The sequence below is a fragment of the [Clostridium] symbiosum genome (genome assembly GCA_036419695.1).
In the GTDB taxonomy this organism is placed as follows: Bacteria; Bacillota; Clostridia; order Lachnospirales; family Lachnospiraceae; genus Otoolea; species Otoolea symbiosa_A.
This window is the reverse complement of record CP143946.1, coordinates 4786584-4901926: the sequence shown is the minus strand read 5'-3', so window position 1 is coordinate 4901926 and position 115343 is coordinate 4786584. Positions and strand designations below refer to the sequence as shown.

Annotated in this window: 117 protein-coding genes (2 of these 117 cut by a window edge); 95 read left to right on the top strand and 22 right to left on the bottom strand. The window is 48.0% G+C overall.

Annotated features, from left to right (window positions below; genetic code table 11):
• The 4 genes in view from V3C10_21955 to V3C10_21940 are tightly spaced (at most 49 nt apart) and all read left to right on the top strand, a layout consistent with a single transcriptional unit that may run on beyond the window.
• Positions 1-1285, top strand: the 3' portion of a protein-coding gene (locus V3C10_21955) for an AAA family ATPase (GenBank protein WVP61941.1). It extends 356 nt beyond the left edge of the window; the window shows 1285 of its 1641 coding nt (coding positions 357-1641); the start codon falls outside the window, past its left edge; the stop codon is at positions 1283-1285.
• A 6-nt stretch (positions 1286-1291) separates the two neighbouring features.
• Entirely contained in the window at positions 1292-2902 is a 1611-nt protein-coding gene (locus V3C10_21950; GenBank protein WVP61940.1) for a metallophosphoesterase, read from the top strand.
• Positions 2903-2951: 49 nt separating this feature from the next.
• On the top strand, positions 2952-3827 hold the full coding sequence (locus V3C10_21945; protein ID WVP61939.1) for a radical SAM protein: 876 nt from the start codon (positions 2952-2954) through the stop codon (positions 3825-3827).
• Complete coding sequence (locus V3C10_21940; protein WVP61938.1) at positions 3828-4718, top strand: EamA family transporter; 891 nt, start codon at positions 3828-3830, stop codon at positions 4716-4718.
• Between the two features lie 16 nt (positions 4719-4734).
• Here the strand turns inward: V3C10_21940 and V3C10_21935 are convergent, their stop codons facing one another.
• Positions 4735-5616, bottom strand: a complete 882-nt coding sequence (locus tag V3C10_21935) for a DNA glycosylase (protein ID WVP61937.1) — start codon at positions 5614-5616, stop codon at positions 4735-4737.
• A gap of 477 nt (positions 5617-6093) precedes the next feature.
• Between V3C10_21935 and V3C10_21930 the strand changes: the two genes are divergently transcribed.
• Positions 6094-6543 (top strand): zinc ribbon domain-containing protein, encoded by a 450-nt coding sequence (locus tag V3C10_21930; GenBank protein WVP61936.1) that lies wholly within the window; start codon positions 6094-6096, stop codon positions 6541-6543.
• A gap of 37 nt (positions 6544-6580) precedes the next feature.
• Positions 6581-6967, top strand: a complete 387-nt coding sequence (locus V3C10_21925) for a thioesterase family protein (GenBank protein ID WVP61935.1) — start codon at positions 6581-6583, stop codon at positions 6965-6967.
• 474 nt (positions 6968-7441) lie between these two features.
• Here the strand turns inward: V3C10_21925 and V3C10_21920 are convergent, their stop codons facing one another.
• Together V3C10_21920 and V3C10_21915 are read right to left on the bottom strand one after the other, a co-directional pair.
• A complete protein-coding gene (locus V3C10_21920; protein WVP61934.1) occupies positions 7442-7831 on the bottom strand; it encodes a hypothetical protein in 390 nt (129 codons plus the stop codon).
• A gap of 110 nt (positions 7832-7941) precedes the next feature.
• A complete protein-coding gene (locus V3C10_21915) occupies positions 7942-8466 on the bottom strand; it encodes a hypothetical protein (protein ID WVP61933.1) in 525 nt (174 codons plus the stop codon).
• An 815-nt stretch (positions 8467-9281) separates the two neighbouring features.
• Between V3C10_21915 and V3C10_21910 the strand changes: the two genes are divergently transcribed.
• The 6 genes from V3C10_21910 (at position 9282) to V3C10_21885 (ending at position 14724) form a co-directional block, all read left to right on the top strand.
• Positions 9282-10031 carry an MBL fold metallo-hydrolase gene (locus tag V3C10_21910; protein ID WVP61932.1) on the top strand — a complete coding sequence of 250 codons (750 nt, stop codon included), beginning with the start codon at positions 9282-9284 and terminating at the stop codon, positions 10029-10031.
• Positions 10028-10399, top strand: coding sequence for a VOC family protein (locus V3C10_21905; protein WVP61931.1), 372 nt, complete (start codon positions 10028-10030; stop codon positions 10397-10399). The genes V3C10_21910 and V3C10_21905 overlap by 4 nt, the downstream gene beginning before the upstream one ends.
• A gap of 111 nt (positions 10400-10510) precedes the next feature.
• Positions 10511-11800, top strand: a complete 1290-nt coding sequence (locus V3C10_21900) for a dihydroorotase (protein WVP61930.1) — start codon at positions 10511-10513, stop codon at positions 11798-11800.
• Positions 11797-12483, top strand: coding sequence for a YjjG family noncanonical pyrimidine nucleotidase (locus tag V3C10_21895; GenBank protein WVP61929.1), 687 nt, complete (start codon positions 11797-11799; stop codon positions 12481-12483). Before V3C10_21900 ends, V3C10_21895 begins: the two co-directional genes overlap by 4 nt.
• An 18-nt stretch (positions 12484-12501) precedes the next feature.
• Positions 12502-14016 carry a 4-alpha-glucanotransferase gene (gene malQ / locus V3C10_21890; GenBank protein ID WVP61928.1) on the top strand — a complete coding sequence of 505 codons (1515 nt, stop codon included), beginning with the start codon at positions 12502-12504 and terminating at the stop codon, positions 14014-14016.
• A 48-nt stretch (positions 14017-14064) separates the two neighbouring features.
• Complete coding sequence (locus V3C10_21885; GenBank protein ID WVP61927.1) at positions 14065-14724, top strand: hypothetical protein; 660 nt, start codon at positions 14065-14067, stop codon at positions 14722-14724.
• A 184-nt stretch (positions 14725-14908) separates the two neighbouring features.
• Here the strand turns inward: V3C10_21885 and ggt are convergent, their stop codons facing one another.
• Positions 14909-16630, bottom strand: a complete 1722-nt coding sequence (ggt, locus tag V3C10_21880) for a gamma-glutamyltransferase (GenBank protein WVP61926.1) — start codon at positions 16628-16630, stop codon at positions 14909-14911.
• 1 nt (position 16631) lies between these two features.
• Positions 16632-18005 (bottom strand): sodium:solute symporter family protein, encoded by a 1374-nt coding sequence (locus V3C10_21875; protein ID WVP61925.1) that lies wholly within the window; start codon positions 18003-18005, stop codon positions 16632-16634.
• 471 nt (positions 18006-18476) lie between these two features.
• Between V3C10_21875 and V3C10_21870 the strand changes: the two genes are divergently transcribed.
• Positions 18477-19157, top strand: a complete 681-nt coding sequence (locus tag V3C10_21870; protein WVP61924.1) for a GntR family transcriptional regulator — start codon at positions 18477-18479, stop codon at positions 19155-19157.
• 76 nt (positions 19158-19233) lie between these two features.
• Here V3C10_21870 and V3C10_21865 read toward each other — a convergent pair whose 3' ends face one another.
• Positions 19234-19845, bottom strand: a complete 612-nt coding sequence (locus V3C10_21865) for a metallophosphoesterase (GenBank protein WVP61923.1) — start codon at positions 19843-19845, stop codon at positions 19234-19236.
• Positions 19846-19999: 154 nt separating this feature from the next.
• Positions 20000-21931 carry a BMP family ABC transporter substrate-binding protein gene (locus tag V3C10_21860; GenBank protein ID WVP61922.1) on the bottom strand — a complete coding sequence of 644 codons (1932 nt, stop codon included), beginning with the start codon at positions 21929-21931 and terminating at the stop codon, positions 20000-20002.
• 692 nt (positions 21932-22623) lie between these two features.
• Here V3C10_21860 and V3C10_21855 point away from each other — a divergent pair.
• A complete protein-coding gene (locus tag V3C10_21855; GenBank protein ID WVP61921.1) occupies positions 22624-24261 on the top strand; it encodes an ATP-binding cassette domain-containing protein in 1638 nt (545 codons plus the stop codon).
• A gap of 103 nt (positions 24262-24364) precedes the next feature.
• Here the strand turns inward: V3C10_21855 and V3C10_21850 are convergent, their stop codons facing one another.
• A complete protein-coding gene (locus V3C10_21850) occupies positions 24365-24757 on the bottom strand; it encodes a helix-turn-helix transcriptional regulator (GenBank protein ID WVP61920.1) in 393 nt (130 codons plus the stop codon).
• A gap of 138 nt (positions 24758-24895) precedes the next feature.
• A complete protein-coding gene (locus tag V3C10_21845) occupies positions 24896-25729 on the bottom strand; it encodes an AraC family transcriptional regulator (protein ID WVP61919.1) in 834 nt (277 codons plus the stop codon).
• A 208-nt stretch (positions 25730-25937) separates the two neighbouring features.
• Between V3C10_21845 and gnpA the strand changes: the two genes are divergently transcribed.
• On the top strand, positions 25938-28103 hold the full coding sequence (gene gnpA, locus V3C10_21840) for a 1,3-beta-galactosyl-N-acetylhexosamine phosphorylase (GenBank protein ID WVP64681.1): 2166 nt from the start codon (positions 25938-25940) through the stop codon (positions 28101-28103).
• Here gnpA and V3C10_21835 read toward each other — a convergent pair.
• On the bottom strand, positions 28100-28669 hold the full coding sequence (locus tag V3C10_21835) for a GNAT family N-acetyltransferase (GenBank protein ID WVP61918.1): 570 nt from the start codon (positions 28667-28669) through the stop codon (positions 28100-28102). The two genes, gnpA and V3C10_21835, sit on opposite strands and share 4 nt — an antisense overlap.
• 274 nt (positions 28670-28943) lie before the next feature.
• Here V3C10_21835 and V3C10_21830 point away from each other — a divergent pair, with 274 nt between their 5' ends.
• Positions 28944-29345, top strand: coding sequence for a cyclophilin-like fold protein (locus tag V3C10_21830; GenBank protein ID WVP61917.1), 402 nt, complete (start codon positions 28944-28946; stop codon positions 29343-29345).
• A gap of 13 nt (positions 29346-29358) precedes the next feature.
• Positions 29359-29844 (top strand): hypothetical protein, encoded by a 486-nt coding sequence (locus tag V3C10_21825; protein ID WVP61916.1) that lies wholly within the window; start codon positions 29359-29361, stop codon positions 29842-29844.
• 93 nt (positions 29845-29937) lie between these two features.
• Here the strand turns inward: V3C10_21825 and V3C10_21820 are convergent, their stop codons facing one another.
• The gene (locus V3C10_21820) at positions 29938-30828 is read right to left on the bottom strand and encodes a LysR family transcriptional regulator (GenBank protein ID WVP61915.1); all 891 of its coding nucleotides are present in this window, start codon (positions 30826-30828) and stop codon (positions 29938-29940) included.
• Between the two features lie 369 nt (positions 30829-31197).
• Between V3C10_21820 and dhaK the strand changes: the two genes are divergently transcribed.
• The 6 genes from dhaK (at position 31198) to V3C10_21790 (ending at position 37597) form a co-directional block, all read left to right on the top strand.
• A complete protein-coding gene (gene dhaK / locus V3C10_21815; GenBank protein ID WVP61914.1) occupies positions 31198-32979 on the top strand; it encodes a dihydroxyacetone kinase subunit DhaK in 1782 nt (593 codons plus the stop codon).
• A gap of 26 nt (positions 32980-33005) precedes the next feature.
• Positions 33006-34088, top strand: a complete 1083-nt coding sequence (locus V3C10_21810; protein WVP61913.1) for an ABC transporter ATP-binding protein — start codon at positions 33006-33008, stop codon at positions 34086-34088.
• A 20-nt stretch (positions 34089-34108) separates the two neighbouring features.
• Positions 34109-35236: an ABC transporter substrate-binding protein gene (locus V3C10_21805; protein ID WVP61912.1), complete on the top strand. Its 1128-nt coding sequence runs from the start codon at positions 34109-34111 to the stop codon at positions 35234-35236.
• 108 nt (positions 35237-35344) lie between these two features.
• On the top strand, positions 35345-36193 hold the full coding sequence (locus tag V3C10_21800) for an ABC transporter permease (GenBank protein ID WVP61911.1): 849 nt from the start codon (positions 35345-35347) through the stop codon (positions 36191-36193).
• 2 nt (positions 36194-36195) lie between these two features.
• The gene (locus tag V3C10_21795) at positions 36196-36981 is read left to right on the top strand and encodes an ABC transporter permease (GenBank protein WVP61910.1); all 786 of its coding nucleotides are present in this window, start codon (positions 36196-36198) and stop codon (positions 36979-36981) included.
• Between the two features lie 244 nt (positions 36982-37225).
• The gene (locus V3C10_21790) at positions 37226-37597 is read left to right on the top strand and encodes a helix-turn-helix transcriptional regulator (GenBank protein WVP61909.1); all 372 of its coding nucleotides are present in this window, start codon (positions 37226-37228) and stop codon (positions 37595-37597) included.
• 113 nt (positions 37598-37710) lie between these two features.
• Here V3C10_21790 and V3C10_21785 read toward each other — a convergent pair whose 3' ends face one another.
• Positions 37711-38646: a helix-turn-helix domain-containing protein gene (locus V3C10_21785; protein ID WVP61908.1), complete on the bottom strand. Its 936-nt coding sequence runs from the start codon at positions 38644-38646 to the stop codon at positions 37711-37713.
• A gap of 243 nt (positions 38647-38889) precedes the next feature.
• Between V3C10_21785 and V3C10_21780 the strand changes: the two genes are divergently transcribed.
• From V3C10_21780 to V3C10_21715, 14 genes are all read left to right on the top strand, one after another.
• Positions 38890-40206, top strand: coding sequence for an ABC transporter substrate-binding protein (locus V3C10_21780; protein ID WVP61907.1), 1317 nt, complete (start codon positions 38890-38892; stop codon positions 40204-40206).
• Positions 40207-40341: 135 nt separating this feature from the next.
• The gene (locus V3C10_21775; protein WVP61906.1) at positions 40342-41247 is read left to right on the top strand and encodes a sugar ABC transporter permease; all 906 of its coding nucleotides are present in this window, start codon (positions 40342-40344) and stop codon (positions 41245-41247) included.
• A 14-nt stretch (positions 41248-41261) separates the two neighbouring features.
• On the top strand, positions 41262-42137 hold the full coding sequence (locus V3C10_21770) for a carbohydrate ABC transporter permease (protein WVP61905.1): 876 nt from the start codon (positions 41262-41264) through the stop codon (positions 42135-42137).
• Positions 42138-42175: 38 nt separating this feature from the next.
• Complete coding sequence (locus V3C10_21765; GenBank protein WVP61904.1) at positions 42176-43105, top strand: sugar phosphate nucleotidyltransferase; 930 nt, start codon at positions 42176-42178, stop codon at positions 43103-43105.
• A 38-nt stretch (positions 43106-43143) separates the two neighbouring features.
• Positions 43144-44226 carry an aminoglycoside phosphotransferase family protein gene (locus V3C10_21760; protein ID WVP64680.1) on the top strand — a complete coding sequence of 361 codons (1083 nt, stop codon included), beginning with the start codon at positions 43144-43146 and terminating at the stop codon, positions 44224-44226.
• 251 nt (positions 44227-44477) lie between these two features.
• Complete coding sequence (locus V3C10_21755; protein ID WVP61903.1) at positions 44478-45734, top strand: BTAD domain-containing putative transcriptional regulator; 1257 nt, start codon at positions 44478-44480, stop codon at positions 45732-45734.
• Between the two features lie 177 nt (positions 45735-45911).
• Positions 45912-46406, top strand: a complete 495-nt coding sequence (locus V3C10_21750) for a hypothetical protein (protein ID WVP61902.1) — start codon at positions 45912-45914, stop codon at positions 46404-46406.
• A 44-nt stretch (positions 46407-46450) separates the two neighbouring features.
• Positions 46451-52807 carry an isopeptide-forming domain-containing fimbrial protein gene (locus tag V3C10_21745; GenBank protein WVP61901.1) on the top strand — a complete coding sequence of 2119 codons (6357 nt, stop codon included), beginning with the start codon at positions 46451-46453 and terminating at the stop codon, positions 52805-52807.
• 1 nt (position 52808) lies between these two features.
• A complete protein-coding gene (locus tag V3C10_21740) occupies positions 52809-54455 on the top strand; it encodes a SpaH/EbpB family LPXTG-anchored major pilin (GenBank protein ID WVP61900.1) in 1647 nt (548 codons plus the stop codon).
• A gap of 149 nt (positions 54456-54604) precedes the next feature.
• Positions 54605-55480, top strand: a complete 876-nt coding sequence (locus V3C10_21735) for a class C sortase (protein WVP61899.1) — start codon at positions 54605-54607, stop codon at positions 55478-55480.
• 1 nt (position 55481) lies between these two features.
• The gene (locus V3C10_21730; protein ID WVP61898.1) at positions 55482-56306 is read left to right on the top strand and encodes a pilin N-terminal domain-containing protein; all 825 of its coding nucleotides are present in this window, start codon (positions 55482-55484) and stop codon (positions 56304-56306) included.
• A gap of 119 nt (positions 56307-56425) precedes the next feature.
• Positions 56426-57112: a class B sortase gene (locus V3C10_21725; protein ID WVP61897.1), complete on the top strand. Its 687-nt coding sequence runs from the start codon at positions 56426-56428 to the stop codon at positions 57110-57112.
• A 226-nt stretch (positions 57113-57338) separates the two neighbouring features.
• The gene (locus V3C10_21720; GenBank protein WVP61896.1) at positions 57339-59099 is read left to right on the top strand and encodes a diguanylate cyclase; all 1761 of its coding nucleotides are present in this window, start codon (positions 57339-57341) and stop codon (positions 59097-59099) included.
• A 235-nt stretch (positions 59100-59334) separates the two neighbouring features.
• A complete protein-coding gene (locus V3C10_21715; GenBank protein WVP61895.1) occupies positions 59335-59535 on the top strand; it encodes a cold-shock protein in 201 nt (66 codons plus the stop codon).
• A 230-nt stretch (positions 59536-59765) separates the two neighbouring features.
• Here V3C10_21715 and V3C10_21710 read toward each other — a convergent pair whose 3' ends face one another.
• From V3C10_21710 to V3C10_21680, 7 genes are all read right to left on the bottom strand, one after another.
• The gene (locus tag V3C10_21710; protein ID WVP61894.1) at positions 59766-60818 is read right to left on the bottom strand and encodes a PilT/PilU family type 4a pilus ATPase; all 1053 of its coding nucleotides are present in this window, start codon (positions 60816-60818) and stop codon (positions 59766-59768) included.
• 59 nt (positions 60819-60877) lie between these two features.
• Positions 60878-61318: a hypothetical protein gene (locus V3C10_21705; GenBank protein WVP61893.1), complete on the bottom strand. Its 441-nt coding sequence runs from the start codon at positions 61316-61318 to the stop codon at positions 60878-60880.
• Positions 61315-61731 (bottom strand): hypothetical protein, encoded by a 417-nt coding sequence (locus V3C10_21700; GenBank protein ID WVP61892.1) that lies wholly within the window; start codon positions 61729-61731, stop codon positions 61315-61317. The genes V3C10_21705 and V3C10_21700 overlap by 4 nt, the downstream gene beginning before the upstream one ends.
• Positions 61728-62246 carry a DUF4860 domain-containing protein gene (locus V3C10_21695; protein ID WVP61891.1) on the bottom strand — a complete coding sequence of 173 codons (519 nt, stop codon included), beginning with the start codon at positions 62244-62246 and terminating at the stop codon, positions 61728-61730. Before V3C10_21695 ends, V3C10_21700 begins: the two co-directional genes overlap by 4 nt.
• Entirely contained in the window at positions 62243-62596 is a 354-nt protein-coding gene (locus V3C10_21690) for a hypothetical protein (protein ID WVP61890.1), read from the bottom strand. The genes V3C10_21695 and V3C10_21690 overlap by 4 nt, the downstream gene beginning before the upstream one ends.
• Before the next feature lie 11 nt (positions 62597-62607).
• Positions 62608-63657, bottom strand: a complete 1050-nt coding sequence (locus tag V3C10_21685; GenBank protein WVP61889.1) for a type II secretion system F family protein — start codon at positions 63655-63657, stop codon at positions 62608-62610.
• Between the two features lie 122 nt (positions 63658-63779).
• Entirely contained in the window at positions 63780-64667 is an 888-nt protein-coding gene (locus V3C10_21680) for a transglutaminase-like domain-containing protein (protein WVP61888.1), read from the bottom strand.
• Between the two features lie 1375 nt (positions 64668-66042).
• On the opposite strand from V3C10_21680, the gene V3C10_21675 reads away from it, so the two are divergent.
• From V3C10_21675 to V3C10_21650, 6 genes are all read left to right on the top strand, one after another.
• Positions 66043-67236, top strand: coding sequence for a dicarboxylate/amino acid:cation symporter (locus V3C10_21675; protein WVP61887.1), 1194 nt, complete (start codon positions 66043-66045; stop codon positions 67234-67236).
• A gap of 314 nt (positions 67237-67550) precedes the next feature.
• Positions 67551-68306, top strand: a complete 756-nt coding sequence (locus tag V3C10_21670; protein WVP61886.1) for an exodeoxyribonuclease III — start codon at positions 67551-67553, stop codon at positions 68304-68306.
• Between the two features lie 78 nt (positions 68307-68384).
• A complete protein-coding gene (locus tag V3C10_21665) occupies positions 68385-70226 on the top strand; it encodes an ABC-F family ATP-binding cassette domain-containing protein (GenBank protein ID WVP61885.1) in 1842 nt (613 codons plus the stop codon).
• A 77-nt stretch (positions 70227-70303) separates the two neighbouring features.
• Positions 70304-72160: an alpha-amylase gene (locus V3C10_21660; protein WVP61884.1), complete on the top strand. Its 1857-nt coding sequence runs from the start codon at positions 70304-70306 to the stop codon at positions 72158-72160.
• Positions 72161-72190: 30 nt separating this feature from the next.
• On the top strand, positions 72191-73549 hold the full coding sequence (locus V3C10_21655) for a S8 family peptidase (GenBank protein ID WVP61883.1): 1359 nt from the start codon (positions 72191-72193) through the stop codon (positions 73547-73549).
• A 26-nt stretch (positions 73550-73575) separates the two neighbouring features.
• Entirely contained in the window at positions 73576-74637 is a 1062-nt protein-coding gene (locus V3C10_21650; GenBank protein ID WVP61882.1) for an acyltransferase, read from the top strand.
• 5 nt (positions 74638-74642) lie between these two features.
• Here the strand turns inward: V3C10_21650 and V3C10_21645 are convergent, their stop codons facing one another.
• On the bottom strand, positions 74643-75515 hold the full coding sequence (locus V3C10_21645) for a class I SAM-dependent methyltransferase (protein ID WVP61881.1): 873 nt from the start codon (positions 75513-75515) through the stop codon (positions 74643-74645).
• A 255-nt stretch (positions 75516-75770) separates the two neighbouring features.
• Here V3C10_21645 and V3C10_21640 point away from each other — a divergent pair, with 255 nt between their 5' ends.
• The 6 genes from V3C10_21640 (at position 75771) to V3C10_21615 (ending at position 82414) form a co-directional block, all read left to right on the top strand.
• Complete coding sequence (locus V3C10_21640; protein ID WVP61880.1) at positions 75771-76985, top strand: pyridoxal phosphate-dependent aminotransferase; 1215 nt, start codon at positions 75771-75773, stop codon at positions 76983-76985.
• Between the two features lie 15 nt (positions 76986-77000).
• On the top strand, positions 77001-77753 hold the full coding sequence (locus tag V3C10_21635) for an aspartate dehydrogenase domain-containing protein (GenBank protein WVP61879.1): 753 nt from the start codon (positions 77001-77003) through the stop codon (positions 77751-77753).
• A 52-nt stretch (positions 77754-77805) separates the two neighbouring features.
• Positions 77806-78630: a putative hydro-lyase gene (locus V3C10_21630; GenBank protein WVP61878.1), complete on the top strand. Its 825-nt coding sequence runs from the start codon at positions 77806-77808 to the stop codon at positions 78628-78630.
• 30 nt (positions 78631-78660) lie between these two features.
• Positions 78661-79623: an aminopeptidase gene (locus tag V3C10_21625; protein WVP61877.1), complete on the top strand. Its 963-nt coding sequence runs from the start codon at positions 78661-78663 to the stop codon at positions 79621-79623.
• A 22-nt stretch (positions 79624-79645) separates the two neighbouring features.
• Positions 79646-80893 (top strand): Nramp family divalent metal transporter, encoded by a 1248-nt coding sequence (locus V3C10_21620; GenBank protein ID WVP61876.1) that lies wholly within the window; start codon positions 79646-79648, stop codon positions 80891-80893.
• A gap of 135 nt (positions 80894-81028) precedes the next feature.
• Entirely contained in the window at positions 81029-82414 is a 1386-nt protein-coding gene (locus tag V3C10_21615) for a cell wall-binding protein (GenBank protein WVP61875.1), read from the top strand.
• A gap of 134 nt (positions 82415-82548) precedes the next feature.
• Here the strand turns inward: V3C10_21615 and V3C10_21610 are convergent, their stop codons facing one another.
• The gene (locus V3C10_21610; protein WVP61874.1) at positions 82549-83436 is read right to left on the bottom strand and encodes an AraC family transcriptional regulator; all 888 of its coding nucleotides are present in this window, start codon (positions 83434-83436) and stop codon (positions 82549-82551) included.
• A gap of 129 nt (positions 83437-83565) precedes the next feature.
• Here V3C10_21610 and V3C10_21605 point away from each other — a divergent pair, with 129 nt between their 5' ends.
• From V3C10_21605 to V3C10_21405, 41 genes are all read left to right on the top strand, one after another.
• Positions 83566-84234, top strand: a complete 669-nt coding sequence (locus V3C10_21605) for a sugar O-acetyltransferase (protein ID WVP61873.1) — start codon at positions 83566-83568, stop codon at positions 84232-84234.
• Positions 84235-84765: 531 nt separating this feature from the next.
• The gene (gene rpsJ / locus V3C10_21600; protein WVP61872.1) at positions 84766-85083 is read left to right on the top strand and encodes a 30S ribosomal protein S10; all 318 of its coding nucleotides are present in this window, start codon (positions 84766-84768) and stop codon (positions 85081-85083) included.
• A 124-nt stretch (positions 85084-85207) separates the two neighbouring features.
• Positions 85208-85843 (top strand): 50S ribosomal protein L3, encoded by a 636-nt coding sequence (gene rplC, locus V3C10_21595; GenBank protein WVP61871.1) that lies wholly within the window; start codon positions 85208-85210, stop codon positions 85841-85843.
• A 27-nt stretch (positions 85844-85870) separates the two neighbouring features.
• On the top strand, positions 85871-86491 hold the full coding sequence (rplD, locus tag V3C10_21590; protein WVP61870.1) for a 50S ribosomal protein L4: 621 nt from the start codon (positions 85871-85873) through the stop codon (positions 86489-86491).
• Entirely contained in the window at positions 86491-86790 is a 300-nt protein-coding gene (gene rplW, locus V3C10_21585) for a 50S ribosomal protein L23 (protein WVP61869.1), read from the top strand. Before rplD ends, rplW begins: the two co-directional genes overlap by 1 nt.
• Before the next feature lie 228 nt (positions 86791-87018).
• On the top strand, positions 87019-87861 hold the full coding sequence (gene rplB, locus V3C10_21580; GenBank protein WVP61868.1) for a 50S ribosomal protein L2: 843 nt from the start codon (positions 87019-87021) through the stop codon (positions 87859-87861).
• A gap of 20 nt (positions 87862-87881) precedes the next feature.
• Complete coding sequence (rpsS, locus tag V3C10_21575) at positions 87882-88163, top strand: 30S ribosomal protein S19 (GenBank protein WVP61867.1); 282 nt, start codon at positions 87882-87884, stop codon at positions 88161-88163.
• Positions 88164-88191: 28 nt separating this feature from the next.
• On the top strand, positions 88192-88578 hold the full coding sequence (rplV, locus tag V3C10_21570) for a 50S ribosomal protein L22 (protein WVP61866.1): 387 nt from the start codon (positions 88192-88194) through the stop codon (positions 88576-88578).
• A 12-nt stretch (positions 88579-88590) separates the two neighbouring features.
• Entirely contained in the window at positions 88591-89247 is a 657-nt protein-coding gene (rpsC, locus tag V3C10_21565; GenBank protein WVP61865.1) for a 30S ribosomal protein S3, read from the top strand.
• The gene (gene rplP / locus V3C10_21560; protein ID WVP61864.1) at positions 89247-89684 is read left to right on the top strand and encodes a 50S ribosomal protein L16; all 438 of its coding nucleotides are present in this window, start codon (positions 89247-89249) and stop codon (positions 89682-89684) included. Before rpsC ends, rplP begins: the two co-directional genes overlap by 1 nt.
• Positions 89674-89877 carry a 50S ribosomal protein L29 gene (gene rpmC, locus V3C10_21555; GenBank protein WVP61863.1) on the top strand — a complete coding sequence of 68 codons (204 nt, stop codon included), beginning with the start codon at positions 89674-89676 and terminating at the stop codon, positions 89875-89877. The genes rplP and rpmC overlap by 11 nt, the downstream gene beginning before the upstream one ends.
• Before the next feature lie 161 nt (positions 89878-90038).
• The gene (gene rpsQ, locus V3C10_21550; GenBank protein WVP61862.1) at positions 90039-90293 is read left to right on the top strand and encodes a 30S ribosomal protein S17; all 255 of its coding nucleotides are present in this window, start codon (positions 90039-90041) and stop codon (positions 90291-90293) included.
• 27 nt (positions 90294-90320) lie between these two features.
• Complete coding sequence (gene rplN / locus V3C10_21545; protein ID WVP61861.1) at positions 90321-90689, top strand: 50S ribosomal protein L14; 369 nt, start codon at positions 90321-90323, stop codon at positions 90687-90689.
• Between the two features lie 12 nt (positions 90690-90701).
• Positions 90702-91007, top strand: coding sequence for a 50S ribosomal protein L24 (gene rplX, locus V3C10_21540; GenBank protein ID WVP61860.1), 306 nt, complete (start codon positions 90702-90704; stop codon positions 91005-91007).
• Between the two features lie 23 nt (positions 91008-91030).
• Positions 91031-91570: a 50S ribosomal protein L5 gene (gene rplE, locus V3C10_21535; GenBank protein WVP61859.1), complete on the top strand. Its 540-nt coding sequence runs from the start codon at positions 91031-91033 to the stop codon at positions 91568-91570.
• 15 nt (positions 91571-91585) lie between these two features.
• A complete protein-coding gene (locus tag V3C10_21530; GenBank protein ID WVP61858.1) occupies positions 91586-91771 on the top strand; it encodes a type Z 30S ribosomal protein S14 in 186 nt (61 codons plus the stop codon).
• Positions 91772-91954: 183 nt separating this feature from the next.
• Positions 91955-92356 (top strand): 30S ribosomal protein S8, encoded by a 402-nt coding sequence (gene rpsH / locus V3C10_21525; GenBank protein WVP61857.1) that lies wholly within the window; start codon positions 91955-91957, stop codon positions 92354-92356.
• Between the two features lie 74 nt (positions 92357-92430).
• The gene (rplF, locus tag V3C10_21520; GenBank protein WVP61856.1) at positions 92431-92973 is read left to right on the top strand and encodes a 50S ribosomal protein L6; all 543 of its coding nucleotides are present in this window, start codon (positions 92431-92433) and stop codon (positions 92971-92973) included.
• 17 nt (positions 92974-92990) lie between these two features.
• Positions 92991-93359: a 50S ribosomal protein L18 gene (gene rplR, locus V3C10_21515; protein WVP61855.1), complete on the top strand. Its 369-nt coding sequence runs from the start codon at positions 92991-92993 to the stop codon at positions 93357-93359.
• Positions 93360-93378: 19 nt separating this feature from the next.
• Positions 93379-93888 (top strand): 30S ribosomal protein S5, encoded by a 510-nt coding sequence (gene rpsE / locus V3C10_21510; protein ID WVP61854.1) that lies wholly within the window; start codon positions 93379-93381, stop codon positions 93886-93888.
• Positions 93889-93903: 15 nt separating this feature from the next.
• A complete protein-coding gene (rpmD, locus tag V3C10_21505; GenBank protein ID WVP61853.1) occupies positions 93904-94086 on the top strand; it encodes a 50S ribosomal protein L30 in 183 nt (60 codons plus the stop codon).
• A 22-nt stretch (positions 94087-94108) separates the two neighbouring features.
• Positions 94109-94549 (top strand): 50S ribosomal protein L15, encoded by a 441-nt coding sequence (gene rplO, locus V3C10_21500; protein ID WVP61852.1) that lies wholly within the window; start codon positions 94109-94111, stop codon positions 94547-94549.
• A 1-nt stretch (position 94550) separates the two neighbouring features.
• On the top strand, positions 94551-95867 hold the full coding sequence (gene secY / locus V3C10_21495; protein ID WVP61851.1) for a preprotein translocase subunit SecY: 1317 nt from the start codon (positions 94551-94553) through the stop codon (positions 95865-95867).
• A gap of 164 nt (positions 95868-96031) precedes the next feature.
• Positions 96032-96676, top strand: a complete 645-nt coding sequence (locus tag V3C10_21490) for an adenylate kinase (protein WVP61850.1) — start codon at positions 96032-96034, stop codon at positions 96674-96676.
• Positions 96677-96679: 3 nt separating this feature from the next.
• Entirely contained in the window at positions 96680-97432 is a 753-nt protein-coding gene (gene map, locus V3C10_21485) for a type I methionyl aminopeptidase (GenBank protein WVP61849.1), read from the top strand.
• A 41-nt stretch (positions 97433-97473) separates the two neighbouring features.
• Positions 97474-97743 (top strand): KOW domain-containing RNA-binding protein, encoded by a 270-nt coding sequence (locus V3C10_21480; GenBank protein WVP61848.1) that lies wholly within the window; start codon positions 97474-97476, stop codon positions 97741-97743.
• Between the two features lie 54 nt (positions 97744-97797).
• Positions 97798-98016 carry a translation initiation factor IF-1 gene (gene infA, locus V3C10_21475; GenBank protein ID WVP61847.1) on the top strand — a complete coding sequence of 73 codons (219 nt, stop codon included), beginning with the start codon at positions 97798-97800 and terminating at the stop codon, positions 98014-98016.
• 349 nt (positions 98017-98365) lie between these two features.
• Positions 98366-98479 (top strand): 50S ribosomal protein L36, encoded by a 114-nt coding sequence (rpmJ, locus tag V3C10_21470; GenBank protein ID WVP61846.1) that lies wholly within the window; start codon positions 98366-98368, stop codon positions 98477-98479.
• A 155-nt stretch (positions 98480-98634) separates the two neighbouring features.
• Positions 98635-99003, top strand: a complete 369-nt coding sequence (rpsM, locus tag V3C10_21465; GenBank protein WVP61845.1) for a 30S ribosomal protein S13 — start codon at positions 98635-98637, stop codon at positions 99001-99003.
• A 79-nt stretch (positions 99004-99082) separates the two neighbouring features.
• Positions 99083-99484, top strand: coding sequence for a 30S ribosomal protein S11 (gene rpsK, locus V3C10_21460; protein WVP61844.1), 402 nt, complete (start codon positions 99083-99085; stop codon positions 99482-99484).
• 18 nt (positions 99485-99502) lie between these two features.
• Complete coding sequence (gene rpsD, locus V3C10_21455; GenBank protein WVP61843.1) at positions 99503-100096, top strand: 30S ribosomal protein S4; 594 nt, start codon at positions 99503-99505, stop codon at positions 100094-100096.
• A 164-nt stretch (positions 100097-100260) separates the two neighbouring features.
• Positions 100261-101223: a DNA-directed RNA polymerase subunit alpha gene (locus tag V3C10_21450; GenBank protein WVP61842.1), complete on the top strand. Its 963-nt coding sequence runs from the start codon at positions 100261-100263 to the stop codon at positions 101221-101223.
• A gap of 143 nt (positions 101224-101366) precedes the next feature.
• A complete protein-coding gene (locus tag V3C10_21445; protein ID WVP61841.1) occupies positions 101367-101903 on the top strand; it encodes a bL17 family ribosomal protein in 537 nt (178 codons plus the stop codon).
• A 180-nt stretch (positions 101904-102083) separates the two neighbouring features.
• A complete protein-coding gene (locus V3C10_21440; GenBank protein ID WVP61840.1) occupies positions 102084-103331 on the top strand; it encodes an N-acetylmuramoyl-L-alanine amidase family protein in 1248 nt (415 codons plus the stop codon).
• A 98-nt stretch (positions 103332-103429) separates the two neighbouring features.
• A complete protein-coding gene (locus V3C10_21435; GenBank protein WVP61839.1) occupies positions 103430-104485 on the top strand; it encodes an N-acetylmuramoyl-L-alanine amidase family protein in 1056 nt (351 codons plus the stop codon).
• Between the two features lie 54 nt (positions 104486-104539).
• Complete coding sequence (locus tag V3C10_21430) at positions 104540-106297, top strand: sigma 54-interacting transcriptional regulator (protein WVP61838.1); 1758 nt, start codon at positions 104540-104542, stop codon at positions 106295-106297.
• 339 nt (positions 106298-106636) lie between these two features.
• Positions 106637-107977: an L-serine ammonia-lyase, iron-sulfur-dependent, subunit alpha gene (locus V3C10_21425; GenBank protein ID WVP61837.1), complete on the top strand. Its 1341-nt coding sequence runs from the start codon at positions 106637-106639 to the stop codon at positions 107975-107977.
• A gap of 43 nt (positions 107978-108020) precedes the next feature.
• Positions 108021-108536: an L-2-amino-thiazoline-4-carboxylic acid hydrolase gene (locus V3C10_21420; GenBank protein ID WVP61836.1), complete on the top strand. Its 516-nt coding sequence runs from the start codon at positions 108021-108023 to the stop codon at positions 108534-108536.
• Between the two features lie 152 nt (positions 108537-108688).
• Entirely contained in the window at positions 108689-110029 is a 1341-nt protein-coding gene (locus V3C10_21415; GenBank protein ID WVP61835.1) for an APC family permease, read from the top strand.
• A gap of 428 nt (positions 110030-110457) precedes the next feature.
• On the top strand, positions 110458-110676 hold the full coding sequence (locus tag V3C10_21410) for a hypothetical protein (protein ID WVP61834.1): 219 nt from the start codon (positions 110458-110460) through the stop codon (positions 110674-110676).
• A gap of 17 nt (positions 110677-110693) precedes the next feature.
• Positions 110694-110918: a hypothetical protein gene (locus V3C10_21405; GenBank protein ID WVP61833.1), complete on the top strand. Its 225-nt coding sequence runs from the start codon at positions 110694-110696 to the stop codon at positions 110916-110918.
• A gap of 139 nt (positions 110919-111057) precedes the next feature.
• On the opposite strand, the gene V3C10_21400 is transcribed toward V3C10_21405, so the two are convergent.
• The gene (locus tag V3C10_21400) at positions 111058-111936 is read right to left on the bottom strand and encodes a LysR family transcriptional regulator (protein ID WVP61832.1); all 879 of its coding nucleotides are present in this window, start codon (positions 111934-111936) and stop codon (positions 111058-111060) included.
• A 203-nt stretch (positions 111937-112139) separates the two neighbouring features.
• Between V3C10_21400 and V3C10_21395 the strand changes: the two genes are divergently transcribed.
• The 5 genes from V3C10_21395 to truA form a co-directional block, all read left to right on the top strand.
• Positions 112140-112382, top strand: a complete 243-nt coding sequence (locus tag V3C10_21395; protein WVP61831.1) for a hypothetical protein — start codon at positions 112140-112142, stop codon at positions 112380-112382.
• A gap of 288 nt (positions 112383-112670) precedes the next feature.
• Complete coding sequence (locus V3C10_21390) at positions 112671-113531, top strand: energy-coupling factor transporter ATPase (protein ID WVP61830.1); 861 nt, start codon at positions 112671-112673, stop codon at positions 113529-113531.
• A gap of 4 nt (positions 113532-113535) precedes the next feature.
• Positions 113536-114402 (top strand): energy-coupling factor transporter ATPase, encoded by an 867-nt coding sequence (locus V3C10_21385; protein ID WVP61829.1) that lies wholly within the window; start codon positions 113536-113538, stop codon positions 114400-114402.
• A complete protein-coding gene (locus tag V3C10_21380; protein ID WVP61828.1) occupies positions 114399-115199 on the top strand; it encodes an energy-coupling factor transporter transmembrane component T in 801 nt (266 codons plus the stop codon). The genes V3C10_21385 and V3C10_21380 overlap by 4 nt, the downstream gene beginning before the upstream one ends.
• A 59-nt stretch (positions 115200-115258) precedes the next feature.
• Positions 115259-115343: the start of a tRNA pseudouridine(38-40) synthase TruA gene (truA, locus tag V3C10_21375; protein ID WVP61827.1), read on the top strand. It continues 968 nt past the right edge of the window; only the first 85 of its 1053 coding nucleotides appear in the window; its start codon is at positions 115259-115261; the stop codon falls past the right edge of the window.

The window sequence follows — 115343 nt, the reverse complement described above, 5'->3', positions numbered from 1 at the left end:
TATCGATGAGATCAACTGTGTTTCCGAGACGCTGGCGCCGATGATGCTCCAGTTTCTGCAGTGCAAAACATTTGGAAACCACAGAATTCCCGAAGGCTGGATTATTGTGACGGCCGGAAACCCGCCGGAGTATAATAAATCCGTCAGAGAGTTTGATATTGCGACCCTGGACCGGATTAAGAAAATCGATGTGGAGGCGGATTACAAAGTCTGGAAGGAATATGCGGTCATGACTGATATCCATCCGGCGGTAACCGCTTATCTGGAAGCCAGGCCCGAACATTTTTACAGGATAGAAACAACCGTGGACGGCAAACGCTTTGCGACGCCAAGGGGCTGGGAAGATCTCGCCCGTTTTCTGGAAATATATGAAAAACTCGGAAAAACGGTTGACAGAGACGTCATATATCAGTATATTGAACATCCGGGAATAGCGAAGGATTTCGCCAATTACCTGGAGCTTTACAGCAAGTATAAAACAGATTACCAGATTGAACGGATCCTTTCCGGAGAACCGGATACGGAGATGGCGCGCCGTGTGGCGGCCGCGCCTTTTGATGAGAGATTCAGTGTTGTGAGCCTCGTCCTGTCCCATTTAAACGGGAAGTTCAGGGATATTTACCTGAAGGGACGGTATCTGGAGCTTCTGAGGGAAAAACTGGGTATGTTCAGGCAGATGGCCGATGAAATGCCGGTAACAGAGGCGGGGACAAAGACGGTGGAAGCAAAAACAGTAGAAGCAAAAACAGTAGAAGCAAAAACAGTAGAAGCAAAAACAGTAGAAGCAAAAACAGTAGAAGCAAAGACGGTAGAAACAAAGACGACGGAGAGCGCCGCGGGGCTGCTTGAAAACCTAGCTGCGGAGATGGTTATTGACCTGGAAAAGAGGCATAAGGCAGGGCTCATCAGCAGAAGAGAAGAGCATCTTAACCGGGATGCGGCGGATAAACTGCAGGACTACGCACTGACACTGGAAAAAGAGCATATCGTTTCCCCTGAAGCCGGTTTTGCAAAAGTCCGGGAGCTGTTCAGGGAAGAGGCACGCGAATACGACACGATGTCGGAGACAGCCCTTACAATGCTGGAACACGGCTTTGATTTTATGGAGGCCGCCTTCGCCGCGGGCCAGGAGATGGTCATTTTTGTGACGGAGCTGAATACAAATTATTACAGTGTGAATTTTTTAAGGGAAAACAGATGTGAGCGTTATTATGAATACAATAAAAATCTCCTGTTTGAGGACAGAGAGAGTGACATCAGAAAAAGACTGGCACAGAGGACTTAATACAGAATGAGAAAATGGAGAAAGATGTCTCTGCTCGTCTATGCGGCAGAATTGCTACTGCTCCTTGCAGTTCTCGTACTGGTGGTAAAGTTTGTACCCGATTTCAGTAAAAAAGGGGAAGAACAGACCATATACGGAAGCAGCGGAGAGCAGATAGAAGAAAGTACGGAAAATACGGCAGGCGAAAAGGAGGGCGCGGAAACCGGAGAACCGCCGGAGAGTATGGAGGCCGGGGCAGATTCGGAACACCGTGGGACCGGCGCCGGAAGAAAAAAGGGGCGTCCTTCCGGAGGAGATACGGCCGGCCGGGAGACGGAAGCAGAGGAAGAGCCGTACCGTCCGCCTACGATGATTGTTGCGTCGGATTTACACTACCAGTCTCCTAAAATGACGGATTTCAGGGAATCTCTGGACACCTACACGGAATGGAACGACGGAACGGTGGTGCCGTATCTGGACGTGATTGCCGATGCTTTTTTGGAGGAGGTCCTGAAGCAGAAACCGTCCGTCCTGATCCTGAGCGGGGATATTTCCCAGAATGGTGAGAAGGTGAACCACCAGGAGCTGGCGAAAAAGCTTAGGAGGGTGCAGGATGCGGGAATTCCGGTGCTTGTCATACCGGGAAACCACGATATCAACCATCCGTGGGCAGCCACCTATTTTGACGATAAGAAAGAAACGGCCGAGGGCGTTGATGCCAAAGGCTTTTACGATATTTACCATGAGTTTGGCTATGACCAGGCGTCGTCCAGGGATAAGGATTCTCTGAGTTATCTTTACAGGCTGGATGAACATTACTGGATGATGATGCTGGATTCATGCATCTACGAACCCGTCCATGAGACGGGAGGCAGAATCAAGGATACGACCCTTGTCTGGATGCGGGAGCAGCTGGAGGCGGCGAAGGAGGCCGGAGCCATGGTAATCCCCGTGGCCCATCACAACCTGCTGAAGGAGAGTACTCTCTATCCGGAGGAGTGTACACTGGAAAACTACAGGGATGTCGTACGGCTTCTGGAAGAATATAAGCTTCCTGTCTACATAAGCGGCCATCTTCATCTGCAGAGGGTGAAAAAGAATGTGGAGAGTCCGCTGGATGAGGGGAAATACGGAATTTATGAGATTGTTTCCTCCTCCCTTGCCATCCCTCCCTGCCAGTATGGAATTATTAACTGGACAGAAGACGGCAGTTTCCGTTATCATACAAAAGAGGTGGATATCTCCGGCTGGGCGGAACGCTATCAGGAGGAAGACCCGAACCTGCTCAATTTTAAAGAATACAGCAGCCGGTTTTTGATAGAGACAATCAGCAACCAGACCTTTAAGGGACTGGAAACCATACCCGAGGAGCGGAAACTGGAGATGGCGGAGCTATACGGCACTTTGAACAGCGCCTACTGCTCGGGAACTCCGATCAGCGCGTCCAAAGTGAAGAACAGCAGAACTTATTTTTACTGGGAACGCTATCTGGGATCCAGTAAATGGTTTGACCGCCTCAGCGCGATCCTAAGAGACACGAAAAAAGATCACAATTCCCTGAGCCTCACCGCAGGAAAAGACTTTCCGGAATGGCTTCCGGAGGAGGAAGATGTAGCAATCGAATATGAACGAAAATGACGGGTACGGAATCGTTACCGGACAGTAATGGATAAGGAGTGATTGGATTATGATATATGAAGGCGTTGTATACAGACCACCGAGTGAGGCCAGGAGCCTGATTGTCCAGGTGACGATCGGCTGTGCGCACAATACCTGTACATTCTGCAATATGTACAAGGAAAAACAGTTCCGTGTCCGCAAGATGGATGAAATCATGGCGGATCTTCAGGAGGCTCATGATGCCTATGCGGCGTATGTAAAGAAAGTTTTCCTTGCCGACGGGGACGCCCTGATTATGAAGACGGAAGATCTGCTTACGATTCTGGACGCCGTCAGACGTCTGTTCCCCAATGTGACAAGAGTTGCTTCCTACGGAACGGCGCAGGATATACTGCGAAAATCCGAGGACGAACTGAGACAGCTTAAGGAAGCCGGACTGGGCATTGTCTATGTCGGCGCGGAGACGGGAGACGATGAGATCCTCGAATACATCCACAAGGGTGTGACGGCCCGGGAGGTAATCGATGCTGGACAGAAATTAAAGCGGTGTGGAATCGCTACTTCGGTAACTCTGATTTCGGGTCTTGGAGGCCGGAAAAAGGTGAAAGAGCATGCACTTTCCTGCGCAAAGCTCATTTCCGAGATGAATCCGGAATATGCTTCTTTCCTGACGCTTCGTCTCTATGAAGGTACACCGATGTACGACGATGTCGTGGAGGGGCGTTTTGAGCGCATCACGGCGGATGAAATTATGGATGAGATGAAGATATTCCTGGAAAATGTGGATTCTCCGGGAACCGTGTTCCGTACCAACCATGCGTCCAACTATGTCGTTCTGGCCGGGGATTTAAATGAAGACATTCCCGAAATGCTTGAAACCCTTGAAAGGGCGAAAGAAAGCCAACATTACAGAAGATTCAGAGAGACAGGGGATTTATTATAAATGATTTATCTGATACTGGCGGTGCTCTGCAGCGCATCCATGGCTGTGGCGCTGCGTCTGAGCGAAGAGTACAGCAGCAACAAATATGCAATCCTGATGGGAAACTATGTGACCTGTACCGTGGTTGCTTTCCTGATGCTCCCGGAAAAGCAGATTATTCCGACTGCGAAGTTTCTGATGACGGCATCTGCCGGGGATCCGGGGCTGAAAGCGGCGATGATGACGGCCATGGCCGCCGGGGTTTTGAACGGAATCTTTTTCCTGGGGACGCTTCTGCTTTTACAGTACAGCATCGGGAAGAACGGAGCCGTTCTGTCTTCCGCATTTGCAAAACTGGGAATCATGCTGCCCGTGGCGGCCAGTATTTTCTTTTTGAACGAGAGGCCGACGGTTCTACAGACGGCCGGAATGGCGCTTGTCGTGGCGGCAATTCTTGTGATTAATCTGGAAAAAGGAAAAGAAGGGGCATCTGCAAAGATGGCCCTCCTTGTGCTGTTTCTCTTCAGCGGAGCGGGAGACGGGATGTCTAAGGTGTTTGAACATATCGGGGAACGCAGGTTTGATGCTCTGTTTTTATTCTACACGTTCCTGACCGCCCTGATCCTGTGTCTGATCCCAATGCTCCGAGAGGTGTTTCAGGAGAAGAAGAGACTGAAAGCGGTGGATTTTATCAGCGGCATTTTTGTCGGAATCCCCAACTATTTTTCAACCTCCCTGCTTCTGGCGGCGGTCACCAGACTGCCCGCGTACCTTGCTTACCCGTGCCTCAGCGTGGGTACAATCCTGATTGTCTGCTTTGTGAGCGTTCTGGTTTTAAAGGATAGGATGACAAAGCGGCAGATATACGGGTGCGGGATGATACTTCTGGCGCTGGTTCTGCTGAATTTGTAGCGGGAAGGAGCCGGATTTAGGAACTGCGCCCGTTTAACACGGTGCGTTCATAGTAAAATATATATTGCTGCATCACTCCGGCGCACCCCTTGTATTTCCCAAAGTTATCCTGCACCATCATCTCGTACAGGCGGCTTTTGGGAGCCGAGTCATATTTTTTCCTGTAATAATGGTTCATCAGAATCTGCTGAATCCAGGTGTCCACGGGAAAAGCCTCCACGTGGTGCAGTCCGAAAAGGCAGATGCAGTTGGCCACCTTAGTCCCGATGCCATAGAAACCGATCAGGTATTCCATGGCTTTTTTATAATCCATTGCCGGGAGAAGTGAAAGATCCAGTTTTTTCTCATCCGCGTCGCGGCAGATGCGATGGATATATTTCGCCCGGTAGCCCAGCTTCAATGACTGAAGGTCTTCTAAGGAGGCCTTTTTTAATTGGGATGGAGTGGGAAACGTGTGGTAAAGGACGGTTTCACCGAAGGCTGAAAGAGCCTGTCTCTCCTTCCCGTACAGACGGCTTAAGTTTTCCACCGCCTCCCTAATCTTGGGGATGGTGCGCTGCTGGGAGATAATGAAGGTGATAATCATTTCCCAGGCATCCTGATTCAATATGCGGATACCGCTGCCCGCGCAGGCGGCCTCCTGAAGGTAAACATCGCGTTTCCTGACGGAGGAAATAATGGCGCCGTAGTCGGTTTCAAGATCAAAGTAACGGCTCCAGAACGGAAAATCCTCATCGGAGCAGTGAAAATAGAAAGTCTGCCCCTCCTGGACGACTTCTACATAGCGGCCGCCGCTCACCGCCTTGTATCTGCCGGGTTCCAGGCAGTTCATGCGGAAACATTGGCCGGATTCGGCGATTTGCTGCAGGTCGAAGTTATTTATCTTTTTTGTAATCATGGTATAAGTTCCTTTATGTATATGGCGGGGGTGTTGAAATAAGCTTTTGAGTGATATTCACTTTGTGAACATTATACCATATTCACTAGTGAATACGGTGTCTCCGACGGAACTTAGCGCCCGAATTTCTGCGGTGGACGCAGAACTCGGCATGCGCAGGTATAATGTCCACTTTGTGAACATTATACCATAATACCAGTTTTATTTTTTAGAAAATAGTTCCACATAAAAAATGGCTTCTAAAATAATAATTAAGCTGAAAAAACATGGCGGGATATGTTGTCTGTCCGTGTGGCCGCGTTTGGAATCTTTGCCGTATGCCAGATATTTCTAAAAAATAGATAAAATTTTAACATATTTATTGCACAAGTAAAATACGTTTAGTATACTAATAAATATCCCGGTAATGCAGTAATACGCAATAAACCGGACAGAGTAAGGTAACGTAACAGAGTAATCAGAAATCAGGTGGCGGTTATGATATTTATCGGTGGAATCAGTTCCGGAATGAAACAGATAGAATATTTAAAAACGGTAATCTGCAACAGATGCGGAGCCTATGGAAGATATCAGGTTTATATGACCTATATGTATTTCAGTTTTTTCTTTATCCCTCTGTTTAAGTGGAACAGACGCTATTATGTGAAGATGTCGTGCTGCAATGCCGTGTACGAGCTGAATCCGGAGATCGGCCGGATGCTGCTTCGGGGAGCGGATGTCGAAATCCGTGACGAAGACCTGACACTGTGCCGCGAGGGAAATGGAAACCCGTGGGAGCAGGAGGAACGTGCGGGACATACATATGGGGAACAGAATGGTTCCAACTGCCTGCCGGAGCATTCGGGGAAGAAGTGCCCGAACTGTGGATACGAAGCGGCGGAAGATTTCTCCTACTGCCCGAAATGCGGCAGCAGGCTGGAAGATTAGATTTACGTTTGAATCAAAGAAAAGAGAGGTAGAGAAGATGTTAAAAGCAGGAATTCAGGGAAGACAGGAAGTAATGGTGACAGAGGACAATTCTGCAAACGCTCTTGGAAGCGGTCTTCTGGAAGTATTTGCAACACCGGCCATGGTGGCTCTTATGGAAAAAACAGCGTGGATGAGCGTTGCCCCTTATATGAACGACGGTGAAGGAACCGTTGGGACAAAGCTGAACATCAGCCATATGTCCGCCACACCGACGGGAATGATCGTATGGTGTGAGAGCGAATTAACGGAAGTTGACGGAAGAAGACTGGTATTCCATGTGGAGGTCTTTGATGAGAGCGGTAAAATTGGCGAAGGCGAGCATGAGAGATTTATTATAAAAAATGAGAAATTTATGAGTAAGGCGGCGGCTAAAAGGAAATAGTGGGTGAAAAATTAGGACGCCGCCGGATGGCCGGGGCCGGTGTGGTGGTGTGGAGGTTATGAGTCTTTGGTTCCGGGCGGATGGTGTCGTGAGGTGGGGGGATACGGAAGAAAGAAAACTCCTACGGGGACCGCTTCCGCTTATGGAATGCGCAGCGCTTCTAAGCTCGATAATACCTCGCTAAGAAGCGGCGGATTCCAACGTCCCCTGCGGAGTTTTTTTCTTCCTCCTCCCCCACGGGGAGTCTATGGACCGGAACCAAAGACGCCGGGGGTATCGCCCACCCCGTCCTTCCGGCCTGCGGCGTCTGAACTGTCCTATTTTTTCAAAGGGGAGGGAGGAGGGAGTGTCTAGGCCACTGCCCGTATCAGAAAGTGGTAAGGGAATTATGGTTGGAACTATAGATTAAATGCGTAACGAAGTGTTTCCATTTCTTTTACTAAATCCTTATGCGAACTGGATTTTAGTGGTGGGTTATTTCGGTACTTCCCATACACCTGTTTGCTCATTTTTCTCTAACACCAATGTATATCCACCATCACCCTGATAGAAGTAAATTTCTGTATCATCCGGTGCTATATCTAGTTCAAACGTATTTTTAGAATCAAATGAACTATTTAATCCACCGAAAGCAGAGTAAAATTTCAAGTAGTGAGGTTTTACACCACCACCGTCATCTTTATAGTCTCGGATATAGCCCATAGAGGATGCAACTGCAACATGGAGTGTTATTTCAGTGCCATCTTCTGATTCAGAATAATCCGTTAATACCACGCTCGTCTGCTTTATAAAACCTGTCCCAACAAGGTAGAACACGCTCACTGAAATTGCAACAGTTAATGCGGCTGCTATGATCTTTTTCAAGTTTTGTACCTCCTCATCTAATTCTGTATTTCGAATTTCTGCGATATATTAAGCATTTATATGCGAAATTTTCTTCTCTAGTTTGCCAAATATCCGCTGATTTTTATGTATTACGCGGTTGTCCATGATTCAAAAAGAATAAATTCATCTTCCGTTTCAATCAGATAATCGAAAGAGTTCCAAGCATTAATATCACCATACCGAGTTATAAAAAGAACAGGAGATGGGATTGCAGTATCAAGTATTTCATTCTTAATATCGAATCCGTCTATGGCATCCGCCTGCATATATTTGATACTTGAAGCGCCCTCACACGAGAAGTATTTTGCTATCCAATAATCCTTTAAATGACTTTTCCACTCATCGGTTTTAAAATTATTCTTCCATGGTTTCTCTGTTTTCTGCCATTCCTCATGATCATATAATGAATAGATAAAAAGGATAGGAAGCGCCATTTCTAAGGAATTACAGCATGGTTTAGAAACTGCGCAAAAATAGGCCCCTTCTTCCCTACAGTCACGTGAATATACGCTATTGCTGCGTATGCTGTCTTTATAATTTTCTATAGCTATTTTCGAGGCACATTCAGCAAAATAATCTATATCACCAAACAACTTACTTACTGTATTTTTCATAAAAACAACCTCCTGTTTCTATATCCGTACTCAGTGTCTAATATAAATTGCCGTTCCTTCGCTTTCCTCGCCTAATGCGCATTATTTCCAGCTATTTGTTTCATTCTACGTATTCTATACAATTCTGTCAAATGTAAATAGATCACCTTAAGGCCTCCCGCAAGCGGTAATTTTATTTGTGCACCAAATAGGGAACCATTTTATACTTCCATACAGGCTCATTTAATCAAAAAACAGTAACCAAGCCATTTCAGCTTATAGAGAAACCACAACTAACTGATAAAATTCCTATTTTTTATCGTCAAATTCCTTCTGATTCATTTTTGTAAAGATTCTCCAATCCCAACCCCATAAGCAGTCAAAGAATAAGCAATCAAAAAGGTGGTGGTATCATCCCCCCGCCCTCCAAATCAGGACAGACAGTAGTGGCCGTTCCGGGACGGGGTGGACAATAAACCCGGCGTCTTCGGTCCCGGGTCATAGACTGCCTGTGGGGGAGGAGGAAGAAAAAATCTCCGAAGGGGACGTTGGAATCCGCCGCTTCTTAGCGAGGTATTATCGAGCTTAGAAGCGCTGCGCATTCCATAAGCGGAAGCGGTCCCCGCAGGAGATTTCTTTCTTCCGTAGCCCCCACCTTACGATACTCCTCCTCCCGGGACTGAAGACTCACAACCTCCCACTCTCCACCCCGTCCATACCCATCCCACTGCCGTCCTCATTTTTCATATTGAAGCCCCCCGGCTTTTAGAATATAATAAAGAGAACACAAAACTCAGCACCCAATACACGATGGCAGGCAAGGAGGCCGAAAATCCATGAAAATAACCTATATACATCACAGCTCTTTCTCCGTAAAGCTGGACCATGTAACCATGCTGTTTGACTACTATGAGGGGCCTCTGCCCGATTTTGACAGGAGCAGGCCTCTGGTGGTTTTTGCCAGCCATTTTCACGGTGACCACTTTGCACCGGTGATATTTGATCTGGCGGAAGGGAGAGAGGATATTCAATATGTTCTCTCTAAAGATATTAACAAAAAGAAAGTGCCGGGGCATCTGCTTGATAAAGTGATGTTTGTAAAAGCCGGTGAGAAATACACGCTGCATCCCGGGAAAAACGAAAAGACAGAAGAAGGCGGAAATACGGAGCCGGACGGCGTCACCATGGAGATAGAGACGTTTAAATCCACCGATGAGGGCGTGGCTTTCTGGATTTCCTGTGAGGGAAAAGAGATTTACCATGCCGGAGATTTGAATAACTGGTGGTGGGAGGGCGAGGATAAAGCCTGGAACCACAATATGGCGGCCAATTATGCAAAAGAGATGGATAAGATGGCGGGACGCACGGCGGATGCGGCCTTTATTCCCCTGGATCCGCGCCTGGAACAGTGGTTTTATCTGGGGATGAAAGAATTTATGGAAAAAGCCGATGCAAAAGCCGTAATTCCGATGCATTTCTGGAAAGACTACAGTATAATTGAAAAGATGAGACAGCATCCGTCCAGCGAGGGATGGAGAGAGCGTCTGATAGAGATTCACAGAGAAGGAGAGGAGCTTGACATATGAAATTCACATTTGCACATAATAACTTTAATGTAGTAAACCTGGAGAAATCTTTAAAATTCTACGAGGAGGCGCTGAACCTCAAAGAAGTGCGCAGAAAAGAAGCAGCGGACGGCAGCTTTATTCTGGTGTATCTCGGCGATGGTGAGACGGGCTACCAGCTTGAGCTGACCTGGCTCAGAGACTGGGAGAAGGATTCTTATAACCTGGGAGACAATGAGTTTCATCTGGCATTTGTAACGGATGATATGGAAGCATCCCTGAAAAAGCATAAGGAGATGGACTGCGTCTGCTTCGAAAACCCGGCAATGGGAATCTACTTTATTTCGGATCCGGACGGATACTGGCTGGAAATTGTGCCGGCAAAATAAGAATGCCGCAGCCATAAGGCTCACTAGTAATTAGGACAGTAAGCAAAACTGTACCAAAGCAGTACCCCAAACAACAACAGAAACAGCAACCAAAACAGTGAGGAGAAAATCATGCTTATAAAAAACGGACGGGTCATAGACCCGGATAGCGGCTTTGACGGCCCCGCCGATTTACTGGTTGAGGACGGGAAGATAAAAAAGATAATCAGCCGCGGAAACAATGAAAACGGCCCCGCCGAAGAGGCGGTAAACAGCGTCGGGGAAGTGATCGACGCGTCGGGTCTTATCGTTGCCCCGGGACTGGTGGACGTGCATGTGCATTTTCGCGATCCCGGACTGACATACAAGGAAGACATCGTGACGGGAGCGGCCGCGGCAAAGGCGGGCGGTTTCACGACGGTGGTCTGCATGGCGAACACGAAACCGGCAGCGGACAATCCGGAGACGGTTGGATATATAATTGAAAAAGGGAAAACAACCGGGATTCATGTGCTGGCGGCCGCGGCCGTGTCAAAGGGCCTGAAAGGACAGGAGCTGACCGACATGGAAGCGCTGAAGGCATGCGGAGCCGCCGGATTTACGGACGACGGCATTCCCCTGATGGATGAAAAACTGGTGAAAGCAGCCATGGAGAAGGCAAAAGAGCTTGATCTGCCCCTCAGTTTCCACGAGGAGGATCCTGCATTTATCTTCAATAACGGAATCAACCGGGGAGAAGTTTCTGAGAAACTGGGCATCGGAGGTTCTCCCGCGCTTGCAGAGGATTCTCTGGTGGCCCGGGACTGTATGATCGCCCTCCACACCGGGGCGGCGGTCAATATCCAGCATATCAGTTCCGGAAATTCTGTGAAGATGGTGGCTCTGGCCAAGGAGCTGGGCGCCGATGTGTGGGCGGAGGTGACGCCGCATCACTTTACACTGGATGAGACGGCTGTGCTTGAGCATGGGACTCTGGCAAAGATGAATCCGCCCCTGCGCACGGCAAAGGACAGGGAGGCGCTGATTGAAGGGCTGAAGAGCGGTGCGATCGATATTATTGCCACGGATCACGCCCCGCACAGCAAAGAGGAGAAAGAAAAACCGCTCACGGAAGCACCAAGCGGAATCATTGGCCTGGAGACCGCCCTTCCTCTGGCAGTCACGAAGCTTGTAAAGGCCGGACATCTCACCTATCTGGAACTGATGGAGAAGATGTGCCTGAACCCGGCCAGGCTCTACCGCCTGGAATCGGGGCGGATCAGGGAAGGCGGGGATGCCGACCTCGTGATTTTCGACGACAGCGAGAAGTTCACGGTCAGGGAGTTCCGCTCCAAATCCTCCAATTCCCCATTTGTGGGAGAGGAGCTTTACGGCAAAGTGAAACTCACAATCTGTGGTGGAAAGGTGGTATATCGGGCGTGAGCAGACAATATAAAGCGCTTTTAATGGATGTGGACGGCACGCTCCTGGATTTTGACAGGGCGGAGGCCGCTGCATTTGTAAAGGTGCTGGCCAAATACGGCTTAGAGCCGGAAGAATGTTATGTGAAAGAGTATCACAAAATTAACCAGGAGTGCTGGGAGGCATTTGAAGTCGGACAGATGGAGCGGGATGATGTTCTGACAGTCCGTTTTGAACGCTTCTTCGGCGCCCATAATCTGACGGTGAGCGGCAGGGAGGCGGAGGATGCATACCGCGTCTGGCTCGGCGAGGGCGCCTACCTGATGGAGGGCGCGCTGGAAATTCTCGATTATCTGAAAGAACGGTATGAGCTCTATGTGGTGACCAACGGCGTCGGCGCCACACAGAGAAAACGGCTTAAGGCCTCGGGACTTTCCGGGTATTTCCGGGAGCTTTTTATCTCCGAGGAAGCGGGAAGCCAGAAACCGCAGAAGGAATTCTTCGACTATTGTTTTGCCCGCATTCCGGATATCAGGCCGGAGGAGATGATGGTGATCGGGGATTCCCTGACATCCGATATCCAGGGCGGGGTGAATGCGGGAGTCGACACATGCTGGTTTAACCCGCAGGGGAACGAGAACAGGAAAGCGCTCCCGGTAACAAGAGAAATACGCAGGCTTTCTGAGCTTAAAACATTCCTGTAATACTGACAAGGAGAAACAATGATGAAAACAATGTTAAAGCGCGGAGCCGGTATTCTGATGCCGATTTTCAGCCTGCCGTCCCCATACGGAATCGGTACGTTTGGAAAAAGCGCATATGAATTTGTGGACGCCCTGAAACGGGCAAGACAGAATTACTGGCAGGTACTCCCGATGGGGCCGACCAGCTACGGCGACAGCCCGTACCAGTCCTTTTCCGCATTTGCCGGAAATCCTTATTTTATTGACCTCGATACGCTGAAGGAAGAAGAGCTTCTGACCCAGGAGGAGATAGACGCCTGCTTCTGGATGGAAAAGCCGGAAGAGGTCAAATACGATGCAGTGCATTATTACCGTTTTCCTCTTCTGAGGAAAGCATTTGAAAGAAGTTTACATAAAGAGACGGAAGAGTATGCGAAGTTCTGTGAGAAAAACAGCTGCTGGCTTCCCGACTACAGCCTCTATATGGCCCTTAAAAAACATTTTGAGGACAGAGAATGGCTGACCTGGGACGAGGACATCAGGCTCCGAGATCCCGAGGCGATTAAAAAGTATGAAAAAGAGCTGGAAGAAGAGATAGACTACTGGAAATTCCTGCAGTATAAATTCTTTGAACAGTGGGAGAAGCTTAAGGCCTACGCGGCGGAGAATGCGGTAAAGATTGTCGGGGATATCCCGATCTACGTGGCGCTTGACGGGGCGGATGTGTGGAGCCATCCGGAGCTTTTCCAGCTGGATGAGAAAGAACTGACGCCGATCAGGGTGGCCGGAGTGCCGCCGGATGCATTTTCCGACGAGGGACAGCTCTGGGGGAATCCCCTCTATGACTGGGAAACCATGGAGAAGACGGACTTTGCCTGGTGGAGGGAGAGGATGAAAGCTTCGGCCGAACTCTACGACGTGATCCGCATCGACCATTTTATCGGAGTGGTCCAGTACTACTCCATTCCGTACGGGGCCAAAGATGCGAAGGACGGAAAATGGGTGAAGGGGCCCGGGAGGAAGCTGACGGATGCAATTAACGAGGCGGTCGGGACGACGAAAATCATCGCCGAGGATCTGGGAATCTTCAGCCAGGATGTAAAGGATCTGCTGGCGGAAACAGGCTATCCGGGAATGAAAATCATTGAATTTGCTTTCAGCGGAGACCGTTTTAATGAACATCTTCCGCACTGCTATGATCCGAATTCGGTAGTGTACGGCGGAACCCATGACAATGAGACACTGGCCGGATACTTTAAAGCGGAGAAAAGACAGTGGTGGGAGCTTCAGTATATCGCGGATTACCTGGGTGCCGCCCATCAGAGCGAGGTCGTAGACAAGGTTTTCCGTGCGGCTTACGGTTCCGTGGCAAGCGTGGCGATTTTCCAGATGCAGGATGTGTTGAAACTCGACAACTGGGCAAGGATGAACACGCCGAGCACGGTGGGGGAGAACTGGAGATGGAGGATGAAACCGGGGCAGTTCGGCGACGAACAGACCGGATATCTGTCCTGGCTGGTTGATACATTCGGCCGTTTCCAGGATGGCCGTTAAACCAGCTTCAAACCGACAACCGAAGGAATTATGACAGGAGGACATGATATGCAGAAAAGGAAGACCGGAAAATATGCAGCAGCGCTGCTTTTAACAATATCCATCGCTGCCCTGGCAGCCGGCTGTGCGAAGAAAACGGATCCCGCGGGAACGTCACAGACGCAGGGAGAGACGGGAACTTCCCAGGCCGTAGTTACAACGGAGGAGAGTACCGAAGATCCGAGGACAATGCCGGAACTTAAATCCGAAGATGAGATTAACATGATGTGTGGAACCGTGAAAGACGCGGGAATGAATACGCTGGTGGTAGCGAATGAGGAGTACCCGGGCGGTGTCGTGTTCGCCAAAGAAGATGCGGCGGTGAGCCTGTCCGAGGGACTTGTCATCGATCATGAGGTCACCGTATTTTACCGCGGGGAAATAAACCTGGCAGACTCCAGGTCCGTGAACGCCGAGCTGGTCCGGGACCCCAGAGAGGGAGATAAAGACTGCCGGGCGGGCGTTGTTTCAGGCGAAGTGCTCGGTGTCGGCATGAGTGTCATCACAATTCGTACGGAGGAGGGAACTGAAGTCTCCTTTGAGCAGGATCCCAAGCCGGTTAATCTCTCGGCGGGACCCGTGGAGGGCGATGAGGTCACGATTTTCTATTCCCACAAAAAGGACGGGACGATCTACGTGCCGGAGCTGATCCAGGATAAAGAAAAGTAATCGGGAGTTGGCGGCGGAACCAGGAAAGCCCGATGGTACAGTAAGAAGAATTCAGGATTTAAACGCAAAACGGACAGGACTGAAGAGGCCGATTTACCTTCAGTCCTGTCCGTTTTTCCGTAACACGGTAAAACTTTTCTTACACCTGTATTTTCAGCATAGTCGGCATAGCTTTCCAGTATCATTACGGTTCCTGGCTGACTCCCTCCAGAACAATATTCCCGCTGGACAGGAGCGCGCCTCCGCAGCCGTCTACGCGCTTTGTCCCGGCCGCATAGAATTCGCCGTCTTTTTGCATTACGCTGTTAACCATAGTGCTCATGGCCTGGTCCGCGGCAATGCGCACGGGGCGGTGGCCTTTTTCTTCCAGCAGCCTTATTGTATCTTCGGATATCCCAAACTCAATTTCCAGTCCCTGCGCCCTGGTCAGGCAGTTCACGTACGGAGCGTTTACGAGCTGTTCCGGGTTCATTCCGAAGTCAACCGCATTGATGATTCCCTGGAGCGTGCCGGTGATAATTCTGGGGCCTCCGGCGGCTCCAATGGCGAGAAACGGTTTCCCGTCCTTAAACACCATGCTTGGACTCATGCTCGACAGCGGAGTTTTGCCGCCTTCAATGCTGTTGGCGCTTCCATAGGCCAGACCCTGGCTTGTCATCGCTCCTGCGGCGGCCGAGAAATCGGACATGGCGTTATTCAGGATAAATCCCAATCCGTCCACCACGATCCCGCTGCCGAACCAATCCCTGACGGTCTGGGTCTGGGAAACGGCATTGCCGAACCGATCCATGATGGAGAAATGGGAGGTATTTCCCGGATACTCCTTCGCCTCGATTCCCTGGGCCGGCGCGTATTCCCCCGCATGCCCGTCTATCAGCCGGAACCGTTCCCCGGCATGTGTTTTACTGGTCAGGCGTTCGGTGTCCACCGCCACAAAGTCGGGGTCGCCCAGAGCAATGCTGCGGTCGGAAAATCCCAGCTTCATCGCCTCTGCGATCGCGTGGATGCTGGCTGCCGTATTATGCCCCATACTCTGTAAGTCACTGTTTTCCAGGATATTGAGCATCTCGATCAGTGCGCATCCTCCGCTTGGGGGAGCAAAGGAAACCACATGATATCCGCGGTAGTCCGTCTGAACCGGGCGGCGGAATTTAGGCTGGTACTGTTCCAGATCCGACCGCTTAAAACAGCCCCCGCGCGCGTTGATTACAGCCACAATCCGTTCTGCAATCTCACCGCTGTAAAAAACGTCGACGCCCCTGTCTGCGACGGTTTCCAGCAAAGCGCCCAGCTCGGGATTCTTCTGGGTTTCACCAAAGCGGTAAAATTCTTTTTCGCCTTTTAAGTACAGTTTCCGGAAATCCTCGGAAAGGTTCATTTTGCGTTTCACGGAGTCGTCATACATGGTCAGCGCTCCGGTGTAGCTGGTTCCGAATCCTTCCTTTGCATACCGGATGGCGGGGGCGGCGGCTTCTTTAAAGGATATGGTCCCGAACCGTTTCAGCATATTGTCCATCGTCCTGAGAAGGCCGGGAAGGGCTACGGACTGACCGCCCAGATCCTTCCACTCATCCTGGACTTTGCCGTCCTTTAAGAACAGGTCCGGCCCTGCCTGCGCGGGTGCGGTTCCCCTTCCGTCAAGAGCGTAAACCTCACCGTCTTTTTCACTGTAGAGGAGGCTGAAGCAGCCTCCGCCGATTCCGGAATGATGGGGTTCCACCACGGATAATGCCAGAGAGACGGCCGCCGCCGCATCGAACGCATTTCCCCCGTTTTTTAATATCTGGAGGCCTGCCCTGGCTGCATAAATATTGTTGCAGCTCACCGCGCCGTAATCACCGCGGGCGACCGGTTTATCCCAGTGGGACGGCCACATGTAAATCTGTTTTTTCTGTTCCTGGCACATATTAAGCGATCTCCTTTTTATTCGTCATAAGCGAGACAATAATTCCGACTGAATATGTAACAACCACAACCGGATATACTGCTTCCATCTTGTCGGTCAGCCCGAGAAGCATCCATGTAACGCCTACTATCATACCGGTCAGCATGCTCCAGAAAGCGCCCTGCTTTGTGCAGCGTTTCCACATTAAACCGGCCAGGATGGAGAAGCTTACCGGTGCTGCCGCTACATGCTGAAGCGTTAAGAACAGGTTGGTCAGAGACTGGCTGGGAATCAGGAAGGCCGGAATCAGGGTCAGGTAGGCAAAAATAAACGTAACGGATTTGGAAATTTTTAAGACCTTCTGATCATCGGCTCCCGGTGCGATTTCCGTCTTGTAAATATTTGTGATGATGGTTCCCGTTGCGAGCATCATGGTTGCCATCGTAGCGGCGATGATCATGGTTGCAAACGCAAAGATGACACCGGCGAAAACAGGGCTGCTGAAGGTTTTAATGGCATAGGCAAAAGCAGTTGAACCGTCGCCCAGGTCGGCGCCGGATGCTTTCGACAGCATACCACAGATTGCCGTGAAAAAACAGATCGGAGCGGCGATCAGATAGCCGAGAATCGAACCTGTTCTTGCCGCCTGAGGGCTCTTTGCGGCAAGAAGAGGCTGAAGCACGGCCTGCATTACCGCGGTACTGATGCATCCGCCCAGAATCCATGCAACGATTCGCTGTGTCGGCATATTTCCCATGGAATCATATTTTTCAGGAAGCTGGTCAAATAAGCCGCCGAGGCCTCCGAAATTGGAAAGCGTTGTGAAGGTAAAGACAATAAGCAGGATGTAGATACCGATGCAGACAACGCGTCCTACGGCCGATGCCCCCTTCATACCGGAAAAGCTGGTGTAGAGTACGGCTACGGTAACGCCAATCAGCATTGCTGCCATCAGGTTCATACCCGGCAGTACAATCTGGATGATGCTGGCTACTGTTTTTAACTGAATCGGAATATAGAGAAATCCGTAAACGATCCAGGCATAGGAATATAAGCGCGTGGTCTTTTTGTCAAACCGGTTCTGCAGATAGGCGGGAACCGATTCGCCGGGCATTCTTTCCCGGATAATTTTGGCGAAGACAGCCAGGGCGATAAAATAGAAAGACCCCGCAATGGAATACCATGCGCCGGAAATTCCGAGATTGTAACCGTTCTGTGCTGCGCCAACGACGGCCATGCCGCCGATTTGCCATGCTGCAAATATACAGCCGAGTGAAACGGCGCCCATTGTCTTGTCTCCGCCGGACCACTGATTTGCCGATTTAACTTTCGTACCGGCATAAACTCCGACCCCAATGATTAACAGAAACGTAATAATCCATACAGCAATTAACATACTTCTCCTCCTTTGATTGTTTGACAACGAAAAGCCTCCGTAACGTGCTTTCCGCTGTTTACACTAACACTTTGTTTCGTTTAGCAGATTGCCGTTAAAATGAACGTCCCTCCCCTCCTCATCTTCAAGTAATATATTACATATTACATGTTACATATCGATAGTATAGCACGATTGAATCGAATGTCAATTATTTTTTCGCAGAAAATGTCAGTTTTTGCAGTTGGAACCCGCTTTTTTCTTTTACCTGAAGGTAGTAACCTGAATACGGAGTGTGCGGATTGTCGTTGCATTTTTTTCCGTTTGTCGTTATACTTGTTTTATGGATATGTAATATATTTGATTTGAGGGAAATTCGAAAGAAGATTGTTTTATCGATGTAACAGTTTGGACGGCCATACTTTATGGATCTGAAAATCAGAAAGCTGCCGGACCGTTACGCAGATTAATAAATGGAAGGATTTAATACTTATGAATGATGAATCTCTGCTGGGTGGAGGGTATATCCACACGAATACATTTAAGGAACAGGCATATGAACTGATTAAGGATGCCGTGCTTTACAACCGTTTCCGGATCGGAGCGGTCTATTCACAGGAAGCAATCTGCAATGAGCTGGGAATCAGCCGCACGCCGGTGCGCGAGGCCCTGCTGGAGCTGCAGAAAGAAGGCTATGTCTGTTTTTGCCGGGGCAAGGGCGTGAAAGTAGTTCCCGTGACGGAGGATGACGCCAGGGATATCCTGGAGATGCGTATGTTAATGGAACGCAATAATGCCAGGCTGGCCGCCGTGAGGAGCACGGACGAGGAGATAGAGGGGCTGCTTCAGTGTCTCGATGAACTGAAAAGGAATCTGGATTCCAGGGACAGCCGTTTCCTCTACCGGATCGATCACAAATTCCACCGTGGAATTGCCAATGCGACCCACAATGGCTGGATGAGCCGCGAGACGGGGCTGCTTTTAGACAATTATCTGCGCTTTGAGGTTAAATCAGTGTATAATAACTCGATTGATGCCCGGATTGTATGGGAAGAACATCAGGCTATCGGCGCTGCCATCCGTGATCGCAACCCGGAAAAGGCCGAGCAGGCCGTGAGCCGCCACCTGAATAATTCCTATAAGCGGACGCTCAGCCCATTATGGGAAGAGTAGGGAAACACCCAAAGCCCCGCTCTTCGGAGAACCAGAAACTGGTTCCGAAGGGCGGGGTTTTTATCAAACCTTCCTTTTATTCCGTTTTTTCTTTATCTTCATAGTCCACCAGATATCTCTCATAGGCATTTATTACCGTGGTATCACCATAAACGGAATTCCGCTTGAAATTCCCACCATAATTTGCGTGGACATGGCCATGGATAAAGTAGGCCGGTTTGTATTTGTCCATCAGCCTGTTAAATGCCTGGAAGCCGGTGTGCGGGAGATCCTCCCCGTCATTGAAACCGTAGGCCGGGGCGTGGGATACGAGAATATCAAATCCGCGGCTGTAGGCCAGTTTGGGCCAGAGCCTGGAGACACGCCGGTTCATGGCACCCTGGGTGTATTGGTGGATGCCGTCGCGGTAACGCATGGAGCCGCCCAGACCCAGGATCCGGATTCCTTTGTAATTGTAAATTTTATCTTCAATGCAGATGCAGCCTTCGGGCGGTGTCTGTTCATAGCAGTCGTCGTGGTTGCCATGGACATAGAGCACCGGAGCGTGCGTAAACGTGGCCAGAAAGGAGAGGTACTGCGGGGCCAGGTCACCACAGGAAATGATTAAATCGACCCCGTCCAGCTTTGATTTCTCAAAATAATCCCAGAGGGACTTGGACTCCTCGTCAGCCAGTGTCAGTATTTTCATTTATAAAATCCTCATATGTTATTCTGAATCCGTATCCGGCGGGCGGTACAGGAGCCATGGGTTACTGTATCTGGTATCGTTTTTATGCAGTATTACCTTTAGAGCCCGATATGACGCCGTGGTATCACCACGGAGTGTGATATCATATACCGCCTCAGATGTCCTTGGGCCTGCGGAGTCCCTGCAGCCGGACAACCGGCCGGGCCTCATCGGCCAGCATCCCGAAATCGGGAATCGTGCCTATAATATTGTCAGCCAGCCAGTCCATCGTGATAATTTCCTCGGGTGTGAGGATGTGATCGTCATCCTTTTGAACTATACCGTCCTGGGAATACAGCGTTCCTGCAAATGGATGGAAAGAACCTGACTCCACGGCGCGGCGCATGAATTCCACCAGCTTTTTGGTGCCTGGGGCAAGATTCTGGGTGTAAATGATATCCACAACCCCGGCCGACAGGCCCCACCAGTAGTTCAGTGCCCTGCTGTCGGAGGAATCATTCTCATCCCAGGATCCGCTGATGATACTTCCAATAATTTTCTCATAGAATTTTCCCCAGTTCCACAGCGGAGTGGCCGCGTTAAAGGGCGTGCTGCCGTCCGCGGCATTTTCGAAGCGGTACAGGCCGAACTGGCGTGAGGCAAACCGCGGGATAATCATATCCTGGCTGGATATATAGGAAATATGGTGTTTCCTGAAATACTCCACGATATCATCCTCTTTCACCGTGGACCATTTCAGGTAAATCTCAGCTCTTGGATTCACCATACGCGCGCCCAGGGCGAACGCGTTGATATTGGCCGTCATACCGTATATCGGATAATCGGCAATGTAGCCGATGTGGTTGTTGTCCGCCAGGGAGCCCGCGATCATCCCGCAGAGAAACTTTGCTTCATACATCCTTCCGTAATAGGTTCTGATATAGCGGTGGGAGGTATTCAGCGAACAGTTCAGTATCTTGACGTCAGGGTATTCCACCGCCGCTTTCAGGCTGGCGGGAATAAATTCGGGGGTGGTGGTGAAAATAATGCCGCACCCGGCGTCGATGGCTTTTTTAATGGCCGCCTGGGCATCTTCCCCTGCGGTCACGTTGTCGATGCAGAGCGTCTGGGCCTGCCCCTTGAAAATCTCTTCCACATGGCGTCTGCCCAATTCATGGGCGTAGGTCCAGCTTGATGTGGCGGCGTTCTTGGAGTGGATAAACGCAATTCTGACCTGTTTTGGGGAAGGTGGAAGCAGGATGTCGATAAACTTTTTCCTGGGCGAGGCATCCACGGGATCCATGACCAGTTCCACGGTCTGTTTTTCTTTGAGAAGCGTAAATTCATCCCAGATTTTTGCCATGTTTTCTTTCACTTTGGACGACGGATCGTTAAGAAGTGACGCATAGCCGTATATTTCAATATAGGACAGAAGGGCGTCGCCGGTTTTAACGGGGAGCCGGGAACCGCCGCTGGCCATGTAGGTGCTGCGGAATTTTACATAGGCTGCGGCAAAATCCATCCGCATCTCCTCGGACCAGACCGTCTTGCTGTCACCGGCCACGGCGGCGGCAAGACGGGTAAAACCGCCCTCACGTCCGAACAGGACATAGTTGACGTTGGTCAGCCGGTGGAAATTCATATACTCATAGTAAATGATATTGTCGGTTTCTTTCGTCCGTCTGGGAATCAGCCGGGTGACAACGGCGGGGATAAAGGGAGAGTCAAAATACTTCAGGACACTGACCCGTTTATTACCCTCCATGATGTAAAAATGGCCCATAAATTCGCAGGCGGTTACCGGCTCACGGATCCCCTCCTTCAAATGGGAATCACAGAGATTAATCCATTTGGAGGCAAATTCCGAATGAGGGTCCAGAAGCGGCATATAATTCGGGGCAAAAGCCGTCCGTCTGCCGATGCTCCTCGTCCCGGCAATCAGCTCCGCCGGAATCTGCTGCAGTCCGAGCCGCACCTCGGAAACAATATCGATATGGGAAATACTTTCATCAAGGGCCTGCAGGTAGGGATAGCTGCCCTCCGAAAGATGGCGCTGGTATTCCTTTTTTCCTGCCTTGTGGGCTTTTGAATAATCATCATAAGACATAAGGGACCTCCTGTCTGGAATTCGTTTAGCCGGAGATTTTTTGTTGGTTTGAGTATAGCACAGGTGGGCGGAGGGTGCAATGAGGGAGAAGTGGTTGAGATGCGAGGACGCTTCTGTAAGATGGCGGACGGGGGAGTGGGGGGTGTATATGAGTCTTCAGTCCCGGTTTGTAGGGTGTAGTGAAGGGGAATCCGGAGAAAAAAATTCCTGCGGGGACTCGCTCCCGGCCATAACCTTTCCAGTGGGGAATCCGGGAGAAAAAGATTCCGGAGGGAACCTGGGAGTTCATCGGCACTTACCGAGGTCTTTTACGAGGTTAGTGTCCGTTATGTACTCCAAAGAGCGCAAGCGTTTCCCGCAGGAACTTTTTCTGCCCGGATTCCCCACCCGAGACAAAACTCAATCCGGGACTGAAGACTCACAACCTCCCTCTCCCCATTCCGCCCCCGACCGTCTCGGCGGCGTTCTCTTTCCTCGATAACGGTAGCGGTTTTTCGGCAAATTGCCGTAAACCCCTTGTTTTTCAGGGATTTTGTGAAATCGGTCTTGCAAAATTATTATTTTCCTGTAAAATAGAAGAGACGCAGTGGGAGGGGCATGAAAAAGCCTCTTTTTCTATCCCTGCAGTTTGTCAGTGAACGAGAATAAACAGTCAGTCATTATAAAGCAGTTAATTATGAAAGGGAATCAATATGATTAGTACAAGTAATGTAACGTTACGTGTAGGCAAGAAGGCATTGTTTGAAGATGTCAGTATTAAATTTGTCGAGGGAAACTGTTATGGTATGATCGGAGCCAACGGAGCCGGTAAATCTACCTTTTTAAGAATCCTGTCCGGACAGCTGGAACCGACCAGCGGAGAGGTTAATATCACCGCAGGACAGAGACTTTCCTTCCTGCAGCAGGATCATTTTAAATATGATGCTTATACGGTTCTGGACACCGTTATTATGGGAAATGCCAGACTGTATGAGATAATGAAAGAAAAAGAAGCAATTTACATGAAGGAAGATTTCACCGATGAAGATGGAATCAAGGCCGCCGATCTGGAGGGAGAGTTTGCCACGATGAACGGATGGGAGGCGGAATCAGATGCCGCCAATTTGCTGAACGGACTTGGTATCGAGACGGACTTACACTATAAAATGATGGGCGACTTAAACGGCGCTCAGAAGGTAAAAGTCCTTCTGGCCCAGGCGTTATTTGGAAATCCGGATATCCTGCTGCTCGACGAGCCGACCAACCACCTGGATCTGGACGCTATCGCCTGGCTGGAGGAATTCCTGATTAATTTTGAGAACACGGTTATTGTGGTATCCCATGACAGGTACTTCTTAAATAAGGTCTGCACCCAGATTGCCGATATCGATTATGGTAAGATTCAGCTTTACGCAGGAAACTATGATTTCTGGTACGAGTCCAGCCAGCTGATGATTAAGCAGATGAAGGAAGCCAACAAGAAGAAGGAAGAGAAGATTAAGGAACTGCAGGAATTTATCCAGCGTTTCTCGGCCAATGCCTCCAAGTCCAAACAGGCTACTTCCAGAAAGAAAGCGCTTGAAAAAATCGAACTGGATGAAATCAGACCATCCAGCCGTAAATATCCATATATTGATTTCAGGCCGGAGCGGGAAATCGGCAACGAAGTGCTGACCGTGGAGAACCTTTCCAAGACAATCGACGGAGTAAAGGTCTTAGACGGAATTTCATTTATCCTGAACAGGGAAGATAAGGTTGCCCTGGTCGGACCGAATGAGCAGGCCAAGACGGTGCTGTTTAAGATTCTGGCGGGTGAGATGGAGCCGGACGAGGGAAGCTACAAATGGGGGCTTACCACATCCCAGGCATATTTCCCGAAGGATAACAGCGCCGAATTCGACAACGACGACACGATTGTGGATTGGCTAACCCAGTACTCTCCGGTTAAGGATGTAACGTATGTCCGCGGTTTCCTGGGCAGAATGCTGTTTGCCGGTGAGGATGGAGTGAAGAAGGTAAAAGTTCTTTCCGGTGGAGAGAAGGTTCGCTGCATGCTTTCCAAGATGATGATCTCGGGAGCCAACGTGCTGATCCTTGATGAGCCGACCGACCATCTGGATATGGAGTCCATCACGGCGCTCAATAACGGTATGACGAAATTCCAGGGTGTAATCATTTTCTCATCACGTGATCATCAGATCGTGGAGACAACGGCAAACCGTATTATGGAGATTGTAAACGGCAAGCTGATTGATAAGATTACGACATACGACGAATATCTGGCAAGCGATGAGATGGCCAGAAAACGTCAGGTATTTACAGTAACAGACAGTCAGGAAGAGGACGACTGATTTGGATTATAAACAGTAAATAAAAAAAGCAGATATTCCGGGTATGGAACATCTGCTTTTTTTATCGTGCTGCCGACGGCCTGTCCTGCTAAAAATCATCTCTTCATTGTGGAAGATGCTTTGGCTTTTCATCTTTCTTAAGCTTTTCGGTGTTTTCCAGATAGGTGAGATAGTTAACGTAATCCACCAGGTGCCTCTTTGATCTGCCTCCGAAAGAATCGATTCGGCAGACAAAATCGCCAATTGTGACATTCTGAATCAGGTAATTGGAAAATTCAGGAGGGATCTTGGGATAATCTATGCGGCCTAGAAGGAAATCCGTACTGACATTATAGTAGGAGGACAGGTTAAGTAAATGCCGGACAGGAAGCTCCGTTTTACTGGTTTCGTAACGAGAGTAAATCTGCTGTGTTGTGCCAATGACCCGGGAGATATCCTCCTGAGTCTTGCCGTTCTTTTCACGCAAAAGGCGGAGACGTTCACCGACAATTCCCATGCCATCACCTCCGGTTCTACAAACTTACACAATTTAGTTGTAGAACCAATTTATCATACATTGATTATATTGTATTCCAATACTCATAAAATGATGTATGGCTATGGACTTTTACTCTTTATATTTGTAAAATAATAATCAAATACTCTTAAGAGGACCTTCTTTTCTGTACTGGGCCGGCGATTTACCGACCTCGCGTTTAAAAACCTGGGCAAAATACGACTGGGACGAGAAACCGGCCAGCGATGCTATCTGAGCAATGGAATGATCGGTTGTGGCCAGCAGCTCCCTGCTGATTGCGATTCGCCGGGCATTCAGGTAGTTAATTGGAGACAGGCCTGTATACCTGGTAAATGCGTGGACCAGATAGTATTTGCTCATATGCGCCAGTGAGGCCAGCTGATCCAATGTGATATTGTCTGCATAGTTGGAATCCAGATAACGCTTAATCTGGCTGCATTCCTTTGTCATTCTGGAAGCGGTAAAGTGTGTGGGCAGAAGGTTCTGCCTGCGCGCAATCCGAATCATCAGAACTTCCCAAAGGGCCTGGCAGGCGGTGCCGGAGTAGGCTTCCTCACTTTCCGCTTCCTCCAGAAGGAGCAGAAGCACCGAGAGAAGTTCAGTGTCCTTACCGTAGTGGCAGATGAAATAGCGCTCCAGACATTTGTTGTCCCGGAAGGAGACGCCGTTTACACCAACCACGATATATTCCAGGGGATGAAGGGGAACGGATCGCTCCGTATGTTCCATGTCGGGGGGAATGATAATGAGATCGCCCTCGACTACCGGGTATTCCTCACCCTCCAGAATAAAGCGGCCTTTGCCCGCCGTGATGTAGATCAGTTCAGAAAAATGATGGATATGGGGGATGCTCTGCCAGTCATCTTCATATTTGGAAGTGGATATATATAAGAGATTGCCGGTCAGTTTCTGGCCGTCGTGATTTTTTAAAATGAAGCGGTTACTGCTCATAAAAATACCTCCTGATTGAGATGTTAAGAAAATTATAGAAAAAATAAAAGAATTTGTAAATATCAGGTTGAATATTGTCGATATGGGAGCAAGAATTATAAAAAAGCAGGCAAGAAACTGATAGCGCACAGGTGTGAGAATGAATATAATCATAGTACAAAGAAAGAAGCCACAGGAACGCAGTACAAAAGATTTTGGAGGACGCTTAATAATGAATGTAAGAGGAAGACTTACCCTGCCGACGGATGTAGACATGGTGGATGAGACACTTAAGTTAAAAGAAAGACTTGACGCGGATGCACTCAGAGACTGCGACGGGACAGAGATGCCTCCTGATCTTTTAAAAACAGGAGCGAAGATTTACGCTACTTATTATACAACGAGAAAAGACAACGACTGGGCCAGGAATAATCCCGAGGAGGTTCAGCAGGAATATCTGATCACAGACCGCATGACAGCTAAGAGCTGGACGCTCTCCATTGAATTGATGAAGGGATTCCATACACAGCAGCTGAAGGTCAATACAATCGACGATCCGAAGCGCTGGTGGGAGGTTGTAGACAGGACGACCGGTAAGGTAATCCCGGTTGAAAACTGGTTTTACGATGAAGCCACGGGGGAAGTTATTATAAAAAGCATCCCCTATCATCAGTATACGGTCAGCTTTCTGGCTTTCCTGATCTGGGATCCGGTCCATATGTACAATTATCTGACCAATGACTGGCAGGGTGCGGAACACCAGATGACTTTCGATGTGCGCCAGCCCAAGACACAGGCCTATGTCAAAGAGAAGCTGAGACGCTGGTGTGAAGAGAACCCGGATGTGGATGTTGTGAGATTTACCACCTTCTTCCATCAGTTTACCCTGACTTTTGACGATCAGAAACGGGAAAAATATGTGGAATGGTTTGGCTACAGCGCCAGCGTCAGCCCTTATATCCTGGAACAGTTTGAGCACTGGGCAGGCTACCGGTTCCGCCCGGAATATATCGTAGATCAGGGATATTTTAATTCCACGTTCCGCGTACCGTCCAAAGAATTCAGGGACTTCATCGAATTTCAGCAGATTGAGGTCAGCAGGCTGGCCAAGGATCTGGTGGATATTGTCCATGCTTATGGCAAGGAAGCCATGATGTTTCTGGGAGACCACTGGATTGGAACGGAACCGTTCGGAAAGTATTTTGACAATATTGGGCTGGATGCAGTGGTTGGTTCCGTCGGGGACGGCGTGACGATGCGTATGATTTCCGATATCAAGGGGGTAAATTATACGGAGGGACGTCTTTTACCGTATTTCTTCCCGGATGTTTTCACCGAGGGCGGAGATCCAATCGGAGAGGCTCAGGATAACTGGATGAAGGCCAGAAGGGCGATCCTGCGCGCCCCTCTGGACCGGATCGGGTACGGCGGTTATTTGAAACTGGCCTCCGAATGGCCCGGTTTTATCGAGCAGATTGAGAAAGTAGTAGGGGAATTCCGCCAGATCCAGGAGGCGATGGATGGAACCAGTTCCTACGTTGCCCCGTTCAAGGTGGCAATTTTAAACTGCTGGGGAGAGCTGAGAAGATGGATGTGCAACCAGGTCCATCATGCAATCTGGCACCGCGAGATTTATTCTTATGTGGGTGTCATTGAATGCCTGAGCGGAATGCCGGTCGATGTGGAATTTATTAATTTCGACGATGTACGCAACGGAATCGATCCTGACATTAAAGTAATTATTAATGCCGGAGATGCTTATACGGCCTGGAGCGGAGCGGAAAACTGGGTGGATGAGAAAGTGGTTACCGCCATCCGCCGCTTCGTAGATCAGGGAGGCGGATTCATCGGAGTCGGAGAGCCGACCGCATTCCAGTACCAGGGACGGTATTTCCAGCTCAGCGATGTGCTGGGAGCCGACCGTGAGATGGGATTCTCCATGAGCACGGATAAATACAACGAACTTGCAGAGAATTATAAAGAACACTTTATTCTGGAGGATATCAGCGGAGATATTGATTTCGGAGAGGGCAAGAGCCGCATTTATGCCCAGGGCGAGGGATATCAGATCCTGGATAAAGACGGAGAATACAGCAGACTGATCGTAAACCAGTACGGCCAGGGCCGCAGCGTATACTTCACAGGACTGCCGTATTCACCGCAGAACTGCAGAATCTTACTTCGCGCCATCTACTTTGCCGCCCACCGGGAAGACGAGATGAAGAAATACTATGTCACCAACGTCGAAACCGAGGTTGCCGCATTCGAGAAGGCCGGCCGTGTTGCCGTGATTAATAATTCGAAGGAAGCTCAGAAGACGGAGCTTTATATCCATGGAACTTTAAAATGCAGTCTGGATATGAAGCCGATGGAAATGATATGGGTTGAGATTTAGTTGATGAAAAAAGATACGGGGATGTTCGGGGACGTGGTGGTGAGGACGAGAAGAGTGTCGATACCACCGTCCCGGACAGCCGCCCGGCCGAGCCCCATTTTTCGGTAGACAGGATCCGTAGCGACCGGTTCCACCAATACGTCCGTCGAGGCATTATCCTGCCACATACCGCAATAAGCGGCGAAATTTCCATCCGGCGCCACAATCGCAATTTTCAAGTCAAGATTTACATTAGGGCGTTCAAATTCCTTTCGGAACCCATCCAAATCATCCTGCGAGGGCAGATAGGGGCCGTCCCCGTCCAACTCGTGGTTAAACCCGTTCCAGAGAATCCTTCCATACTGATAAGGGTCAAACGTATCTTTCATACTGGTAACAACAAATCCTTCAGGCAACTCAAATTCAAGCCGGTTTTCATCCATGTCGAAAACAGAAGTACAGTCCTTATACTGAGTCGGCCGATATTCCATCCTTAAAGCAGCATCCTGAAACCTTCCGTCCTCATCCCGGACAGCAAGCATCACCCCATCCGGCCCTGCCAGATGCGTTTCTGCATATTCAATCATCTCCCCATCAATCCCAAAGTGTTACCGTCCCCCGGAGTCCCCGAACGCGAATCATATCCCGGGACTGAAGAAGCAGCCACCCCAATTCTGCCCGCCATCCTCACGCCGGCGTCCTAATTTTCAACAATCCATTCTATTTTTGAATGCAACCCATAACTATTATTCAGTTGCGTAATACATAAAACAAGCCTATGATGAACTCATAAATAGTTTCTGCGGCACGAAGCACAGGGCAAAAACTATTAATTTCAAAGAGGAAAGGAAGAAGATTATCATGGCAAACAAAAAAGTGGAAATTATGATTGACGATGTCAGGCTTGTTGCGGAGCTTTATGTTGACGACGCTCCGGTAATCTGCAACATGATTTTAAACAATCCGGGACAGAGGGCGATCATCCAGCACGCGAAATTGAACGGGCAGTTATTCTTCGGCACGCTCCCCTATGCCTGTGGATTTGAGAACCAGTGCAGAGGCGGAGATTTGGAGACATTTGATCTGGCATATTACCCTCCAAGAAACCAGCTCTGTTTCCTGTATGGAGTGGGAACGGACGAGCCGCTGCCGATCAGCCGCATCGGCCGTATCGTAGAGGGTATGGAGGCAATGCAGGTAGTTGGAATCAAGAACTGGTTAAAACAGGGCAGTATGATGACAATTGTCGGTGAAGTAGAATAAGGAGGTGCACGTAATGAACTGGAAAGCAGCGATAGACAAATTTGAAGAGAGACGACTTGCAATCTGGGAGAATATGCCGCAGGATGTTTATGATCTGAGTAATGGTAAGGTACCGGGCGACACCAATGTGTACGGCCAGTATGTTACGACGATGATGTATGCCGATTCTGAGCTCAGGACTCTGTGCGATGAAGTGCTTTTTTATATGATTGAGACGGCAAAGGAAGGGGATGTGGATCTGCGCACTCTGGTTCACTTTGCAAAACGTATCCTCGACTATAAGGCAAAATTTTTCGTGTTTACCGGCGTTCCGATGGCCAGTGAACTGTTATTCATGTATCTGGAGGCAATCGACACCGTGGAAAGTCTTGAGGAGTTTATCCACCTGAGCAATGCCGCCCTGAAGTATTTCAACCGTCACCACATGTGGGTTGACCTGGTTATTCCGTGGGGAGTATACAACGGCTTTGCAAAGCAGGATTTTGCACAGTATCTGTAATATAAAACATAAGTAACAAAGAATAAAGCCAAAAGGAGTTTTTGCCGTGCAGCGGCAGAAACTCCTTTTTCATAGCTGTCCGGGCCGTATTCCCTATTGGCCGGTCAACATTCCTTCTGTTTTCAAATATTCTTTTGTAATAGATATAAATTCCTCGGCGGCCGGAGAGGCATGTTTGATGGAGCGGATGGCCAGCCCCAGCACACGGCTGTGATCCCGAATCAGTGGTCTGGTGACGATGTTGTGAAATTGGAACGGCAGGGCCAGTCCGGGAATCAGGGATACGCCCAGATTTTGCCCTATCATCGAAATGGTAGCCATGTCTCCCTTGATCCTGTATTTAATTTCCGGGGTGAGATTTTCCGCATTCATGACCTGCCACACGTCCTCGTCGCCTCCGTCATGCGGGATGATAAAGGGATAATTCACCAGCTCCGCCGGATCCACTTTCTCGCACCGGGCCAGAGGGTGTCCGGTGGGGAGCACGGCCATAATGGAATCCATATACAGAGGGATAAAATCGTAGTTCTCCGGTACGGGCATGGACATGAGGCCGATGTCGATGGTGCCGTTTGTCAGCCACTCCTCCAGTTCGAAGTGATTTCCCTCGAAGACCTGCAGCTTGACGCCCGGATGGAGGGAGGAGAAGCGGGAGACTATTGGAGGCACCCATTTCACCGAAGTGCTGTAAAATGCCCCTACCTTCAGGGAGCCTATCTCAATGCCGCGTATCTTACAGGAAATCTCCTTCAGCGTATCCTCGGCCGACACAATCTGCTGCATGTAATAGATCAGAGGTTCGGCATTTTCGGTGGGAAATACGCCCTCCTTACCGCGGACCAGGAGCGGGAATCCCATCTCCTTCTCCAGGGAGGAAATCATATGGCTGATTCCGGGCTGGGTATAGACAAGCGCCTCCGCAGCTTTTGTGAGGCTGCCGTACTCAACTGCCTTCAAAAAGGCATTGTATTTCAGAATGCTCATTCGTGCGACCTCCATTCAAGTTTGTTATGTGATCCATAATAAATATTCAATTGCTTAATGTGTTGAAATAATATACCATACATTTATAGATAATTCAATAGCAAAGTGACTAAAAATCAAGCAAATAAGAGCAAAACTGTAATATAAAATAAAATTTTATTGATAGTTCCATGGATAACAGATAAAAGGAAGATGGATCGGCATGAGAGGCCAACAGGAGCAGCCGGCTCAGAGACAGCCGAATTAGAAACGGCCGGCTCAGGGACAGCTAAATCAGGGCAGCCGGATTAGAAGCAACCGGACGGGGAGCGTTTTAACCGGAACCGGTTCAACTAGAATCAGCTCAAACAAAAAGATTGGAGGAAACAAATGAAGAAGATTATCAACCGGCCGGAACAGGTAGTGACGGAGATGTGCCAGGGGATGGCGCTGGCACATCCGGAACTGGAATTTTCGCAGAAGTACAAATTTATCACGAAAAAAAATCTGAATCAGGACAAAGTGACTCTGATCAGCGGCGGTGGCAGCGGGCATGAACCGGCACATGCCGGATTTGTCGGGGACGGAATGCTGGATGCGGCCGTCTGCGGAGATGTTTTTGCTTCACCCTCCCAGATTCAGGTTTACCAGACAATCAGGGAGACGAAGAGCCGGAAAGGAACCCTCCTGATTATCAAAAACTACAGCGGAGATATGATGAATTTCAAAAATGCCGCTTACATGGCCCGGGAGGATGGAATCCAGGTTGATTATATTAAAGTGGACGACGATATCGCGGTTCAGGACAGCCTTTATACCGTAGGGCGCCGCGGTGTGGCAGGGACGGTTTTTGTACATAAAATCGCAGGCGCGGCGGCTGAGGCGGGATGCAGCCTGGAGGAGGTGAAGGCCGTTGCAGAGAAGACGGCAGCCTCCGTAAAATCCATTGGATTTGCCCTCACATCCTGTACCGTACCGGCCAAGGGAACTCCCACCTTTGAGATTGGTGAGGATGAGATGGAATACGGCGTGGGAATCCACGGAGAACCGGGCATTAAAAGGGAAAAACAGACGGATGCCGATACGGTGGCCGAGAGAATGGCGTCGCAGCTTCTGGAAGCGCTCGGGTTAGAAGAAGACGCTGAGGATGAAATAGCAGTACTGGTAAACGGCCTCGGAGGGACGCCGGCCCAGGAGTTATACATCCTCAACCGCTCGCTCAGAAAAGCGCTGGCGAAAAGAAAGATCAGGACAAGATTTTCCCTGGTGGGCAACTATATGACCAGCATTGATATGATGGGGGCGTCGATTTCCATTTTGAAGCTGGATGAGGAGCTGAAAAAATACCTTTTTGCACCGTGCAGCACTCCTGCCCTCAAGTTGGACTATGCGCCGGGAACAACGGATTTCCAGGAATTGGAAGGGGAGAAAAAGGCCGGAGAAAACGCGGAAAATAGTGCTGAAATATCGGCAAAATACAGGGGAGAGGGCAAAATCAGGGACGAAAAAATCACTCTACACAATATGATTTTTATGATAGATTGTATAGGGGGATACATCATACAAAATGAGATTCCCTTCTGTGAACTGGACTCACATGCAGGCGACGGGGATTTTGGAATGAGCGTGGCGAAGGGCTTTAAACAGCTTAGAAAGGAGTGGGGAGAAGTGATCGAATCATCCGGTGATATCGCTTCTTTCCTGAACGCCTGCTCTCTGATTATCATGGAGCACTGCGGAGGCGCCTCGGGGCCGATCTGGGGATCGGCATTCAGAGCGGCGGCCAAGTCCGCGGAGGGGAAGGAAACCCTCGGGGCGGAAGACATGGCCGTGATGCTGGGCCGGGCAGTGCAGGGGATTCAGGCGACGGGAGAACGGTCCTTTGGAAGGGGGGCCGTACCGGGAGACAAGACACTGATTGATGCGCTTGTTCCCTGTGCGGATGAATGGACCCGCCTGACGTCGGAGAGGACTCCCCTGATGGAAATCTTCAGGCAGGCAGCCGAAGCGGCAAAGGCGGGGGCCGAAAGCACCAAAGCGATTGTAGCCAGGATGGGGCGCGCCGGAACGGTGGGAGAACGCAGCCTCGGCTATCCCGATGCGGGAGCGTATGCCCTGGGAGAAATTTTCGGGAACCTGGCCTGCAGACTCGAGGAGGTACAGTCACAGTAAACAAAGGTACGCTGGAGGGTGAAAAAATGGACTATCAACTGGAATTAATCGACGTAGCAAAACAGTATAAAGAGTTTCTGGCAGTGGACAGTGTCAGCCTGCAGATCAAAAAAGGAGAAATTGTCTCTTTCCTGGGCGCCAGCGGCTGCGGCAAAACGACAACGCTGAGGATGATCGCCGGCCTGATCGAGCCGACCAGAGGAACGATCCGTATCCAGGGGCAGGATATGAACGGAATACCGCCCCATAAGAGAGACATTTCCATGGTGTTTCAGAATTATGCACTGTTTCCGCACCTCAGCGTATATGAGAACATTGTATATGGGCTGAAGACGAGGAAGATTAAGGACAAAAAGGTGCTGATGGACAAGGCCAGGGAGATGATGGATTTAGTCCAGCTCGAGGGCGTGGAGAACCGGCTCCCCAAGGAACTTTCAGGCGGCCAGCAGCAGAGGGTGTCACTGGCCAGGGCCATGATTGTGGAACCGAAGGTCATGCTTTTCGACGAACCGTTAAGCAACCTGGATGCGAAACTGAGAGAAAAGACAAGGGTAGAAATCAGAAACCTGTTAAAGAAAATGAATGTCACGGCAATCTATGTCACCCATGATCAGGAGGAAGCGCTGACCATCTCCGACAGGATTGCGGTAATGAATAAAGGAAGGATTGAACAGATTACGGAGCCAAGCTGCCTTTATACACGCCCGGCCACACGGTTTATCGCCGGTTTTGTGGGCCATGCCAATATTGTGGAGGGCAATGTGACGGCGGTGACGGAGGACAGAATCGCAGTAAAGCTCACAAGCGGGGAAGAACTGTGGGCCAGGGCCGATACCGGGAAGAAGGTGTCCGGCGGGGACGCCGCAGTCCTGATTATAAGGCCGGAAAACGTGCAGCTCCATGAGGAAAAACCGGATAGAAAAAATGTACTTTCGGGGAAGGTAAAAGCTAAAATCTATCTGGGTTCCACTCTCCGGTATGTGGTTGAGATGGCGGGAAACAATGACTTTGAAGTGGATCTTCATACCAAGGACGAAGGGAAAGCGGTCGAGGGGGATACGGTTTATCTGGAACTCGATGAAAACGGTCTGGTCCTGGTTGAAAGATAAAAATGAGAGGAGAGGTACAAATGAAAAAAACAATCAAATCGGCAATGGCACTTTTAATGGTATGCACGATGACGGCATGCGGTTCATCCAACACAGTGGAAAGCACTACAAAAGCACCCGATACGGAGGCTCCGGCCGTGGAGACAGCAGACACGGAAGCAGCATCTGCGGAGGCAAAAGATTATTCAGGCGAGACACTGGTAGTCCAGGTCTGGGGCGGAACTTATGAGGAAACGCTCAGAAACCACATTATTCCTGCTTTTGAGGAGAAGACAGGGGCAAAGGTTGAAGTGGTAAGCGGCGCGGCTCCGCTTTCCCAGCTTGCTACGGAAGGTGACGCGGCTTCCATCGACGTCCTTCACGTAGACTGCAGCGAGGTGGTGCAGGGAACCAATATGGACGTGCTTGAGACACTGGATTTCAGCAAAATGTCAAATGCACCGGATTTATATGATGAAGCCCACATGTATGATACGGCGGTTGTGACAAACTGGGGTACATACGGCATTATTTACCGCAAAGATCTTGTAGAGAAAGAGCCGACAAGCTGGCTGGATCTCTGGGATGACGCATACAAGGGCGGAAAAATCGGCGTTATCGATTACAGCATGGGCGGCGGACTGGAATTTGCGGAGGCAGTTTCCCGAATCCAGGGGTACACCGTGGCAGACGAAGAAAACTGGGACAATCTTTTTGCAAAGATGTCTTCCCTGAAACCAAACATCGGTGTTTACGCCAGCCAGCACTCCGATATTGAGAGCATGCTGACCAAGGGCGACATCGTGATGTCGGTAGAGACGAACGGACGCGCCATCGGTCTGATGAAGGAAGGAATCGATATCGGATTCTGCCAGCCTGAAGAAGGCTCCATCGCAATGACCTCCCTGGCGGCCATCAGCAAAGGTTCCACAAAGAAAGAACTGGCTTATCTGTTTGTCAATGAACTGATCTCCCCGGAGGGACAGAAGGCATACGCGGAGAACAACTACTATGCTCCTTCCAACGGTAAAACCGTAATCGACGAAGAACTTCAGGCATTCATGCCGTACGGTCAGGAGCAGGTTTCCAAACTGCTTTATATGGATTCCGAGACGCTGGAACCGGTAAAAGCAGCCCTGATCGAGAGATGGAATAAGGAATTCAAATAATATTTCCGGGACGCCGCCGGGGCGGGGCAGACACCCTGCCCTTTGGCGGCGCACTGTTTTTCGCGGTAATAAATATTAGATACAGACATAAAAGGAGGAGGGATTTCCTTGGATAAAGAAAAAGACACATGGTCCTATGTGAATAAATGGTACCTGATTATTCCCCTGGCTTTCCTGACATTTTTCTTCGTTGCCCCGCTGATTAAGATGTTCTATCTGAGCATGTTCCAGTTTAACGGGGTAAATAAGCCGCTGGGAGAGTTTACCCTGACGAACTATCATAAATTCCTGAAAGACGGGTATTATTGGGGAGTTTTAGGGAAAACGGTGGGGCTGAGTTTTCTCTCGGCAATTATCTGCGTCATCCTGGGATATCCGATTTCCTACCATCTCAGCAGAATGCAGGGAAAAGTGAAAAGCGTTATCACTGCAATGGTTATGCTGCCCCTCTGGGTGTCGATTACGGTCAGAATGTTCGGCCTGATGACGATCATTGAATGCGGGACGTATTTTGCGGTTGAGGTGGGGCTGGTCTACTGCGGCCTGCCCTATATGATTATGATACTGACGGGACCGATCGGAAACGTGAACCAGAGTGTGGAGGAGGCCTCCTACGTGTGTGGCGCCGGATTCTGGGAGACATTTTTTAAGATCACGTTTCCGCTCACCATCAAGGGCGTTATTTCCGGTTTTATGCTGGTGTTTGCCCTGAACACGGCTGCGTTCGTCGTGCCGGTTATGCTGGGAAGCGGAAAGATTGTCACAATGACCACCCTGATTTACCAGCAGGCCACCTATATTTATGACTGGGGCTTTGCCGCGGCCATTTCCGTCATCTTTCTGATTGTATCCATGGCGCTCACCAATTCGGGAAAGCTTTACGATGTTTACTGTGAAAAAAGGGCGAGACGTTCCTCTAAAATTCTGAGGGAAGAGCTTCGCAGGGAGGGGGAATAAAGATGAACCTTACAAAAATAGCCGGAAAGATATTCAGAATATTTGTGTATATGTTTTTACTCTGTCCCCTCGGCGTTGTTATCTGTACGGCATTCAGCGATACAAACAGGGTTATTTTCCCGCCGAGAGGGTTTACGCTCAAGTGGTTCGGGCAGGCCTTCGCCAATGTGGAATTTATGAACTCGCTTCTTCTGAGCATCCGGATCGCCTGTGTCAGCGTCGTGATCGCCTGTGTGCTGGGCACGATGGTCAGCCTCTGGTTCTGGAAATCGGGAAGCCGGGCGAAAGGGATTTTTGAAACGCTGTTTCTGTCCCCGATCGTCATTCCGACCATCATCAGCGCCGTGGCATTTTTACAGTATTTTGCCATTTTTGGAAATATGTTTACAAACTACTGGAAACTGTGCCTGACCTATGCGATTATCGAGATTCCGTATGTCATCAGGACCGTTACGGCCAACCTGGTGGGGCTCGACACGGGCTTTGAGGAAGCTTCCCTGGTACTGGGGGCATCCCCGGTAAGGACGCTGTTTAAGGTGACGCTTCCCTGTATCCGCCAGGGCATTATCGGAGGCGCTGTGTTCTCATTCGTGGTGGCCTTTGATGAGTGCGTTATCATCATGTTCATGAAGAGCGCAAAGACAGTGACCTTCCCGCTGCGCCTCTATTCCTATATAACGGAGTCGTTCACCCCGCTGATTTCGGCTTTTGCAACACTTTTCATCATCGTGGCCGGAGTCGTGATCTATATTGTGGAGAGAAAGATCGGGCTCAGCAAACTGTATTAATATAGTAAAGCGGGAGGAATATCTCTGGAAATGTGCTGATATAAAATTTGAATAAAAGCTTAAGAAAATCCCTTTTCCGATGGAAAGGGATTTTCCGGCATTTACGGCGAGGATTGTGGGGAGGTAAACGTTAAAATGCCGATTTAGTGATAAATGGATAATACCCAAAATATGGGTATATAAAAACTCACAACAAGAGAATACCGAAAAAGCATGCCTGCTATAATACTATCAGAGGTGTGCTATGACCAAGAAGACGAAAGTGGAAGCTATTTTAAAAACGGATAGTAAACTGAGAGAATTACGTAAAAAACGCGATTTAAAACAGGAACTGCTGGCGGATGAAATAGGAACATCACAGCAGACGGTCAGCCGCATTGAGAATGACAAATTATCAATGTCGGTTGAGACTTTAATACGCCTTTCCGCCTATTTCAATGTTACAACCGACTACCTGCTGGGGATTTCGGATATCGAGCCCTCAGAGGAAGACGACGACAGCAAAGCGCAGGAACTGGCACAGTTATTCATGGCTCTGAGGGAGAGAGACAGGGAGCTGTTATTCAGTCAGGCCAGAAAGATGTATGAGTTAGATCATAAAAAGAAAGAAAAATAGCAGCTGTCCAGATTGTACCGTACAGTTACAAAAAAATAGAGAAGCGCAGAAAAGGGAGGCCGTGGGTCTCCCTTTTTTCCAATGGTAGCGGTAAGCGGCGGACAATATAGCGGTTACAGGTGTTTTCTCTGAGGTCTCTTTGCCCTCTGCATGATGGACGCGCGGTATTCGGTCGGCGTCATGTCGGTAATTTTCTTAAACTGCCTGGAAAAGTAGTGCACGGAGGTGTAGCCCAGGGCATCCGCTATCTGGGTAAAGTTCATCTGCTGGTTGCGGATCATCTGTTTGGCCGCGCTTATCTTCATCTGGTTAAAACATTCCATCACGCCGCTTTTCTGGTAGGTCCGGAACAGCTTTTTAAGCTGCGACGCGCCGATCAGGTTGTCACGGCATATTTTTTCCACGGTGAGCTGCCGGCCGATATGGCGGTCCAGGTAGTCGATAATGCTGGCAAACAATTGGTTTCCGTCTGAGAGAGCCGGAGTCCGGCCGGGATTGTAGAGGGCCGGCAAGGGCTTTTCTTCATTATAAGAGAAGGCGCCAGAAAAGGTGCGGAACAGTTGAATCAGAAATTGTTCCAGATGTATTTTAATCATCTGCTCCGCGCCGAAGGGAATGTTCTCCCTGCGGCTCAGCACCTCCATATAAGGGTCGTCCATCGGTCCGTCGAAGGTGTCGCGGGCTTCGGCAATAATCTGGGATAGGAGATTGCGCTCGCTCTCGCCAACCGTCAGGATCTTGTGCTCAAAAAATGCCATGCACGGTTCGCCGGCTTCAAAGGAGATGACCACCAGGTTCGGCGCGATGACGTTGTTGGCAGCCAGGGCGTGGAATTCATTGGGCCGGTGGAAAATAATCTGCCCCTGGTGAAGGACAAATTTCTCACGGTCTGCCGTCACCTGGAGCTCTCCCTTGTCCACATACATAAATTCCCAGAAGTTGTGGGATTCACCGGGAAACGTGAAATCACTCATATATTCAAAATAATGCAGGCTGACAATTTTTCCGATTCGCAGCTCCTCTTTTAACTCTGTAAACTGATAGGACATAGGCGCCTCCCGTGGATGGGGTTTCCGCCGGCTTATTAAGACTGTGTCTGCCGGCGTATAACCGTTATTGAGACTTTTTTACATTTTAACCCGGATTACGGCAGGTGTAAAGAAGAAAAGAACTAATAGTGCAAAAAAGGAAACGATTTGTATAAAGAAATTTGGCAATTAGTATAATATCATAGAGATATGAATTGCACTAAATGTGAAAATTCACTAAAAGTGTTAAGGAGGAAGGTTTTTATGAAAAAAAGAACGTTAAGCGTACTTCTGACAGCAGCTATGGCAGTTACCATGCTTGCAGGCTGCGGAAGCAAGAAGGAAAGCGCTCCGGCTGAGACAGCAGCGCCGGCAGCAACAGAGGAAGCAGGAAGTGAAGCAGGCGGGGAGGCAGCAGCACCGGCCGAAGGCGGCACACTTGTTTACTGGTCCATGTGGGAGTCTACCGAGCCACAGGGTCAGGCGATTCAGAAAGCAATCGATGCCTTTACAGCAGAAACAGGCATCAAGGTTGACGCACAGTTCAAGGGACGTACCGGTATCCGTGAAGGTTTACAGCCGGCTCTTGACGCAGGAACCAATATCGACTTATTTGACGAGGATATCGACCGTGTCAACAAGACATGGGGACAGTACTTATTAGACCTGGAAGACCTTGCAAAAGCAGCTGACTATGAGTCTACCGCCAATGCAGGACTGATGAGTGCATGCCGCGAAGTTGGCGACGGAACATTAAAGTCCATTCCTTACCAGCCAAACGTATTTGCAATGTTCTACAACCAGGATATTTTTGATGAAGCAGGCGTGACTGCAGTTCCTACCACATGGGCGGAACTGGATGCAGCTTGTGCAAAGATTAAAGATGCGGGCTACGTTCCGATTACAGATGATGACGCATACATCACATGCTTATTCGGATACCATATGTGCCGTCTCGTAGGATACGAGAGAACATCCGAGATCGTTAAGAACGGCGAGTGGGATGACCCGGCAGTTCTTCAGACAGCAGAAGCTTTCGCAGATTTTGCAAAGAAGGGTTACTTCTCTGAGGATATCGCTTCCAACGTATGGCCGGCAGGTCAGAACATGGAACTGGCAGGCGGAACAGCCGCTATGTACTTAAACGGCTCCTGGCTTCCAAACGAAGTTAAGGATATGGCGGGTGACGACTTTAACTGGGGATGCTTCAGCTACCCGGCAGTTGAAGGCGGAAAAGACGGAACAAACGCATCCAACTATGGTGCACAGGTATTCGCTATCAACAAGAATTCCAAGAATGCAGAAGCAGCTTTCCAGTTAATCTGCAAGATTACAAAGGGCGAATATGACAAAGTATTAGCTGAGGACAGCAACGGTATCCCGGCAGATACAAGCAACACAGAGTGGCCTGCAATGGTTAAATGCGCACAGCCTGTTATGGAACAGCTTACAGTCCGTTACCCATGGGCAGCAGGCGCTGAGGACAATGCAGATATGACTCCAATCATTAAAGAGAACATGCTTAAACTGGTTGGCGGTTCCATCTCAGCTCAGGAATTCGTTGATGCATTAAAGAAATAATGATAAAGTAGAAGCGTCCGCGCTTGAATGAAAGACTACTGAATGAAGATTGCATGGTGGCACCGATAAATTCATCGCTGTCACCATGTTTTTTAAAAACGTATTTAAAAATAAAGACGAAAAGGGGGAAGCAGCTTGAAGAAGAACAAGGCAATGATTGTCACTTTCCTGGCACCGGCAGTATTTATGTTTATTATGGTATTCCTGTATCCAATCTGCCGTACGATCGTGATGAGTTTCTTTAAAATAGAAGGAATCACGGATTCGGTATCCAAGTGGCAGTTTACCGGAATTGACAACTACGTCAAACTTATGAATACCACATTGTTTAAGACCTCCATGTGGAACCTGTTCCGTATCTGGTTTATCGGAGGTATCATCGTAATGTCCCTGGCTCTCTTATTTGCGGTTATTCTGACAAGCGGAATACGCTTCAAGAGCTTTTTCAGAGCAATGATTTACCTGCCGAACGTAGTCAGCGCCGTAGCTCTGGCAACGATGTGGCTCCAGTATGTATACAACAACAAGTACGGTCTCCTGACCGGCATTTTTAAGAAGCTGGGTCTGACCTCTCTGGCCAAAATCCAGTGGCTGGACAGCGAGCACAAGTTCTACGCGCTGCTGTTTGCCTACTGTTTCGGTATGGTAGGTTACCATATGCTGATTTTTGCCAGCGGCATTGAGCGGATCAGTGAGGATTATTATGAAGCGGCTACCCTGGACGGAGCCAATAAACTCGGCCAGTTCCGCTATATTACCCTGCCTCTTTTAAAAGGGGTGTTTAAGACGAATATTACCATGTGGAGTGTTACATCCGTAGGATTTTTCGTATGGTCGCAGCTGTTCTCCTCCGTTACGGCGGATAATCAGACGATCACTCCGATGGTTTACCTGTATATGCAGATATTCGGCGCCGGCAACAGCGTGACGGAACGAAACTCCGGTCTTGGCGCAGCGGTCGGTGTTATGCTGAGCATCTGCGTGGTCCTCATCTTCTGGCTGTGTAACCATCTGCTGAAAGATGACGACCTGGAATTCTAAAAGGAGGGGAAGTTATGGCGAAAGAAAAGAAAGTGCGCGAACGCGTTAACTGGAACAGAGAACTGAAACTTGCCCCCGGCTATCTGATTCTGTGTCTCTGGATCTTATTTACCGTTGTTTTGCTGGGATGGGTAGTGGGCGCCAGTTTTTCCACGACAAAGGCGATTTTCGCAGGAAAGATTATGTCCAGCGGATTCCATCTAGAAAACTATGCGAAGGCCTGGAACAACTCGAATGTTTCTACCTTCTTCATGAACTCACTGGGGTATGCAATTATTTCCTGCACCCTGTTAATTCTGATTTGCGCTCCGGCGGCATATGCATTGTCAAGATTTAAATTTATTGCCAATAAGGTAATCCAGACCGGATTTGTATCGGCCATGGGCGTTCCGGTTGTTATGATCGTGCTCCCGCTGTTCGGACTGGTAGCGGGAATGGATCTTTTAAATCACGAGCTGTCCAACCGTTTTGTGCTGATATTCCTCTACATAGGAATTAACGTGCCGTATACGACAATTTTCCTGATGACGTTCTTTGCCAATATATCGAGGGCGTTCGAGGAGGCTGCGGCGATCGACGGCTGTTCTCCGACCAAGACATTCTGGCTGATTATGCTGCCGATGGCACAGCCGGGTATCATAACGGTTACTATTTTCAACTTTATCAATGTATGGAATGAGTATTTCATTTCCCTTATTTTCGGAAACTCAGACAGGATACGTCCCGTCGCCGTAGGTCTTTACTCCATGATTAACTCCATGAAGTACACAGGCGACTGGGCCGGCATGTTTGCGGCGGTTATCATTGTGTTCCTGCCGACGTTTATCCTGTACATCTTCCTGTCGGAGAAGATTATTGCCGGTGTAACAGGCGGCGGTGTCAAAGGTTAAATATAGTATGAATCCAAGTGAAAGGAAGTATAGACAGTATGGACAAAAAACCGGTTTTAGTAATTATGGCAGCCGGCATGGGCAGCAGATACGGCGGTCTGAAACAGATTGACCCGGTAGATAAAGACGGAGATTTGATTATTGACTTTTCCATCTTCGATGCAATCGAAGCGGGATTTGAAAAAGTTGTCTTCATTATAAAGAAAGCAATTGAGGCTGATTTTAAAGAGCATATCGGAAACCGGATGGAGAAACATTTGAAGGTTGAGTACGTTTATCAGGAGACCGATAAGCTTCCTGAAGGGTTTGAGGTACCGGAAGGCCGTGTAAAACCCTGGGGAACGGGCCATGCGATTCTCTGCTGCAAGGACGTGATTGACGGACCGTTTGCCGTGATCAATGCCGATGATTTCTACGGTAAATCCGCATTCAGGCAGATTTACGCCCAGCTGGCCGAAAACAGTGATGCCGGGAAGTACCAGTACACGATGGTCGGCTATGAGCTTCACAATACACTGACGGAGAACGGGTATGTGGCCAGAGGCATCTGCAGCACCGACGCAGCCGGGAAACTGGTAGATATCCATGAGAGAACCAGGATTGAGAATCACGGCGGCAGGGCGGAATATACGGAGGACGACGGAAAGACCTGGGAATTCCTTCCGGCCGGAACCATCGCTTCGATGAACATGTGGGGATTTACAAAGAGTATTCTGGCCGAGCTGGAAGACCGTTTTGTGCCTTTCCTGGAGAAGAATCTTCCGGAGAACCCGATTAAATGTGAGTATTTCCTTCCGTTTGTTGTGGATGAACTCCTGAAAGAGGGAAAAGCGGAGGTGACCGTATTAAAGAGTGTTGACCGTTGGTATGGCGTCACCTACAAAGAAGATAAACAGATGGTGATGGATGCCATCCAGGGCATGAAAGATCAGGGGATCTACCCTGAAAAACTCTGGGAGGACAGATAGGGATGAGCTGCGATAAGGCACTGAAGACAGAGGAGGCCATGGCAAATATGTGCTATGAAGGCGCGGTGACGGAATATTACCGTTACGGCCATGGCCATATCAACGACACTTTTTATGTTAAAACACAGGGGGAGGACGGCGAACACGCTTATATTCTGCAGAGAATGAACCGGGAAGTGTTTAAGGATCCCATCTCCCTGATGAAGAATATCACGGGTGTTACCGGCTTTCTAAGGAAAGAAATTGAGAAAGAGGGAGGGGATCCCCTGAGGGAGACCCTGAACCTGGTACCGGTGAAAGACGGAAAAGATTATTATGTGGACAGCGACGGCGAATACTGGCGATCCTATCTTTTCATCGCCAACGCCACCTGTTACGACAAGGTGGAGAAACCGGAAGATTTCTACCAGAGCGCCAAGGCATTCGGCCGGTTCCAGCGTCAGCTGTCATTGTATCCGGCGGATGAGCTGTCCGAGACGATCCCAAATTTCCACAATACCCCTGCCAGGCTTCAGACATTCAGGAAGGCTGTGGAGGATGATGTGTGCGGCCGTGCGGCTTCGGTCCGGGAAGAGATTCAGTTTGTACTGGACCGTGTGGATGAGGCAGGAGCTGCGATGGAGATGCAGAAGGCGGGAAAACTTCCGCTGCGCGTTACCCATAACGACACAAAGCTTAACAATATCATGATAGATGATGGGACGGGCGAGGCCCTGTGCATCATTGATCTGGACACCATCATGCCGGGATTATCCATCTTTGATTTTGGAGACTCCATCCGGTTCGGCGCCAACACGGCGGCGGAGGATGAGCCCGATTACTCATTGGCAGGACTGTCACTTCCCCTGTTTGATATCTACACAAAGGGATATCTGGAGGGCTGTAAGGGAAGCCTGACAAAGGAAGAAGTGCAGATGCTCCCCATGGGAGCGAAGCTCATGACCTACGAGTGCGGAGTGAGATTCCTTACGGACTATCTCCAGGGAGACGTCTATTTTAAGATTACCAGGGAGAACCATAACCTGGACCGCTGCCATACCCAGTTTGCCCTTGTGGCGGACATGGAGAAAAAGTGGGATGAGATGAAGGCAGTTGTAGAGAAATACGCAGGACAGCAGTAGTGTGCACTGCATGTGGCAGGAAAAACAGGAAATTTTTGGATGCCGCCGGACGGAGTTACGAGACTCTGGCTGGCGGCATTATTGAGTGGAGAACAGGAACGTCATCATTTCGGCGTCGTTACCGCATCACAACTAAAACAAACCTACAGTTTCTTACTAAAATAGTGCTGGAAATAGCTGGGAAATGTATTATAATCAATATAGGTATGATAAGAAAGTCGCAGGATTTTATGCGGGAAAGGAGAAGCTGAATGGTAGAAGAAATTTTCGGTTCAAGGCCGCAGGAGGTCCTGTTTGTGAATATGTTCGGCGGTTTTTCGATGACATATGCGGGCAGGAAAATAGCGTTTTCGAGAAGCAGTAATACAAAGTTTGTTCAGCTTCTGCAGCTTCTGCTTTTGAATGCCGGCCGCGGGATTTCCAAGAAAGAGCTGATTGACACGCTTTACGGCTGGGATGAGGGCGTCAACCCGAATAAGAATCTGAACAACGTCATATACAGGCTGAAAAAGCAGCTGATTACGGCAGGTCTGCCGGTGGAGGATTATATCATTCTGGATAACGGCATATGCCGCTGGAACAGCAGTTTCCCCGTGGAGACGGATGTGGTGCTGTTTGTAAAGTATGCGGCGGCCGCGGAGAATAAAGAGGGGGAAGAACGCATCAGAACTCTTGAAAGAGCAGAACGCCTTTATGCAGGGGAACTGCTCCCGGAATTTTCGACGGAGTTATGGGTAATAGAAGAGAATCTGAAGCTTAAGAACCTGTATGAACAGATAGTGAAAGAGCTGGGGGCGATCCTGAGAGAGGCGGGAGAGTATCAGGAGGAGCTGAAGCTTTACCGGAAGGCGGGAAAGATCTATCCCTTTGACAAATGGCAGATTCAGGAGATTGACTGCCTGATGTTAATGAAAGAATACAAAGAAGCGTACGATGTCTATCAGAATACGGCCAGTCTCTACTGCGAGGAGATAGGAGTGCCGCCGGGACCCGAGATGGTGAGCCGACTGCGCCAGATTGAGCAGCAGATTAAGAATCCGGTCGGTAATTTTGAAGACCTGAAACAGAATTTCCAGGAACAGCAGAACAGGGGAGCGCTTTACTGTCTGTACCCCAGCTTTCTGGATTCCTGCCAGCTTATGTCAAGAGTGGCTGAGAGAACGGGACGATCGGTCTTTCTGATGCTCATAAACCTGACTGATAAGATGGGAAAAGAGATAACGGATCCGGCGAGACTGGAGACTCAGATGGAGTTGTTGAAAGAGGTAATCAGGTCAACCTTCAGAAGAGGAGATTTGTTTACAACATACAGCAAAAGCCAGTATATGATTATCCTGGTCGGAACGGAGAAGGAGAACTGCAACAAGGCATTTACCAGATGCATTACCCGGTGGAAGAATACGGAGGGAGCCAGAGGAGAACTCAGCTATTCCGTGGAGTCCCTGATCAAGATGCTGAATCCGGAGCTGTCGGATGAGGAAAATACATCATCCTGGACTGGTTTTTGATTGAACAAACAGTAAAAAAATACATAAATCGGTAAAAATGAAAAAAAGTTTAAGAGCTGCTTTTGGCGAGGTAATTCGCGAGGCAGCTCTTTTGTTATGATAAAACAAGAATAACGGGAAAATGCTCCGGGAACGAGAGCGTTATAGAATAAAAGACGACGGGGAAGTGAGAACCAGTTGAGTATCGGTGAAATTAATTTATCGGCGCCAAACCTGATGAGTATCTGTGTGGACGGCCGGAATCATTCGGATATAAGCGGCAGGCTGTACCATAGGGGACAGAAACAACCGGTTCCCTTTAATAACAGCGGCCGGGCCCTCTTTGAGATGGAAATGTGGTGTGACCGGGTGGGATATCCCCAACCCGAGGTGATGGCAAGGAAATTTAAGACAAAGCCGCCCAAAGCAGGTGATGCGGCAGGCAGAGAGTGTGACAAAGGACCGGAGCGGTTCGACGGCAGGGAGAAAGAGGAGGCAATGACCGTGGCGGGAGAAGAGATTTTAAATAAAGAAGGCAAAGAAGGAACCTTCGTGGTTCATATCAAATACAGACAGAACGCTACCTGGCAGGGCCAGGTGACATGGGCCGAAAAGAAACAGACCTGCAGCTTCAGGAGTGCGCTGGAACTTTTGAAACTGATCGATTCCGCTTTGGATGAAGAGAAAAAATAGGATGGATGAAGATAGATATATTAATCGGAAAGGATATGGCGGGTATGTGGAGAATAAAAAAAGACGGGAAAATTAGAAGAATGATGGCAGCCTGTCTTGGAATCTGCATGGTAATGCAGATAGTCATAGGCGGTTTGCTGCCGATAGGAACTTACGCAGGGGATGGCAGGCCGGAAGAGGTGAATATCAGCATAACGGAGAAGCAGATAAGAAAAGCACTCGCCAATAAGGAGCCGGTAGAAGAATGGGATGATATCAATCTGAAAATTCCGTACCAGTTGAAGGAAAAGCAGGAAGCAGCCAGAGAACTGCTGGAAAGTACGCTTCTGCGCATGACGGTTGTGACAAAGAAGACATCTTCCGATTATTCCTATATAGTGGCTGCAATGTCGGACGACCCGGAAAACCCGGAGGCGCCTGTCAATGAAATAGTGCTGGTTGGCCTGAACGGTAAACGGTCAGGAGATATCAATTTTAATCTGCAAATCACCGATGAGAATGGGATGGTTATCCGGTCTCTCACGGCGATTGGTTACCGTTGGGATGATGATTCCGAGGAAGACGGAGAGAAAGCTTCGGAGTCGGAGGCGACAGGCTCGGAAGCCGACGAGTCTCCAAGGGCAACGGGTTCTGAAGCTGATGAGCCTTCCATGGCGACAGATTCTGAGGCCGATGAGCAGGCGGTTACCGCCTTTGCCTATACGGCGGCCAGCGGTTCCGAGGCCACCGAATCCGAGGTAAAGGAAGACGGTTCTGACAAAAGCGCCGGCGGCTTTATCGAGGTATATCGGGAAGTTATGGAGGGAGATGAGTTAGAAGGACTCCTGATTTCGAAGGCAGAGCGTCCAACGGCTCTCTCGCTTGATTTCAGAAAGGCAGATTCTCTTCCCTCAGCTCCGTCCATCAGGACATCCGCAGGAGGGCTGGCTCTGGGAAGCGTCAGCAGCGGAGCGCCGGTTTATAACGGAACCGTCGGAGAAATCGTGAACTTCCAGGTTGTGGCGAGAAATAATCCGGTAAAGACAGGGGAATATAATGTATTTGATGTGGTGGCTGCATACAGTAATGCAGCTCAGAATGAGGAAGCAATTCTTGGAATTGAATTCACAGTGGATGGTATTAATGACGATGACAATTCTAAGCTTAATCAATATCTGCTTGGGCCGGAGACCGGCTCAGGCGTTCAAGAAGTATCGGCTTCTGATTCGGGGTGGGAGAAAATACAGGCGGTGCTTAAGGAGGCCGGAAGATATGAGGCAGGTCAGAAATGGTATAAGATACCTTCCGTACAGTCTGTAATCTACTATTGTCCTGAGACCAGATATGCGGCATTCAGCAAGGCAAACGGGGATACGGCCAGCATGGCGCTTCAGTTTGTTTTTAAAAGCGGGATTACACCCGATGGCGTGACGATAACCGCTAAGCCGGAGGTAGTAAATGAGGATGCGCTGATTCAGTCCTATCTGGATTCTCTGACAGAGACGCCGGGGAATTCAAAGCCCAGTAGTGAAGAGGTAAAAGAGGGGATTAAGTGCAGTGAGCCGGCAGTCATTGAAAACACAGCTGCCTTCGCATGGAGACCTGTGACGAAAGAGATCGTTCAAAGCACGCTTCAGGGGACTCAGGTGAATGGAAAGAAGACGCTGGGCAATCTTTGGACTGTAACGGGAGATAATAAGATTGAATATACGGTTACGGCCGGACCGGATCATGGCGCGGATACGACACTTGGGGTATTAAATACGGGAAAGATAGTTTTAAAAGATACGGTCACTTTCACGGGCATGAAAATAGCAGAGGATCGAGTCCTGGAAACAAAGAAGGAAGGAACTACGTACCGTATTAACCTGACTAAGGGGGGAGATACAAGGTATTTTATGGAATTTGGTTTTGAAGGGCCTGAACCTGCAAACTTTACGGCTGAAATGTCGGACGACAGAAAGAGTGTTACCTTTACGCTCGAGTACGAGAATCCGACGCCGGAACAGGAACTCCAGCTGAATCATAACAAACCGCTGAGTGTAAAACTTAATTTTTATAAACTGTTTAGACTTGGTGGAATCATTCAGGTGACAGGAGACAGTGAAACACCGTCTATTAAGAATGATGTGGAGCTGGACACCTATGCGGTTACGTATGACCAGGCCTCTGAGACGGATAAGAAGAGCCTTCATCACCACAGTACAGCAGAAGCTCACGTAAGTGCAACACCAGCCTATCCCATCATCAAGACGGCTTTTGTGGATGAGGAATGCACAAAAAAGGCAGAAGGGGAGCAGGCAGTATTTAACCCGGAAGGGACTGTATATTATCAGATTAAGGTAAAGAATCAGGGATATACGGCCAAAGAATTTAAAATAACGGATTATGTGCCTGACGGAATCGATTTTGACTCTGTCGAGGCTGTGAAAGCAGTCATTGGAGCAGATGCAATAAAGATAAATCAATTAACAGTCGACAAGAAGAAGGGACAGCTTTACTCGTGGGGCAATTTTGCAATTCCCGCCAATCAGGAGGCCACATTAACGCTGAAGGCCGCGATTAAAAAAAGTGAAGCGTTTGAAGGGAAGGATGCCAGCAGCACGAAGCTTGAAAACCGTGCGGAGTGGTTTTACGCGGAAGAGGGCGCAGAGCCCCTTGGAACGGATTCGGCTACCGTTTATGTTGCCGCAGGGGAATTGACTAATGCAGAATTAGGACTGGAAAAGATTTCCTCTGCAAAAGAGGGAGAGGGGGCCGCTCCTCCTCAGTTAAGCCTGGGTGCTACGGTAGACTATACATTAACAGCCCATTTGACAGACAAGGCAGAGTATTCTCGTCCTGTGACGATTACGGATAACTGGCCGAAGGAAAGTGTAAAATTCACGCAGGTTAAGAACCTGGCGCCTGGTGGAACAGTTGTACTGAAAACAGGTACGGTAGAGGCTTCTTATACGAATGAATCCAGTACGACGCAAAAGACGGTGAATGTCAGCTCATTCAAAACGGCAGAGGGAAAGACACTTACGGATGCACAAATTTCAGCTATCGATACGATTAAGGTAATTGTCTATTTAGATAAACCTTCGGGGAATGACAAAACAGGTCCTAAAGTAGCTACCGTACTGTCTGGAACAATTATCAAAGAAGGAGCTGTTACAAACAGCGCTTCGGGAGGTTCGGGAGAAGGCTTGAATCCATCCGTCACATTTTATGCGGTAAACATGGGAATAGAAAAAAAGGCTTACCGTATTGCCAAAGCGTACGCTTCCAACATTACGGAGACAACTGCGTTGCAGCAGGGAAGTGCAGGTTCTGCCACCTTTGCCGCAGATGATGTGGTATGCTTTGAGATTAAAGTTGACAATAAAAATAAAGCGGGCGCAAACAGTCTGGCAATTGCCCCGGTGCTCAGCGACGATTTAGGAGGCTTGTTCAAAGATTCCTCTGGGAAAGACATTGCTCCGGTTTTTGCGGAAGCTGTGTTGAAAGAAATAAAAGGAAGTATTTTCTATAAAATGTCCGATTCGTGGACCTGGGTTCCGTTAGATCCGCCTGAAGATGGGAATTTTAAACTTGACTTCAGTAATGTAAACGGTAAAAGGGTTGAGATACCGAATGGCCAGTCATGCACGGTGCGTATCTATATGAAGGTGCCGGCAGATGCGGTGAAACGGGGAGCGACCAGAAAATTTACGAATAATGCATCCGCAGTTCTTACATTGGATAACCAGAAATTTACAGTCTCCTCGACGGTGGATATCAACACCCTGGAAAATGCAGAGCAGAAGGTTTCGATCTCAAAAGAGGTCTACGCAGTAGGGAAGCAATTAACCAGACCGAGTACAGAGAATGCTACTGACAAAGTTTTTCTGGAAAACGCCGCCTGGTTTAACAGGGAAATTCCGGACAGAGGGTATAAAGGATACGAGCCGGATACGGAGTATCCCGCCGTGAATAAGGGCGACTATGTACTATACAAGATTACCATAAAAAATGACAGTGACACAGAGCCGCTATATATTTACGAAATCCAGGATATTCTTCCGGCTGAAATGGAATTTACGCATTTCATAGAATTTATCGGTGGTGTGGGGGAGAAGGGAAAGATACAGGCTGACTCCGATAACCGGCTGCAGCTCAGCTATACACACTACGTTTATCCGTTTACTTCTACAGGAGGCAGATGGCTGTATTATACAGATGGGAACAATTCTGATAAAGGCGTAATACCGTCAATAAACTTTCAGAAGAGAACGGAAGGCAATCCCAACGGAAAGATGTATTTAAACGGCTCTGTTTTAAGAGCCAGACTTTACAGAGCTTCCGGGTCTGCAAATGTACCTGTCATTAAGAAGGGGGGAACCATAGTATACGGAATCCTTGCCAGAGTCAAGGAGGATATAGACAGTAATACGCTCCTTACAAATACAACGGGAGTAGTTGTCGATCAGTCTGCTGAAATTGTAAGCGGCGATAAAGTGGAGACAACGGAGCAGGGATGGGGGGATGTAGCCGGCACGACTGTTGGCGGTTATGCCTACCCGGCTGAATCATTCAAAATTGTATCGGCATCCGCAAGTGTAAAGGGCTCTGATTTCACTCCGGGCATCTCTAAAGTGTGTATCGGCTATCGAGACTTGGGAGCCGGTGTTGATACCGATTGGCCGGCTCTTGCGCCGAATACCACGCCTACCGATTGGCTTCGCTGGAAGATAACACTGCATAATGGAACCAACGGGACGCCGACGGCAGGACCCATCGAGAACTACATGGTAATTGATGAGTTTCCGCAGGGAATGGCCTACAACGGGGACGACCCGGCCGTATTTCTGCTGGCCGGAGGTAAAAAGCTGGAACTGCCAAAACCAGACACCTCAAAAGAGGGCAGGGCGGCCTGGAGTATCACAAAGGATAAAGAAACGGGGAATTACACCGTAACCGGCGCAGCGAGAGAAAAAGTAGAAACAGATGAAGACCTGTCCATACCGGTGGGCGGAACGCTTGCTATCCGGGTCGGAACAAAACCGGCATCGGCAGACGGAACACTGCGTTACGGTTCTTATGTGAATCAGGCATATTTAATTCCTGATTCTGAAATTTATTCATACAAAAGCGCCTGCATCGGAACGGTAGTTCAGGAACCGGAGAAGGCAATCAATGCGGCAGCGCCGATCGAGCTTTACGGAGGAGCCCAGACAGAATCGTGGAAGACCATTACTGCCTCTTATGACGGGAACACAGAGCTGGGAGACGGAAGGGACGATAATCATAATACGGTCCGCTCGGCGGCAGGAGGCGAAGTTACCTATACGCTGTATGTGAAGAATATGACGGGTGACGGCACAATGGATAGTCTGGTTGTAGTCGACCATCTTCCGGAGACCGGAGACAGGGGCCTGGTAAATAATGCGGCGCGCCAGTCCGATTTTGCAGTTACTTTTGCAGACGGAACCGTGACTGCCATGATTCAGAAGGCGGACGGGGACGATTGGAAAACAATTCCTAAAGAAAGCTATCATGTCAGCTTTAACAATTGGGATGAGGTTGCCGGAAGCAGTGAATCCGCGCTTGCACAGACCGGATGGGATGAAAGCAAGGTAAAGGCCTGGAGTGGCAATTATCGTGAATCAGACACACTGGGAGTTGTATTTGAAAGTGAGTGGCTGAAAGAAAACCTCAAGAATGATGATATCATCTCCGTGTCATTTAAAGGAAAGATGCCGGCCAAGTATGAGGACGGGAAGACGGGAACCCCGATTGCCTGGAATTCATTCGGCTATGCGTACAAGGCCAGAGGCCTGAATCTTCTCGTGGAACCTGCCAAGGTAGGCGTCAGGATTCCGATGTCACAGCTGGTGATCGGCAAGGAAGTAGATAGTCCTGCTGAGGGAGACCGTGAGAAGGAATTTAGCTTCAGACTGGAATATCTGGATGGCAAGACGTGGCAGCCCATGCGTGACGCGGCTTACACTCTTATATCCGGTGGAACTACGGAAGAAAACAAGATTACAGGCAGTTCCGGGACAGATGAGGGGGTATTTTACTTAAAACATGCTCAGAAAGCCAGATTCTATGTCCCGGCGGGAAGAAAGTACCGTGTAACCGAGCTGGATGCGGAGGGGTTTGTTGTAAAGACCAAAGAATTCAGCACATCTGATAATGTGCAGTTTAATACTGGGGCGGCTTTTAGCAGTGATACGAAACCGCAGGTGGAAATGAAAGATAAGACAGAGGACGGGTTAGTTTATCATACGGCCTTCAAGAATACAAAAGCCAGTCTTGTTCTGCCGGAAACAGGAGGAATGGGGACGGGAACAACGCGTTCCTTAGGCGCGGCGATGATGCTGTTTGCAACGGCGCTGTTTTTCCTCTATGCAATAGCAGAGCGGGAGAGAAAAGAAAGAAAAAAGGAGAGATAGTATGAAAAGCAGAAGAAAAATAAAAGGATTAATTGCAGGTTTTTTGACGGCGGCAATGGTCATGTCTGCCGGGATGACATCCATGGCGGATCCGGAGCCGGCCGCCGGGGCTGTGGGGGACTCCGGGAAAATAACCCAAAGTACTCTTACCATTCAGGGAACAACGGCCGCTCCTAAAACAGGCGCCCAGTTTACTATTTATCCGGTGGTGACTTTTGATGTAGAAAAGGCTGCCGGGGAAAGCACCTATGTTTATACCAATATGAAGGTAGCAGAAAAGTTCAAGAAAACGGTAGAAGATGAAGGCGGGTTAGAGAAAATCGCAGGGTATGCAACAGCCGGCAATGTACCGAGTGAACCGATCTCCAAATTTGCGGCTAAGCTGGCTGCTGTAACTGAAAAACCGGCTGGAACTTCGTATACAATCGGTCAAACGGGAGAAACCACCCTTCCGTCAGGCTGGTATCTGGTGGAAGAGACAATACCGGCTGAGGGAGATGTCAGCCTGAAGTCAGCGCCTATTCTGGTAGCGGTCCCTGGAACAGATGGAAAGGGCCGGACCGTGACCGTTAAGAGCAGTAAGCCGGATATATCAAAAGAGATAACAGGAGAGGGGATCTTCTCACCTTCTGCGGATGATAAAAAAGTAGGCGATACTGTAAAATATGAAGTAAAGGCAGATATACCGCTTTACAGTGCGGAATATGAAGTTACAGGACAGGATTATGTTTACAGGATTACCGATACGCTCAGTGAAGGGCTGACTTATAAAGAGGATATGGTTCTTGTACTGGAGGTGAATGGTGAGTCAAAAGAAACGCTGTATGATAAGGAACATAACATTAACATTTTCGGGTCGGATGTAGTGTCGGTAGAACAAAGAGAATCAGGCACCGCCATTATGGTCACACTGAACAATCTTATAAAGACTGAAGTGAACAATAAGCCGCTCTACCAGTATGCGGAAGACGGATCAGCCAGGATAGTTGCCAGATATTCAGCAGTATTAAATGAAAATGCGGTAAAGGGAAATGCCGGAAATGAAAATGATGTTGTATTGCAATACGATGCCACTCATGAAACGGAGCATAAAAAAGCGACAGTTTACACAACAAGCTTGAAGGTGATTAAAACGGAATCGTCTTCAGACGGCACGGCAACAGAGAAAAAACTGGAAGGTGCAAAGTTCAAACTTCAGAAGGAATCCGCAGGTGTTTGGGAGGACTTAAAAGATAATAGTGACAAAGTGATCGAGTTATCGACAGATGAAAACGGAGAGCTGACGTTTGAAGGCCTTGAAGCAGGCACCTACAAACTGATTGAAACAAAAGCGCCGGATGGATATTCCCTTGATCAAACGGAACGCGAGTTTACCATTAAATTCGACAACGAGACGGGAACAGGAACTCCTGTCTGGACGGGAAAAGGCAGCGTGGACAGTAATAATAAGCCGATTATAACACTGAAAGAGGATGAAAATACAAAGGGCATCTTTGAAACTACAATCACCAACGTCAAGGGCTTTGTTCTTCCCGGCACAGGTGGTTCCGGTACGACGATGTTTAAGGTAGTCGGCGGAGTAATGATCCTGCTTGCCTGCGCTATGCTTTTGGTATATTATAAGAAAAAGGGAAAAGAAGTAAAATAAACGGTTTTACCGCGCCTATGCGGCTTTGTGCCTCTGCCTTTCGCAGTATGGATAGGCAGGCACAGAGCCCGGCTGTACCTCTGGAGCGCCGGGGGCAGAGCCGGACTCTGTGAACTAATAGTAAGTATTCGGATGTAAGGAGAAAGAGAGTGAAGAAGAACCTACCGCTTATACTAATCGGACTCATATTGACAGCAGGAATCGGAATATTTCTCTACCCGACTGCGAGCGATATCCTGAGCCGTATTACGTCTACAACAGTAATCAAAGAATACCAGGGGCAAGTGGAAAAGACGGATGAGAAAGAGATGGAGGAGATGCTGGCGGCCGCGGAGGAATACAATGAGAAACTGCCTGATAAGCTGACCATGGATCCCTTTGGGACAGAAAGCGATGATCCATCCGTGAAAGACGCTGAGTATAACCGCCTTCTCTCTATCAACGGTGTGATGGGATATGTAGATATTCCCAAGATAGATGTATATCTCCCTGTTTACCATGGCACCTCGGAGGAGGTGCTTCAGAAAGGGGCAGGACATCTCTACGGATCGGCGCTTCCTGTCGGTGGTGAAGGGAAACACAGTGTTGTTTCGGCCCACAGAGGCCTTCCGTCCGCCAAACTTTTTACCGATTTAGATCAGCTTGAAGTGGGAGATGTATTCTATTTTCATGTGTTAAACAGGATTTTGGCTTATCAGATAGATAAAATAAATGTGGTAGAGCCGGATGAGCTGGATGATCTGGATCCCCAGGAAGGCAATGATTTCATGACGCTTTTTACATGTACGCCTTATGGAATCAATTCACACAGGATGCTTTTGAGAGGGGTGAGGATTCCATACGAGCCGACACATATATCCGACATGCCTATGATTGCGGCTGCGCCACCGAAAGAGAACGCAACGCTTCCCAAGTGGGCTGTCCTCTATATGGCAGTGACGGCGGCAGCAGTTGTTGGAGCTGTCATTGCCGCACTAACAATAAGAATGAAAAGAAAGAAAAGTAAAGAAAAGAGGGGGGAATAGTATGCAGCGGACGGGAATATATGGAAAAATGCGCACTGTCCTGATAACAGGCGTGCTGGCAGCGGCTCTTTCGGTTCAAACGGCAGCGGCAGCTCCGGCGGAAGAAACGCCGGCCCTCACGATTGAAGCGATCTCGTCATCAACCGGAGAAACGGTGACGGGAGTAGAGCTATCTGTATATAGAGTGGCCGCACTCGATGAAAAGGGAATTTATACGGTTGCAGATGAATATACGGCATCAGGGCTGAAAATTGGTGAATTTGAGAATGCCGAGGCACAGAAGAAATGGGCTAAAACCGTATCTGACTATGTGGTATCTTCCGGGATTGCAGCCGGAAAATCCGGAGTGACCGATGCAAGCGGCATTGTTAATCTGGATGGCCTGGAGAAGGGATTGTACCTGGTCAGAATAACAGGAACGCCGGGAACCGATTTAAAGGTTGAAGGGGATCCGTTCTTTGTCTCACTTCCCATGTTTGAAAACAATGGCTGGGTATATCATGTTACAGCGCAGCCTAAGATAACGACCGAAAGCAGTTCGCATACACCAGGAGACGGTGGTGGACACAGCGGAGGCGGCGGCCGGCCGGGCCGGGACCCAAACAGAACGGCAACGATAACCGATCCGGATACGCCCCTGGCCAGTTTCCCATCCGAACCCGAGCTGGCGGAGATTACCGATGAGGAAGTTCCCCTGGCAGCGCTACCCAAGCTAGGGGATCTGGGAAGTTTCGGTTACGGCGCCGGGATGGTTTTCTCTCTGCTGGGGGCGGTTGTGTTCCTGGCGCTTTTGAAGAAGACGGGCGGGAGTGATAATCGGCAATGAGGAAAAAAACGATATGCAGGCTTTATGCACTTCTGGCCGGGCTCTGTTTTATTGCGGCGCTAGGCTTTGGCAGTCAGCTATTGCGGACTAGGATCAATTATCGGAGGGGCGAACAGGATTTGGCGAAGATTCAGCAGATCCGGCAGCTTCTCCCGCAAACGGTGCCGGAGGAAGAACTTGATTTAATGGATGAAGCTTCGGCCCGTGCGGTTCAGGAACAAAACAGACAGATCCGTTTGGAAACTTACAATAAGCTCCATGAAGAAAACCCCGATGTCGTCGGCTGGATTCAGATTGAAGGGACGAAGATTGACTATCCTGTTATGCAGACTCCCGATGATCCGAATTACTATCTGCACCGCGGATTTGACGGGGAGTATTCAGCCTATGGAATGATATATCTCGATGCCGGCTGTGCTCTTGATACTGTCTGTCCCAATTATCTGATTTATGGACATCACATGAAAAACGGCGCCATGTTTGCCCAGCTAGAGAATTATGCATCATTAGAGTTCCGGGAAGAGCACCCGGACATTGACTTCAGTACCATAGGAGAAACGAATTCGTATCAGGTAATAGGGGTAGTCCGGCTGGACGCATCCGAGCTCGGAAAAGATTTTACAAAGATGCTGGCGGCGAGGACAGAGGAAGACTATAACAGCCTGATGGAATATGTTAAGACAAATTCTCCCTATGATACGGGGATAACGGCTCAGTGGCCGGAGCAGCTTATTACCCTGACTACCTGTGAATACACACAAAAAGACGGCCGCCTCCTGGTGGTTGCACGGAAAAAAACTGAATAAAAGCAGGGCTACAGCTTTTGTAGGGCTGTAAATTGTAACGGATGATACCGTCCCCCCATTTTTAGGTACATTTTACTTGTAATGCTGCAGGAAAATGGTAAAATTGAGGGAGAATAGTATGGCGGTATAGCGGAATGCAAAAGAGCGGTACGGCAAAAAAATCAATTTGCCGTGCCGCTTTTGCCGCCGGCATGCAAGGTGATAATAGCGGGGGAGGGGTGCCGGGTTGAAATCTAAGCGGGAAGTGCTGGCATTTGTCAGGCATTTACAGCATCTGTATTGGGAAGAAAGGGATATGGAGGCGCTGATTTCGTATCTCGACGAAACGACATCCTGGATCGGAACCGGGAGACATGAAATTTGCTATAACATGGACGAGGCGATACAGGCGTTGAGGGAACAGTCGGAGGAGTGTCCCTCCTGCTTTATACTCAGAGAACAGAAGTATGAGGCCTTTCCATTGGCAGACGGCATTTATGGGGTTTATGGGGAATTTTCAGCTGTCAGCTCGGCGGAGGAGATGTCGGATGTCTGCGGCAGGTTTTCATTAGTCTGTGCGGATCGTGAGGATGGGATGAAGATTCTTCACCTTCACATGTCAAAGCCCGATTTGGAGCAGACGGAGGGCTGTTACTTTGCAAAGAAAGAGAACGGGAGCACAAAAGAGGAGCTGAAGGTTCGCGTCGAGGAGACTTCCAGGATCCTCCAGAAGAAGGAGAGTGAGCTGGAAGCGCTGACAGTCAGTGTGCCGGGAGGGCTTCACCGGTGCAGGGACGACGGAAAACTGACACTGCTCACGATGAGCGGCAGTTTCCTGGAGATGTTCGGTTATACCAGGGAAGAGATAAGAGCGTGGTTTAACGACAGCTTTATTGAGATGGTATATGAGGAGGACCGCTACCGCTTCCGAAGTGAGATGGACCGCCAGCTCACGAAAGGAAATACGGTGGAACTGGAATACAGGATTGCCGGGAAGGACGGGGAGCTGCGCTGGATTCTCGACAAGGGGGTGCGCGTCCAGGAGGATGGAGACGCCATACTTTACTGTGTTCTCCTGGACATTACGGAGCAGAAGAAGGAGAGGGAGGAACTGCGTCTTTCTCTGGAACGCCATAAACTCATTATGGATCAGACTACCGATATTATATTCGAGTGGGATATCGAGGAGGATGAACTGAAATTTTCGTCCAACTGGAAAAAGAAGTTCGGATATAATCCCATACACAACAAAATCAGTGAAAGGATTCCCATGTCCGAAAATATTTATCCTGCCGATATGCCTGCGTTTATCAAGATTATGAGGGATACGGCGGCAGGAGTGCCCTACTCGGAGACGGAGTTCCGCATTTGCGGCAAATCGGGAGATTATATCTGGTGCCTGATACGCGCGACAACGCAGTTTAACGCTGAGGGGAAGGCGGTCAGGGCGGTGGGCGTGATTATCGACATTGACCGCAGTAAGAAACAGAAAGAATGTCTGATGGTCCAGGCGAGCCTGGACTCACTGACAGGCCTGCTGAACAAAAAGGCCGCGAGGGAGCAGATAGAGAGTTGTTTTCTGGACAGGGAGATGACATGTGGGGCATTTATCCTGATGGATTTAGATGATTTTAAGCATATAAACGACCGGTATGGGCATCTCTGCGGTGACAGGGTGCTGTCTGAGATTGCAGAGATTATGAAGAGCCAGACGAGAAAGGGTGATGTGACCGCGAGGATCGGCGGGGATGAGTTTCTGGCATATCTGCCCGGCGCAACGGAAAAAATAGCGGCTGAAGTTGTACGCCGCCTTCAGGATGCGGTGGGGACGCTCCATCTGGATGGAAGGACCGGTGAGATCCGGGCATCTGTGGGTGCATCTTTTTATCCGAAGGATGGGAAAGACTATCTGACGCTGTTTGAAAAAGCGGATAAGGCCCTGTATTTTGTCAAAGAGACAGATAAAAACAAGTATTATACATACGAAATGCTGAGCAGGGGGCTGTGAATCTTCAGTCCCAGCTTTCCCTCTCTCCGCAGTTTGACTAAATCCCTATCTCGAAAGTTTTAAAATTTTTTTATTTTATGATTGACTTTCCTTTATTCATATGCTATTGTATAAACAATGTTTTGATAAAGCCTTGATTTCACATATATCCGTAAGTCATTCTTTTATTGATGATTTGCAGCTATATGTTTTTTTTGTTTTATAAAAGCATATTAAAAATTAGGAGGTATCTTTTATGAACAAAGGTACAGTAAAATGGTTTAACTCAGAAAAAGGATTTGGCTTTATCACAGGAGAAGATGGAGCAGATGTATTCGTACATTTTTCAGGAATCAACACGGATGGATTCAAATCTCTTGAGGACGGTCAGGCCGTAACTTACGATTTAGCTCAGGGAAATCGTGGTATGCAGGCTGTAAATGTAACAGCGGCTTAAACTAAAGCATCATTTCAGTATATAATCTTAATCTGCATGGCAGATATTAGTAATTTATATATTAAATTGGTTGAAGATCCTGCGAAAGCGGGAAACGGAAAAAGAGAGTAACTTCCGGCGGGAAATCGAATGATTACGGTTCCCGGGCGGAAGTTACTCTCTTTTTCTATTTCCCGCAGTAACCGCGCGGCAGCGCACGTTTCTAGCCGGTGCAAGTCCGGAATCCGGTCTTACATCAGCCTCATCTGCATCTGCTCCGAATCCGTGCTGCAGCTTATGCAGGTATCGCGGCTGATTTTGCCCTCACGCAAAAGCCGCAGCAGGCTGTTGTTCATTCCCGTCATACCCTCGGCCATACTGGTTGCAATTACGTTGTCGATCTGATGGATTTTGCCCTCACGGACCATTGTGCGGATTGCGTCGTTCAGGAACATAATCTCAAATGCAGGAACCATACTTCCGTCTAAGGAGGGCACCAGCTGCTGTGATACAACGGCCTGGAGCACCATGGCGAGCTGCACCCGGATCTGCTGCTGTCCGTCGGGCGGAAATACATCGATGATACGGTCGATGGAATTGGCGGCCCCGATGGTGTGAAGCGTGGAAATTACCAGATGTCCCGTTTCGGCCGCGGTCATGGCGGTCTTTATCGTGTCAAAATCGCGCATCTCACCGAGCAGTATCACATCGGGTGCCTGTCTTAGGGAGGCCACCAGCCCATTCACGTAGCTGTCCGTGTCCAGGCCTATTTCCCGCTGGGTGACGACGGAATGGTTATGGCGGTGCAGGTATTCAATCGGATCCTCCAAAGTGATGATATGGCTGTTCCTGGTTCTGTTGATCTCATCAATAATGCAGGCCAGAGTGGTGGACTTACCGCTGCCTGCCGCTCCTGTGACGAGCACCAGTCCCTTTTTCAGGTTGGCGATTCTTATAACCTCGGGAGGAATATTCATATCTTCCGGGCGGGGCACTTCAAAGTGGACGACACGGATGACGGCGGCCAGTGTACCCCTCTGTTTCATAATACTGACACGGAACCTGGCAACGCCCTGGATAGAGCAGGAGAGATCGTCGTCCCCGTGGGCATGGAGTTTATCCATGCTCCTGTGGTTGCTGAGTTCATAGAGTGCCTCTATCAGCGCTTCCGTTTCGGAAGGCAAAAGTTTATGATCGTCACATGGAAGAATCTTACCGTTTATTTTGTACGAGAGAGGAAGTCCGGGAATAATGAAAATGTCGGAGGCATTTTTCTCCACGGCGTCGGTCAGAAAATTCAGCATTATTTATATCTCCTTTCACGTTTCATGGCTGTCCGTTTTGCAGCGGTGCAGCAGCCGCTTCATTCTTCGGGGGCGATCCATACGGGCAGACTGTCGTCTATCGCATAATCTTCTTTATTGTATACATAACTGGCAAGTACGGCCGCATCATCCCCGGACAATTCGACCCGCAGAGCCTGGCCGGCATTCATAGGAATCTCACAGTAGAGACGGCCCGACTCATCGATCCCGGATTCCGAACCTTCCGGCAGTGTCCCGGCGGCTTTTTCCAGGGCCTCTGCGGCGGTACCGTCTTCTTTCAGGGAAACGGCGGCGGCCTGAATGAACAACTGGCCCTGTGTGTCTGCCTGATAGTAAGCAGTTACGGAATCGGCATGGCGCTTTGACAGGACGAGAGCCGATTTTCCGTCGCTCAGGCTCAATAGAGAGAAGACCGCAAGGCACAAAATAATAAAAATCAGGATGATGGAGGCGGTTCCAATATTGATTCTGTTTTTCATCGGAGCCTCCTTTCAGCGTCCAGACTCCGGGCGCCGTTCAGAGAATAGACAGGCTCCGTGTCTCCGCCTTTCATTTCATGGACCGTGACGTCTACGTACAGCATCCCGTCGTTTACATGATGATTAATTTTGACATAATAGGCGGCTTCCGGGGCGTTATATTCACAAGTGTTCCAGTTCCGGTCAAATCCAGATAAAATCTCCCGGGGAGTGTCATCCCCATCGTATCCGGCAAACACCGTCTCAATGGAATTTTCTGCGGCGAGAACCGCATGGTTCAGGTTTTCTGCGCTTTTGCTGAGCCGGTCGGCTTTTACAAAAGCGAGGACAAAAATGCAGGCGGCCAGGGCAAAAAAGCCGCAGACCCAGAGCATTTCCATCAGGAAAGCATAGGAAGTGCGTTTTTTATTCATTGCTTTGACCCTCCCTCCGGATTTGATGCGCTTCGGAGAAACAGTTTTGCCGTACTGGGCGACGGTTTCCCTTCCAACGTAATCACGAGCATCTCCCCGGCCGCCGCTCTGTCAATGGCAAATGATACGGGAGGACATTCCATAACGGGAAGGCCATCCTCAGCAGAGAGGCCGCTGCCCTGTTCGGAGAACAGTTCCATAAGGGAACCGTCCTTTGTATAAATCCAGGTTTCATAGAGTACACCGTAATAGTCGGACGACAGGACGAGGACATTCTGTCCGTCAATGGAGCGGACATCCACGGAGTCCGTCCGGTCGGACTGGCGTACTTTGTTGGTGATATAGCTGAGCGCCGTGTCGGAATAAAATGCGGCGTCGTTTCTGGCCCTTATATTGCTGTAAACCCGGCTGCCGATGAGAATCGTGAAAACGGAGCACAGGATAAACACGAGAAACAGGATCATGGAGAAGATAAAATCGATACTGCCCGAGGGGCGGGAATTTTCTCTTTTCATTGCTGTCCCTCCTTACCGGCCTGCGGGATAACAGGAAGAACGGTGATATCCGGCATAACATTGCTGGCCCAGCCGTCGTAAAATACATTATACCGTCCGCGATCAATGACGACGGCGTAATTTTCTTCCAGATATTCCACACTTGGAGGATACCGTCCTTCGATGGCATAGCACTGGACGCTGGCTCTTTTTATCGCAGCCGTCAGCGCATTCAAACGGTCCTCCTCGGTTCGGCTCTGCATGGCTCCTACGGAGAAGAGAAAGAGATACAGAATGATTCCGAGAAGGAGAAAGGAAATAAGATATCCGGGCAGGGAACTCCTGCGCTTTGGGATTTTAATATGTAACATAGCGACCCTCCTTATCCGATGGAGGACAGAACACCGGCCAGCGGAAGCATAACGGCGAGGAGAACCAGGCCGACGGCTACTGCAAGCACAGACACGATAGTGGGTTCCAGGCGTGCGATCATGGAATCGATTGCCTCGGAGGCCTTTCTGTCGTAATCCTCCGCCAGACTGTCCATTATGTGATCCAGCTGGCCTGCGCGGCTGCCTACGCGGATCAACTGAAGCTCAAAACCGGAGAACAGACCGGCTTCTTTAACTGAGTCATAAAATCCTTTGCCCTGGGAAACTGCCTCACCGCAGCTTTTTACCTTTTGCTCCACGGAACGGTTATCCACCAGTGTTTCCGCCAGTTTAAATGCTTCCGGCAGATTGACGCCGCACTGGAGCGCCATGGCCATGACGTTGCAGAATCTGCGGTTGGCGGCAGCGCGTGCGATGGTGGAACGCGTTTTGATTTTTTCCAGCAGGGAGAGCGCCACGGCGGACTGTTTTCCGCTTTTGCCGAAAATCCACAGGGACAGAGCCGTTACAAGGAGAATCGCGGCCAGGATCAGGGCGGCTCCGCTGAGAAGTCCACCCAGACGGATGGCTGCGGCCGCGGCCGGAGGTATGGATGCTCCAAGCTGTTCATAGACGCCGGAGAAAATCGGCATCACTTTTGTAAAAAGGACAAACAGGATGATAATCAGCATGAGGATCATCATAGCCGGATAAGTGACGGCCTTTCTCAGGTTTTCCGCCAGATAATACTCTTTCTCATAGTAGACGGCAAGCCGTCCCATCGTGGTATCCAATAAACCGGTCCGTTCCCCGAGCATGGTCATGTTGACGACATAAGGGGGGAAACAGCCGGCTTCCTTAACTGCCTGATGGAACGGAAGACCCATGCGGACCTTGTCGGACATTGCAGAGAGGATTTCCCGCTCCTCCTGTCCAGGTGAATCTTCGGCCATTACTTTCAGTCCCTCATAGAGGGGAACTGCCGACTTGAGAAGGATTGAAATCTGCATACAAAATCCGGACAGAGTAAGTCCGGTAAAAGGTGATGCGCTGCTGCTCATGATATACCTCCAAATTTGTTCTTCCTGCTATGATAGGAGAGATGCCCTGAATCATTATAGTTCCGTCAACTAAATAACTGCACCGTCAGTTTACGGATCATTGACGGTGCAGAGGTATGCTGCTAATAGCAGAATTTTTGCCTGTAGTTTGCCGGATTGCTGACATAGCTCAGCGCCTCCGCACTCTTTTTGCCGCTGGATACAAAGGTAGGATCCATCAGCTGCCAGTTGGTTCCGTCAAAATAGATAAGATTGTCAATCCAGCCCTGGCCCTGAATGTAAACGCTGACCCAGGCATGGTAGACATTGCCCGCATAGCCGATTACAAGTTTTGTCGGGATGCCCTGGGAGCGGAGCATGGATGCCATGACGGCGGCATAATCGAAACAGATACCGGTTTTCTGCGACAGCGTGTTGTCCACGTTGGGAAGATAGCCGGATTGGACTGTAGCCGCTTTCTGGTTGTCATAGGTTATATTGTCCACGGCATAGTTATAGATAGCCTCTACTTTTTTAAGCGGATCGGTGATTCCGGCCGTGATGGAATCGCTGACGGCCACTACGTTGGAATTGGCGTTAAAATTGCAGAACTGGTTCGGATAAAGAAACGGCACCGTGTCACTTGCCAGGTTCACCTGGATCGTCTGGCTTACCGCCTGTGAATAGGTGGTGCCCGACACATTCTCAAACAGCTTGATCGTGTAGCTTCCGCTGCCCTCGGTCAGAGGAAAGGTCACATAGTTTCCCGTGGCATTGATGTCATAAGTGTATTCGGTGTCTTTCTGGATGCGCAGCTTCACTTTGGCATTGGAGCCGGTGTACTTGACCATCACATACCCGTCGGCCGTGTGGGAAGCGTCGATCACCGCCTTGCCGCTGGTGTAGGCTACGGTGCCGTCGGCTGTCGGAGTATAGATGGTGGCAGCCTGCGAAACACTGCCGGGTGTGAGAGCCAGAAAGAGCGCTGTCATAACAAGCGCCGGTGTTATTTTAAATTTTACTCTACTCATAGTGTATGCTCCTTATTGGTGTAAATGCCTGAACCGGAGGTCCTGTCTGTGCAGACTCAACTGCCTCTCCATATTATATGATACAAATGCACGGATGAAGCGTTCAGCATTGGTGCGGCCGCTGTCCGAAGGAACGGCGGGATGCGGAAAACACACGTGAATACTGGGATGTTATGCCCCGCGGGGGAGTGGCCGTGGTTTGTAATTCCAATTATTACATTATACAAAAAATGACATGAACTTACAAGCGGTTTGGGGATTTAATTGAGGAATGGGAACGCCGCCGTTAGGTCGGGGGGCGGGATGGTGAGAGGGAGGTTGTGAGTCTTCAGTCCCGGCTTGCAGGTTGTCGCGGGTGGGGAATCCGGGCAGAAAAAGTTCCTGCGGGAAACGCTTGCGCTCTTTGGAGTACATAGCAGTACTAAGGCGTCTGAGAAACGCCGCCTAAGTACTGATGAACTCCCAGGTTCCCTGCGGAATCTTTTTCTCCCAGCTTCCCCACGGGAAGGTTATGCCCCGGGACTGAAGACGCGAAGGTTTTCGCCATCCCGTACCCCGGCCTGCGGCCGCTGAATTGTTCTTATTCCTTCAGGGGGGAGGAGGATCGTCGCAACCACTATGTTCCTTCAAATGCCTTAAAATATCTGTTATCCGGTCTCTGACTGGTTTGTTTTGAGCCTTTTTAGCTTAGAGTATTGCGTCAGAACATTCGACTTTTGTTTTAGAAATTCATCTGTTATCAAATTCATCGTGAGATACCGTCAGACCGTTAAAGTATCGCAGCTTCGTAGTGGCCGCGACAGGGTCCTCCCCATTTAAGGTTAGAGACAATCAGCGTCCGGAGCGGACCATGTCCGGTGCCGCGAAAACCTCCGTCTGAGTCTTTTGTCCCCGGCGATAACCTGCCGGGGGAAGGAGGCGGAATCAATTGTGCAGGGGATATGGGAGTCCGCCGGTACCTGGCGACACATTGAGCACTTAGCGAGGTCTCTTCGAGCTTAGTGCAAAAGCGTGCGGTGGCAGGTCTTTTCGAGCCTGGCACCGCTGCGCACTCCAAAAAGCGCGAGCGGTCCCCGTAACAATTCATTCCGGCCGGATTCCCCCCTCACGACAACCTCCAATCGGGGACAAAAGACTCAGCCAGCCCACTCACCACATTGGACATGGTCCGTTCCGGACGCGTCCTCCTCACCTCAGTTAAATCCTTATTTAACATCAGGATGGTAAAAACACCCATACTCTAAACTGAAACAAAATAATTGCAATGTACATAATTATTGGTATAATGAAAAGGCAATGTTCAGCTCAGGCGGCGTAAAATACGGCGGCTGAGGGGGAGTTTTGCCGCGAGAGGCGGCAAGGAAAGGATGGTAATATGAATAAAGTTTTTAAAAGCCTGCCCGTCAGACTTCTGCTGGGCGTTGTCATCGGTATCCTGGTGGGACTGGTGGCAAATGAGGGAGTCATGCATGTTGTTGTGACGCTGAATTACATCATGGGGCAGATTATTTCTTTCTGCGTTCCGCTAATCATCATCGGTTTTATTGCACCATCAATCACGAAACTGGGGAAGAATGCGTCCAGAATGCTGGGGATAGCCCTGGTGCTGGCCTATACCTCATCACTGGGAGCGGCCCTGTTCGCCATGGCGGCCGGATATACGCTGATTCCCGGCCTGTCCATTAATCCCGTAGTGGAGGGACTGAAAGAACTTCCGGAGGTGGTGTTCCAGCTCTCGATTCCTCCTGTCATGGGAGTTATGAGCGCTCTTGTATTTTCTGTTATGATCGGTCTGGCAGCCACCTGGACGAAGGCAGTCACGGTGACAAAGCTTCTTGATGAATTCCAGAAAATTGTCCTGGATATTGTTAAGAAGATTATCATTCCGATTCTGCCGGTCTATATCGCATTTACATTTTGTTCACTGGCATATGAAGGCTCCATTACAAAACAGTTCCCGGTGTTTGTAAAAGTCATCATCATTGTCATGATCGGCCATTACCTGTGGATGGCGCTCCTCTATACTCTGGGCGGCGCATATTCGGGAAGAAATCCGTTTAACGTAGTGAAAAATTATGGCCCGGCCTACATCACGGCAGTCGGTACGATGTCCTCGGCCGCCACACTTGCGGTGGCTCTGGAATGCGCAAGAAAGTCGGAACCGACACTCAGGGACGACATGGTGGACTTTGGAATTCCGCTGTTTGCCAATATCCACCTGTGCGGTTCGGTACTTACGGAAGTGTTCTTTGTCATGACCGTCTCCAAGGTACTTTACGGCACCCTGCCGGAACTGTCCACGATGGTGCTGTTCTGTGCGCTATTAGGCGTTTTCGCAGTTGGCGCGCCCGGAGTTCCCGGAGGAACAGTTATGGCTTCCCTCGGACTGATTACGGGAGTTCTGGGATTTGATGCAACTGGTACGGCCCTGATGCTCACAATTTTTGCTCTGCAGGACAGCTTTGGCACCGCCTGCAACGTGACGGGAGACGGAGCGCTGACCTTGATCCTGACCGGATATGTGGAACGCCACAAAATTGAAAAACAGAAAATCAGCGTGGATTTGTAAGTTAAATTGAATGCGAAAATTGAAAGAGGAAACTGAAAGAGGATTGTGCAAAGATCAGGCGGGGCTGTATGGCTCCGTCTGGTCTTCCTTTTTTTGAGCGGCAATGAAAGTACGCGAATCGTACTTTGCGTTGCTGATTGTCCGCTCGGTACCCGGCCTCTCTGCATCCGTCCGCTCCGTACCCGGCAACTTTCCCCCTTCCATATTTTCTGACAAAATGATATACTGAGAACAGATTGTTCTATTTACAGACACTATCCACACTATCCCGCGGGGATTACCTATCACAGTTTGACAGCAAGGAGAGATCAATTATGAAGAAATTAATTTCCTGGAATGTAAACGGCCTGCGCGCCTGCGTGGGAAAAGGATTTTTAGATATTTTTAAAGAGCTGGACGCCGATGTGCTCTGCATTCAGGAGAGTAAGCTTCAGGGCGGCCAAATCGATTTGGAACTGGACGGTTATTATCAGTACTGGAGTTATGCCGACAAGAAGGGCTACTCCGGCACGGCGCTTTTTACGAAGGAAGAGCCTCTGTCCGTGACATATGGCCTGGGCATTGACGAGCATGATCACGAGGGGCGCGTCATCACGGCGGAATTTCCTGAATATTATATACTCACCTGTTATACACCCAATTCACAGGACGGACTGGCAAGACTTCCTTACCGGATGAAATGGGAGGATGATTTCCTTGCCTATCTGAAGAAACTGGAAGAGAAAAAGCCAGTGATTTTCTGCGGGGATCTGAACGTGGCCCACAGGGAGATCGATCTGAAAAATCCGAAAACCAACAGGAAGAATGCCGGTTTTACGGATGAAGAGAGGGGCAAATTCACCAAACTCCTGGAGTCGGGCTTTATTGATACCTACAGACATTTTTATCCGGATCAGGAGGGAGTTTATTCCTGGTGGTCCTACCGTTTCAAGGCCAGAGAGAAAAATGCAGGGTGGCGCATTGATTATTTCTGTGTTTCGAAGAGCCTGGAGGACAGGCTGGAGAGTGCGAAGATCCACACGGAAATCATGGGATCGGATCACTGCCCGGTGGAGCTTATCATCAAATAAGGACAAAAGATACGGCCGCACAGGCGGAGAAGCCCGTGTGCGGAAAATCAGATTATAGAATTCAGGAAGCGGAATACCATGAATATACTTACAATAGAGCATTTGACAAAATCATACACAGAACGGCTCTTGTTTGACGACACGTCGTTTTCCATCAATGAGGGGGAGAAGATCGGCCTGATCGGAATCAACGGCACGGGCAAGTCGACTCTTTTAAAGATTGCTGCAGGGCTGGAGGAGCCGGACCAGGGCACCGTGGTGAGGGGCAGGAACCTCTATATCCGTTTTCTGCCGCAAAATCCCGTGTTTGAGCCGCAGCTTACCGTTCTCGAATGCGTCATAAAGGAGAATGAGGGGCATGAGCACAGCTGGGATCTGGAAGGCCAGGCCAAGAACATACTGACCCAGCTTGGAATCACGGAGTATGGAGCGGTTATTTCCACGCTGTCCGGCGGACAGAAAAAGAGGGTGGCCCTTGCGAGCGTCCTTCTGTCTACGGCGGACTTGCTGGTGCTGGATGAACCGACGAACCATTTGGACAGCAGCATGGCGGACTGGCTGGAAGAGTACCTGAAGAAATTCAGGGGAGCCCTCCTTATGATTACCCATGACCGTTATTTCCTGGACAGTGTGTCCAACCGGATCGTGGAACTGGATAAGGGCAAATTATACAGCTATCAGGCAAACTACGCGGGATATCTGGAACTGAAAGAGGAGCGCATGGCAATGGAAGAGGCCTCCGAACGGAAACGCCAGACCATCCTGAGGACCGAGCTTCAGTGGATCAGGCGGGGCGCCAGGGCCAGATCGACAAAGCAGAAGGGCCGTATCCAGAGATTTGAAGAACTGAGTGCAAGAAAGGGTCCCGAGGAGGACGGGGACGTGGAGATGAGCTCTCTGTCCAGCCGTCTCGGCAGAACGACCGTGGAAATCTCCCATCTGAGCAAAAGCTATGGGGATAAGGTTCTTTTACGCGACTTTAACTATATTTTTTTAAAGAACGACAGGATTGGGATCATCGGGCCGAACGGAAGCGGCAAGTCCACCCTGATGAAAATGATCGCGGGATGGGTTCAGCCCGATTCAGGAGAAACCATCATTGGCCAGACCGTTAAAATGGGGTATTTTTCCCAGGAAAATGAAGACATGGACGAGAGCCTCAAGGTGATCGATTATATAAAGAATGTCGCAGAGTATGTGAAGACACCCGAAGGCAGCGTGTCTGCATCCCAGATGCTGGAACGTTTCCTTTTTCCGCCAAGCGTACAGTACACACCGATTGGTAAACTTTCGGGTGGGGAGAGAAGGCGGCTTTACCTGCTTCACATTCTGATGGACGCTCCCAATGTCCTGCTTCTGGATGAGCCGACCAATGATCTCGATATCAGGACTCTGACGATCCTTGAGGACTATCTGGATCATTTCCAGGGGATTGTGATAACGGTATCCCATGACCGGTATTTTCTGGATAGGGTGGTGCGCCGTATCTTTGCTTTTGAGGGCGACGGCGTCGTGAAGCAGTATGAAGGCGGATATACGGATTACCAGGCAGCCCTCGATGAGAGGGGCCTGGAAGAAAATTCTGCAGCGGAAGGCAAAGCGGGCCAGGCCGGACAGGATGCGCAGACAGGCGGCCGCAAAAACTGGAAGGACGGACAGCAGCGGGATAAGAAACCGAAGTTTTCCTATAAAGAACAGCGGGAGTGGGAGACCATAGAGGAAGACATTGCCTCCCTGGAAGCGGCTGTGGCCGGACTGGAGGAGGAAATTCTAAAGGCGGCCAGTGATTACAGCCGTCTGAACAGCCTGATGCAGGAGAAAGAAGAAAAAGAAACACAGCTGGAAGAGAAAATGGAGCGCTGGATGTATTTAAACGATCTGGCGGAACAGATAGAAGCTTATGATTCCCAGCCCCGCTAAAAAGCGCAGTTTGGGGGAGTTAAACATTTTAGAAGCACAATAACCTCGGCCTACACGGCCGGATTGGAGATGGGCGAGTGAAGACAGGCAAAATAGAAAAAGTGCAAAACGGCCAGGGTAATTTTCCTTTGGGAATTACAGAGACGGAAAAGGGAGTCCATATTTGCACCGTGGCCTCCGGCGATAAATGCAGCCTGGTAATTTACAGAGACGGAAGGAAGACAGAGACAATACCGTTTTCTGCCGAAGAGCGGGTGGGCAATGTATGGTCCATGGAACTTTGCGGGGAAGACTTTAAAGATCTTGAATACTGCCTTGAGACAGAGGAGGGGGAAATCCCCGACGTTTACGGCCGGGAATTCAGCGGACGGGAGAAGTGGGGGGATTTGGCCTCGGTAAACCGCCCCTTAAGAAGCCGGTTTATCTCCGGTGATTTCGAATGGGAGGGTGACAGGCCCCTGAACCGTCCCTTTAATGAGACGGTTATCTACAGAATCCACCCCAGGGGTTTTACAAAGCATGTTTCTTCCCGTGTGGAGGACCGCGGAACGTTTAAGGCGATCGTGGAGAAAATCCCATATATGAAGGAACTGGGGATTACGGCAGTCGAATTATTTCCATCGTACGAGTTTTCAGAGGTGATGATGCCGGATCAGTCTGACGGAAATCCCTACCACAGCACGGAGCCGACAGGAAAACTGAATTATTGGGGATATGAAAAGGGATTCTATTTCGCGCCCAAGTCTTCTTATACGTCAGGTGCTGGGAAAACACCTGCGGCCGAGTTCTGCCGTCTTGTGAAGGAACTTCATAAGAACGGACTGGAAGTGATTGTAGAGCTGTATTTTACTGGACAAGAAAGCCCGTCCATGATCCTGGATGCAGTACGCTTCTGGGTTTCGCGCTACCATGTGGATGGAGTCCATCTTTCCGGGTTTGCACCGGCGGGACTGCTTTTATGCGATCCTTATCTCTCGGAGACAAAGCTTCTCGCAACGTCCTGGGAACAGGCGGAGAGCGCCGGAGAACGCCATCTGGGAGAGTATAACGACGGCTTTCTGACGGACATGCGCCGTGTCCTGAAGGGGGATGAAGATCAGATGAATAACCTGATATTCAGAAACCGAAGGAATCCGGCCGGCTGCGGCGTTATAAACTATATGGCGAATACAAACGGCTTTACGATGATGGATATGGTGTCCTATGAAGTAAAGCATAACGAGGCCAATGGGGAAGATAACCGGGACGGAACCGATTATAATTTTACCTGGAACTGTGGGGCGGAAGGCCCAAGCCGTAAAAAGAAGATTGTACAGATGCGCAGAAAACAGCTCAGAAATGCTTATCTGCTCCTGTTTTTAAGCCAGGGAACCCCTTTAATCCAGGCGGGAGATGAGTTCGGCTGCACAAAAGGCGGGAACAATAATTCTTATTGCCAGGATAATGAGGTCTCATGGCTCAACTGGAACCTTCTGGAAAGCAACCGCGATATCTATGAATTTGTAAAATATGTCATTGCGTTCAGGAAAGAGCACCCCGTATTCCATATGGAAACGGAGCCGAAGAACACGGACTACCTTGTCTGCGGCCATCCCGATGTTTCATACCACGGTGTGAAAACCTGGTGCCCGGAGTTTGAGAACTTCCGCCGCCAGTTAGGCATTATGTACTGCGGTGAATACGGACAAAAGGCTGATGGGACGCCCGACGATTATTTTTACACGGCTTATAATATGCATTGGGAACCCCATGAGTTCTCCCTGCCCAAACTGCCGCGGGGCATGAAGTGGCACCTGGCCTTTAATACGGATGACGGGGAGAATAACGGCATTTACGGAAAAGGGGAGGAACCGGTGCTGAAAGACCAGAAACAGTTTGTCGTGCCGCCGAGAAGCGTGGTTGTATTTATCGGCTTAAAGAGAGTGCAGAAGTAATATCATTAAGTTATAATTTCAGGAGTGACGATGAGAAAAAATCAAAAACGGTTACTGGAAAACAAAATATGGACTGCCGCACTGGCAGCGGCGCTGGCCGTTTCGATGCTGACTGCATTTACCGCAGCAGGCATGGGAACCGATGGGCCTGCGCCGGTACAGGTTGTGGAGGCAGAGGGGGATTTTGCCGCCGGCCGGGACGGTGCGGAGGCGTTTGGCTCGGCAGAGGGGGCGGGGATGAGCGTGTTCTCCTTAGGACCCGGTTACCAGTCGCTGCCGTATTCCGACACCTATGGGGATTATCAGTGGGCATTACTTAACAGCGGTATATTTAAGCTGGTGCCCAGCACGAAGATGCCTCTGGACAATGTTTTTCAGGGATGGCTGGGAAACCGGAGCACCGGAGAAAACCGGCCGGGGCCCGCAAGGGAGAGCGATGGAACGACGCTGGCTCTGGCGGGAATTGATATTAATATCATACCTGCCTGGAAGAAATACGACGCAAAGGGAGATAAACGCCAAGTGGCCGTTGCGGTGATTGACACGGGAATTGACTACAGCCATCAGGACCTGGCGGGTTCCATCTGGATTAACGAGGATGAAATCCCGGGTGATGGAATCGATAATGACGGCAACGGATATATCGACGACGTTTACGGATGGAATTTTTATTCCAACAACAATCAGGTCTTTACAGGCTCGGACGACGATCACGGCACCCATTCCGCAGGCACCATTGCCGCGGCGAGAAACGGGGTGGGAACGATTGGCATCTGTGATCCGGCGTATGTGAAAGTGATGAGCATCAAGGCGCTTGGAACGCCTTCCGGAGTCGGGACGGCGGACAATGTCGCCAAGGCGATCCGCTACGCCCAGGATAATGGGGCGGTGATTTGTAATCTGAGCTTCGGCACGAACAAGTACAGCGAAGAATTGTACCAGACGATGAAAAATTCCGGCATGCTCTTTGTTGTCGCAGCGGGAAACGGAGACAGTTCGGGAAACGGGTATAACATAGACAGTCTGCCGGTCTATCCGGCCAGTTTTGATCTCGACAATATCATTTCGGTGGCCAATTTACGGTTTGACGGCAAGATAGACCCGGCTTCCAACTTTGGAGTGAAGAGCGTGGATCTGGCGGCGCCGGGCAGTTACATATTAAGTACGGTTACCGGAAACAAATACAGCTATATGAGCGGTACCTCCATGGCGGCGCCGATGGTAACGGGAGCTGCGGCAATGTTGTATTCCTACGATCCCGGCCTGTCTCTGACGGAAATTAAGGGAAGAATATTGAATTCGGTGCACAGGCTGGAGAGCCTGTCCGGAAAAACGGCGACCGGAGGAATGCTGGATGTTTCGGCAGCCTTAAATTTCTCTGATAATTAATTATGAAATGGTGAAAGAACGGATCTATGAAGCGACTTACGGAGGCGGAATTCAGAAATAAGATTACCTGGATGACTTTTATCCTGAGCTGCCTGGTTGTGATGATTCACAGCTATAATGCGGACTTGTTTATAGAAGCGGAAGAAACCGGACTGTTTGCAGAGAGCCTTAAGCTGGCGCAGAGTCTGGTTTCTCTTGCGGTGCCATCGATTGCCGTGCCCGGCTTTTTTATCATATCGGCCTATCTGTTTTACAGAGGCATCTCGTGGAAGGAGATTCCAGGGAAAATGACACGCAGGGTCAGGAGCGTATTAATACCGTATATCGTATGGAATGCCCTTTATTATCTGCTCTTTCTGGTCGTGTCGAGGATACCGGTCCTGTCCGCAGTGGCCGGGAAAGGAACGGTGACATTCTCCCTTGAAAACCTGGCGGATGCCATTATTAATTATACATATAATCCGGTGCTGTGGTATATGCAGCAGTTAATTCTTTTGATAGCCCTGGCTCCGGTTATCTATGCGGTGATGGCAAATGCATGGACGGGGGCGGCTGCGATAGCGGTCATGCTGTATTTTCTCGGCCGGGCTACTGTCATTCCGGTGCTGAACCTGGATGCGCTTCTGTACTTTTCCTCAGGGGCCTATATGGCGCTTCACGGAGGCAGATTTGTTGAAAAAAGGGACGGCATCGGAGCGGTGTCGTGGATTTTGAAGGAAGGCGCGGCCATAGCTGGCGTTCTGCTCTGCATCTGGATGTTTTGGACGACGCACCATGATGCAAATTTTCTGACCGCCGTCCTTTACGGCCTGCTGGCGCCCGTGACGATTTGGATTGCACTGCCGTCGGGCAGACTGCCGTCCCCTGCGCCCTGGATGAAAGAGAGTTTCTTCTTATACGCGTTCCATTTCCTTGTGGTCAGGACGCTTAATAAGGCGGCCTCGTTTGTCCTGCCCCATACGGCGGCCATGGCGCTTCTCATGTATCTGGCCGTCCTTGTGGCTGCGATCCTGTTTGCATGGGGAACTTCGGAATTTTTGAAAAGAAAAATGCCGCCACTCTGGAAACTGCTGAGCGGCGGCCGTTAATACGGTTATTTAGCGGGGGAGGATTCCCATCGGCCGGAAGCGCCGCAGGGGAGAATCAACCCGCTTTTTGTTACGGGGAGTCCAAGCTCATCGGAGCGGACCATCCCTTTATATTTTGGCGACAATTCCGTGGAGAGCATGTAGGTCAGCACGGAGGGAGCCAGTCCGGTTGTATAAGAATTTATAAGGTAGAAAAGCGGTTCCTCCGACAAAAGCTGTGCACACAGTTTGACAAAGGGGTGAATCGCTTCTTCGATCTTCCAGATCTCACCTTTGGGTCCCCTTCCGTAGGATGGAGGATCCATGATGATTCCATCATAGCGGTTGCCGCGGCGGATTTCTCTCTCCACGAACTTCACACAGTCATCCACGATCCAGCGGATGGGAGCTTCCACCAGCCCGGAAGAACGGGCATTTTCTTTGGCCCAGTTCACCATGCCCTTTGAGGCGTCCACATGGGTCACGCTGGCGCCCGCCTTAGCGGCGGCCAGGGTTGCCCCTCCGGTGTAGGCAAAGAGGTTCAAAACCTTCACAGGCCGTCCGGCCTCCCGAATCTTATTCCCAAACCAGTCCCAGTTTGCAGCCTGCTCCGGGAAAAGCCCGGTATGCTTGAAACTGAACGGCTTCAGGTTAAAAGTAAGTCCCTTATAGCCAATCGTCCACTGCTCCGGCAGATCAAAGAATTCCCATTCCCCGCCGCCCTTGGCGCTTCTGTGATAATGGCCGTTCATCTTTTTCCATCCTTTATGTTCCTTCGGAGTGTCCCAGATTACCTGGGGATCGGGGCGGACAAGCAGATACTTCCCCCAACGCTCCAGCTTCTCTCCTTTGGAACAGTCTATTACTTCATAATCATTCCAGCCGTCGGCAATCCACATGATTAATATCCTTTCTATCTGTCGAAATTTCAGAAACCTGTTTTTTAATATGCATTTCTATTATATATGGTTGGAATGGGGGTGTCAAATAAAAGGAAAAAGAGAAAGGAACCATCTGCCAAGGTCGTTCCATATTTTGGCATATTCCATTTTAGACATAAGGATATGTCGCCCTATCTATTGGACAAGTAATTACCACGATGCTATCATTTGGGTATCGAAAGGATAAGAAAAAACGAGGGAGGTATAAAGACTATGTCGATAGAAACAAAATTTGCACGATTGGGGATTGATAATGCTCCTGGGCAGGAAAGTCTCCAGAAAACAGAGACATTGGAGTTCAGGGGAGAGAAACTTATGGGAGTTCCGGTGGATTTTTCACATGGAGACGTGGATGCGCATGAGCCGACTCCGGGAAGTTTTGAAGTGTTTGCAGAAGGAGTGCGGGAAGGAGGAAAACAGGCTTATACGCCCTACCGGGGCAAAAAAAGTATATTAGAGTATGTGGCGGGACGTTTATCTGCTTTCACAGGAGTTCCCATTGATCCGGATGAAAATCTGATTCTGACACCGGGAACACAGGGGGCTTTATTCTTAGCTATGGGGAGCAATATCCTGCCTGGAGATAAGGTTGCAATTGTGGAACCGGATTACTTTGCTAATCGCAAAATGGTGGAGTTTTTTCATGGAGAACTTGTGCCGATACAGATGGATTATGTGAATACAAAGATCGGATCGGGGATCGACCTTAAGGCACTTGAAGAGGCATTCCAAAACGGAGTAAAACTGTTTCTCTTTTCAAATCCAAACAATCCGGTAGGCTGTGTTTATTCAAATGGCGAAATAAGCTCGATTGCTGCACTCGCTAAAAAGTATGATGTGACAGTAATTGCGGATGAACTATATTCCCGCCAGGTTTATCCGGGAACGGATTATACTCACTTTTGTTCACAAAAAGAAAATACAAAAAATATTATTACAATCATGGGACCGTCTAAGACGGAATCTTTAAGCGGTTATCGATTGGGAGCCGCCTTTGGAACTGCAGCAATTATTGAACGCATGGAGAAATTGCAGGCGATTATGTCACTACGATGCAGCGGTTATAATCAGGCGGTATTTGCAACGTGGTTTAATGAACCCGAGGGTTGGCTTCAGGAACGGGTGAAAGCGCATCAGGAGATTCGCGATGCCATTATGGAGAAACTTCGGGAAGTTCCGGGTGTCTATGCCAGACAGACAGATGGGGGAAGTTATCTGTTTATAACAATTCCTGAATTGGATGTTTCCCTACATCAGTTTATCAGGATTGTACGTGAAATGGCAAATGTGACAGTAACCCCGGGAACTGAGTTTGCACCTCAATATCAAAATGAGTTTCGGATTAATTTTTCACAGGATAAAGGTAATGCGGTGGCGGCAATTGAACGGTTACTTCAGATTATGGAGCGGTATCGCAGGAAGATTTAGAGATGGAGGTGGAGCATGATGAAAATTGCATTCTTAGGCGGCGGAAAAATCGGAAGAGCCATGATGGAACATGTAGCAGAACGGAAGAGTGCGGAAGTGGTTTTTGTGTATGACCCATATTTAAAGGTGAGTGAAATTAACGGCATTCAGGTAACACCCGAATTGAATTCAGGCATGTTTGAGGGACTGGATTTGGTAATCGAATGTGCGACGGCAGAAGTTGTAACACGATACCTGGAGGATATCCTGTCCTGTTGTAATCTGATGACATTTTCTATGACTGCATTTCAAGATGATGCTCTGAGAGAACATGCAAGAGAAATCAGTGAAGCTCATGGAACACATGTATTTCTGCCCCATGGAGCCATTTTGGGACTGGATGGGATTTTCGATGGCCGTAAAGAGTTAACGGAAGTAACAATTGAGACGACTAAAAATCCCAAAAGTTTAGGGTGCGATAATACGGAGAGAATGGTTCTGTATGAAGGAGCGACAAAGGAAGCTGCAAAGCTGTTTCCGAAAAATGTCAATGTGCATGCTGCAGTTGCATTGGCAGGTATCGGGTTTGAACATACACAATCAAAAATCATATCCGATCCTGCGGTAAATGCGAATACCCATGTAATTCATTTAGCAGGAAAAGGGATAGATTTTACGATTCGTGTATCCAGCTTTTCAGAAGGCGGCGTTTCCGGCAAGTACGTGCCTCTGTCTGCATGCGGCAGCCTGGATAGGGTATTGGGAGGAGCGGGATTCCAGTTTGTTTGACGATAAACATATAATTTATCAGTAAAAACAGGGGGAAAATAAGGAGGAGTAAATGTCATTTAACATAGAACCATATAAGAATATGAGTCCGTTAGAAATCCGCAGGAGAATAAGGAATAACGAATTCAATATGCCGACATCAGGAATGTGTCAGGGATATGCACAGGCTAATTTAGTAATATTACCCAATGAGTATGCACAGTATTTTAGGGAATATACTGAGAATAATCCCTATGCCTGCCCCGTACTTGAAATTTTGGAAGGAACGCCACAGACAAAGGATATGGCGGCAGAAGGAGATATTACAACGGACATATGTGAATACTATATTTACCGGAATGGGGTGCGGGAGGAGGTTGTGAATAATATTTCCCATTTGTGGCAAGAGGATTTTGTTGGTTTTTTGCTGGGGTGCAGTTTTTCGTTTGAAGAAGCTTTAATAAATGCAGGAATTGAAATGCGTCATTTAACACAGAAATGCTTTGTTCCGATGTTTAAAACCAATATTCCTACGGTTAAGGCAGGACCCTTTGAAGGGCCACTGGTGTGCACCATGCGCCCAATGACACCGGAAAAGGCGGAATTAGCTTATGAAATCACCGCAAAATGCCCTTTTGTACATGGGGCGCCTATCCATATTGGCGATCCCGGCGCGATAGGAATTGAAGATGTAATGCACCCTGATTACGGGGATGCCGTTGAGATTCGGGAGGGGGAAGTGCCTGTATTCTGGCCTTGTGGTGTTACGCCTCAGGCAGCAATTGAAAATGCAAAGCTGCCGCTTGTGCTGACTCATTCTCCAGGCCATATGTTCATTACGGATATTAAAAATGCCGAATTGAATGCCTTTTTAGAGAAAAGAAAAAGTGAAAAGTAAAAGTGAAAAAGAACAAAGGAGGGGATAGCAATGAACGAACGCGATAAGGCGTCTGAAATCTTGCTGAAGGTATGCGGGGGCTGCCGGGAAGATGAAAAAATACTGATAGTCACAGATCCGTCAAGTGTTTCGATGGCAAACATTCTGTTTGAAGCAGCGGTGGATTTTCCGCTTAAGACACTGGTGATGATGGAAGAGACCGGGATGCATGCGGCGGATCCGCCAGCTTTGGTTCGTGCGGCAATGATGGAGGCGGACGTCATATACGGATGTACCAAGTTCTCATTGTTTCATTCAGAAGCCAAAAAGGCGGCGTGTAAAAAGGGTGCACGTTTTGTAAACATGGTTGACTACAGTATGGAAATGCTGGAAAAAGGGGGACTATTCAGCGATTTTTATGCACTCGGAGATCAATGCATGAAAATTGCGGATGTCTTGGACGGAAAAGAAAGGTGCCATATTACCACGGAATTGGGAACCGAATTTACCTGCTCAATTAAGGGGAGGAAACCATGTCCGCAGATTGGAAGAAGTCTATCTGCGGGAATCTCTTCTTCGCCTCCTGATGTCGAGTGTGCCACATGTGCGGTAGAGGGGACGGCGGAAGGAGTTGTATATGTGGATGGAAGTATCCCGCTTCCGGAACTGGGGTTAATATCAGAACCAATTAAGCTGACGATACGGGAGGGGAAAATTGTCAAAGTAGAGGGAGGAAAACAGGCGGAGATATTTGCAGGAATTTTGGAACAATCGAACGACCCGAATGTTTATGTGATTGGGGAGATTGGGCTGGGGTTAAATACGGGGTGCAGTTTAACAGGCAGAATGCTGGAAGATGAAGGGTGCAGTAAAACAGTTCATTTAGCCTGCGGAGATAATACAGGTTTTGGGGGAAATACATCTTGCAGGCTCCATTTGGATATGGTATTTAAAAATCCGACACTCACAGCGGATGATACGCTTATTTTAGACAAAGGGGTTGTTGTGCTTTAGCAGAAAACGGAGAGGGATCAATATGGAAGATAAAATGTCGATGAAGGAATATCTTAGGGCGTTAGGACCCGCAATTGTTATTGCAGCAGTGGTAGTAGGGCCGGGTACGGTGACAACGGCGTCCACAATGGGAGCCAACTATGGTTATTCTTTGTTATGGGTTATTGTTTTTTCTGCTTTGGCTGCTTTCTTTTATCAGCTGCCGGCTATCAACATAACTTTAAACAGAGGCGTAACAATACTGGAGGCAATTCGAATACGCTTCGGGAAAAAACTGGCTATTGTTATGTTCGCCGCAATGTATTTCTGTGCCTGTATCTCACAGGCGGCTAACTTCATAGGTGCCGCAATGGCTCTTAACTATTTTGTTCCTGCTATTTCGTTAACAGGATGGTGTATAATTACAGTTTTGGCAGCACTGATAATGGTATTGTGTACTAATTACGGATGGCTTGAGAATTTTACCAAAGTACTGATTATTATGATGGTGTGCGCATTTGTTTTTACCGTGATTGGTTCTAAGCCAAGTGTTTCCGAGATAGTGTCACAAGGTTTTTCGTTTAAAATACCGGAGGCTAATTTTTACCTGGTGCTCGCAATGCTGTCAACAACAATGGTCTATGATATTCCGATTACCTTATCGGCGTTGCACAAACAAAAATATTTGAACAGTGAATCTCCTGAAAGTAGATTATCACCTGAAAAGAAAAGGATATCTGCAAAAATGGATTTGATTGTTGGGACAATTGTAACCGCCGTATTAACATCGACGATTCTGATTTGCTCGGCCTGCAATTTACATCCTCTGGGAATAAAAGTTTCCAGTGCTGCGGATATGGCCGCGCAGTTGACTCCTATTTTAGGAAGATATGCGGGTATTTTATTTTCATTAGGATTATGGGGGGCAGCATTTTCTTCCGGAATGTTCAGAATGGAACTGACGCCTATGTTATATAATCAGGCAACAGACCAGCCAATGGATAAAAAGGCATTACGCAGCCGTATATGTATTTTAGGCGCAGGAATTGTCCCAATTATATTTATTATGTTATTTGGTGCTGCACCGGCCCAGCTCATTATAGCGGTCCAGGCAATTACCGGTCTGCTGCTTCCGTTTATTTGCGGCATTGTTTGGCGAATATCAAGCGATAAAAAGTTTATGGGAGAATTTGCCAATAAAACATGGTTTAATGTAGTAATGGGGCTCATATTTGCAGTAACTATTTCTTTGGCAATCAGAGTATTTTTAAACTTACTTGGAATGATTTAGCAGGCTTATCCTGAGTAGTGGCCGCGTCTTCCTTTCTCAAATTGTAATCAAATTGAAAGATAATTCTGCTTGAACATTTCCTCCTCCCCTGATAGAATGTATTGTAGAGTACTGTATACAACGGGAGGAATTTATATGAGGAAGAGAGGAATCACGGTCTTTGCCCTCTCCATGATGCTTGCATTGGGAACAGCGTCTTTGACTGCATATGCGGAAGGATGGCAGCAGTCGGGATCTGATTGGGTTTATTACGATTCTAATAATTATAAGGTTACGAATGAGTGGAAGAAAGGTGCCGACGGTCTTTGGCGTTACCTGAATTCCCAGGGAGTAATGGCAGTGAATTCCTGGGTTGACGATGAGTACTATGTGGACAGCAACGGTATCATGGTAACGAATAAGTGGATTAAGCTCCAGAAGAAGAATCCGGGCTGGGATGAGGAGAATACGATTGTCTGGTATTATTTTGCCAACAGCGGCAAGGTAGTGACGGACGGCTGGTCCAAGATAGATAATAAATATTATTATTTTGACAGTGACGGAGCGATGCAGACCGGCTGGGTGGATGACGATACCTATTATACCGGTTCCGACGGGGCGATGCGCACCGGATGGCAGTATCTGGAAGATCCGGACGACGATGATTCATTTGATGACAAGACGGTGCCGTTTGGTGATGATGAGGACAAGCACTGGTATTACTTCCAGAGCTCCGGTAAGAAATATGTGCCGAATATCAGCAGCGGAGACTATAAGTTATATAAGATTGACGGCGTTTACTACTGTTTCAGCGAGACGGGAGCAATGCAGACCGGCTGGGTGAACATGGGCGACAAGTCTGACGACAGTTTTGAAAATTACCGCTATTTCCAGGATAACGGAAAGGTGCAGACCGGCTGGTACTCCACAACTCCTCCCGAAGATTCTGACCTGAATATGGATTTGGGAAATGAGGTGGAATGGTACTATTTCTCCAGCAACGGCACACCGAAGGTGGGACCGTCCGCCGAGGAGGCATCCACAAGTGATCTGGTGAGAATTAACGGAATTACTTATCTTTTTAATGAAAAGGGCAACCCGGTCTACGGACTGAGACGTCTGAGAGTGGGAAGCACAGATGAATATGCATGCTACTACTTCGGCAACAAGGCGACAAGCTCTGTTGTGAAAGGGAAAGGAACCGTCGAGGAAGGCGACGGAACACGAAGCGAATTCTACTTCACTGAATCCGGTACCAAAGCAGGCCGCGGCTATACCGGTGTCAAGGAGAACTATCTGTTCTACATGGGCAAACTTCAGAAGGCGGAGAGCGGAACCAAGTACGAGGCCATCAAGATTGACAACAAAGTTTACCTTGTAAGCACATCGGGTAAGGTTGTTAAATCCACGACGGTTAAGGACTCCAGCGGTACAAAATATAAGACGAACTCTTCCGGACAGATTATTCAGGTGGATGAGCAGAGCGACGACGGAAAGTCACTGGCGCGTGAGCCGATTGAACCTGATTACTGGGAAGACTAAAAAAGAGTTCTAAAGATAGACCGTAATATATAGAGAAGGGAGGAATCGCAGAATGCCGGATTTTCGGGCGTACTGCGGTTCCTTCTTTTTCTTAATGAATATAATAAAAGTTTTTGGCCTCTGGAAAGTAACGGTCAATCCATCTTTACCGACAAAAGATATTCTGTTGGGGACATCCCCGTATATTGTTTGAAGCGTTTTGAAAAATACTGCGGCGTATCAAATTTCAGACAGGCTGATATTTCCTGTATGGAAAGATTCTGTTCCCGGATTAGTTTCTTAGATTCCTCAACCTTTAAATGAGTATAGTAGTTGATCATGCTTCTGCCGTACACCTTTCTGAATGCGGCGGACAAATGGGTTTTTCCATAATGAAGCCGTTCACTGATCTGGGAAACGGTGATTTTTCCATAAATATTGTCTTTCAACATTTGTTTGATCTGCGCTGCAATGTGATCATCAAACTTTGACTTTGAGGTGAAAAGCTGATGATTCGAGTCATTCTGCTGTTCATACCTCAGCAGCATGATGAGAAGTTTTTCCAGGTCCAGTCGTATCATCTGCTGGGAACCGATCATGGAATCCTCTTTCGGAATCAGTTTACGGATTTTAGGATTCGGCATAGGCAGAATAAAGGCGGATTTCCCCTCTTTTATAATTTCTGAAATCAGTTTTTTTAAATGTTCCGGTATCTTTATCACCCTGTCTTCAAAGTAACTCATGGGAGCGGAAGATGTTTCAAAAGAAATAAAAAATACATTAGCCGAATGTTTTCCGTCCGAGCAGAGGTTGTGATACAGATTCGGACGGAGAAACAGCATTTCTCCCTGTTCCAGCATGAACTCCTTTTCGCCCTTGGTGATGCATACATGTCCTTTATCTGCGTACATGATTTCCCAGAAGTCGTGGCTTTCGCCGTGAAAACGATAGTTCTTTCCGAATTCAAAATAATGGATGGTGATGATTTTAGCAATATTGAGTATATTCGCAATCTCATGTTTGATATAAATTGTGTTTTGCATTTCTGTTCTCTTTTCGTTTTTAATATGAACAAAAGTATAAGTTCGCCGTACAATTATCTCTTACGTTCTATTGCCATCTATTATAAGATAAGAGGGTACAAACCGCAATTGGAAAGGAGGATATTTACAGTGCAGGAAAAATGCAGAACGGCTGTTCCAAAGGGAAAACAGGGGCAGGACGAAGTACGGAGGGAGAGAACGGAAATGGAGAAATCACTCGGGGGAGAGGATTTTATTTCGAATGCTCCGGAAATACTTGAAATTATCAAAAGGGCAAGACGGCTTACGAATATGTATAATCAGTCCGACTATGACGCACGGACGATCCGGCGCACGATATTGGAGGAACTGTTCGGGACCGTTGGACAGAATGTGGCCGTGGATACTCCATTTTATTGCGACTATGGAAAAAATATTTGTATTGGTAATCATGTAATGATTAATATTAACTGTACATTTGTGGACTGCAACAGAATTGAAATCGGAGACAAGTCACTGATCGGGTCAAATGTCCAGATGTATACGGCGACTCATCCGGTACAGCCTGATGAACGGCTGGTAGAAAACTGGACTCCCGGTTCCGGTCGGCCGTTTTTTCATATTACCTCACAACCGATCATAATCGGGCGGAATGTCTGGATTGGCGGGGGCGCCGTTATTCTGCCTGGCGTGACAATCGGTGATAACTCGGTAATCGGGGCGGGAAGTATTGTTAACAGAAGTATCCCTGCCAACAGCCTGGCCGTTGGCAATCCATGCAAGGTAATTAAAACATTTGACGGCAGGCACGGCATTTGAAACGTTTCACCATATATAATAGGAAGAAACAAAAATAAAAACAGCAGAAAACATAAAAAATCCCATTACTTTAAAAAAGAATGAGCATAAATGATAAAATAAGCAAAAACAGGGAAAAATAAAATCAGGGAATATGGAGGCGGCATTCAAAATTTACCGTCTCCAGGTTCCGGATTCAAAGCCATTTTCAATGAATTTTTTCTTGTACAATTTAACCGAAAAAGATCCCGAAAATTCGTGAAATTCGGAGAAAAAAAGTGTAAAAAATCCTTGCAATCCCTGCAAATGTATGATATGATATCAAAGCTGTGGCATGATAGCTGTGAAACGAGAGGTTGCTGTCTGAGATAGGGCAGGTTTTCCGTGGAGCGAATGTCAAGTTAGGAAACTGGCGACAAGTCACTGTACAACTACAGAATTATCCGGAAGTAGATGAAGGATTCCGTGTGAGGTTCATGAGGACACACCCGGGCATGTGTACAGTCACCGCTTGTCGTGCTTAAATAGTACGAAAAGGAGGCGACTTTTTTTATGGCAAGTCAAGTAATGAGAATCACATTAAAAGCTTATGAGCATCAGCTGGTAGACAGCTCCGCTGCAAAAATCATCGAGACTGTAAAGAAAAACGGATCAAAGGTGAGCGGACCGGTGCCGTTACCAACAAAGAAAGAAGTAGTAACAATTTTGAGAGCTGTTCATAAGTACAAAGATTCCAGAGAGCAGTTCGAGCAGAGAACTCACAAGAGACTCATCGACATTATTGCTCCAAACCAGAAGACAGTTGATGCACTGCAGAGACTCGAAATGCCGGCTGGTGTTTACATCGACGTAAAGATGAAAACAAAATAAGCTGCGAATATTCAGCAGCTAAGCATTCAATGCATATCCTAACAGATTTAGATAGATTTCTGGACTGTTCTAGGATGAACGCGAATCCCGCGTTCCGCTGTAGAAAAAGACAGGAGGTCAAAAAATGAAGAAAGCGATTTTAGCTACGAAAGTCGGAATGACTCAAATCTTCAACGAAGACGGAGTTTTAACTCCAGTAACTGTTCTTCAGGCCGGACCATGTGTTGTTACACAGGTTAAGACAGAAGAGAACGACGGTTACAAAGCAGTACAGGTTGGTTTCGTTGACAAGAGAGAAAAACTTGTTACAAAGCCAGTTAAGGGACACTTTGACAAGGCAGGCGTTGCTTACAAGAGATATGTAAGAGAGTTCCGTCTTGAGAATGCTGAAGAGTATTCCGTAAAAGACGAAATCAAGGCAGACGTTTTCGCAGCAGGCGATAAGATTGACGTTACTGCTATTTCCAAAGGTAAAGGTTTCCAGGGCGCCATCAAGAGACATGGCCAGAGCAGAGGACCTATGGCTCACGGCTCCAAATTCCATCGTCATCAGGGTTCCAATGGTTCTGCAACCACACCAGGCCGCGTATTCAAGGGCAAAGGAATGCCAGGACATATGGGTAGCGTAAAAGTTACTATCCAGAATCTGGAAGTTGTCAAAGTAGATACAGACAACAACTTAATCCTTGTTAAAGGCGCAGTGCCAGGACCTAAAAAATCCTTAGTAACAGTTAAAGAAACGGTAAAAGCTGGTAAGTAAGCTTTAAAGGAAAGGAGGAACATACAGATGGCAAACGTATCTGTTTACAATATTGAAGGCAACGAAGTTGGCACATTAGAGTTAAACGATGCTGTATTCGGTGTAGAAGTGAATGAGCATTTAGTACACCTTGCAGTTGTAGCTCAGTTAGCTAACAAACGTCAGGGAACACAGAAAGCTAAAACACGTTCCGAAGTTTCCGGAGGCGGTAAGAAACCGTGGAGACAGAAAGGAACTGGTCATGCAAGACAGGGTTCAACGAGAGCTCCTCAGTGGACAGGCGGCGGTGTAGTATTTGCACCAACACCACGTGATTACACAATCCGGTTAAACAAGAAAGAGAAGAGAGCTGCTCTTAAGTCTGCGTTATCCAGCAGAGTAAACGAGAATAAATTCATCGTTGTAGATGCAATGAACTTCGACGAGATCAAGACAAAGAAATTCCAGAGCGTTATGAACAACCTCAAAGTGAACAAAGCACTTGTTGTTTTAGACGACGAATGCGGCAACACAGTATTATCTGCAAGAAACATTCCTACAGTTAAGACTGCATCCGTAAACACAATCAACGTATACGATATCTTAAAATATAACACAGTAGTGGCAACGAAGGCTGCTGTAGCTTCTATCGAGGAGGTGTATGCATAATGGCAAACGTACAGTACTATGACGTAATCCTCAAACCAGTGGTAACTGAGAAAAGCATGAACGCTATGAGCGATAAGAAATATACTTTCTTAGTTCATACAGAAGCAAACAAATCCATGATCAAAGAGGCTGTTGAAAAAATGTTCCCGGGAACAAAAGTAAAGAGCGTTAATACCATGAATCTTGACGGTAAGACAAAGAGAAGAGGTATGACCTTCGGTAAGACAGCTAAGACAAAGAAAGCAATCGTTCAGCTCACAGAAGACAGCAAGGAGATTGAAATCTTCAGCGGTCTGTAGGACGAAAACAGCTTAGTCGAAGGGGAACACCGGAGACGGCTTTGATTGAGCGGCAATGAAAAGTTCGCGAAGCGCGCTTTTCGTTGTTTGGCAACTATACGGCGAACACTATGCCGTGATAAAGAACGAAGTCTGCGAAGGACAGACGGAGGAATCCGTAAGTCCGCAGGGCGGCTTCTAAAAACGTAAAGAAACGCCAGGAGGCGTTGAACGAAAGGAGTTAGAGTCATGGGAATTAAAACATACAGCCCATATACACCTTCCAGAAGACAGATGACAGGCTCTGATTTCTCTGAGATCACTAAGACAACACCGGAGAAATCATTAGTTGTAGCGTTAGGTAAGAAGAACGCAGGTCGTAATAATCAGGGTAAGATTACAGTAAGACATCGCGGAGGCGGTGCTAAGAGAAAATACAGAATCATCGATTTCAAGAGAAATTCCAAAGATGGAATTCAGGCAACCGTACTGGGAATCGAATATGATCCGAACAGAACAGCAAACATCGCTTTAATCTGCTACGCAGACGGCGAGAAAGCATATATCCTTGCTCCGGCCGGTTTACAGGTTGGCGCTAAAGTTATGAGCGGCGAACAGGCAGAGGCCAAAGTTGGTAACTGCTTACCACTCAGCCAGATTCCTGTTGGTGCTCAGATTCACAACATTGAACTTTATCCGGGTAAAGGCGGACAGTTAGTTCGTTCCGCAGGAAACTCCGCACAGTTAATGGCTAAAGAAGGAAAATACGCAACCCTTAGATTACCATCCGGTGAAATGAGAATGGTTCCGATCATCTGCCGTGCAACAATCGGCGTTGTAGGAAACGGAGACCACAACCTGATCAATATCGGTAAAGCTGGTAGAACACGTCATATGGGCTTCAGACCTACAGTCCGCGGTTCCGTAATGAACCCGAATGACCATCCACACGGTGGTGGTGAAGGTAAGACCGGTATCGGCCGTCCAGGTCCATGTACACCATGGGGCAAACCAGCGCTTGGTCTTAAGACAAGAAAGAAAAACAAACATTCCAACAAGTTAATCGTAAGAAGAAGAAACGGTAAACAGTAAGTTATCAAGGAGGTAATTCAATGGGTCGTTCACTTAAAAAAGGACCATTTGCAGACGCTCATCTTTTAAAGAAAGTGGATGATATGAACGCAGCAGGCCAGAAGCAGGTTATCAAAACCTGGTCCCGCCGTTCAACAATCTTCCCACAGATGGTAGGTCATACAATCGCAGTTCATGATGGCAGAAAACACGTTCCGGTATATGTTACAGAGGACATGGTTGGACATAAACTCGGAGAGTTCGTTGCTACAAGAACTTACAGAGGCCACGGAAAAGACGAAAAGAAAGCAGGCCGTAAGTAATTTACGCTTTTGAAAGGAGGTTTCACCAATGGCTAAAGGACATAGATCCCAAATTAAGAGAGAGAGAAATGCGCAGAAGGATACAAGACCATCAGCTAAGCTGTCTTATGCCAGAGTATCTGTTCAGAAAGCATGTTTCGTATTAGATGCCATTAGAGGCAAAGATGTGCAGACTGCACTCGGTATTGTAACTTACAATCCCAGATATGCTTCTACTTTAATAAAAAAATTACTCGAATCAGCAATTGCCAATGCTGAGAATAACAACCAGATGAACCCGGAAAACCTTTACGTAGCTGAGTGCTTCGCAAACAAGGGACCGACAATGAAGAGAGTTAAACCGAGAGCACAGGGCAGGGCTTACAGAATCGAAAAGAGAATGAGCCACATCACGATCGTGCTTGATGAGAGATAAAAGGAGGCAAATATGGGACAGAAAGTTAATCCACACGGCTTAAGAGTCGGTGTAATTAAAGACTGGGACTCAAAATGGTATGCTGAAGCTGATTTTGCTGATAACCTTGTTGAAGATCACAAGATCAGAACATATCTGAAAAAGAAATTATACAGCGCTGGCATTTCCAAAATCGAAATCGAGCGTGCATCTGATAAAGTTAAAGTCATCATCTACACAGCTAAACCTGGCGTTGTAATCGGCAAGGGCGGCTCTGAGATTGAGAAGACAAAAGCACAGATTCAGAAGTTAACAGACAAGAGAGTCTTTGTTGACATCAAAGAAGTTAAGAGAGCTGACAGAGATGCTCAGTTAGTAGCTGAGAACATTGCTCAGCAGTTAGAGAACCGTGTTTCCTTCCGTCGTGCCATGAAGTCTGCAATGGGCAGATCCATGAAGGCAGGAGCTAAGGGCATCAAAGCATCTGTTTCCGGACGTCTTGGCGGTGCAGATATGGCCCGTACAGAGTTCTACAGCGAGGGTACAATCCCGCTTCAGACATTGAGAGCAGATATTGACTATGGTTTCGCTGAGGCAGAAACAACCTACGGCAAGACAGGCGTTAAGGTTTGGATCTACAAAGGCGAAGTTCTTCCTGCTAAAGGAAATAAGGAAGGGAGAGATAAATAATGTTAATGCCTAAAAGAGTAAAGCGTCGTAAACAGTTCCGTGGTTCTATGGCCGGTAAAGCTACAAGAGGCAATGTTATTTGCTACGGAGAGTATGGTCTGGTTTCCACAGAGCCATGCTGGATCAGATCCAATCAGATAGAGGCAGCCCGTGTTGCCATGACCCGTTACATCAAACGTGGTGGTAAAGTATGGATTAAAATTTTCCCGGATAAGCCAGTTACAGCAAAACCTGCAGAGACTCGTATGGGTTCTGGTAAGGGCGCACTTGAATACTGGGTAGCAGTTGTTAAACCAGGCCGCGTATTATTTGAAATCGCGGGTGTACCAGAGGAGACAGCCAGAGAAGCACTTCGTCTTGCAATGCATAAACTTCCTTGCAAGTGCAAAATTGCTTCTAAAGCAGATTTAGAAGGCGGTGATAACAGTGAAAATTAATAAGTACGTAGAAGACTTAAAAGCCAAATCGGCTGCAGAATTAAGTGAAGAATTAGTAGCTGCTAAAAAGGAACTGTTCAACTTGAGATTCCAGAACGCAACAAATCAGTTAGATAACACGAGCAGAATCAAAGAAGTTCGCAAGAACATCGCCAGAATCCAGACTGTTATTACAGAGAAGGCAAACGCATAGACCGAAAGCAACTTGACGAGGTGGTTCCGAGTCTAGTGCGAGGCCGTTCACAAAACTTAGCGAGGTATTTTACGAGCTTAGCTGAGTGAACATGCAGGGCAGATTACGGCAAATTTAACTGGATAATATAGATTCCTAGAATGGGAAAGGAGATATCTACCGTGGAAAGAAATCTTAGAAAAACACGTACGGGTAAAGTAGTAAGCAACAAGATGGATAAAACTATTGTAGTTGCTATCGAAAACCACGTAAAACATCCTTTAATCGGTAAGATCGTTAAAAAGACATACAAATTAAAAGCACACGATGAGAACAATGAGTGCGGAATCGGTGATACTGTAAAAGTAATGGAAACAAGACCTATCTCCAAGGACAAAAGATGGAGACTTGTTGAGATTATCGAGAAAGCAAGATAATTTTAATATCAGAAAGGAGTATTGGGCATGATTCAGCAGGAAACCAGATTAAGGGTTGCCGACAATACCGGTGCTAAAGAATTACTCTGTATCCGTGTTATGGGCGGATCTACAAGAAGATATGCTAATATTGGTGATGTTATCGTTGCCAGCGTTAAAGATGCAACACCAGGCGGTGTTGTAAAAAAAGGTGACGTTGTGAAAGCCGTTGTCGTACGTACTGTAAAGGGCGCACGTCGTAAAGACGGTTCTTATATCAAATTCGATGAGAACGCAGCAGTAATTATCAAAGATGACAAGAACCCGAGAGGAACACGTATCTTTGGGCCAGTAGCCAGAGAGTTAAGAGAGAAACAGTTTATGAAAATCGTTTCCCTGGCTCCAGAAGTACTGTAGGAGGTGTCGACTGTGCATAAAATTAAAAAAGACGACCTGGTAAAAATTATTGCAGGTAAAGACAAAGATAAAACGGGAAAAGTTCTCTCCGTAAACTTAAAGAAGAACACCGTTCTGGTTGAAGGATGCAACATGGTTACAAAGCATTCCAAACCATCCGCAGCGAACCAGCAGGGCGGTATCATCCATCAGGAAGGTCCTATCGACTATTCCAACGTAATGCTCGTAGTTGATGGAAAAGCAACAAGAGTAGGTTTCGAAGTAAAAGATGGCAAAAAAGTCCGTGTTGCAAAAGCAACTGGAAAAGTGATTGACTAATACAGAGAGGAGGAACATTTAAGTTGGCTAGATTAAAAGAAATTTATAAGAACGAAATCGTAGACGCTATGATTAAAAAGTTCGGATATAAAAATGTCATGGAAGTGCCGAAGTTAGACAAAATCGTTGTTAACATGGGCGTTGGAGAAGCAAAAGAAAATGCTAAAGTTCTGGACTCTGCTGTAAGGGATATGGAAATCATCACCGGACAGAAGGCAGTTCTGACAAAGGCAAAGAAATCCGTCGCTAACTTCAAGCTCAGAGAAGGTATGGCAATCGGCTGTAAAGTTACTCTGCGCGGCGAGAAGATGTATGAGTTTGCTGACCGTTTAATCAACCTTTCACTTCCACGAGTTCGTGACTTTAGAGGTGTTAACCCGAATGCATTCGACGGCAGAGGAAACTATGCACTTGGTATCAAAGAGCAGCTTATCTTCCCGGAAATTGAGTATGATAAGGTTGACAAAGTAAGAGGTATGGATATCATCTTCGTAACAACGGCAAAGACAGACGAAGAAGCACGTGAGCTGTTAACACAGTTCAACATGCCATTTGCAAAATAATAGGAGGATTTATCAATGGCAAAGACTTCAATGAAGATTAAACAGCAGCGTCCGGCAAAATTCTCCACCAGAGAATACAACCGCTGCAGAATTTGTGGCCGTCCACATGCATACTTAAGAAAATACGGCATCTGCCGTATCTGCTTCCGTGAATTAGCTTACAAAGGCGAAATTCCGGGCGTTAGAAAAGCAAGCTGGTGACCGAAAGCAGCTTAGCGAGGTTTTTTTGAGCTTAGCGCGAGGCCGTTCGCGAAACTTAGCGAGGTTCTTTCGAGCTTAGTTGAGGGAACATGTAGTGGAAGGAAAAACCCTACTCGTGTGGTGGCGGGAGAAACCCCACTCACCGTAGTGGCAGATGAAATTATTAAGGAGGCAAAACTCAAAATGACAATGAGCGATCCAATCGCAGATATGCTTACGAGAATTCGTAACGCAAATACTGCTAAACATGATACAGTAGATGTTCCGTCATCCAAGATGAAATTAGCAATCGCTGATATCCTTGTAAAAGAAGGCTACATCAAAAAATATGACATCGTAGAAGATGGCAATTTCAAAACAATCCGTATGGAATTAAAATACGGTAAAGACAAAAATGAGAAAATCATTTCCGGCATCAAGAGAATTTCCAAACCAGGTCTTCGCGTTTATGCAAACAAAGAAGATATGCCGAAAGTACTTGGTGGTTTAGGTGTGGCTATTATCTCTACCAACCAGGGTGTAATTACAGACAGACAGGCAAGAGAACTCGGCGTAGGCGGAGAAGTTCTGGCTTTCGTTTGGTAATCTATAAGTATTAGAACTGAAAACAGAGAAGCCGCTGACGGCTTCTCCGAGAATCTAAGTAGGAGGTAATCGGCATGTCACGTATAGGAAGAATGCCAATCGCGATTCCGGCAGGAGTTACTGTAACAATCGCAGAAAACAATTTAGTGACTGTAAAAGGTCCTAAGGGAACACTCGAGAGAGAGTTACCGGTAGAAATGACGATCAAAGAAGAAGATGGTCAGATTATCGTTACAAGACCCAGCGATTTAAAGAAAATGAAATCTTTACACGGTCTGACAAGAACCTTAATCAGCAACATGGTTCATGGTGTTACTGAAGGGTATGAGAAAGTTCTGGAAGTTAACGGCGTTGGTTACAGAGCCGCTAAACAGGGCAAGAAACTGGTTCTCAGCCTTGGTTATTCCCATCCTGTAGAGATGGAAGATCCGGACGGAATTGAGACAATTCTGGAAGGTCAGAACAAGATCACTGTAAAAGGAATCAGTAAAGAAAAAGTTGGCCAATACGCTGCTGAAATCAGAGACAAGAGAAGACCTGAGCCGTACAAGGGCAAAGGTATTAAATATGCTGATGAAGTTATCAGACGTAAAGTTGGTAAGACTGGTAAGAAATAATTAAGGAGAGTGTAAAGATGGTTAGCAAACAGTCAAGAAGCGAAGTTCGCGTAAAGAAACATGCTAGATTACGTAATCGTTACTCTGGAACAGCTCAGAGACCGCGTTTAGCAGTGTTTAGAAGTAATAATCATATGTATGCTCAGATTATTGACGATACAGTTGGCAATACTTTAGTTGCAGCTTCAACAGCAGAGAAGGCAATCAAAGCTGAGCTCGAGAAGACAAACAACGTAGATGCGGCAGCTTACGTTGGTACTGTAATCGCAAAGAGAGCAATCGAAAAAGGTATTAAAGAAGTTGTCTTTGACAGAGGCGGATTCATATATCACGGTAAAGTTCAGGCATTAGCAGATGCAGCTCGCGAAGCTGGTCTGGAATTCTAGTAGGAAGGAGAACATACACATGAAACGTACAAAAATTGATGCCAGCCAGTTCGAGTTAGAAGATAAGGTAGTGGCAATCAAACGTGTGTCCAAAACTGTTAAAGGCGGACGTACAATGAGATTTTCCGCATTAGTAGTAGTTGGTGACAAAAACGGGCACGTTGGTGCAGGTATGGGTAAAGCTGCTGAGGTTCCGGAAGCTATCCGTAAAGGAAAAGAAGCTGCAGCAAGAAACCTTGTAGCGATTCCGTTTGATGAAAATAACAGTATCCCACATGACTTCATCGGCAAATTTGGAAGTGCAAACGTACTTCTGAAGAAGGCTCCTGAAGGTACAGGTATTATCGCAGGAGGTCCGGCACGTTCCGTTCTGGAGCTTGCAGGATACAAGAACATCCGTACAAAATCCTTAGGCTCCAACAACAAGACCAACGTTGTTTTAGCTACTATCGAGGGATTATGTTCAATTAAGACACCTGAAGAGGTTGCAAAACTCCGTGGTAAATCTGTAGAAGAGATTCTGAACTAATAGGAGGGTATTAAAATGGCAGAGAAATTAAAAATCACTTTAGTAAAATCTCCTATCGGTGCCGTTCCGAAGCAGAAAGCAACTGTTGAAGCTTTAGGCTTAAAGAAGTTACACAAGACAGTTGAGATGCCGGATAACGGTGCAGTCAGGGGCATGATTCAGTGTGTAAGACACTTGGTAAAAGTTGAAGAAATCTAAAATCCACGTAGGAGGTGCAGTCATGGATTTATCTAATTTACAGCCGGCTGTAGGTTCAAAACACAGCGACAGCTTCAGAAGAGGCCGTGGACACGCTTCAGGTAATGGTAAGACTGCTGGTAAAGGACATAAGGGCCAGAAAGCTCGTTCCGGTGCAACTAGACCGGGATTTGAAGGCGGCCAGATGCCTTTATACAGACGTATCCCGAAGAGAGGATTCACGAATAGAAACTCTAAGACAATCATTGGTATCAATGTCAGCGAATTAGAGAGATTTGACAACGATTCAGTTGTTACAGTAGAAACATTAATCGAAGCAGGTATCGTTAAAAACCCACGCGATGGCGTTAAAATTCTTGGCAACGGCGAGCTGACCAAGAAACTCACTGTGAAAGCAGATGCTGTTAGTGAAGGAGCAAAAGCCAAGATTGAAGCAGTTGGCGGAACCTGCGAGGTGATCTAATATGTTAAAAACACTCCAGAACGCTTTTAAGATAAAGGAAATCAGAGAGAAAATCCTCTACACTTTCTTTATGCTGGTTGTGATCCGTATCGGTTCGCAACTGCCGATCCCGGGAGTACAAACGAATTTCTTCGATGAACTGTTTTCAAGACAGTCCAGCGATGCATTTGGATTTTTCAATACGATTACTGGCGGTTCGTTTACGAACATGTCAGTATTCGCCTTGAGCATCACACCATATATCACATCTTCCATCATCATGCAGCTTCTCACGATAGCGATTCCAAAACTGGAAGAGATGCAGCGTGAAGGTGAGGACGGAAGAAAGAAAATTGCAGAGTATACACGTTACCTCACTGTAGGCCTTGCGCTTATGCAGTCTATTGCCATGTCCGTAGGATTTGGCGGCAGAGGTCTTCTGATTGACTTCAATGCAGTCAGTGTTATCGTTGCCATCACTACGATGACGGCAGGTAGTGCAATGCTCATGTGGATTGGTGAGAGAATTACAGAGCACGGAGTTGGAAATGGTATTTCCATCGTCCTTCTGTTCAATATCATTTCCACACTGCCCAGCGATATGATTACCATTTATGAGAGATTCCTCGTTGGTAAGAATGTGCCTGTGGCAACTGTATCACTGATCATTATCCTGGCGATTATCCTTGCCATGGTAGTGTTCGTTATTGTTTTGCAGGATGCGGAGCGGAGAATTCCGGTTCAGTATTCCAAGAAGATGCAGGGCAGAAAGATGGTGGGCGGCCAGTCCTCCAATATTCCTCTGAAAGTAAATACCGCAGGCGTTATTCCTGTAATCTTTGCTTCCTCCCTGATGTCTTTCCCGGTTGTTATCGCAGAGTTTTTCCAGGTGGATTACAATACCATTGGCGGAAAACTTTTAAGAATGCTTAACTCCGGTTCATGGTTCCATGCGGAATATCCTGTATATTCAATTGGTATGATAGTTTATATCGGCTTGATCGTGGTGTTCGCGTATTTCTACACATCCATCACATTCAATCCGTTGGAAGTTGCAAATAACATGAAAAAATCCGGCGGCTTTATCCCGGGCATCCGTCCAGGTAAGCCAACGTCTGATTATCTGAACAGCATTTTAAATTATATCGTATTTATCGGCGCCTGCGGTCTTATCGTAGTTTGCCTGATCCCGATTATGGTATCCGGAATCTTCTCTGTTGGGCATATGTCCTTCGGCGGAACATCCCTGATCATTATTGTCGGCGTTGTCCTTGAGACAATTAAGGCGGTAGAGTCACAGATGCTTGTTCGTAATTACAGAGGATTTTTAAACGATTAAGACAATTCGCTTTCTAAGCAGGAACTCCTGGAAGCCGGCCGATCCGGAACCGGGCTGATCCTGCATAGGGGCGATTCTGTTGTATTTGCAGGAAGCGTTTCATTGGTTGGCGGTGAAGAGGATCGCAAAGCGTCTGTCGCCGCATTAAACGGGGAGGTAAGCCTATGAAGATTATTATGTTAGGAGCACCGGGGGCCGGCAAAGGCACGCAGGCCAAAAGAATTGCAGAGAAATATCAGATCCCTCATATCTCTACCGGAGATATCTTCAGATCTAATATTAAGGAAGGTACGGAGCTGGGCATGAAGGCGAAACAGTTCATGGATCAGGGACTCTTGGTACCGGATGAAGTTACGATCGGAATGCTTCTTGACCGTATCCACCAGGACGACTGTGAGAATGGTTATGTTCTGGATGGCTTCCCAAGGACAATTCCGCAGGCTGAGAGCCTGACAAAAGCCCTTTCCGGCATGGGAGAGGCGATCGACTATGCAATTGACGTGGACGTTCCCGATGAGAACATCGTGAGCAGAATGTCAGGACGCCGCGCATGCTTAAACTGTGGAGCAACTTACCATGTAACATTTGCTCCCCCTGCAAAGACAGGTATCTGCGACGTATGTGGAGCAGAGCTGGTTCTCAGGGATGACGATAAACCTGAGACGGTTCAGAAACGTCTGTCAGTTTACCACGAGCAGACACAGCCGCTGATTGACTATTATAAGGAAAAAGGCGTGCTGCATTCCGTAGACGGAACCAAAGAAATGGAAGAAGTTTTCCAGAGCATCACTGAGATTTTAGGAGCATAACATATGGCAGTAACGATTAAGTCTCCCAGAGAGATTGAGCTGATGAGAGAGGCGGGAAGAATCCTTGCCGTCACTCACGAAGAGCTTGCAAAAAACCTGAAACCCGGCATGTCCACATGGGACATTGACCATATGGGTGAAGAAATCATACGCAGCTATGGGTGTATTCCTTCCTTTAAGAATTATAACGGCTATCCTGCGTCTATCTGTGTGTCGGTCAATGATGAGGTGGTACACGGAATTCCGAACAGGGAGCACTATATAGAGGAAGGCGACATTGTAAGCCTGGATGCAGGTGTTATCTATAAAGGATATCATTCCGATGCGGCCAGGACCCATGGAGTCGGTGAAATAAGCGCAGAAGCGAAGCAGCTCATAGAAGTAACCAGACAAAGTTTCTTTGAGGGGATTAAATTTGCCAAACCTGGCAATCATCTAAATGATATTTCCGCGGCTATCCAGAAATACGCCGAAAGTTTCGGCTATGGGGTAGTCAGGGACCTGGTAGGTCACGGGATCGGCACTCATTTACATGAAGATCCGGAGGTGCCCAACTTCGCAAGGCGGAGAAAAGGCATTCTTCTGCAGCCCGGCATGACGCTGGCTGTGGAGCCAATGATCAACGCGGGAAGTTATGATGTGGTCTGGATGGATGACGACTGGACTGTAGTGACGGATGACGGCTCTTTGTCGGCTCATTATGAAAATACCATTCTCATTACCGAGGATGGACCAGAGATTTTATCAATACTATGAGTACTTAGCGACCAGTGTATACTCTGATTCGAGGTGGTAAGATGGCAGGATATGAAGCAGGCTGTCTTGTCCGGTCTTTGGCCGGTCATGACAAAGGAAACATATTTATCATAATCAAAGAAGATGCGGAATATGTTTACCTGGCGGATGGAAGACTCCGCACCGTGGCAGATCCGAAGCGCAAAAAGAAGAAGCATGTTCAGATATCCCGTATCCGCGATGAAAAGCTTTGTGAAAAGCTGGTGAACGGCGGTACCGTCAGAGATGAAGAGGTGAAACGCTTCATTCAATGTAACGGGAGAATCATTTAGAAAACCCACAAGAAAACCGGGAACAACCAGGAACCCCAGGGAGGTAAAAAGTTTATGTCAAAAGCAGATGTAATTGAAATTGAAGGCGTTGTGGTTGAAAAATTACCGAACGCGATGTTCAAAGTGGAGCTGGAGAACAAACACGTAGTTTTAGCTACTATCAGCGGAAAACTTCGTATGAATTATATCAGAATTCTGCCGGGCGATAAGGTTACGATGGAGATGTCTCCATATGACCTGTCCAAGGGAAGAATTATCTGGAGAGATAAATAGGCTCAGGTTTAGGTCTGAGACCTTCGGGCGCCGGAGCGGGGACGGGAGGAGAACATTTTCCTGAATCCGCTTCCGCCTGTATCAAATCCGGGACCCGCCGCACCTATATGCGGGAAACCTTTGTTTTAAGGGAAATTATGCTTGCATTATATAAAAATAAGTGTTATAATGCTCTAGCGAACTTTGTTGAAGCAACAGGTGAGATCCGCCCTTTTAGCCGAACCCGGGCTATGCAAGGAAAGTGACGCCTGCTGTACCTGTAAGTCCGGCATATAAGGACTGCAATGGGTAATATTAAAATATTGTAAGTCCTTAACCAGGACGGACTATTACGGAAAGGAGAATCACTGTGAAGGTTAGATCATCGGTTAAACCAATTTGCGAAAAGTGCAAGATCATTAAAAGAAAAGGCAGTATCAGAGTAATCTGTGAAAATCCAAAGCACAAACAAAGACAGGGCTGATAAGCATTTGTCTGCCTGATTTTTTCGCACGGCTTTCTATATGAACCACCAGGATAAGTTGTTCATAACTATTCAGGGTTTACATGGAATGGCATAATACATTTAACTCAACTCAAAGAAGCAAAGAAAAAAACTAATGGAGGTGTACTACACACATGGCTCGTATTTCAGGTGTTGATTTACCAAGAGAAAAACGCGTCGAGATCGGTTTAACTTACATCTACGGTATTGGTAGAACAAGTGCAAGCCGTATTCTTGCAGAGGCTGGCGTTAATCCTGACACACGTGTTAAGGATTTAACTGACGACGAAGTTAAGAGAATCGCAGCAGTCATCACTGAAAGTCAGGTTGTTGAAGGTGATTTACGTAGAGAAATCGCTATGAACATCAAGAGACTTCAGGAGATCGGATGCTACAGAGGAATTCGTCATAGAAAGAGCCTTCCTGTTCGTGGTCAGAAGACCAAGACTAACGCAAGAACACGTAAGGGACCGAGAAAGACAGTAGCGAACAAGAAGAAATAATAATTGGTAACAAATAAGTTGTGAATCAGGTTAGAGAAGTAACAGGATTCAATAATCGAAGAAAGTAGGTTAGTTTAAAATGGCTAAAAAAGTGTCAACTGGTAAAAAAGTGACAAAAAAGCGTGTAAAGAAAAACGTTGAACGCGGACAGGCGCACATCCAGTCATCTTTTAATAACACAATCGTTACCTTAACAGATGCTCAGGGTAATGCATTGTCATGGGCTAGTGCTGGCGGTCTGGGATTTAGAGGTTCAAGGAAATCTACTCCATATGCAGCTCAGATGGCTGCAGAAACTGCTACAAAGGCAGCTCTCATCCATGGCTTAAAGTCAGTAGACGTTATGGTAAAAGGTCCGGGATCAGGCCGTGAAGCAGCAATCCGTGCCCTTCAGGCATGTGGTCTTGAAGTAACCAGCATTAAGGACGTAACTCCGGTTCCGCATAACGGATGCCGTCCGCCAAAACGTAGAAGAGTCTAATTAGGAGGTGCAAGTAAAGTGGCAGTAGATAGAGTTCCTGTACTTAAAAGATGTAGATCTCTTGACCTGGATCCGATTTATTTAGGAATCGACAAGAAATCCAAGAGAGAGTTAAAGAGAACCAATAGAAAGATGAGCGAGTATGGTCTCCAGTTAAGAGAGAAACAGAAAGCAAAATTCATCTATGGTGTGTTAGAGAAACCTTTTAGAAATTATTATGCTAAAGCTTCCAGAATGTCCGGACAGGTTGGTACCAACCTCATGATCCTTCTGGAGTGCAGACTTGATAATGTATTATTCAGAATGGGCTTTGGCCGCACGAGAAAAGAGACAAGACAGATCGTAGATCACAAGCATGTACTGGTTAACGGAAAGCCGGTAAATATTCCGTCTTACCGCGTAAAAGCTGGTGACACAATCGAGATCAAAGAGAAGTACAAAACTTCACAGAGATATAAAGATATATTAGAGGTAACAGCCGGAAGAATGGTACCTGCATGGTTAGAGGCTGACGCTGAAAACTTAAAGGGTGTCGTTAAAGAGTTACCAACCAGAGACGAAATTGATGTTCCTGTTAATGAAGTGCTTATCGTCGAGTTATATTCCAAATAATTAAGAGCTGACTAAAAATCATTGTTGCTGTACGGTCCTTCGGGGCCGTACAGCGGCAATATTGTTTATGGTTCTGCATTCGGCAGACATATAACAAATTATCTTCTCTTAGCTTATGGAGTATGGCAGACCCTCAATAAAAGTTCCCAAAAGGAGGGGCTATAGTGTTCGATTTTGAAAAACCGAAAATTGAAATTGCTGAGATTTCAGAAGACAAAAGATACGGCAAGTTTGTAGTTGAACCACTCGAAAGAGGATATGGAACTACTTTAGGAAATTCTTTAAGAAGAATTATGCTCTCTTCTTTGCCTGGCGCAGCAGTAAGTCAAGTGAAAATCGATGGCGTTTTGCATGAATTCAGTTCGATTCCCGGTGTAAAGGAAGATGTAACTGAGATTATTATGAACATCAAAAGTTTGGCAATTAAGAATCTGAGCGAAACGAATGAGCCGAAGACAGCTTATATCGAGTTCGAAGGAGAAGGCGTTGTAACGGCCGCTGATATCCAGGTTGATTCTGACATTGAGATTTTAAATCCTGAGCAGGTAATTGCCACATTGAGCGGCGGTACGGACAGTAAGTTCTATATGGAACTGAACATCACCAAGGGCCACGGCTACATCAGCGCAGACAAGAATAAGAACGACGAACTTCCAATCGGAATGATCGCCGTGGATTCCATCTATACACCGGTAGAGCGTGTCAATATGACCGTTGAGAATACCCGTGTAGGCCAGGTTACCGACTTCGATAAACTGACACTGGATGTGTTTACAAACGGAACTCTTGCTCCTGATGAGGCAGTCAGCCTGGCAGCTAAGGTTCTCAGCGAGCATTTAAATCTGTTCATTGACCTTTCCGAGAATGCCAGAACCGCAGAGGTTATGGTAGAGAAGGAAGACAATGAAAAAGAGAAAGTGCTTGAGATGAACATTGATGAACTGGAATTATCCGTACGTTCATACAACTGTTTAAAGAGAGCAGGTATCAATACCGTGGAGGAACTGTGCAACAGGACTCCGGAAGATATGATGAAGGTCAGAAACCTGGGCCGCAAGTCATTGGAAGAGGTACTTGCCAAATTAAAAGAATTAGGCTTACAGCTCAACCCGAGCGAAGAGGCTTAATCCGTATCGTTTAGAAGAAAGCATGGAGCACCTGGCAGGTAAGACCAAAAGGCACAGCCGGGCGCTTACAAAATATAAGTCAGGCGGACAGTAAGTCCGAAGAAGCATGGACGCCGGCTTCCACAATAATGGAGGATTCAAACATGGCAGGATATAGAAAGCTGGGAAAAACTTCCAGCCAGAGAAAAGCATTACTTAGAAACCAGGTTACCAATCTGTTATACCACGGCAAAATCGTTACAACTGAAGCAAGAGCGAAAGAAGTAAAGAAAATCGCCGAGGGCTTAATTGCAATGGCAGTTAAGGAAAAAGATAACTTCGAAACCGTTAAGGTTACTGCAAAAGTTGCGCGCAAAGACAAAGACGGCAAGAGGGTAAAGGAAGTTGTTGACGGCAAGAAAGTAACCGTTTACGACGAAGTAGAGAAAGAAATCAAGAAAGACAAACCATCCAGACTTCATGCAAGAAGACAGATGTTAAAAGTTTTCTATGATATCACAGAAGTTCCTACTGCAAAAGCAGGCAGAAAGAAAAACACAAAATCCGTAGATATGCCGGCAAAACTCTTTGATGAGATTGCTCCTAAATACGTTAACCGTAACGGTGGATACACAAGAATCGTTAAAATCGGCCAGCGTAAGGGCGACGGCGCTATGGAAGTTTTATTAGAGCTTGTTTAATCTTATATCCGAATCGATTATGAAAAAAGGCATTCCCGCTTTGGGAGTGCCTTTTTTCATTCACCCTTCTTCGCAAGAATATCGTAAGTTGACTGTCATAGAGGAACGCTTTATAATAAAATCATAAAAATAGCGGAAAATTCAGCAATAGAAAGTTTTCCGCCGGAGAGGATGAGGAAGATGAAAAAAAAACGCAGGTGGATTGGTCCGCTTGTTTCCATATGTATGGCAGCCTGTATGGTATTCGGAGGAGCAGCCGTTTCCTATGCTGCTTCATCCAGAAAGACAATCAGTAAAGTTTCTATTACCCTGGATCTGAATCTGGACGCCGGAGAGAGTCTTCCGGATCTGGAAGCAGGGAAGGACAGCGGGTTTAACGTGCGTGCCGGCAACGACAGATATGTGGCAAGTGAGGCGCAGTGGGTCAGTTCCACATCAAAAGATGTAAAGATTGGAAGTACCTATACGCTTAAAGTATGGCTGGAGGCGGAGGATCCGGATACTTACGGATTCGTTGGAACCTACAAAGCCAGCAATGTAACGGTCAAGGGCGGAACTTTCGTTTCCGCGTCGAGAAAAGGCTATGATACCCTGATTGTGACGGTGAAGACAAAGCCGGTGAAGGGCGAATACGAGGCTCCCGATGAGGCCGAGTGGAAACAGAACCAATTAGGACATGCAAAGTGGGATAAGGTGAGCGGCGTGGATGCCTATGACGTTACCCTCTACAAAGGAAACAGCGCCATATACAAGGTGAAAGCATATAAAGGCACAACGATCAATTTTTATCCGTACATGACAAGTGCGGGAACGTATTCCTTCAAGGTGCGTTCCACGCCGTCGAGTGACAATCAGAAGGATTATGCGGACAGCAGCGACTGGACGGAATCCGATGAGATCTATGTCGCCAAAGAATCGGTTTCAGACGGTTCGGGTAAAATCGATTATAATAATACGAACAGTGCGGCAAACAATTCCACATCCCAGGTCGGCTGGATTCAGGACGGAAGCCGCTGGTGGTACCGCTATCCCGACGGCACTTATCAGAAGGATTCATGGCTGTTTATCAACAATATCTGGTATCTGTTCGACAAGGACGGATGGATGCTGACCGGATGGCAGGAGAAGAACGGCAATTGGTATTACCTGGACAATAACGGCGCAATGAGAAAGGGCTGGGTACAGGCAACCAACGGCTGGTATTACCTAAATCCGGGGCCGGACGGAACCGAAGGAGCGATGTTCAAGAACCAGTGGCTGGACAGCAACGGCAAGAGATATTATCTGGGCGAGAACGGCGTAATGTGTGAGGGATGGACCCAGGTAGGGGGAAACTGGTATTATTTCTATCCGGGAGACGGAAGTATGGCTGTAAACACTACGATCAGCACCTTTTATGTGGGAGCGGACGGAGTATGGCGCAGATAGCATGTAAACTGTGACCGTTCAGAGAGGAATATTGCACGGAGAGGCAACGATGGAGGTTCTGGCCGGCTGCATCAAAATGTAAGAAGAGAGGTATTGGTATGTTCAAGAGAAGAACAAGGGGATTATGGATCGGTTTTGCGGCGGCGCTGATCATAGCGGGCAGCGCTTTTACAGCATATGCGGATACAACGATTGCCAACATCAGAGTGACGTTCAAGAATAACTACGACAGCGACGGCGGAGAGATTCTGGAGCCTACCCTGACGGCCGGAAGCGGTTATGAAGTTGAAGATGTGTCCTGGAGCAAGGAGCTTAACAAGTGGAGCCCAGGCTCGAAAGTGACGGCAACGGTTACCCTGGTTCCGGGAAGCGGGAGATCATTTAATGGATCCTACTCTTCTAAGAAGAGCACCATCAGCGGCGCAGATTTTGTTTCCGCCAAGAGGAACGAGGAGGGCAACCTGGTCGTGAAAGCGACGTATTATCCGGTTGTGCAGCTCGGACAGACGGAGAAAGCCGGATGGAGCGATTTGACGAAGACGAAGGCGGTTTGGAAGAAAGTAAAGTACGCTACGGCATATCAGCTCAGGCTGTACCGGGGCGATGACGAGTATGTGACGACACTGACGCTGGAAGGGACAAACGTTGATCTGACGGAGTATATCACCAAAGAAGCAAACTATTTCTATGAGGTGAGAGCCACCTCAAAGAACAGCAATGACGCAAACTACAGACGAAGTGGAGACTATGTGACATCAGAGGATTCATTCGTGGATAACCTGGGAGAAGTGGGAGGCCGCTGGCGTCAGGACCGCATCGGACGCCGGTATACCGATGAGAACGGCGTTGAGGCGGTAAACGGCTGGCGCTACGTTCTGGGCACCTGGTATTACTTTGATGAGAACGGCTATGCGGTTACCGGCTGGCGCTTAATCAACGGCAAGTGGTACTACATGGACGCAGAATGCAGGATGCTGACTGGCTGGCTTAACCTGAACGACAAATGGTATTATACGGATTCCACTGGAGCCATGGCTGTCGGCTGGTATCAGCTCTCGCCTTCCGAGTGGTACTATTTTTATGAGGATGGCAGCATGGCTGTGAACACAGTGATAGACGGCTATACAATAGGCGGAGACGGAAAGATGCAGTAAAACGGCGCTTTTTGCTCTTTACTCAGCCATCCGCCGGGGAGTGGGAAAATTACCATGGAGAGTATCAGTACACTGAAGAATGTTTTAGACCGCATGGAACAGGAAGTCATCATTACCGACCATGGGGAAAAAATACTCTGGGTGAATCAGTATGCGGAGAAAGCCGCAAAGCTGGATGAATGGGTTGGAAAGAAATTCGGCTCCTGTTTTGTCTCACAGAAACACGAGGACGGAGGAGAGTTTCTCCAGTCACCGTGGGGAGATACTTATGGCTGTGGGACGGAGGAATGGGAAGGCGGTATGATTTATTTTCTGGATAACCTGACCAGCTTTGACAATCCCAGAATCCAACGTGAATGTTATAAAGAGATCGTCGAAAAACTTGATGTCATGGGAACCAACGCAAAGGGTGAAATCGTGATCGTCAGCAAGATGGCCGCCCAGTACTACGGGATGAGCCGGGAGCAGCTTTACCACCGTTCTCTGGCCGATTTTTACAATTACCGAACGGAGGATGAGCATGAGCACAGGGATGTCATTGAGACCGGAGTTCCGATCATAGACAAATATAGTGACAATCCTGCCAGGGCGAAGAATTATGTTTATCGTCCCCTGATGTACAGCACCTACCCCTTTGCTTACCGTGGAAAAAATATACTGGCATATACGATTATCCAGGATGACAGGAAGGCGCAGGAGACGCTCCGTGAAATTACGGAGCTGAAGCGCCGTATGCGTATGAGGGATTTGAAGGATGAAAAACACAAGGAGGAGAATGACACCTCCTATTCTTTTCTGGATATTGTCGGGGAGAGCAAAGCTCTGGTGGATACCATCCGGGATGCCCAGACAATTGCCGGGGTGGACCGTAATCTCCTGATAGTTGGCGAGACCGGGACCGGAAAAGAAGTTTTTGCCCAGAGCATCCATAATTTCAGTAAGAGAGGAAAGGAACCGTTTATACCGGTGAACTGCGCGGCAATACCGGAGAATCTCCTGGAAAGCATCCTGTTCGGAACGGTCAGGGGAGCCTATACCGGCGCGGTGGACTCGGAAGGCCTGTTTGAGCTGGCGAAGAACGGTACGCTGTTTCTGGATGAATTGAACTCCATGCAGGTTTCCATGCAGACGAAACTGCTGCGTGTACTGCAGGAAAGAAAAGCCATGAGGGTCGGAGGACATAAAATGTATCCGATCAACTGCCGGATTGTCAGTGCAATCAACGAGGACCCCAGAGTACTCATGGATACCGGCAAGATGAGAAGCGATCTGTTTTACAGAATTGCGCCCCTGTCGCTGTACATCCCGCCGCTGCGGGAGAGACCGCAGGACATACTGGCAATGGCCCGGTATTTTATCGGCAAATATAATAAGGTTTTTTATAAAGATATTAAGGCTGTTTCTCCTGAAATGGAGCGTCTCCTTCTGGCGTATGACTGGCCCGGCAATGTTCGGGAACTGGATTATGTGATTGAGAACATGATGATCAGGGCGGAAGAAAGTGAGCTGAAGCTTTCGGATCTGCCGCGCCATCTCCAGGGACAGTTTGAAACCGCCGAAGAAGCCGCCGTAACAGTGGAACACGCCATGATAGCGGGAGGCGGGCCGGCTATGAGAGCAGGAGGAAGTGTAAGCAGTGATTGCGTAAGTCTTTCCGACAGTCTGCAGACATATGAAAGGGAGCTGATTGAGACAGCGCTTCTTCGGAACGGAGGCAATCAGAAGAAGGCGGCAGAGAAATTAGGAATTTCCCGGCAGAATCTGTATCACCGCATGCGGCGTCTGGAAATGTGTAAAAAATATGATACATAGTGAGTAAAATATATTTTACATAGGTAAAGAATATTTTACTTATTAAGAGAGAGCTGCAGGCGATTCCATACTATCATCCTGTAGAAGATGATTTCCTGGACATTTTTAGGGCAGATACCAGAAAAAGACCTTTTGATAAGGTCTTTTTTTGTACTCAAAAATGCAGGAAGAGACTGGAAAAGAGGAGGATAACAGATAAAAACAGGTAAAGTCAATTCAAAAAAGAGAGACTGGGACTTTATTTTACAGATTTTTCCGCTTAAAACCATGGTATACGGAAAAGTGGCACGGAGGTTGCTTATATATAGGGCAGATAAGGAGAAAGGAGGAAATGGAGCAATGGATCAGGAAGCGATTATCAGGTTGATTCAGTCGGAGATGAAACCGGGGATGGGGTGCACGGAACCGGCCGCGATTGGTCTTGCTGTGTCCAATACATGCGGCAGACTAAATTTGCCGGCAGCGAAAATACATCTGAAGCTGAGTTCCAATATTTTTAAAAACGCATTCTGTGTGAAAATTCCCAATACGGATAAAGCGGGTATCCCTCTGGCGGCAGCTCTGGGAGCGCTGCTGGCGGGAAGGGACAACACGATGGAATTATTCTCACGGGTTACGGCGGAGCTGACCGAAGAGGCTGAAAAAATGCTGAAACATGGTATTATCACATTGGAAGTGGAGCCGGATAACCGGTTTTATATCGAAGTGACGGCAAGCGCCGGGCAGGAGGCAGTACGGACCATTACGCTGGACAGACATGACAATCTGGTCTACATAGAAAAAGACGGTAAGATTCTGCTGGACCGGAGGAATGGCCACAATGTGGACTCATATGGAGGAGAAGTGTGGATAACTGAGTCGTCCATATGCGATTTGGTTGATATCTGTGAGAAAATACCGGTTGGGGAAATCGCTTTTTTAAAAGAAGGTATTGAGATGAACCGTCTCGCGGCACAGATGGGACTCAGCCGGAGTTATGGACTGAATATTGGAAAAAAAATACGCGGAATGGTGAAAAAGGGTGTGCTCCCGGACGATTTGGCAAGCTTCGTTAAAATGAATGTAGCTGCCGCCTGTGACTGCCGGATGGGAGGAGCCCCGCTCTCCGCCATGACCGTGCTGGGCAGCGGGAACCAGGGGTTTGAGGCTATTTTACTTCCGGCGTCGGCGGCAGAATATCTGGGCTGCGGAGAAGAGAAAATGCTTCGGAGCGTCATGATGAGTATTCTGCTTACAATCCGCATTAAATACCATGTCGGCCGTCTCTCGCCCATTTGCGGAGCCACTCTTTCGGGTGCGGCCGGAGCAGGAGCCGTTGTGTGGCTGATGGGCGGAAGCCGGGAACAGATAGAGGGAGCCATCCAGAACATGCTTGGAAGTGTATCGGGGATGCTCTGCGACGGGGCAAAAGACGGATGTGCGCTGAAGCTGGGAAACTGCGCGGGGGAGGCTGTTCTGGCAGCAAGCCTTGCAATAGAGGGAAGTATCATAAGGCAGACGGACGGAATTATAAGCTGCCGTGTGGAGGAGACGATCCGGAATGTGGCCCGCCTTTCACGGGAGGGGATGTCCGGGGTGGATATGAATATTATCTCCATTATGCTCAGTAAAGAGAGTATGGCCGCCGGTGAAAATGCATCTGTCACAGCCGTAAGCGGCAGACCGGCGAAAGTGTCATGACGAAACAGAGAAGTAAACAAATTCTATGAGGAGGAAAGAAACTATGAGCAGCATTACAAACAAAGCATCAATTCTGGACGATGAGAAGGCTAATATCCTGAGGGGAGCCGTAGGTACAAGAGCCTGCTGGATGGCGCTGATTTATGAGGAGGCGTGCAAAGCCGGTATAGGAGAGGAGGGGGAAGAGATTATCCGCAGAGCAGTCAGAAGATACGGACAGAATCAGGGAGCCGATATTAAAAAAGCACTGGACGACGGTAATGGTTCCCTGGACATGGAGAAATTTGCCCAGGCATTTGGTTCACCGGTTGCGGTAAATGCCTTTGAGGCCGAGGTAACGCCGGAAGGAGAGGCGAAAGTAGATATAGAATATCATTTCTGCCCGCTCTTAAAATCCTGGCAGGACTTAGGCTATGATGACGAAACCTGTATGAAGCTGTGTGATATGGCCATGGAAGGAGACAGAAACATGGCGAAGGGGATGGGACTTGGCTTTGAACTAACGGATACAATTGCAAATGGATGTCCCACATGCCGTATGAGTTTTTATAAAGAATAACAGGGAAGAAGTGAAATCGGCCCAAATCGCGCCGAGTGTCCATATCTGTATTGTTAATTGCAGAATGGGGAGCTGATTATGGTATAATACTTGCAGCGGACATGTTTTCATGTCCGCCGGGCGGGTAATTATGGCATATAAAGGAGGGTATTATGAGCGAGACGGTTGCTCTGAAAAAAGATATAGGTTTTAAAGAAGCGTTGAGTATTGCAATTGGACAAAGTATTGGAACCGGAGTTATGGCCATGACGGGGCAGGCCATCGGCTTTACCGGAAACGGAGTGGTGCTGGCATTTATCATAGCGGCATTCCTGGTAATTGTACTGTTTCTTCCGACCGCTATTATGGGATCCACTCTTCCGGCCACCGGAGGGGCATATATGTATGGCGCCAGACTTCTGGCTCCGCGATGGGGAGTTTTTTATGTTTTGATTTTTCTTTCATATAATATTACGCTTTCGCTGTATGCAATTTCATTTGCCGACTACATGCAGTCACTGGTGCCCGGGATTCCGTTTAAACTGGTCGGCGCAGCCCTGCTGACACTGTTTTACGTGTTGAACCTCATTGGGGTAAAGTCGGCGGCCATGGTTCAGAAAATAATGGTGCTTGTGCTGCTGTCCGCATTTGTACTGTTTATCGGATATGGAATTCCTCAGGTGAATTTTGAGGCCTTTACCTCAGACAATGTTGTGCCTAACGGTATCGTCGGATTGATGACGGCATCGGCTCTTATGACATTTGCCGTGGGCGGTTCCAATGTTATCGCCAATATGGGCGGTGAGATGAAGAATCCGGGCAGGGATATTCCACTGTGTATGATTCTTGGAACCGGTATTGTCGGTGTGTTCTATGCTTTTCTCGGCCTGGTGGCTTCGGGAGTGCTTCCCTGGGCACAGGTGGCGAACAAGAACCTGTCGGAGGTGGCAAGGGCAATCCTGCCAGGACCGCTATACACTTATTTCATCATTGGAGGAGCGCTTTTTGCAATTGCCACAACGCTGAATTCGGTGTTTGGCTGGGTGACAAAACCTCTTCTCGCGGCTGCGGCCGACGGCTATCTTCCATCGGTTCTGACCAGGGTAAATAAACGGTTCGGCACCCCCCATGTGCTGCTTACGATGTTTTACCTGATCGGTATCGTGCCGGTAATTACAGGAGTTTCGCTGAAGACGGTTTCCACCTACGGTTCGGGAATCTCGATCTTTATGACTATTATACCGATTGCCGCCTCGACACAGTTACATAAGAGGTATCCCGAGGCATGCAAGAAAGCATTCTTTATTCTGAAACCGGGAACAATGAACGCGGTGGCGGCGGTTGCCATGATACTCGTAGTAATCCAGACCTACCTGCTGTTCCAGACACTTCCCGTGGCGGCCATCATCGGAGCCATGCTCTATGGGCTGGCGGCGCTGGGACTTTCGATTTATATGGAAAAAAGAGCCGGTAAAGTGCTTTATACGGGAGATGCGGAAAAGGATTTCCAATAATTTTAACAGGAAAAATTAAATACAGGGCGGGAAAAAGAGCCGCTGTAGAAGTAGATGATTTATCTGCTTTTACAGCGGCATTTTCATTGTTGAAATCTGTATTATTAAGAGGTTGTGCGGTTTACCGCATGCTGTAATTGAGGACGGTTTTCGACCCCTTGTGACTCAAATATATCTTCTGATGTTTGGATTATATGGAGAATTTTATAGTTTTTTGAATGGCAGATCTGATTATAATTTAGACAGTAAAAACGCGGGAAACAGTGGAAAGATAAGGAGGGAAGGAACATGTACAGCAGAGAGCAGCTTTTCTGATTAATCTGGACGGTTCTTATGACAATCAGCTTTTGTGTGCAAGTTCAGGAGGTATGGCGGCGCAAATCCGACAGCCGTTGGAGCTTGTTAACTTGCCGGAAGCGAATAGATGTATGCGGATAGCAATCAGCGGGCTGGCAGGCGGTCATTCCGAAAGGGAAATTAACCGTGGCTGTGACAACGCTATCGGAATTTTAGGCCGTTTTCTGCTGAAGATTAAAAAAATGTTTCCCTTCGCAATTTCAGATTTGAAAGGAGGCGACAGTTATATTGCCTTGGCCCGTGACGCCCAGGCCGATTTGGTTCTTGCCGAAGGGACGTACCTGAGTTAGCGAAAGCGGCGGCAGAGATGGAAGAAACACTTCACAAGGAGCATCCCATAACAGGAGAAAATATCAGAGTTTCACTGGATGAATGCAAAAAACCTCCGTATGCGTATTCGCCAGAACAGATCATGATGGTGCCGACTCTGTTTTACGAGATACCGCAGTGGCAGTTTACCGAAGGATGTTTGGGGAAGAGCCTGAGACTTGTTCTATCCACGTTGGCCTGGAAGTCGGCTATTTCTTCTTAAAAAAAGCTGGGATGGATGCTATTGCATACGGACCAGATCGATGGAACAATCACAGCCCATCAGAAGGAATGAGCATTCCTTCTGTATATAAGGCTGAGGAATATCTTTTCGCTCTTTTAGCAGAACTTCGGTAGAAAATTCAGGAATGTTCAACAGCGTTTTCAAAGTTTTGCTGAAGATATTCAAAAAAGGCTCTGGAGGCATTATTCAAAGGCCTGAGACTGCTTCGAAAGAGAAAAGTTTTACGGGTAAACAATGGTTCATCCACATCCAGAAGCATAGAACCGGTGAAATCAAGATGTTTCCAGGAAACCGTCGGCACAACAGCTATGCCGAACTTGCAGTCTACATATTTTTCAATGCATTTCAAGTCATCTATGTATGTGATAGTGTTCGGATGGAATCCATATTGATCACAGTGAGACATTAAAATACGGACGATATTGGAATCGGGTGAGAGAAACAGAAAATTCTCATAACGTAGTTCGGGAAGTGTAACGGATTGACGTCCGGCCAGTGGATGGGAGGCGGATACAGCGATTTTTAACGGTTCCTCGACAAGAGGGACGCATATGTCATCATTTTCCGTGGGTGCGAATGCCGATACGCACAGCTCGTACTCGGTGAAGTCCCCCGACCTGTGTGAAATAATAAAGCGGACGCTGGGATGTTCATGTTTAAAAGCGGCAATATAGTTTATCAGATTATACCGATGCTGCAGGATAAGACATCTGACTTCACCGCGCAGTACATTGGGATTCTTCTCTTCTCTGATTTCCAAAAGGGATGAATCCAGCGCAAATAAGCTTTTTTGTACTCCAAGGTAGAGACATTTGCCTGCTTCCGTCAAAGAAAGTTTGTTTTTAGTTCGGTTAAAGAGAGGGGTGCCCAATTCCCGCTCCAGTTTAGAAATGGTTTTTGACATGTCTGATTGCGGGATCATGTGATAGATGGCGGCATGAGAAATGTTCTCCATCCGTGCGACGGTGACAAAATAACGTAATTGAAGCAGTTCCATTAATACATCTCCTTTACTGAAGAGTGAATAAATGGTTACGTATGAAAGAACGATGTGCAGAAGGCGGTAAAAAGCAGCTGTACAAAGTATAAAATAATTATAGCACAACGCAGTTTTACTGGAATATATTTGGAAAAATATATTTGAAATTGTTATGTATTTTCAGGACTTGATAATACGGGGTTAAGAAAGAAGGGAAAGATATGTTAAAAAGGAGTAGTACAGAAACAAAACAGGTAAAAGCAATCAACCCAATGCTTATTCTTACAGCATTCCTGGCAGTAGCAGCAATAGCTACTTATATTATACCGGCAGGTTCGTTTGACCGTGTGTCAAATGAGACGACTGGCTATTCAATGGTGGAGCCGGCAAGCTTCCACCGAGTGGCACAAAATCCTATCCAATTCTTTGATTTTTTTATGGCAGTCCCAAAAGGCCTTGCATGAGCCTCTCTTTTCTGATATGGCGATAAGATATGAAATATTAAAAGAACGAAGGAAAAACCGGTTTCAGGAAAGTTAGTACCCTGAAAATCGGTTTTAATTGTTATTTAATTGTATCCAAGGCTTCGATATGATAAAATGATCGGCGGAAGGATGAAACTTATCTTATAGAAAAAGGGCAGGAGTTTGAAGGGATGTCTTCAGACAAAATATTACTTGACTCCCAGTTACAATTGCTCTACAATTTACACAAATGCGCAGTGATAAGATGCGGTTATGAAGGGCTTGATCATGAATATTATAAAAGCGGCAAATCTCGTTTTTGATTATATCAGGCGGGATGAAGAAGATAAAATAGAAGAAGTGAACCGGGCTATCGATCACGTGGATGTGGAGATAGAAAAGGGGAGCTTTGTGGCGGTCCTGGGACATAACGGTTCGGGCAAGTCCACATTCGCAAAACATATTAACGGTATTTTGATTCCGACGGAGGGAACGGTCTGGGTGTCTGAGATGGATACGGCGGACGACGATCTTCTGTGGGATGTGAGAAAGACGGCCGGGATGGTGTTCCAGAACCCGGACAACCAGATTATCGGCAATGTGGTGGAAGAAGATGTGGGCTTTGGCCTGGAGAACATCGGAGTTCCCACCGAGGAGATCTGGGAACGCGTGGACAACAGCCTTAAGGCAGTGGGGATGACGGCTTACAGGAAGAAGTCTCCCAACCGTCTGTCGGGCGGACAGAAGCAGAGGGTGGCGATTGCGGGTGTCATGGCGATGAAGCCACAGTGCATTGTCCTGGATGAGCCGACTGCAATGCTGGATCCCAACGGCCGCAAAGACGTTATCAGCACTGTTCGGGAACTGAACCGGGCGGAAGGGATTACCGTGCTCTTAATCACCCATTATATGGAAGAAGTAATCGATGCGGACAGGGTGATTGTCATGGACGGCGGAAAGATTGTTATGGACGGGACTCCGAAGGAGATTTTTTCCAGGGTGGACGAGCTTAAGAGCTACCGTCTGGACGTTCCCCAGGTGACGGAGCTGGCCTATGAGCTGAAGAAGAGCGGAGCTGCGCTGCCGGATGGAATACTCAGGAAAGAAGAGCTGATGGAAGCGTTGCTTCCGCTCTTAAAAGAGGAATAAAGATATGTCGATTAAGGTTGTAGATTTGAATTACACATATGGAGTGGGGACTGCCTTTGAGCAGCATGCCCTGAAACATGTGAATTTTGAGATAAACGACGGTGAGTTTGTCGGTCTGATCGGGCATACCGGTTCTGGTAAATCCACGTTAATCCAGCATCTGAACGGACTAATCCGTCCTACCAGCGGGGATATCTTATATCACGGGACAAGCATTTTCAGCGATGGATATAAGATGAAGGAGCTGCGGAGTAAAGTTGGGCTTGTATTCCAGTATCCGGAGCATCAGCTTTTTGAGGCCGATGTGTTTTCCGATGTCTGTTTTGGCCCGAAGAACCTGGGCTGTACGAAGGAGGAGACGGAGAAAAGGGCCAGACATGCGCTGGATCTGGTGGGAATGGATGAGAGCTTTTACGAGCAGTCTCCTTTTGAGCTGTCGGGCGGACAGAAGAGAAGGGTGGCAATTGCCGGGGTTCTGGCTATGCGTCCGGAGATGATGATTCTGGATGAGCCGACGGCAGGGCTGGATCCGCAGGGCCGTGATGAGATCCTCGATCAGGTGGAGAGACTGAACCGCCAGCACGGTCTGACAATTCTTCTTGTTTCACACAGTATGGAAGATATGGCCCGCTATGTAGACCGGATCATGGTGATGAACCATGGGGAGAAGGTTTACGACGACACCCCGCGGGAAGTGTTTAAACATTATAAGGAACTGGAGGGCATGGGCCTGGCGGCGCCTCAGATTACGTATGTCGTGCAGGAACTCAGGGAACAGGGAATCCCGGTGGATGATACGATTACGACCGTGGAAGAGGCGAGGGATGCGATTCTTAACCTCCTTCGGGAGAGGGGGAGGCTTACGTTATGATTAGAGATATCACGATCGGACAGTATTATCCGGTAGATTCGACGGTTCACCGTCTGGATCCGAGGACGAAGCTGTTCGGGACAATGATTTATATTATTTCACTTTTTTTTGCAAATAACCTTTGGTGTTATCTGGTTGCCACCCTTTTTCTGGCTGTGGTAATCCGGGTATCGAAGGTTCCCTTCAAATTTATTGTGAAGGGGTTAAAGGCGATTGTCTTCCTGCTGCTGATCAGCGTCAGTTTTAACCTGTTTTTGACGGAGGGGCGCGTGATTTTCCGTCTCGGTTTCCTGAAGATAACGGCGGAGGGGCTGAGCCTGGCTTTCTTTATGGGACTGCGCCTGATGTATCTGGTTCTGGGTTCATCCATCATGACGCTGACCACGACTCCCAACCAGCTTACGGACGGTCTGGAGAGGAGCCTTGGATTTTTAAATAAAATCCGTGTTCCCGTTCATGAAGTTTCGATGATGATGTCGATTGCGCTTCGTTTTATCCCGATTCTGATCGAGGAGACGGATAAGATTATGAAGGCTCAGATGGCCAGAGGGGCTGACTTCGAGACGGGTAATCTGATGCAGCGGGCAAAGAGCATGATACCGCTTTTAGTTCCCCTGTTTGTTTCCGCATTCCGGCGTGCGACGGATCTTGCCATGGCTATGGAGGCCAGATGTTATCGCGGCGGCGAGGGAAGGACGAAGATGAAGCCGCTTCATTATGAGAAAAGAGACAGGGCGGCCTATGCCGTATTCATTGTCTATCTGGCGGCCGTGATCGCGATCCGCGTTGTCCTGTAGAAGAATCACGGCTACTGTGCACGGAGGGAACAGTAACGAATGACGGCAGGAGATGAAAGATGAGACGAATTAAACTGATTGTAGCTTACGACGGGACAGCTTACTGCGGCTGGCAGATTCAGCAGAACGGCGTGACAATAGAGG

Excerpts from the sequence above, each read along its gene's own strand:
- V3C10_21950 (WVP61940.1), top strand. The coding sequence starts at position 1,292 with ATGAGAAAATGGAGAAAGATGTCTCTGCTCGTCTATGCGGCAGAATTG.
- V3C10_21945 (WVP61939.1), top strand. The coding sequence starts at position 2,952 with ATGATATATGAAGGCGTTGTATACAGACCACCGAGTGAGGCCAGGAGC.
- V3C10_21940 (WVP61938.1), top strand. The coding sequence starts at position 3,828 with ATGATTTATCTGATACTGGCGGTGCTCTGCAGCGCATCCATGGCTGTG.
- V3C10_21935 (WVP61937.1), bottom strand. The coding sequence starts at position 5,616 with ATGATTACAAAAAAGATAAATAACTTCGACCTGCAGCAAATCGCCGAA.
- V3C10_21930 (WVP61936.1), top strand. The coding sequence starts at position 6,094 with ATGATATTTATCGGTGGAATCAGTTCCGGAATGAAACAGATAGAATAT.
- V3C10_21925 (WVP61935.1), top strand. The coding sequence starts at position 6,581 with ATGTTAAAAGCAGGAATTCAGGGAAGACAGGAAGTAATGGTGACAGAG.
- V3C10_21915 (WVP61933.1), bottom strand. The coding sequence starts at position 8,466 with ATGAAAAATACAGTAAGTAAGTTGTTTGGTGATATAGATTATTTTGCT.
- V3C10_21910 (WVP61932.1), top strand. The coding sequence starts at position 9,282 with ATGAAAATAACCTATATACATCACAGCTCTTTCTCCGTAAAGCTGGAC.
- V3C10_21905 (WVP61931.1), top strand. The coding sequence starts at position 10,028 with ATGAAATTCACATTTGCACATAATAACTTTAATGTAGTAAACCTGGAG.
- V3C10_21900 (WVP61930.1), top strand. The coding sequence starts at position 10,511 with ATGCTTATAAAAAACGGACGGGTCATAGACCCGGATAGCGGCTTTGAC.
- malQ (WVP61928.1), top strand. The coding sequence starts at position 12,502 with ATGATGAAAACAATGTTAAAGCGCGGAGCCGGTATTCTGATGCCGATT.
- V3C10_21885 (WVP61927.1), top strand. The coding sequence starts at position 14,065 with ATGCAGAAAAGGAAGACCGGAAAATATGCAGCAGCGCTGCTTTTAACA.
- ggt (WVP61926.1), bottom strand. The coding sequence starts at position 16,630 with ATGTGCCAGGAACAGAAAAAACAGATTTACATGTGGCCGTCCCACTGG.
- V3C10_21875 (WVP61925.1), bottom strand. The coding sequence starts at position 18,005 with ATGTTAATTGCTGTATGGATTATTACGTTTCTGTTAATCATTGGGGTC.
- V3C10_21870 (WVP61924.1), top strand. The coding sequence starts at position 18,477 with ATGAATGATGAATCTCTGCTGGGTGGAGGGTATATCCACACGAATACA.
- V3C10_21865 (WVP61923.1), bottom strand. The coding sequence starts at position 19,845 with ATGAAAATACTGACACTGGCTGACGAGGAGTCCAAGTCCCTCTGGGAT.
- V3C10_21860 (WVP61922.1), bottom strand. The coding sequence starts at position 21,931 with ATGTCTTATGATGATTATTCAAAAGCCCACAAGGCAGGAAAAAAGGAA.
- V3C10_21855 (WVP61921.1), top strand. The coding sequence starts at position 22,624 with ATGATTAGTACAAGTAATGTAACGTTACGTGTAGGCAAGAAGGCATTG.
- V3C10_21850 (WVP61920.1), bottom strand. The coding sequence starts at position 24,757 with ATGGGAATTGTCGGTGAACGTCTCCGCCTTTTGCGTGAAAAGAACGGC.
- V3C10_21845 (WVP61919.1), bottom strand. The coding sequence starts at position 25,729 with ATGAGCAGTAACCGCTTCATTTTAAAAAATCACGACGGCCAGAAACTG.
- V3C10_21835 (WVP61918.1), bottom strand. The coding sequence starts at position 28,669 with ATGATTGAATATGCAGAAACGCATCTGGCAGGGCCGGATGGGGTGATG.
- V3C10_21830 (WVP61917.1), top strand. The coding sequence starts at position 28,944 with ATGGCAAACAAAAAAGTGGAAATTATGATTGACGATGTCAGGCTTGTT.
- V3C10_21825 (WVP61916.1), top strand. The coding sequence starts at position 29,359 with ATGAACTGGAAAGCAGCGATAGACAAATTTGAAGAGAGACGACTTGCA.
- V3C10_21820 (WVP61915.1), bottom strand. The coding sequence starts at position 30,828 with ATGAGCATTCTGAAATACAATGCCTTTTTGAAGGCAGTTGAGTACGGC.
- dhaK (WVP61914.1), top strand. The coding sequence starts at position 31,198 with ATGAAGAAGATTATCAACCGGCCGGAACAGGTAGTGACGGAGATGTGC.
- V3C10_21810 (WVP61913.1), top strand. The coding sequence starts at position 33,006 with ATGGACTATCAACTGGAATTAATCGACGTAGCAAAACAGTATAAAGAG.
- V3C10_21805 (WVP61912.1), top strand. The coding sequence starts at position 34,109 with ATGAAAAAAACAATCAAATCGGCAATGGCACTTTTAATGGTATGCACG.
- V3C10_21795 (WVP61910.1), top strand. The coding sequence starts at position 36,196 with ATGAACCTTACAAAAATAGCCGGAAAGATATTCAGAATATTTGTGTAT.
- V3C10_21790 (WVP61909.1), top strand. The coding sequence starts at position 37,226 with ATGACCAAGAAGACGAAAGTGGAAGCTATTTTAAAAACGGATAGTAAA.
- V3C10_21785 (WVP61908.1), bottom strand. The coding sequence starts at position 38,646 with ATGTCCTATCAGTTTACAGAGTTAAAAGAGGAGCTGCGAATCGGAAAA.
- V3C10_21780 (WVP61907.1), top strand. The coding sequence starts at position 38,890 with ATGAAAAAAAGAACGTTAAGCGTACTTCTGACAGCAGCTATGGCAGTT.
- V3C10_21770 (WVP61905.1), top strand. The coding sequence starts at position 41,262 with ATGGCGAAAGAAAAGAAAGTGCGCGAACGCGTTAACTGGAACAGAGAA.
- V3C10_21765 (WVP61904.1), top strand. The coding sequence starts at position 42,176 with ATGGACAAAAAACCGGTTTTAGTAATTATGGCAGCCGGCATGGGCAGC.
- V3C10_21760 (WVP64680.1), top strand. The coding sequence starts at position 43,144 with ATGGCAAATATGTGCTATGAAGGCGCGGTGACGGAATATTACCGTTAC.
- V3C10_21755 (WVP61903.1), top strand. The coding sequence starts at position 44,478 with ATGGTAGAAGAAATTTTCGGTTCAAGGCCGCAGGAGGTCCTGTTTGTG.
- V3C10_21745 (WVP61901.1), top strand. The coding sequence starts at position 46,451 with ATGTGGAGAATAAAAAAAGACGGGAAAATTAGAAGAATGATGGCAGCC.
- V3C10_21740 (WVP61900.1), top strand. The coding sequence starts at position 52,809 with ATGAAAAGCAGAAGAAAAATAAAAGGATTAATTGCAGGTTTTTTGACG.
- V3C10_21730 (WVP61898.1), top strand. The coding sequence starts at position 55,482 with ATGCAGCGGACGGGAATATATGGAAAAATGCGCACTGTCCTGATAACA.
- V3C10_21715 (WVP61895.1), top strand. The coding sequence starts at position 59,335 with ATGAACAAAGGTACAGTAAAATGGTTTAACTCAGAAAAAGGATTTGGC.
- V3C10_21710 (WVP61894.1), bottom strand. The coding sequence starts at position 60,818 with ATGCTGAATTTTCTGACCGACGCCGTGGAGAAAAATGCCTCCGACATT.
- V3C10_21705 (WVP61893.1), bottom strand. The coding sequence starts at position 61,318 with ATGAAAAACAGAATCAATATTGGAACCGCCTCCATCATCCTGATTTTT.
- V3C10_21700 (WVP61892.1), bottom strand. The coding sequence starts at position 61,731 with ATGAATAAAAAACGCACTTCCTATGCTTTCCTGATGGAAATGCTCTGG.
- V3C10_21695 (WVP61891.1), bottom strand. The coding sequence starts at position 62,246 with ATGAAAAGAGAAAATTCCCGCCCCTCGGGCAGTATCGATTTTATCTTC.
- V3C10_21690 (WVP61890.1), bottom strand. The coding sequence starts at position 62,596 with ATGTTACATATTAAAATCCCAAAGCGCAGGAGTTCCCTGCCCGGATAT.
- V3C10_21685 (WVP61889.1), bottom strand. The coding sequence starts at position 63,657 with ATGAGCAGCAGCGCATCACCTTTTACCGGACTTACTCTGTCCGGATTT.
- V3C10_21680 (WVP61888.1), bottom strand. The coding sequence starts at position 64,667 with ATGAGTAGAGTAAAATTTAAAATAACACCGGCGCTTGTTATGACAGCG.
- V3C10_21675 (WVP61887.1), top strand. The coding sequence starts at position 66,043 with ATGAATAAAGTTTTTAAAAGCCTGCCCGTCAGACTTCTGCTGGGCGTT.
- V3C10_21670 (WVP61886.1), top strand. The coding sequence starts at position 67,551 with ATGAAGAAATTAATTTCCTGGAATGTAAACGGCCTGCGCGCCTGCGTG.
- V3C10_21665 (WVP61885.1), top strand. The coding sequence starts at position 68,385 with ATGAATATACTTACAATAGAGCATTTGACAAAATCATACACAGAACGG.
- V3C10_21655 (WVP61883.1), top strand. The coding sequence starts at position 72,191 with ATGAGAAAAAATCAAAAACGGTTACTGGAAAACAAAATATGGACTGCC.
- V3C10_21650 (WVP61882.1), top strand. The coding sequence starts at position 73,576 with ATGAAGCGACTTACGGAGGCGGAATTCAGAAATAAGATTACCTGGATG.
- V3C10_21645 (WVP61881.1), bottom strand. The coding sequence starts at position 75,515 with ATGTGGATTGCCGACGGCTGGAATGATTATGAAGTAATAGACTGTTCC.
- V3C10_21640 (WVP61880.1), top strand. The coding sequence starts at position 75,771 with ATGTCGATAGAAACAAAATTTGCACGATTGGGGATTGATAATGCTCCT.
- V3C10_21635 (WVP61879.1), top strand. The coding sequence starts at position 77,001 with ATGATGAAAATTGCATTCTTAGGCGGCGGAAAAATCGGAAGAGCCATG.
- V3C10_21630 (WVP61878.1), top strand. The coding sequence starts at position 77,806 with ATGTCATTTAACATAGAACCATATAAGAATATGAGTCCGTTAGAAATC.
- V3C10_21625 (WVP61877.1), top strand. The coding sequence starts at position 78,661 with ATGAACGAACGCGATAAGGCGTCTGAAATCTTGCTGAAGGTATGCGGG.
- V3C10_21620 (WVP61876.1), top strand. The coding sequence starts at position 79,646 with ATGGAAGATAAAATGTCGATGAAGGAATATCTTAGGGCGTTAGGACCC.
- V3C10_21615 (WVP61875.1), top strand. The coding sequence starts at position 81,029 with ATGAGGAAGAGAGGAATCACGGTCTTTGCCCTCTCCATGATGCTTGCA.
- V3C10_21610 (WVP61874.1), bottom strand. The coding sequence starts at position 83,436 with ATGCAAAACACAATTTATATCAAACATGAGATTGCGAATATACTCAAT.
- rpsJ (WVP61872.1), top strand. The coding sequence starts at position 84,766 with ATGGCAAGTCAAGTAATGAGAATCACATTAAAAGCTTATGAGCATCAG.
- rplC (WVP61871.1), top strand. The coding sequence starts at position 85,208 with ATGAAGAAAGCGATTTTAGCTACGAAAGTCGGAATGACTCAAATCTTC.
- rplD (WVP61870.1), top strand. The coding sequence starts at position 85,871 with ATGGCAAACGTATCTGTTTACAATATTGAAGGCAACGAAGTTGGCACA.
- rplW (WVP61869.1), top strand. The coding sequence starts at position 86,491 with ATGGCAAACGTACAGTACTATGACGTAATCCTCAAACCAGTGGTAACT.
- rplB (WVP61868.1), top strand. The coding sequence starts at position 87,019 with ATGGGAATTAAAACATACAGCCCATATACACCTTCCAGAAGACAGATG.
- rpsS (WVP61867.1), top strand. The coding sequence starts at position 87,882 with ATGGGTCGTTCACTTAAAAAAGGACCATTTGCAGACGCTCATCTTTTA.
- rplV (WVP61866.1), top strand. The coding sequence starts at position 88,192 with ATGGCTAAAGGACATAGATCCCAAATTAAGAGAGAGAGAAATGCGCAG.
- rpsC (WVP61865.1), top strand. The coding sequence starts at position 88,591 with ATGGGACAGAAAGTTAATCCACACGGCTTAAGAGTCGGTGTAATTAAA.
- rplP (WVP61864.1), top strand. The coding sequence starts at position 89,247 with ATGTTAATGCCTAAAAGAGTAAAGCGTCGTAAACAGTTCCGTGGTTCT.
- rplN (WVP61861.1), top strand. The coding sequence starts at position 90,321 with ATGATTCAGCAGGAAACCAGATTAAGGGTTGCCGACAATACCGGTGCT.
- V3C10_21530 (WVP61858.1), top strand. The coding sequence starts at position 91,586 with ATGGCAAAGACTTCAATGAAGATTAAACAGCAGCGTCCGGCAAAATTC.
- rpsH (WVP61857.1), top strand. The coding sequence starts at position 91,955 with ATGACAATGAGCGATCCAATCGCAGATATGCTTACGAGAATTCGTAAC.
- rplF (WVP61856.1), top strand. The coding sequence starts at position 92,431 with ATGTCACGTATAGGAAGAATGCCAATCGCGATTCCGGCAGGAGTTACT.
- rplR (WVP61855.1), top strand. The coding sequence starts at position 92,991 with ATGGTTAGCAAACAGTCAAGAAGCGAAGTTCGCGTAAAGAAACATGCT.
- rpsE (WVP61854.1), top strand. The coding sequence starts at position 93,379 with ATGAAACGTACAAAAATTGATGCCAGCCAGTTCGAGTTAGAAGATAAG.
- rpmD (WVP61853.1), top strand. The coding sequence starts at position 93,904 with ATGGCAGAGAAATTAAAAATCACTTTAGTAAAATCTCCTATCGGTGCC.
- rplO (WVP61852.1), top strand. The coding sequence starts at position 94,109 with ATGGATTTATCTAATTTACAGCCGGCTGTAGGTTCAAAACACAGCGAC.
- secY (WVP61851.1), top strand. The coding sequence starts at position 94,551 with ATGTTAAAAACACTCCAGAACGCTTTTAAGATAAAGGAAATCAGAGAG.
- V3C10_21490 (WVP61850.1), top strand. The coding sequence starts at position 96,032 with ATGAAGATTATTATGTTAGGAGCACCGGGGGCCGGCAAAGGCACGCAG.
- map (WVP61849.1), top strand. The coding sequence starts at position 96,680 with ATGGCAGTAACGATTAAGTCTCCCAGAGAGATTGAGCTGATGAGAGAG.
- V3C10_21480 (WVP61848.1), top strand. The coding sequence starts at position 97,474 with ATGGCAGGATATGAAGCAGGCTGTCTTGTCCGGTCTTTGGCCGGTCAT.
- infA (WVP61847.1), top strand. The coding sequence starts at position 97,798 with ATGTCAAAAGCAGATGTAATTGAAATTGAAGGCGTTGTGGTTGAAAAA.
- rpsM (WVP61845.1), top strand. The coding sequence starts at position 98,635 with ATGGCTCGTATTTCAGGTGTTGATTTACCAAGAGAAAAACGCGTCGAG.
- rpsK (WVP61844.1), top strand. The coding sequence starts at position 99,083 with ATGGCTAAAAAAGTGTCAACTGGTAAAAAAGTGACAAAAAAGCGTGTA.
- V3C10_21445 (WVP61841.1), top strand. The coding sequence starts at position 101,367 with ATGGCAGGATATAGAAAGCTGGGAAAAACTTCCAGCCAGAGAAAAGCA.
- V3C10_21440 (WVP61840.1), top strand. The coding sequence starts at position 102,084 with ATGAAAAAAAAACGCAGGTGGATTGGTCCGCTTGTTTCCATATGTATG.
- V3C10_21435 (WVP61839.1), top strand. The coding sequence starts at position 103,430 with ATGTTCAAGAGAAGAACAAGGGGATTATGGATCGGTTTTGCGGCGGCG.
- V3C10_21430 (WVP61838.1), top strand. The coding sequence starts at position 104,540 with ATGGAGAGTATCAGTACACTGAAGAATGTTTTAGACCGCATGGAACAG.
- V3C10_21425 (WVP61837.1), top strand. The coding sequence starts at position 106,637 with ATGGATCAGGAAGCGATTATCAGGTTGATTCAGTCGGAGATGAAACCG.
- V3C10_21420 (WVP61836.1), top strand. The coding sequence starts at position 108,021 with ATGAGCAGCATTACAAACAAAGCATCAATTCTGGACGATGAGAAGGCT.
- V3C10_21415 (WVP61835.1), top strand. The coding sequence starts at position 108,689 with ATGAGCGAGACGGTTGCTCTGAAAAAAGATATAGGTTTTAAAGAAGCG.
- V3C10_21410 (WVP61834.1), top strand. The coding sequence starts at position 110,458 with ATGCGGATAGCAATCAGCGGGCTGGCAGGCGGTCATTCCGAAAGGGAA.
- V3C10_21405 (WVP61833.1), top strand. The coding sequence starts at position 110,694 with ATGGAAGAAACACTTCACAAGGAGCATCCCATAACAGGAGAAAATATC.
- V3C10_21400 (WVP61832.1), bottom strand. The coding sequence starts at position 111,936 with ATGGAACTGCTTCAATTACGTTATTTTGTCACCGTCGCACGGATGGAG.
- V3C10_21395 (WVP61831.1), top strand. The coding sequence starts at position 112,140 with ATGTTAAAAAGGAGTAGTACAGAAACAAAACAGGTAAAAGCAATCAAC.
- V3C10_21390 (WVP61830.1), top strand. The coding sequence starts at position 112,671 with ATGAATATTATAAAAGCGGCAAATCTCGTTTTTGATTATATCAGGCGG.
- V3C10_21385 (WVP61829.1), top strand. The coding sequence starts at position 113,536 with ATGTCGATTAAGGTTGTAGATTTGAATTACACATATGGAGTGGGGACT.
- V3C10_21380 (WVP61828.1), top strand. The coding sequence starts at position 114,399 with ATGATTAGAGATATCACGATCGGACAGTATTATCCGGTAGATTCGACG.